80 protein-coding genes and 1 pseudogene are annotated in these 105536 nt (G+C 46.4%); 37 read left to right on the top strand and 44 right to left on the bottom strand.

Features of this window, described 5'->3' with window-relative positions; all coding sequences use genetic code 11:
* Positions 1 to 159 precede the first annotated feature (159 nt).
* From QUA03_RS04955 to QUA03_RS04995, 9 genes are all read right to left on the bottom strand, one after another.
* Complete coding sequence (locus QUA03_RS04955; protein ID WP_333210206.1) at positions 160 to 507, bottom strand: DUF1036 domain-containing protein; 348 nt, start codon at positions 505 to 507, stop codon at positions 160 to 162.
* 41 nt (positions 508 to 548) lie between these two features.
* Positions 549 to 929: a hypothetical protein gene (locus QUA03_RS04960; protein ID WP_333210208.1), complete on the bottom strand. Its 381-nt coding sequence runs from the start codon at positions 927 to 929 to the stop codon at positions 549 to 551.
* Positions 930 to 1223: 294 nt separating this feature from the next.
* On the bottom strand, positions 1224 to 1634 hold the full coding sequence (locus tag QUA03_RS04965; RefSeq protein ID WP_333210210.1) for a beta/gamma crystallin-related protein: 411 nt from the start codon (positions 1632 to 1634) through the stop codon (positions 1224 to 1226).
* A 144-nt stretch (positions 1635 to 1778) separates the two neighbouring features.
* A complete protein-coding gene (locus QUA03_RS04970; RefSeq protein WP_333210212.1) occupies positions 1779 to 2510 on the bottom strand; it encodes a LuxR C-terminal-related transcriptional regulator in 732 nt (243 codons plus the stop codon).
* Between the two features lie 749 nt (positions 2511 to 3259).
* Complete coding sequence (locus tag QUA03_RS04975; RefSeq protein WP_333210214.1) at positions 3260 to 4795, bottom strand: HlyD family efflux transporter periplasmic adaptor subunit; 1536 nt, start codon at positions 4793 to 4795, stop codon at positions 3260 to 3262.
* 459 nt (positions 4796 to 5254) lie between these two features.
* Positions 5255 to 5470, bottom strand: a complete 216-nt coding sequence (locus QUA03_RS04980) for a hypothetical protein (RefSeq protein ID WP_333210216.1) — start codon at positions 5468 to 5470, stop codon at positions 5255 to 5257.
* A 442-nt stretch (positions 5471 to 5912) separates the two neighbouring features.
* Complete coding sequence (locus QUA03_RS04985; RefSeq protein WP_333210218.1) at positions 5913 to 6254, bottom strand: hypothetical protein; 342 nt, start codon at positions 6252 to 6254, stop codon at positions 5913 to 5915.
* A 138-nt stretch (positions 6255 to 6392) separates the two neighbouring features.
* Positions 6393 to 6578, bottom strand: coding sequence for a hypothetical protein (locus QUA03_RS04990; RefSeq protein ID WP_333210219.1), 186 nt, complete (start codon positions 6576 to 6578; stop codon positions 6393 to 6395).
* 399 nt (positions 6579 to 6977) lie between these two features.
* Positions 6978 to 7802, bottom strand: a complete 825-nt coding sequence (locus tag QUA03_RS04995) for an AraC family transcriptional regulator (protein ID WP_333210221.1) — start codon at positions 7800 to 7802, stop codon at positions 6978 to 6980.
* 439 nt (positions 7803 to 8241) lie between these two features.
* Between QUA03_RS04995 and QUA03_RS28985 the strand changes: the two genes are divergently transcribed.
* Both QUA03_RS28985 and QUA03_RS05000 read left to right on the top strand, forming a co-directional pair.
* Positions 8242 to 8451 carry a cysteine peptidase family C39 domain-containing protein gene (locus QUA03_RS28985; RefSeq protein ID WP_445304767.1) on the top strand — a complete coding sequence of 70 codons (210 nt, stop codon included), beginning with the start codon at positions 8242 to 8244 and terminating at the stop codon, positions 8449 to 8451.
* Positions 8439 to 8948: pseudogene (locus tag QUA03_RS05000) on the top strand (ATP-binding cassette domain-containing protein); the annotation flags it as partial. The gene QUA03_RS28985 and the pseudogene QUA03_RS05000, both read left to right, overlap by 13 nt.
* A 77-nt stretch (positions 8949 to 9025) precedes the next feature.
* Here the strand turns inward: QUA03_RS05000 and QUA03_RS05005 are convergent.
* Positions 9026 to 9133: a PEP-CTERM sorting domain-containing protein gene (locus tag QUA03_RS05005; RefSeq protein ID WP_333210223.1), complete on the bottom strand. Its 108-nt coding sequence runs from the start codon at positions 9131 to 9133 to the stop codon at positions 9026 to 9028.
* A gap of 93 nt (positions 9134 to 9226) precedes the next feature.
* Complete coding sequence (locus QUA03_RS05010) at positions 9227 to 9838, bottom strand: Uma2 family endonuclease (protein WP_333210224.1); 612 nt, start codon at positions 9836 to 9838, stop codon at positions 9227 to 9229.
* 101 nt (positions 9839 to 9939) lie between these two features.
* On the opposite strand from QUA03_RS05010, the gene QUA03_RS05015 reads away from it, so the two are divergent.
* The 5 genes from QUA03_RS05015 to QUA03_RS05035 all read left to right on the top strand — a co-directional run bounded on the left by QUA03_RS05015 (position 9940) and on the right by QUA03_RS05035 (position 14665).
* Positions 9940 to 11259: a 3-isopropylmalate dehydratase large subunit gene (locus QUA03_RS05015; protein WP_333210226.1), complete on the top strand. Its 1320-nt coding sequence runs from the start codon at positions 9940 to 9942 to the stop codon at positions 11257 to 11259.
* Positions 11260 to 11426: 167 nt separating this feature from the next.
* Positions 11427 to 12191: a hypothetical protein gene (locus QUA03_RS05020; protein ID WP_333210227.1), complete on the top strand. Its 765-nt coding sequence runs from the start codon at positions 11427 to 11429 to the stop codon at positions 12189 to 12191.
* Positions 12192 to 12239: 48 nt separating this feature from the next.
* On the top strand, positions 12240 to 13001 hold the full coding sequence (locus QUA03_RS05025) for a DNA-binding protein (RefSeq protein WP_333210229.1): 762 nt from the start codon (positions 12240 to 12242) through the stop codon (positions 12999 to 13001).
* 348 nt (positions 13002 to 13349) lie between these two features.
* A complete protein-coding gene (gene aqpZ / locus QUA03_RS05030) occupies positions 13350 to 14048 on the top strand; it encodes an aquaporin Z (RefSeq protein ID WP_333210231.1) in 699 nt (232 codons plus the stop codon).
* A gap of 128 nt (positions 14049 to 14176) precedes the next feature.
* A complete protein-coding gene (locus QUA03_RS05035) occupies positions 14177 to 14665 on the top strand; it encodes a gluconokinase (protein ID WP_333210233.1) in 489 nt (162 codons plus the stop codon).
* A 181-nt stretch (positions 14666 to 14846) separates the two neighbouring features.
* Here the strand turns inward: QUA03_RS05035 and QUA03_RS05040 are convergent, their stop codons facing one another.
* Both QUA03_RS05040 and QUA03_RS05045 read right to left on the bottom strand, forming a co-directional pair.
* On the bottom strand, positions 14847 to 15824 hold the full coding sequence (locus QUA03_RS05040) for a carbohydrate kinase (RefSeq protein WP_333210235.1): 978 nt from the start codon (positions 15822 to 15824) through the stop codon (positions 14847 to 14849).
* A gap of 185 nt (positions 15825 to 16009) precedes the next feature.
* Positions 16010 to 16207 carry a hypothetical protein gene (locus QUA03_RS05045; protein WP_333210237.1) on the bottom strand — a complete coding sequence of 66 codons (198 nt, stop codon included), beginning with the start codon at positions 16205 to 16207 and terminating at the stop codon, positions 16010 to 16012.
* A gap of 60 nt (positions 16208 to 16267) precedes the next feature.
* Here QUA03_RS05045 and QUA03_RS05050 point away from each other — a divergent pair, with 60 nt between their 5' ends.
* The 8 genes from QUA03_RS05050 (at position 16268) to QUA03_RS05085 (ending at position 22300) form a co-directional block, all read left to right on the top strand.
* The gene (locus tag QUA03_RS05050; RefSeq protein ID WP_006633901.1) at positions 16268 to 16543 is read left to right on the top strand and encodes a photosynthetic electron transport-dependent transcriptional regulator PedR; all 276 of its coding nucleotides are present in this window, start codon (positions 16268 to 16270) and stop codon (positions 16541 to 16543) included.
* Between the two features lie 34 nt (positions 16544 to 16577).
* Complete coding sequence (locus tag QUA03_RS05055) at positions 16578 to 16859, top strand: hypothetical protein (protein WP_333083165.1); 282 nt, start codon at positions 16578 to 16580, stop codon at positions 16857 to 16859.
* Positions 16860 to 16996: 137 nt separating this feature from the next.
* The gene (gene hisS, locus QUA03_RS05060) at positions 16997 to 18271 is read left to right on the top strand and encodes a histidine--tRNA ligase (RefSeq protein WP_333210239.1); all 1275 of its coding nucleotides are present in this window, start codon (positions 16997 to 16999) and stop codon (positions 18269 to 18271) included.
* 314 nt (positions 18272 to 18585) lie between these two features.
* Entirely contained in the window at positions 18586 to 19335 is a 750-nt protein-coding gene (locus QUA03_RS05065; RefSeq protein WP_333210241.1) for a Uma2 family endonuclease, read from the top strand.
* 96 nt (positions 19336 to 19431) lie between these two features.
* Positions 19432 to 20532, top strand: a complete 1101-nt coding sequence (locus QUA03_RS05070) for a DNA cytosine methyltransferase (RefSeq protein ID WP_333210242.1) — start codon at positions 19432 to 19434, stop codon at positions 20530 to 20532.
* A gap of 141 nt (positions 20533 to 20673) precedes the next feature.
* Complete coding sequence (locus QUA03_RS05075) at positions 20674 to 21204, top strand: deaminase domain-containing protein (protein ID WP_333210244.1); 531 nt, start codon at positions 20674 to 20676, stop codon at positions 21202 to 21204.
* Between the two features lie 139 nt (positions 21205 to 21343).
* A complete protein-coding gene (locus QUA03_RS05080; RefSeq protein ID WP_333210246.1) occupies positions 21344 to 21991 on the top strand; it encodes a hypothetical protein in 648 nt (215 codons plus the stop codon).
* Positions 21992 to 22108: 117 nt separating this feature from the next.
* Entirely contained in the window at positions 22109 to 22300 is a 192-nt protein-coding gene (locus QUA03_RS05085) for a DUF433 domain-containing protein (protein WP_333210247.1), read from the top strand.
* Positions 22301 to 22446: 146 nt separating this feature from the next.
* Here QUA03_RS05085 and QUA03_RS05090 read toward each other — a convergent pair whose 3' ends face one another.
* Both QUA03_RS05090 and QUA03_RS05095 read right to left on the bottom strand, forming a co-directional pair.
* Positions 22447 to 23661, bottom strand: coding sequence for a class I SAM-dependent methyltransferase (locus QUA03_RS05090; protein WP_333210249.1), 1215 nt, complete (start codon positions 23659 to 23661; stop codon positions 22447 to 22449).
* 241 nt (positions 23662 to 23902) lie between these two features.
* A complete protein-coding gene (locus tag QUA03_RS05095; protein ID WP_333210250.1) occupies positions 23903 to 25087 on the bottom strand; it encodes an NAD(P)H-quinone oxidoreductase subunit H in 1185 nt (394 codons plus the stop codon).
* Between the two features lie 57 nt (positions 25088 to 25144).
* On the opposite strand from QUA03_RS05095, the gene rsmH reads away from it, so the two are divergent.
* The 3 genes from rsmH to QUA03_RS05110 all read left to right on the top strand — a co-directional run bounded on the left by rsmH (position 25145) and on the right by QUA03_RS05110 (position 29215).
* Positions 25145 to 26047, top strand: coding sequence for a 16S rRNA (cytosine(1402)-N(4))-methyltransferase RsmH (gene rsmH, locus QUA03_RS05100; protein ID WP_333210252.1), 903 nt, complete (start codon positions 25145 to 25147; stop codon positions 26045 to 26047).
* 562 nt (positions 26048 to 26609) lie between these two features.
* Positions 26610 to 28283, top strand: coding sequence for a SpoIIE family protein phosphatase (locus QUA03_RS05105; protein ID WP_333210254.1), 1674 nt, complete (start codon positions 26610 to 26612; stop codon positions 28281 to 28283).
* Between the two features lie 509 nt (positions 28284 to 28792).
* On the top strand, positions 28793 to 29215 hold the full coding sequence (locus tag QUA03_RS05110) for an ATP-binding protein (RefSeq protein WP_006633914.1): 423 nt from the start codon (positions 28793 to 28795) through the stop codon (positions 29213 to 29215).
* A gap of 345 nt (positions 29216 to 29560) precedes the next feature.
* On the opposite strand, the gene QUA03_RS05115 is transcribed toward QUA03_RS05110, so the two are convergent.
* Both QUA03_RS05115 and QUA03_RS05120 read right to left on the bottom strand, forming a co-directional pair.
* A complete protein-coding gene (locus QUA03_RS05115; protein ID WP_333210256.1) occupies positions 29561 to 29986 on the bottom strand; it encodes a nuclear transport factor 2 family protein in 426 nt (141 codons plus the stop codon).
* A 347-nt stretch (positions 29987 to 30333) separates the two neighbouring features.
* Positions 30334 to 31296, bottom strand: a complete 963-nt coding sequence (locus tag QUA03_RS05120; RefSeq protein ID WP_333210258.1) for an orange carotenoid protein N-terminal domain-containing protein — start codon at positions 31294 to 31296, stop codon at positions 30334 to 30336.
* Between the two features lie 209 nt (positions 31297 to 31505).
* Between QUA03_RS05120 and queG the strand changes: the two genes are divergently transcribed.
* Positions 31506 to 32471, top strand: a complete 966-nt coding sequence (queG, locus tag QUA03_RS05125; protein WP_333210259.1) for a tRNA epoxyqueuosine(34) reductase QueG — start codon at positions 31506 to 31508, stop codon at positions 32469 to 32471.
* A gap of 176 nt (positions 32472 to 32647) precedes the next feature.
* Positions 32648 to 33286: an HAD-IA family hydrolase gene (locus QUA03_RS05130; protein WP_333210261.1), complete on the top strand. Its 639-nt coding sequence runs from the start codon at positions 32648 to 32650 to the stop codon at positions 33284 to 33286.
* 151 nt (positions 33287 to 33437) lie between these two features.
* On the opposite strand, the gene QUA03_RS05135 is transcribed toward QUA03_RS05130, so the two are convergent.
* Together QUA03_RS05135 and QUA03_RS05140 are read right to left on the bottom strand one after the other, a co-directional pair.
* Positions 33438 to 34265 (bottom strand): SWIM zinc finger family protein, encoded by an 828-nt coding sequence (locus QUA03_RS05135; RefSeq protein WP_333210263.1) that lies wholly within the window; start codon positions 34263 to 34265, stop codon positions 33438 to 33440.
* 249 nt (positions 34266 to 34514) lie between these two features.
* Complete coding sequence (locus QUA03_RS05140; protein ID WP_333210265.1) at positions 34515 to 39329, bottom strand: SNF2-related protein; 4815 nt, start codon at positions 39327 to 39329, stop codon at positions 34515 to 34517.
* Positions 39330 to 39785: 456 nt separating this feature from the next.
* Between QUA03_RS05140 and QUA03_RS05145 the strand changes: the two genes are divergently transcribed.
* Positions 39786 to 41939 (top strand): polyribonucleotide nucleotidyltransferase, encoded by a 2154-nt coding sequence (locus QUA03_RS05145; RefSeq protein WP_333210266.1) that lies wholly within the window; start codon positions 39786 to 39788, stop codon positions 41937 to 41939.
* A 417-nt stretch (positions 41940 to 42356) separates the two neighbouring features.
* On the opposite strand, the gene QUA03_RS05150 is transcribed toward QUA03_RS05145, so the two are convergent.
* Positions 42357 to 43628, bottom strand: coding sequence for a HAMP domain-containing sensor histidine kinase (locus QUA03_RS05150; RefSeq protein ID WP_333210268.1), 1272 nt, complete (start codon positions 43626 to 43628; stop codon positions 42357 to 42359).
* Positions 43621 to 44295, bottom strand: a complete 675-nt coding sequence (gene rppA / locus QUA03_RS05155; RefSeq protein ID WP_333210331.1) for a two-component system response regulator RppA — start codon at positions 44293 to 44295, stop codon at positions 43621 to 43623. The genes QUA03_RS05150 and rppA overlap by 8 nt, the downstream gene beginning before the upstream one ends.
* 159 nt (positions 44296 to 44454) lie before the next feature.
* Here rppA and QUA03_RS05160 point away from each other — a divergent pair, with 159 nt between their 5' ends.
* The 3 genes from QUA03_RS05160 to QUA03_RS05170 all read left to right on the top strand — a co-directional run bounded on the left by QUA03_RS05160 (position 44455) and on the right by QUA03_RS05170 (position 47258).
* Complete coding sequence (locus QUA03_RS05160) at positions 44455 to 44844, top strand: hypothetical protein (protein WP_333210270.1); 390 nt, start codon at positions 44455 to 44457, stop codon at positions 44842 to 44844.
* Positions 44845 to 45235: 391 nt separating this feature from the next.
* The gene (locus QUA03_RS05165) at positions 45236 to 46579 is read left to right on the top strand and encodes an amino acid permease (RefSeq protein ID WP_333210271.1); all 1344 of its coding nucleotides are present in this window, start codon (positions 45236 to 45238) and stop codon (positions 46577 to 46579) included.
* 25 nt (positions 46580 to 46604) lie between these two features.
* Positions 46605 to 47258 (top strand): class I SAM-dependent methyltransferase, encoded by a 654-nt coding sequence (locus QUA03_RS05170; RefSeq protein ID WP_333210273.1) that lies wholly within the window; start codon positions 46605 to 46607, stop codon positions 47256 to 47258.
* A 103-nt stretch (positions 47259 to 47361) separates the two neighbouring features.
* Here QUA03_RS05170 and QUA03_RS05175 read toward each other — a convergent pair whose 3' ends face one another.
* The 8 genes from QUA03_RS05175 to QUA03_RS05210 form a co-directional block, all read right to left on the bottom strand.
* Positions 47362 to 48453: an RNA-guided endonuclease TnpB family protein gene (locus tag QUA03_RS05175; RefSeq protein ID WP_333210275.1), complete on the bottom strand. Its 1092-nt coding sequence runs from the start codon at positions 48451 to 48453 to the stop codon at positions 47362 to 47364.
* A 173-nt stretch (positions 48454 to 48626) separates the two neighbouring features.
* Entirely contained in the window at positions 48627 to 49916 is a 1290-nt protein-coding gene (locus QUA03_RS05180) for a Rid family detoxifying hydrolase (RefSeq protein ID WP_333210276.1), read from the bottom strand.
* A 231-nt stretch (positions 49917 to 50147) separates the two neighbouring features.
* The gene (locus QUA03_RS05185; protein ID WP_333210277.1) at positions 50148 to 55457 is read right to left on the bottom strand and encodes a response regulator; all 5310 of its coding nucleotides are present in this window, start codon (positions 55455 to 55457) and stop codon (positions 50148 to 50150) included.
* Positions 55458 to 55508: 51 nt separating this feature from the next.
* Complete coding sequence (locus QUA03_RS05190) at positions 55509 to 56327, bottom strand: HNH endonuclease (protein ID WP_333210279.1); 819 nt, start codon at positions 56325 to 56327, stop codon at positions 55509 to 55511.
* 141 nt (positions 56328 to 56468) lie between these two features.
* Positions 56469 to 59564 carry a methyl-accepting chemotaxis protein gene (locus tag QUA03_RS05195; protein ID WP_333210281.1) on the bottom strand — a complete coding sequence of 1032 codons (3096 nt, stop codon included), beginning with the start codon at positions 59562 to 59564 and terminating at the stop codon, positions 56469 to 56471.
* 147 nt (positions 59565 to 59711) lie between these two features.
* Positions 59712 to 60245, bottom strand: coding sequence for a chemotaxis protein CheW (locus tag QUA03_RS05200; RefSeq protein WP_039887356.1), 534 nt, complete (start codon positions 60243 to 60245; stop codon positions 59712 to 59714).
* On the bottom strand, positions 60245 to 60616 hold the full coding sequence (locus tag QUA03_RS05205) for a hypothetical protein (RefSeq protein ID WP_333210282.1): 372 nt from the start codon (positions 60614 to 60616) through the stop codon (positions 60245 to 60247). The genes QUA03_RS05200 and QUA03_RS05205 overlap by 1 nt, the downstream gene beginning before the upstream one ends.
* Before the next feature lie 326 nt (positions 60617 to 60942).
* The gene (locus QUA03_RS05210) at positions 60943 to 62181 is read right to left on the bottom strand and encodes a response regulator (RefSeq protein WP_333210283.1); all 1239 of its coding nucleotides are present in this window, start codon (positions 62179 to 62181) and stop codon (positions 60943 to 60945) included.
* A 1203-nt stretch (positions 62182 to 63384) separates the two neighbouring features.
* On the opposite strand from QUA03_RS05210, the gene QUA03_RS05215 reads away from it, so the two are divergent.
* Positions 63385 to 63510 (top strand): hypothetical protein, encoded by a 126-nt coding sequence (locus QUA03_RS05215; RefSeq protein ID WP_333210285.1) that lies wholly within the window; start codon positions 63385 to 63387, stop codon positions 63508 to 63510.
* Between the two features lie 303 nt (positions 63511 to 63813).
* On the top strand, positions 63814 to 65559 hold the full coding sequence (gene hmpF / locus QUA03_RS05220) for a pilus motility taxis protein HmpF (protein ID WP_333210287.1): 1746 nt from the start codon (positions 63814 to 63816) through the stop codon (positions 65557 to 65559).
* On the opposite strand, the gene tilS is transcribed toward hmpF, so the two are convergent.
* The 3 genes from tilS to ccsB form a co-directional block, all read right to left on the bottom strand.
* Positions 65556 to 66701, bottom strand: a complete 1146-nt coding sequence (tilS, locus tag QUA03_RS05225) for a tRNA lysidine(34) synthetase TilS (RefSeq protein WP_333210288.1) — start codon at positions 66699 to 66701, stop codon at positions 65556 to 65558. The genes hmpF and tilS overlap by 4 nt on opposite strands.
* A 127-nt stretch (positions 66702 to 66828) precedes the next feature.
* Positions 66829 to 67254: a KGK domain-containing protein gene (locus QUA03_RS05230; protein WP_333210289.1), complete on the bottom strand. Its 426-nt coding sequence runs from the start codon at positions 67252 to 67254 to the stop codon at positions 66829 to 66831.
* 271 nt (positions 67255 to 67525) lie between these two features.
* Positions 67526 to 68596: a c-type cytochrome biogenesis protein CcsB gene (gene ccsB / locus QUA03_RS05235; RefSeq protein ID WP_333210291.1), complete on the bottom strand. Its 1071-nt coding sequence runs from the start codon at positions 68594 to 68596 to the stop codon at positions 67526 to 67528.
* A gap of 662 nt (positions 68597 to 69258) precedes the next feature.
* On the opposite strand from ccsB, the gene QUA03_RS05240 reads away from it, so the two are divergent.
* On the top strand, positions 69259 to 70155 hold the full coding sequence (locus QUA03_RS05240) for an Rpn family recombination-promoting nuclease/putative transposase (protein ID WP_333210293.1): 897 nt from the start codon (positions 69259 to 69261) through the stop codon (positions 70153 to 70155).
* A gap of 221 nt (positions 70156 to 70376) precedes the next feature.
* On the opposite strand, the gene QUA03_RS05245 is transcribed toward QUA03_RS05240, so the two are convergent.
* From QUA03_RS05245 to QUA03_RS05260, 4 genes are all read right to left on the bottom strand, one after another.
* Complete coding sequence (locus tag QUA03_RS05245; RefSeq protein ID WP_333210294.1) at positions 70377 to 72161, bottom strand: GmrSD restriction endonuclease domain-containing protein; 1785 nt, start codon at positions 72159 to 72161, stop codon at positions 70377 to 70379.
* Positions 72162 to 72300: 139 nt separating this feature from the next.
* Positions 72301 to 76422, bottom strand: coding sequence for a CHAT domain-containing protein (locus tag QUA03_RS05250; protein WP_333210296.1), 4122 nt, complete (start codon positions 76420 to 76422; stop codon positions 72301 to 72303).
* 1206 nt (positions 76423 to 77628) lie between these two features.
* A complete protein-coding gene (locus QUA03_RS05255; RefSeq protein WP_333210298.1) occupies positions 77629 to 79383 on the bottom strand; it encodes a DUF3352 domain-containing protein in 1755 nt (584 codons plus the stop codon).
* A gap of 331 nt (positions 79384 to 79714) precedes the next feature.
* A complete protein-coding gene (locus QUA03_RS05260) occupies positions 79715 to 80806 on the bottom strand; it encodes a hypothetical protein (RefSeq protein WP_333210300.1) in 1092 nt (363 codons plus the stop codon).
* Between the two features lie 339 nt (positions 80807 to 81145).
* On the opposite strand from QUA03_RS05260, the gene QUA03_RS05265 reads away from it, so the two are divergent.
* The gene (locus QUA03_RS05265; protein WP_333210301.1) at positions 81146 to 82330 is read left to right on the top strand and encodes a transposase; all 1185 of its coding nucleotides are present in this window, start codon (positions 81146 to 81148) and stop codon (positions 82328 to 82330) included.
* A gap of 125 nt (positions 82331 to 82455) precedes the next feature.
* Entirely contained in the window at positions 82456 to 83694 is a 1239-nt protein-coding gene (locus QUA03_RS05270; protein ID WP_333210302.1) for an LL-diaminopimelate aminotransferase, read from the top strand.
* A 248-nt stretch (positions 83695 to 83942) separates the two neighbouring features.
* Here the strand turns inward: QUA03_RS05270 and QUA03_RS05275 are convergent, their stop codons facing one another.
* The 3 genes from QUA03_RS05275 to QUA03_RS05285 form a co-directional block, all read right to left on the bottom strand.
* Complete coding sequence (locus QUA03_RS05275) at positions 83943 to 85406, bottom strand: class I SAM-dependent methyltransferase (protein ID WP_333210303.1); 1464 nt, start codon at positions 85404 to 85406, stop codon at positions 83943 to 83945.
* Entirely contained in the window at positions 85403 to 85945 is a 543-nt protein-coding gene (locus tag QUA03_RS05280) for a type II restriction endonuclease (protein ID WP_333210305.1), read from the bottom strand. Before QUA03_RS05280 ends, QUA03_RS05275 begins: the two co-directional genes overlap by 4 nt.
* A gap of 193 nt (positions 85946 to 86138) precedes the next feature.
* The gene (locus QUA03_RS05285; RefSeq protein ID WP_333210307.1) at positions 86139 to 86381 is read right to left on the bottom strand and encodes a helix-turn-helix transcriptional regulator; all 243 of its coding nucleotides are present in this window, start codon (positions 86379 to 86381) and stop codon (positions 86139 to 86141) included.
* A gap of 215 nt (positions 86382 to 86596) precedes the next feature.
* On the opposite strand from QUA03_RS05285, the gene QUA03_RS05290 reads away from it, so the two are divergent.
* Complete coding sequence (locus QUA03_RS05290; protein WP_190731698.1) at positions 86597 to 86860, top strand: hypothetical protein; 264 nt, start codon at positions 86597 to 86599, stop codon at positions 86858 to 86860.
* A gap of 58 nt (positions 86861 to 86918) precedes the next feature.
* On the opposite strand, the gene QUA03_RS05295 is transcribed toward QUA03_RS05290, so the two are convergent.
* Positions 86919 to 87524 carry a hypothetical protein gene (locus tag QUA03_RS05295; RefSeq protein ID WP_333210309.1) on the bottom strand — a complete coding sequence of 202 codons (606 nt, stop codon included), beginning with the start codon at positions 87522 to 87524 and terminating at the stop codon, positions 86919 to 86921.
* Positions 87525 to 87527: 3 nt separating this feature from the next.
* Positions 87528 to 88685: a 7,8-didemethyl-8-hydroxy-5-deazariboflavin synthase subunit CofH gene (gene cofH / locus QUA03_RS05300; RefSeq protein ID WP_333210311.1), complete on the bottom strand. Its 1158-nt coding sequence runs from the start codon at positions 88683 to 88685 to the stop codon at positions 87528 to 87530.
* A 140-nt stretch (positions 88686 to 88825) separates the two neighbouring features.
* Between cofH and QUA03_RS05305 the strand changes: the two genes are divergently transcribed.
* The 4 genes from QUA03_RS05305 to QUA03_RS05320 all read left to right on the top strand — a co-directional run bounded on the left by QUA03_RS05305 (position 88826) and on the right by QUA03_RS05320 (position 95353).
* Positions 88826 to 90043 carry a glycosyltransferase gene (locus QUA03_RS05305; RefSeq protein WP_333210312.1) on the top strand — a complete coding sequence of 406 codons (1218 nt, stop codon included), beginning with the start codon at positions 88826 to 88828 and terminating at the stop codon, positions 90041 to 90043.
* Positions 90044 to 90123: 80 nt separating this feature from the next.
* Complete coding sequence (locus QUA03_RS05310; RefSeq protein ID WP_333210314.1) at positions 90124 to 91926, top strand: glycosyltransferase family 39 protein; 1803 nt, start codon at positions 90124 to 90126, stop codon at positions 91924 to 91926.
* 143 nt (positions 91927 to 92069) lie between these two features.
* Positions 92070 to 94214 carry an NACHT domain-containing protein gene (locus QUA03_RS05315; protein WP_333210316.1) on the top strand — a complete coding sequence of 715 codons (2145 nt, stop codon included), beginning with the start codon at positions 92070 to 92072 and terminating at the stop codon, positions 94212 to 94214.
* On the top strand, positions 94211 to 95353 hold the full coding sequence (locus QUA03_RS05320; protein ID WP_333210318.1) for an SUMF1/EgtB/PvdO family nonheme iron enzyme: 1143 nt from the start codon (positions 94211 to 94213) through the stop codon (positions 95351 to 95353). Before QUA03_RS05315 ends, QUA03_RS05320 begins: the two co-directional genes overlap by 4 nt.
* Positions 95354 to 95438: 85 nt before the next feature.
* Here the strand turns inward: QUA03_RS05320 and QUA03_RS05325 are convergent, their stop codons facing one another.
* Together QUA03_RS05325 and QUA03_RS05330 are read right to left on the bottom strand one after the other, a co-directional pair.
* Positions 95439 to 96044 carry a DUF3318 domain-containing protein gene (locus QUA03_RS05325; RefSeq protein ID WP_333210320.1) on the bottom strand — a complete coding sequence of 202 codons (606 nt, stop codon included), beginning with the start codon at positions 96042 to 96044 and terminating at the stop codon, positions 95439 to 95441.
* Between the two features lie 517 nt (positions 96045 to 96561).
* Positions 96562 to 98136 (bottom strand): nucleoside transporter C-terminal domain-containing protein, encoded by a 1575-nt coding sequence (locus QUA03_RS05330; protein ID WP_333210322.1) that lies wholly within the window; start codon positions 98134 to 98136, stop codon positions 96562 to 96564.
* A gap of 220 nt (positions 98137 to 98356) precedes the next feature.
* Here QUA03_RS05330 and QUA03_RS05335 point away from each other — a divergent pair, with 220 nt between their 5' ends.
* A complete protein-coding gene (locus QUA03_RS05335) occupies positions 98357 to 98647 on the top strand; it encodes a hypothetical protein (protein WP_333210323.1) in 291 nt (96 codons plus the stop codon).
* 110 nt (positions 98648 to 98757) lie between these two features.
* Here the strand turns inward: QUA03_RS05335 and QUA03_RS05340 are convergent, their stop codons facing one another.
* Positions 98758 to 98952 (bottom strand): hypothetical protein, encoded by a 195-nt coding sequence (locus tag QUA03_RS05340; protein ID WP_333210325.1) that lies wholly within the window; start codon positions 98950 to 98952, stop codon positions 98758 to 98760.
* Between the two features lie 399 nt (positions 98953 to 99351).
* Here QUA03_RS05340 and QUA03_RS05345 point away from each other — a divergent pair, with 399 nt between their 5' ends.
* Both QUA03_RS05345 and QUA03_RS05350 read left to right on the top strand, forming a co-directional pair.
* Positions 99352 to 104211, top strand: a complete 4860-nt coding sequence (locus QUA03_RS05345) for a CHAT domain-containing protein (RefSeq protein ID WP_333210327.1) — start codon at positions 99352 to 99354, stop codon at positions 104209 to 104211.
* A 359-nt stretch (positions 104212 to 104570) separates the two neighbouring features.
* Positions 104571 to 105536: protein kinase domain-containing protein (locus QUA03_RS05350; RefSeq protein ID WP_333210329.1), on the top strand; the 966-nt coding region annotated here is incomplete at its 3' end.

Below are 105536 nucleotides of genomic sequence, written 5' to 3' on the forward strand. Positions count from 1 at the left end.
TGTTCGTACTTCATATTATGGGAGCTAATTTTTTCTTTTATTTTACCTAGAACGAGCGCACTTTCGCAAGAGGTCTAATGATTATTGGAGAGGTCTACTTGGATAGATTGGTCAAGTTAAATTTAGAATAAAAATTTAACTTGACAACGCCACTGAGAATTATGCTGTCAAATTCAGCGTAAAATTGTCGTAACTGTTAATATCAAGCAACCGGAAGCCTACATTAGTTGCCTGCGTGCTGCTTGTCCACTCACACCAGTCAAATGCTTGTGGAGGGACAGGCCTTACGTAAGGCCCTGACCAATTTGCTCCGTTATCAGCCTCGGCATAGTAGCAGTAGTAGCGATTCAGACTACGCAAACTACCCCCATATACCACTTTGCATTCGCCAGGATTGAGCCGCCACCAACCTTTTTTTGCCCAATCCCCACCATCTGGGCAGTTGGGACGATAGTACATAATAGCTACCCAAACACCAGATGTATATTTGTTGCAAATTGTGAGCATATTCCACCTCTTACAATGAGTAATTGCCAATGAATACGGTTCTATTTCCCTGTGTTGGAACGGGTAAATTCAGGTAAAACTTCTTTGTTTTCCACAGAGAACATTGATGATGCACGTAGGGTGTGAAGCAATGTTTGGTTTTCGATGCCCGGTTTAGCATCTGATTGCCCTTCGCGAGCTGTCGAATCTTGTTTCAGGGCACCGACATCAACAAAATCGACTGTTGCATCTTCTTGGCTTTTTTGAGGTAAAACTTCTTTGTTTTCCACAGAGAAGATTGATGATGCGCGTAGCGTGTGAAGCACTGTTTCATTTTCGATGCCCGGTTTAGCATCTGATTGACCTTCGCGAGCAGCCCCATCCTGTTTCTGAACACCGAAATCGACAAAATCGACCGTTGCATCTACATTATTGGTTTCCATTTTTACCTCCGTAGTGGATTTTTGTTGGGCATAGTTTACAGACTCCGTATAGCGTTTTATCTCATATTCCTCAAAATAAACTTTGAGAGCAATACGACGATCCGCGTATAGAATTATGAAGATATTGCAACAACTTACGCAACCGTTAAGTTGTTCTAATTAAACGTAAGACGCGATCGCACTTTAGATTCCCGACTTCTTAAAGAAGTCGGGATCTGGGTATTCTGTTTTTTTAGGAGGGCTTACTTATCAAATGAGGTGCGTTCGGTAACGCACCCTACGACAGAAGATGCTTTAATTAGTCAACTGGATACACTTGAATGATGAGATGATGTCATTCGGGATGTTGGCAGACTCAACCCAGCGGTAGTAGCCGGGACCAAGCACCCAGCTTGCTCCCTCGTAGTGCGAATGCTGGAAGAACTGCCATACTCCAGAGGCAATAACAATGGAAGAGATTCTATCATTCCACCAGTCGCCAACATAGTACCAATTGAGATTAGTGCGTGCGTTCGCCCCTCCAAAGTCAATATGGTCGTAAATAACGATTTCGGGGAGGCGACTAGCGGTTATGGCACTCACTGACGCGGAACGTTTGACTCCCTTGACCAGTTGCATATCACCAATCTTAGACTCCAGATCGACAATGCACCCGTTAAGAGTGGTCAGGTTATGAGGTAGAACAAGCTTTTCCATAGTATCCATGGCAAAATCCTTAATTTAGGTTTGAGTTGTTGTCAATTAGACACCTCCGCCAAACAGCAACTACAGTTAGGCTGTTGGCTTTGTGTATGCTCTAATTCTCTTCAACATAAACTTGGGGAACAATACGACGATCTGCGTATAGGATTATGAAGATATTGCAACAAATTTCCCGTTAAACAACCCCAATTTTTCCATAGCCACCATCACAGCAGCAGTCCGAGTTTGTACGCTTAGTTTCCCGTAAAGATGCTCCAGATGTTTTCGCACTGTTCCTTCACTGCAACCGAGCACTTTAGCGATTCCTGCATTGCTTTTATCTTTGGCAATCCAGAATAAAACCTCCGCCTCGCGTTTGGTGAGTCCTAGCGATTCCAGGGTCGAAATAGAGAATGATTGCAGTTCTTCTTCCTCCAACAGCAAGAGATGTTGCTGGTTGATGGGATCTGGAATCAGACGGACGATCAACTGTATTCCTGCTTGCTGAATGTACAATGGTAAACAGCTAGATGGAATATCGCCGGTGAAGGTGAGTCGCGATATCTGTTGCTTGAACCAATGTTGTAAGAGTTCTGGCAATGAGTGCGGGGCGCGGGATAAAAAATACTGATTCAACAGTTGTTCGGCGCGTTGAGTCATGAATTGCACCTGCCCTGCAATCTCCACAACTATCGCCCCTACCCGATCCAAGATTTGCTTGACTAATACCTTAATGAAATTATCTGACTCTGTGTTAGTGCGATCGCCTAAAACTTCGAGAGTATAATTTTGGTAGCAATTTTCGTAACTTTTGGCCTCAGCTTTTGCTGCTGGGAATTTATCAATACCTTCAGATGTCAACATAACTGCGCGCTGACGTTTTGGTGTCTGTGAATTCATGGGAAATATCTCCATTGGCATACAGGGTGAGAATGACGAAACCAGATACCCTTGCGGTGGGGGTATCTAGCTCATTTCACTCTTGTTCAGGTCTACAACTGTAGAAATGCACTCTGAATTTTTTTGACAGTCCCTGATTTAAATTGCTTTTCTTAAGTAATCACTAACAATAACAGTCACTAGCTGTTAGTTACCAGTCGCATAATCGAGTGACTTGCAGAAATTTTATTTTTGTGTTAATCCAAGTAGAGGCTATTGTAGAGATTAGTGGCGAAAAAGAAAGTGACAGTCAATCGATTTTAGATTTTAGATTTTAGATTTTAGATTGAAGAAAGCGACCCCAGGGATTTATCCGGGGGCTTGTACACTGGTTGTTTTCGGTCAGGACAAAATTTTACTATTAAATTCGCCAAAGATAAATTTATACAGGGGAGACGATCGCACTTATGGAAAAAATGCGATCGCTGCCAACACCTAGCCCTGTAAAAAAAACCTAGCTGTTTCTTAATCTGGAAGGCAAACCAGCCTAATCGGCCAATAGCAAGGGCAACAATATTGCTAGGTTATGGCGCTGCTTCGAGAATGCTGAGTGCGTTGATGCAGGTTGCTTTTCCAAACCTGATTTGACTGGTGAATCGGCCAACTTGAAGATAGGTAAAAATGCCGTGCGTACCAGTATAGCAAATCGCCCTAAGAAGGGCGCGGTGAATTACGTCATGAAATATACTAATTGGTGATGGTAAAGTTGGTTAAACATCAGCGAGCATCCTGGCTTTTCTGAGAATAAATGTAAGTACGGTTTCTTGTCGAGAAATAATGTCTGCTGTAACTTCCATTCCGGCTTGAATATGATACTGACAGCACTGTTGATCAGCAGATTGACTAATAGCCCGATCGCGCTTGACTAAATAAGTTCTTTGGGGTATAACAGTCACTTCATAGTAAGGCGGACTGTTATTTTCACCAGCAATGGCATCGGGTGCGATCGCGCTAACTTTCGCTTCTAGTACCCCGTAGTCGGGATAGGGATAGGCAGAAATCCGCAGGATAGATGTTTGACCGATCGCAATTTTACCAATATCAGGAGCGGCGACGCGAGCTTTGACGACAATCGCAGCATTAGCGGGAGCAATTTGAGCGATTGCCGCACCGAGTTGTGCAGTTTGTCCGGGATTTCGCAGATTCAGTTTGAGAATGGTGCCGTCTACGGGAGAACGAACGACACTTTTTGCAAGTTCGGTATCAATTTGTTTGAGCTCTTGGCGATCGCGATTGATTTGATTTTCGATGTCAGCGCGATTCTGAATCGAAACTAATTGTTCTTTTTTCAACGCTGCCAAAGCTGCTTCACCCTTGGCTTTTTCTTGAGCAATTCGCTGTTGGGCGATCGCCACGGGTGCACCACTGGGATTCAAGGCAGCTTCAACAACTTTCAATTTAGCTGCGGACACTTCAACAGCTTGTTGCTGCCTGTCAACGGTTTTTCTTTGGCTTTCAACTGCTTTTTTTTGCGCTTCTACGGCGGCTTTTTGCCCTGCTACGGCTTGTTCTTGCTGCTGTGCGGCAAGTTTCGTCTCCTCCAATAAATCCAGCGAAATAGCGCCTGTTTCTTGGATTGACTGATAGCGATCGCGCTTAGAAACGGCTGCTTTTAAATTTGCCTCGGCAGCCTTTAAATTTGCTGCGGCTGTTTGCAAGGAAGCCTGTTCTTTTTGCAATTCCGGCAGCGATTTTTCCCATTCCGACTGAGCTAATTGTAAATTAGCTTTGGCCGCTTCAACTTCAGCCAGCGAGGTAATTTGCCGTTCTCCATAGTCCCGCTGGCTGCGGCTTAAATGAGCTTGGGCAGAGGCAACTGCGCCTTCCATGGCCTGGGTTTCCGCTGCTAGGCGATCGTCTAAAGCGCTAATTTGAGCAGCAATTTGACGCAGTTGCAGTTGGTTTTGCTGGATATTTCCTTGCAGTTGGCTTTGTTTAGTTAAAAGTTGGGAAGAGTCGATCAGGGCGATCGTATCTCCTTGTTTGACAGCCTGATTTTCTTTGACTTGAATGCTTTTAACCGTGCCTGCTGTCGCCGCTTCTACAATGCGAATTTCACCAGCAGGACGGACGGTAGCGGGAACTCGGACGGTAACATTATATTTAGCGACAGCAGCAAGGGCGATCGCACCGCCAAAAGTTGCCAACAAAAATAATCCGCCCGCCGTTATCCAGCGGCTGATGGGCGGCAAGAATTCATCGGGTTTCGCAGTACGGAGAAAGTCAAAAGAAGAGTCATTAGTCATCAGTCATTAGTCATTAGTCAGTTGGCAGTGGTTATTTGTTATATGCAGGGCGATCGCTCTGTTATACCATATAACGTTTTGCGGGGGCGGGTTTTACCAACAATATTTGGCTAAAATCCAGAATCTAGTGAACCCGCCCCCGCCCAATTACCAGTTACCAAATTAAATGTTTCTGCAACATTTTTTAACTCCTTTAACTAAAGGGATTGGGGAATAATAGCAGAGTGCGGATATTAGCAGACAGAGCTGATAATCCTGTTTGGTTTGAGGTTTTGGAGCGCATACCGCGTTTTTTATTGGGTTCGGTACTCACAATTGGCCGAACATCCGAAAGTTGACTAACGCTGGTAACTTGACCGCCTGCGATTAAATTGGCTTCCGGATCTGAAATATCCTGAAGTTCGCGATCGCTCAGCCAAAGACTCTAATTAAGCATTTCCAAGCCTCCTGTTACAATTACTATTGTTTTGCCTTGTTGGCTTGATTAAGAAAAGAAGGGAGAGCGATCGCATATACAGTCGCTAACTCAGCCGCGAACTCCTCTTGGAGACGCTGTATTTCCCCACCTGATATCGATTCCTGACTCTGTTCGTTTAAATCCATCACTAGCGGATTTAATTTCTGAACATCCAACACTGATTTTGATGAATTTTTAGTTTGGTCTTTGCGAAACATTTTTCCCCTCCCGATTTTTCCAACAGACAAATTATGGGAGATGCCATCGCACAAATAAGATACTGGCATTCAAGAGCGATCACTCAGAGCAGTAATGTTCCCCTAATTTTTCCTTCCGCTTGCACAATTGAGCTTTCAGACAGACTACTTCTATGGAAAGTGAAAGAGGATGGAGCCTGTGAGGTGCTTGGTCGAACGACATCGGAGAATCCAATACTCCAAGCTAAGCAACCCTCAGCCCCACCAGAAAGCTTTTCGGCTTGTTGGTCATCTAATTCTTACCAAAGTTCTCGAATTTCCATCATCAAATCCTCCATTTTGCTTCAAACTTAACGATCGGTTTTCTGTCTAACCTAACAGTGTCAGATGCCGCTCTTGAATGTCTTGCACATTGTTGCTGTTTTTGCATGTTCTTGTTACGAATCGAGCGATCGGCATTTCTTCAACAAGACTTACGCAAAAAAACCGGTTTTTGAGAAAAATTGTGCATTACTAGCGAGAGATATTGACAGAGAAACCGGGTCTTTGATTCCGCGTGGGTAAGTCCTGTTCCAATCATGAGAGTAGGAATACTCCGAATTCCGTAGTGACTGGCTAGACTGCCAGTTCCAGTTACTTGTTCTACATCTCTTGCTGTCAATTGGGGGCGAATTCTATCCTCACCAGTGTAACCTCCTGATAGTAATTTCTCATTTTCTTCGCCTAACTCAACAACAAGTGCTTGCGCGGCTACAAAATCCAAGGCAGACGGCACTGAATTATTTGTTTTGTGTTTTTGAAACATCTTTCAACTCCTTGGATTGTTGTAAAAATATGAGCCTCGGAGGGCGGGTTTACCACATGGTGTTCGACATATAGGGTTGGTAAAACCCGGTTCTACAAAGTCGTTACCATCCGGTGAATTCAAGAAGTAGTATGGTTGCTAAAATCTGACGATCGTAATGTCAATACCTACTTCACATTTACCCGGTACTTGGCACTTAGCCCATCCCTTCACTCTTCCCCCACCGCCTATTTGAGCAGCTACCTCATCACCGATTTCTTTCCATAAAGCTTGATTTGGATCGTTTGGTATGGTTTGCGATTTTTTAGGCTGCATTGCTTTCATCAGATTTAATCCTGTAGGTTAATTCATCAAGATGAGAGTGTAGGGCGAGAAATACCCACCCTACAAATAGGTAAACTCCACCCAATTAACAGGTGCAAGTTTGACGCTCATAGTCGTAATAGCATCGTATCCATAGTCCGTTGTGTTTCATCCAACCATTTTCTCCGCCAGAATATTGGCTGGCTATGTCATCATTGAGTTCGACCCATAGAGCTGGGTTTTGTGTGGTTTGCGATTTCTTAGGCTGCATTGCTTTCATCAGATTTACTTCTGTACGTTAGTTAAAGTCTGATATTTCTTGCTCCCCAAGGAGAGCAGGATTCTCGCTTGTCTACCTTTGATGATGGCAAACGCCGCATTACCTGTATTGCACAGTCTTGCGGTTTTTGCACATTCTTGCTATGAATTGAGCAAAGTCTTGGGAGTCACTCCTGTCAAGCGTTTGAAGTGGCGATTGAGATGACTTTGATGAGAAAAGCCGCAGGCGATCGCAATTTCCGACAAACTCATATTTCCCTGCAACAGCAATTGTTTTGCCCGTTCTACCCGCTGTTGAATCACGTATTGGTGCGGACTGATACCAACAGATTGTTTGAAAGCGCGGGAAAAGTGGTAGGGACTGAGTTGGGCGATCGCCGCCAGTTCATCTACACTGAATTGCCGTTCTAAATAATCGTTGATATAGTCTTGAACCCACCTCAATTTGTGCGGACACATTGCCCATTTGCCGTTGATTTTACGCTCCCCTTGCGTCGAATAATGCCGCAATAAATGTACGGCAAGTGCGTTCGCCATTGTCTCTGCATAAAGCCGGCTGCCCCCGCCATCTGATTGCGCTTCTGCCTTGAGTGCCAGTCCAATTTGCTGGATTAAGGGATCTTGAAATGGCATCGGCCACAATAACTCAACTTGCTCGGTATTGAATAACTCCAGTGCGCTGCGAACTATGAATTCGCGATCGAGATTGAGAGAGAGTAAATTCATTTCACTATGCCACCGGAGTTCGTGAGATAAATTAAAGGGACAAAGACCCAGCGCACCGGGAAATACTTGCTTGGTTTCCCACTTGCCGTCAATCTTTCGTTCCATCTGGAAACTCTGTCCGAGGTTGATGCCTATCGAGTAAGAACCGATCGCATATTGAGGGGTTTCAAACGGAGGCTGGCGGTGGTATTCTAAACTGATGCCAGTCCAAATTGCGCGATCGTTCTTGATGATTGGCAACTGAGGAAATATCTGGGGAAAGTGTTTTTTTTTGATTTGAATCGACAAAAAAAACTTTACTTTCAGACATGATTTTCTGTCCCCCGCTACAAAACTATCTTTCTGTTTAATAATAGTTAGGACTTACGTAAAAACAGCGTTGCAACACTATTGATGGCGGTAAGGTGCGGTGTGTTTCGCCCTACAGAGAGAGTTCATGCGTAAGTCCTAATTGGGCAACTTTACGGTTTATTTAATTTTACGTTTGATAGGGCGATAGGCGACTAAAATCTCTGAATATACATAGAACTGAAACGCTAGTCAAGAGCCTGCAGGGTGCCTCACCCTACTCCCGAAAAGAGTTTTTGGAGATGTCTAATCATCAAGCGTTCTAGGCGCAAAAGACCCAGAAAAACGAAAAATCAACAGAGGAAATAAGCCTGTAAGCTTCTAACTTGTTATGAAATATCCGATCGTTCTCCAACACAGCGAAGAAGACTGCGGCGCCGCGTGTCTGGCTACCGTTGCCAAATCCTGCGGGCGCACGTTGGCCATCAACCGCGTCCGCGAAGCCGTCGGTACCGGACAATTGGGCACAACGCTGCTGGGATTGCGCCGCGGGGCAGAAGCTTTGGGATTTAACGCCCGTTCCGTCACGATTTGTCGCTAGAATGCCTGCGCGAACAAGTCGTGCTCGTGCCGCAGGAAGCTCACTTTTGGAGCCGATCGATTGTCGAGAATTTCCGCTTTTGTTACCCTAGCGCGACTTTAGAACAAATAGTAAAAGCTTGCCAAATTGCCGGTGCCGACGATTTTGTCAGCGGACTTCCCGACACGTATCAGACTGTTTTGGGCGAGTTTGGCGCGAATCTTTCAGGAGGACAAAGGCAAAGATTGGCGATCGCCCGCGCCCTTGTCACCGAACCGCCCGTGTTGATTTTAGATGAATCTACAGGAGCCCTCGATCCCGCAACTGAAACTGAAGTGCTCGATCGATTATTAGCCGATCGTCAGGGCAAAACGACAATTTTAATCAGCCACCGTCCCCGAGTCATTCAGCGGGCTGATGTGATTGTACTGCTCGATCGGGGTGAACTCAAACTAACTGGAACTCCCGAAGAGTTGAGCCAAATTCCAGGAGAACATTTAAATTTTTTATATCCATAATTATAGCATCCGACTTCGCGTCTTCGCGGTTCGTTATAACACCCAAGCGTGATCGGCAATCGGGTCTGGTCAAACTATCATTTAATTAAGAGCGATCGCCTCTTAATTTTGACGACCAACAATCCCAATCCTGCAACAATCATGGCAGCAATGGTGCTGGGTTCTGCCACTGCTCCGGCAATCATGAAAGAATTGCTCCCCAAAGTGCGAGATCCCTGAGAACTGCTATAGACGAGCCGCCAAATGTTGGCAACATCACTGCGATTGCCTCTTATAGTTCAATCGGTAAATAATGGAACTTCCAGCACAAATCCAGGTAAAACATCTTCTCCAGAAAGTTGTGTTGGTAAAGAGCGAACCTCTTTTGGTTGTCCCTGTCGATAAATTTCTACCTGCTGATTTTGTGGATTAAACAACCAACCCAACCGCACCCCACTTTGTAGGTATTCCATCATTTTATCTTGCAAGGTTTGCAGATTGTCCGATCGCGATTCCCTACGGGATAGCTTCGCTTCACGCAGTTCAATGACAAAATCCGGCGCTATGGGGGGAAATTTCTGTCGTTGTTCTGGAGTGAGTGCTCCCCAGCGAGACAATTCCACCCATGCTACATCAGGAGAGCGAGATCCTCCACTGGGCAATTTGAATAGCGTGGAAGAACTAAACACCTTACCTAGTTGGGTTTCGCGATTCCAAATATAAACCTCACCGCCGAGATCCATCTCGCGACTACCCCTATCACCGCCAACTGGAGACATAACAATTAATCTTCCTTCAGCATCGCGCTCGATCGTCAATTCAGGATTGCTGAGACAGAGTTGATAAAACTGCTCATCGGTAAATTGAACGCGATCGAGATTAACTTTTAGGGGTAACGTCAGCAAGGTCATAGTCCTTACTCCCGATTTTTGAGACCTGATAATTTCAATTTTAATAGAATGTTTCGCTTACAATACACTTGTAGCATCTAATAAAAAACAGCGATCGCACTATGGGAATGACTCTGACCGAAAAAATATTAGCCAAAGCATCAGGCCGCACTAAAGTCGAGCCCGGAGAAAATATCTGGGTAGAAACAGACGTGTTGATGACCCACGATGTCTGCGGGCCCGGCACCATCGGCGTTTTCAAACGCGAATTCGGTGAGAATGCTAAAGTCTGGAACCCAGACAAAATCGTCCTCATTCCCGACCACTACATTTTCACCAACGACGAACGCGCTAACCGCAACGTCGATATTCTCCGCGATTTTGCCGCCGAACAAGGGATAAAATACTTTTACGACATCACGGATCGATCGGACTTCAAAGCAAATCCCGACTACAAAGGAGTTTGCCACATCGCCTTAGCACAAGAAGGCCACACCAGACCGGGCGAAGTGCTGTTCGGCACCGATTCCCACACCTGCAATGCCGGCGCTTTCGGACAATTTGCCACCGGTATCGGGAATACAGACGCGGCTTTTATCATGGGAACCGGCAAACTGTTAATCAAAGTTCCCGCAACCATGCGCTTTGTGTTCAACGGCGAACTGCCGGATTATTTGTTAGCAAAAGACCTAATTTTGCAGATTATTGGTGATATTAGCGTGGCCGGTGCTAACTACCGGACGATGGAATTTGCGGGCGATACAGTTGAGCGTTTGACGATGGAAGAACGGATGACGCTGTGCAATATGGTGATTGAAGCTGGTGGTAAAAACGGCACGGTTGCGCCAGACAAAACTACGTTTGATTACGTTACTTCGCGGACTGACAAACCCTTCGATTCATTTTACAGCGATGGGGATGCTAAATTTTATAGCGATCGCACCTACGATGTCAGCAAATTAGAACCAGTCGTCGCCAAACCCCACTCTCCCGACAACCGCGACTTAGCCCGCAACTGCCGCGATGTCAAGATCGATCGAGTTTACATCGGTTCCTGCACCGGTGGCAAAACCTCCGACTTCCTGAATGCCGCCCGCATTCTCAAAGGAAATCAAGTCAAAGTTCCGACTTATTTAGTACCAGCAACTCAGAAAGTTTACGAAGATTTGTTTGTCACAAAATACGATGGTCAAACGCTTTCGGAAATCTTCTTAGCTGCCGGTTGCATCGAACCTGCTGCCCCTTCTTGCGCCGCTTGTTTGGGCGGCCCGAAAGATACTTTTGGGCGGATGAATGAACCCGAAATTTGTGTATCTACAACTAACCGCAATTTCCCCGGCCGGATGGGAAATAAAGAAGCGCAAGTTTATCTAGCTTCGCCTTACACGGCCGCCGCTTCGGCGCTGACTGGGCACGTCACAGATCCGCGCGAATTCCTATAAGGTAGGGGCAATCCCCCCGTGGTTGCGCCCATATCGGGGGTAGGCACTCTTGGCACTACCCCTACAAATCTGTATGAATGATGTAGACGCGATAACTAGAATAAAATCAAAATAACTATCTATATCAAATGTGAAAAATTATGGTGACTCATCAGATCTTACGCAAGATGTCTGCCGCATTTCTCCTCTTAGCGGTTGCCCTATCATGCAGCTCAACTACGGCAATAACTCAAGCAGAAAAGGTTGAAGAAAAGCCAAAATTGCAGGTTGGTTACGGCGATTTGATATTTGACTATGAATCAGAATATATGATGATTCCCGTTACTTTATCTGGCGATGAAAAACAAGCGGGATTTCCCACTGTCTCACCACTATACGATTCTTATGAAGAGTCTAGGGGTAGCGGAATAGTTGGTTATAATATGATTTTTTATAACAAAAGTAGCGGAGAGTCTAATATTTTATTAAACAGACCAGCGTTAATCTCCAAATTTGAATATTTGTTAGGTAAACAAGAACCAGAAAATCCAAGCCAGGAAAATGTACAAACAAATCAACCAAAGCAAAATCGATCCAACAAAGCATCCAGCAAGCCTCAGAATCAGTTGCTGTTATTTCACATCATAGATAGCGATACAAATGCTGATGGCAAACTTGACAGGGCGGACGCAATTATTGGATATTTATCTAACTTGGGAGGCAAATCGCTTCAGGCAATAACTCCGCCCGATACCCAGTTAATGAGTTGGGTATTTGATGAAAAGAGCGGCGGAATTTTTCTCACTATTAGAAAAGACTCGGATGGCGATCGGAAGTTTACCGAAAAAGACGGTATTGATTTTGTCCGAGTGAATGTCAGCCAACCCAATGTTGGCAAAGAGATAATCGACGGTAAAACTCGGCAAAAATTGCAAAAAATTCTTATTAATTAAGAGTAAAGATAAGGTGCATTACCTAGTTTAAGTGACAGGAGATTTGCTTTGAAAACACTATTTTTGGCTTGGCAAACCCCGGACAGCGGTTCTTGGTTTCCGATTGGTCGGTTGACATTTAACGGCAAAGAATACCAGTTCAATTATACAAATGGTGTTCTAGAAGCTAAACTTAAGTGCGGGTTTCTGCCTTTGCCATCTTTCCCGAATTTCAATAATGTTTACACTTCACAGAAACTGTTTTCGTTGTTTTCTAATCGAGTGATGGCGCGATCGCGCCCTGACTACCCTGAATTTGTACAATGGTTGAATATCCCTGAACACGAACATGACCCAATTGCTTTATTGGCGCGCAGCGGAGGCAAACGGGCAACTGATAAATTTGAGGTGTTCCCTTGTCCCGAACCAGATGAAAATGGACGTTACTGTATCCATTTTTTTGCAGATGGACTGCGATACCTTTCCAAGTCGGCAATTGAACGGATTAATCGGCTTCAAGTGGGCGAACTTTTGTATTTAGCCCACGAATTTCAACATCCGCGCCCTTCCCGTCTGCTTCTGTGTACTAAAGATCACTGGATTGTCGGCTATTGTCAGCGCTATCTGGTGGATGATATTTTTGAAATTATTTCGCAGCATCCAGAATTGGTTCGCGTAGAAGTCGATCGTCTGAATCAACCCCCAACACCCCTAAAGTTCCGCTTGCTGTGCAAGATTACTGCCGATTGCCAGCAAGGCTTTCGACCCTTCAAAGGCCCGATGTACCAGCCGGTTAGCAGTGATGTTTTAGCTGCAAGTGCGATCGGATAATCAGCAACAATAAGTAAAATTACGATCGCAGAATTAGGAAAAAAGTCAAGTTAATTATTGTGAATTGAATACAGATTGAATACAGAAAATTGCACAATTTAGACGAATAATTAGCTAGCTGTTGACATTTTTTACATAATAGAGTATCTTTGAGCTAATTTATCGATTCCAAATTCCGCATTCTCAGTCAAGCCCATACAATTTATGAAAATTATTAGAGCTATACGCTGCTAATAATTTTCATTAGTATTTTTGTGCTAAATGAAACAAATACGAGTTTTAATTTTTATACTTAGAACTCGTATGAGTGCGAAATTGACCGATTAGAAACTTCCGCAAATTGTAAGTATGAACAAAAAAATAAAGATTGGGGTTGCTGAAGCTTTTGGTACTTTTGTGTTGGTATTAGGTGGATGTGGCAGTGCGGTTTTAGCTGGAGACAAAATCGGTTTTTTGGGAGTTTCGATCGCCTTTGGTCTATCCCTCTTAATCATGGCTTATACCATCGGCCCTATCTCTGGATGCCACATTAATCCGGCGGTAAGCATCGGTTTAGTAGTTGCCAAACTGATCGATGCTGTTTTGCTTCCTTATTATATAGGAGGTCAGATTGTAGGGGGAATTCTAGGCGGTCTTGTTTTGTATATGATAGCATCAGGAAAACCAGGTTTTGATGCGGCAGCTTCGGGATTTGCATCTAACGGTTTTGGAGAACATTCTCCCACTGGTTACGGACTTTTGGCAGCAGCTTTGACGGAAATTGTACTGACTGCTTTTCTGTTATTTACAATCATGGGTACTACCCATCCCAAATATCCAGTCGGTTTTGGTGGAATTCCCATCGGCTTGATGCTGGTGTTGATTCACTTAGTCGGAATTCCCATAACTAATACTTCAGTTAACCCAGCTAGAAGTATCGGTGTTGCACTTTTTCAAGGCGGATGGGCAATCCAACAGTTGTGGGCGTTTATTGTATTCCCAGTGATTGGTGGAATTATCGGCGTTTTGGCTTATAATCTCATTAAACCCACTATGGAAGAAATTTGATCGAGAATCAAAAATAAACCGGGTTTATTGATTTTTTTAGGGTGGTAGAATTCATCCGGCAACTTAAGAAACCCGGTTTGTCGATCGCACAACTTGATAAAATTGCAAGTATTCGGTAAATAGGTGCCATGATTACGATCGTGATGGGAGTCTCAGGTTCTGGGAAAACAACTGTTGGCAAGTTGCTGGCGCAATCTCTCAATTGGGATTTCAGCGATGCCGACGATTTTCACCCATCAGCTAATATCGATAAAATGAGTCGGGGCATTCCTTTAGAAGATGCTGATCGCCTTCCTTGGCTATTACAATTGCAAGCTACAATAGACAGGTGGCTGTTAGAAAATAAAAATGTGGTTTTGGCTTGTTCTGCTTTAAAAACATCTTACCGCGAAATGCTCTACCGAGACCACAAGCGAATGAAGATAGTTTATCTAAAATGTTCTTTTCAGCTATTAGCCACAAGGTTAAAAACTCGCGAAAATCACTACATGAAAGCAGATTTGCTGTTAAGTCAGTTAGACAGTCTCGAAGAACCTGAAGATGCAATTATCATAGATGCTTCGCAGCCGTTAGAGTTAATCTTGCGCCAAATTAGAATTCATCTGATGTGCCGTTAATTGGACACAATAAAACCTCTAATACCAAATCTAGCTTCAATACCCCTTAATTTCTTAGTTTCTCTCCGCTAGGAGAGATTTTTAAGGCGGATTTAGTATAAAAGTTATTTTTTTATGAAAAACCTAGTTTCTGAACTAAATTTAGCCCCCTCTTCGTTTCCAGGCTGATAGGTTTGCGGCCCTAATTTTTGTACAAATACAAGAAAGCTTCTACTTCAGCCCCAGTAGGTTGAGCTCTAATGGCCCCGGGTTTCATCGCTGTCATCGCACCTACCGCACTGGCATAAGTTACAATTGTTTGGGCTATTTTTGGATCGGCTAAATTCTTAATTCCCTGCTTGCACAACTGTCGCACAAAACCAGCCAGAAATGCGTCGCCTGCACCTGTTGTATCCTCAACATCTACTGTAAATGCGGGGATTTTTCCTTCATTTTCAGAGATACAATAAGCGCAACCTTTCTCGCCTGCTGTCACCAAAACGCCTTCTACAGAATCGAGACGGTAGGTAATAGCTCCAGCGTCGGTAGTGTCAAACAACCATTCGGCTTCTTCCTCAGATAACTTGACAAAATCAACTTTTTTTAATATTTTTCTAATGCGCGCTTTTGCTTCGTCTGGATTTGGCCAAAACACGGGACGCCAATTGATGTCAAGTATAATTTTAACGTCGTACTGTTCTGCTAGTTCGATCGCTCGGATGATCGCCTCTCGACTTTCAGGATAAGCTAATTCTAAAGTGCCTAGCACTAAATATTCGGCATTTTCAAACAGCACTTCGGGTAGTTGTGCAGCGAGGAGGCGGGTGTCAGCAAAATCCGCAGTATCAAATTTGCCAAAACCGGCAAAAGATCGATCGCCCACTTCATTTCGCAAGACATAAACTTGTCGCGTCGGCGCACTTGGATGTCGCTGCAATCCAGCAATATCAACCCCTACTTCTTGCAACACCTGCACTAGGGAATTCCCCAATTCATCCCCACCTACAGCACCGATAAATCCCGCCGCCGTCCCCAATTTAACCAAAGCACAGGCAACATTAGCAGGAGCACCGCCGGGATATGCAGTCCAAGATTCTACCTCTTCGAGAGATACTCCTGGTTTGTCTGCTAAACAATCAAATAAAACTTCACCCAGACACAGAACGCGAGGATAAGTCATAGAAATTTGAGATTTGAGATTGGAGATTTTAGACCAGCAGTAGACAGGTCAATAATGATTTTTAACCCATCCCAGGAAAATTGCAAGCTATTTTTTTATGGCTGCTCCTATAATATCAGACTTACTGATATTGGCAGTTACTCCCTAAAGGCTCAAATATAGTGCGGGGGTATCAGTTAGTTGTTTTACGCGCCAACATCTGCAGGTTGGGTCCGGATCTCAGATGGAGGTAGGTAAAGGCAGCATCCGCCACCCGACGCACAAGCAGTGGTGGCTGCCCGTCTTGCCTTGTGCGCGCTGGGTTTGCACTCGTGGCGATTCTGCAAGCGAGTTGGTGCTTCTGGCCCGAAAAAGTAGCACAGCAAATTTAATTTTCTCTTCATACTTGATCCCTCATCCTTTAGAATTGTAGATAGGTAAATATGCAGACATAGGAAAAATTTATGAGTGGGATTGTCTCTGGAACCCCTGTCACCCTGTCGGACAGAGAATTGCAAGTGGTAGAGTTAGTAGCAGCGGGATTGACTAATGAGAAAATCGCCGAAAAGTTAGAGATTAGCAAGCGTACAGTTGACAATCACATTAGCAATATCTTGAACAAGACGCGGGCTGACAATCGAGTTACACTTGTACGCTGGGCGTTGCAGTGGGGAAAGGTATGTTTGGACAATATTAACTGCTGTCCTCTACCGCGGCCGATCGATAAAGAAGTATCTTAAGTAGGGATTTTGGTTGGAAACAGGCAAAGAAATGATGCAAACGGCACAAGAAAAACAACTCCGCTATCAAATTCAAAGCCCTGGATTGCCGCTGGCGGTGTATCGCGAAGTGGCGACCCATTTGCGTCAAGTTGAAGGGGTGCAAACCGGTTTAATTCCGCAGCAGTCGCAGCGGTTTGATTACTACGACAGCCAAGTTGGGGGTTTGTGGATACAGTATCCTGAAGGGTTCGATTTGGCAGGTCGCGAGCGGGTCGATCGCATTTTGGCTTATTATGGCGATCGTTACGGAGCCTGGGAATTATTAAGTCATTAGTTATTGGGAATTGTTAGCTGTTGACTGTTGACTACTAACCGTTAACTAATGACTACTGACTAATGACTAATGACTAATGACTAATGACTAATGACTACTGACTACTGACTAATGACTACTGACTACTGACTAACAAAATGAGTGCAATTAAAACTTTACCGGGAACGCGGGATATTTTGCCCGCTGAAATTCAATATTGGCAAAATATAGAAGAAGTCGCTAGAACAATTTTGAAAAAAGCGGCTTATCGAGAAATTCGGACGCCAATTTTTGAACAGACATCTTTATTTGAACGCGGCATCGGCGAAGCTACCGATGTTGTGGGCAAAGAAATGTACACTTTTAAGGATAAGGGCGATCGATCGACTACTTTGCGACCAGAAGGCACAGCCGGAGTAGTTCGAGCTTTTATTCAAAACAGTTTGTACGCGGCGGGAGACGTGCAGCGTCTGTGGTATGCTGGGCCGATGTTTCGCTACGAACGCGCGCAAGAAGGAAGACAGCGGCAGTTCAATCAAATTGGCGTGGAAGTCTTGGGGAGTGCGAATCCTCGTGCGGATGTCGAGGTAATTGCGATCGCCTGTGATATCCTGCAAACTCTCGGTTTAAAAAATTTGCGCCTCGATATTAACTCTGTCGGAAATAAGGAAGACCGACAAAATTATCGACAAGCATTAATAGATTATTTTACACCGCACAAAGACGAATTAGACGCCGATTCTCAAGACCGCTTGACTAGAAACCCGCTGCGGATTTTGGATAGTAAAAATGAGCGCACTCAGGAAATTGTCAAGGGTGCACCGAGTATTTTAGAATATTTGGGCGATGAGTCGCGATCGCACTTCGAGCAAGTGCAGCTTATGCTCACAAATTTAGGAATTAGCTATCAGTTAAATCCCAGATTAGTGCGCGGTTTAGATTACTATACCTACACCGCATTTGAAATTATCTCCGACGATTTGGGAGCGCAAGCAACAGTTTGCGGAGGCGGCAGATACGACGGTTTAGTCAAGGAATTGGGCGGCCCAGATACGGCGGCAGTCGGTTGGGCAATGGGTATCGAAAGGTTGATTATCCTGCTGCAAAAGTTACAACCTTTGCCCGCGCCGAAGTTAGATTTCTATTTTGTATCTAGGGGCGAAAAAGCAGAACAGCAATCGGTATTGTTAGCTCAAAAATTGCGAAGTGCGGGGTTTAGTGTCGAGATAGATTTGAGCGGTAGTGCTTTCGGGAAACAGTTTAAAAGAGCCGACAGAAGCGGTGCTGTTGCGTGTTTAGTTTTGGGAGATGCGGAAGCTGAAAACGAGACGGTACAATTGAAGTGGTTGGCGAGTGGTGAACAAAGTGCGATCGCCCAATCGGAACTACTAGCAATGACAAACGAGCTACAGCAGAGAATTAACAACCCTTAGAACTCTCGGTTTTAGCCCAGTCTAGATCCCCCTAAATCCCCCTTAAGAAGGGGAGTAGGGGTTGACTTTGACAGCACTCTTGTTCCCCCTGATTGAGAAGGGCTTTGACGGCACTCTTGTCCCCCCCTTATTAAGGGGGGCTAGGGGGGATCTAGACTTCGATACAAACAAAAGAAACGGTCGGTTTCCTCGTTACCAGGCTCTGCCCGGTAACGCATATCCAGAGGATCTGCCTCGTCATTAAGCCATTAACATTAATCCCAAAAACCAAGAGATATAATTTAAGCATTAAAACATTTAACCTCTGATAAACTATGTCTGTAGCAACTAAAAACCCAGAAACAAAACTCACAATCACCTGGCCGCTACTACCAGAAGATTTTCAACTACCAGACGACCCCGTGGAAGACGAAAGCCAACCATTATTAGCCGCCGCTTTGCGCCAGCCGCTAACAGCATTTCCAGAATTAATGCAGGATGCCTTAATTGTTTCCAACTTTGCCTTGTGTGCCGGTATAAGTTTTCCAGGTTCAACCAGCGAGGAACAGCGTATTATCTGCAAAGCACCAGATTGGATGTACGTGCAACCCGTCAATCCAAAAAATGTCTCGCAAGTCCGCCGTAGTTACACGCCACACACAGAAGGAACCATCCCCCAAATCGTGATGGAATTTCTTTCAGAAACCTATGGAGAAGAATACTCTGTAGAGTTTACCTCGCGGGTGGGAAAGTGGTATTTTTACGAGCAAGTAATCAAAGTACCCCGATACATCATATTCCGAGCCAAAACAGCTCATTTAGAAGTTTACGCTTTAGAATCAGAGCACTACAACTTGCAAAAACCTGATGAAAACGGACGTTATTGGATACCGGGATTAGACTTGTTTTTAGGAGTTTGGGAAGGAACCCACGAAGGAAGGACAGGCTGTTGGTTGAGGTGGTGGAATCCTGAAGGCGAATTGTTGCTTTGGTCGGAAGAACGGGGTGATCGCGAAAGACTCCGCGCTGAAAAATTGGTCGAAAAACTGCGTCAAGCGGGGATCGAGTTAGATGACGAAGAGTGAAATATCAATTGATGAGTCGAATTCGATCGGGTTTTGGTATGATGACACTCTTGTGGTGCGGGCATCCAGCCCGCCCTTGGCTAACTTTGCACTCCTATGTTAATCGAACGTCTCCAGCCGATCGCCTGGGCAAAAAAACCGCGACTCATATCTTTATTTTCTGGTTGCGGCGGCATGGACTTGCCCTTCCACCAAGCCGGATTTGAGGTAGTTTGGGCGATCGACTCCAATAAATACGCCTGCAAAACATTCAGCCGAAACATTGCTGATGTCATCGTCAACGACAGCATAGAAAATATAGACATTGCACAAGTTCCCGAAGCAGAAATATGTATAGGAGGGTTCCCCTGTCAAGATTTCTCCCTAATTTGGAAGCGCCCCGGACTTGAAGGAACCAGAGGCAATTTATATACATACTTTCTCGATTTTGTCAACAAAAAAAAGCCCAAAGCTTTTGTAGCAGAAAATGTCAAAGGCTTATTAAGTGCCAATAATTATCAAGCAATAAAACAAATAATTTCTGACTTTGAAAGTATAGCTCCCGGCTACTTAGTTAAACCTAAACTCTACAACTTTGCCGATTACGGAGTTCCGCAATTTCGGCAAAGAGTGTTATTAGTTGGGATTCGGATGGATACAGGATTTAACTTTGTGCATCCTCAGCCAGAATACGGTCAAAATCGCAAACATCCTTATCGAACAGCGGGCGAAGCACTCAAAAATGTGGAAGCAGTTCTTGACAATAACCAACATCATAAAATTCAAGCCCGCACCGTTGAAATTTTAAATCGAATTAAACCGGGAGGCAATTTCTCTGATATTCCCAAGGATAGTCCATACTATGTCAAAGGCATGATCAGTCACGTTTATCGGCGAATTCATCCTGATAAACCATCATCGACAATTATTGCTGGTGGAGGTGGCGGAACTTGGGGTTATCATTATTTAGAACCGCGTTCTTTGACAAATCGTGAAAGGGCAAGATTGCAAACATTTCCCGATGATTTTGTTTTTGAAGGTTCTACGACAGAAGTGCGGCGGCAGATTGGCAATGCAGTGCCGCCGCAGGGAATCGCTGCTGTTGTTGAGGCTTTAATTCCGCTATTTAAGGGGGATTATCCGCAAGTGGATTTATATGAAATGAGTAAAAAGTTGCAGGGGATGTCTATTCAAGAACGATTAAAATGGGCTGAATAAGAGGGGTACGAGCAGAGTTTTCCGTTAATTTAAAAGTGTGGTATAATCAAAATACCTGAGTCAGACGAAGCTTAAATCTTATATCTAAGTCAGGTTATATATTTTTATTTATCGGTGTGTGCAAAATGAATCATTACTCACGTGAACAAAAACTTCACTACAGGAAACCCCTCTAGAAACACACCTCATTACGAGTATCCCGAAGGCATACCTGAGTGCCATGCGGACATCGTAGAGGAACTACAGACGAAAGTTCAAGATATTCGGTTGATCCATATCCAAAAAGGAGATTCAAATAAAAAAAATCGTTCTGGCAATGCTGCTGTTGTCAAGTTGGAGATCCCGACAGGCAAAGTCTATAACCTAGAAGCTACCAGCAAGCGAGATCCTCTGAATATTCCAGGTGAAGAGGATGGGCCAAAGCAGTTTTTTGTACCGAGGTTTGATAGAGCAAGAGGCTGTTTGAATGAGTGTGACGCTGAGTATAAGCTTTTTAATGCACTCGCACAAGACTTGGAAAGAGATGATGTTTCCTTGGATGTAGAAGGAATACTCTACCTCTACACTGAGAAAGATATGTGTTCTGGCTGTAACATTACTTGTGATGAGGACTTTAAAATGAGATTTCCGAATATTCAAGTGATTATCTTCTACAACCAGCCATATCCGTAGAAGTACAGGATAGAAAGTCAGTAGAGCTTACCAGGGCTTTACTGGCTTTTCTGGGTAAGGTAGAATGGAGGTGATATGAAGCTTAATATTACCTGGCTCCTAGTTTACGATTAAGAAAAATACCTAAGGAGGGAAGTCAATGATACAGTTTGACATAGGTCATTACACCGATTTCAAGTTGCCCAACAATTCAGATATTCCAGAGCAATTACAACAAACACTTCACACAGTTTGGGACAGAAAGTATCGCGATTTATACGAAAGAGGCGGAAACAGCGATGTAGAAGAAGCCTTTGTAGAAGTAATGACATCCTTTGGGATGCCTAATAATCAAATATCCCATCAGCGATACGTCTATATGGCTTATGGAATAGCATTAGCAGCTAAACCGACGATTAAACATTACTTTCCTGAAGAAGACAAGGCTGATAGAGTTCAAAAAATTGTATTTTCTTGGCTGAAGGATGGTTGTGAAATTCCCGAAACTTGTGCAGATACCTTGTTTCCTAATATCAACAAAATTGGAAAATATCAAGCTACTGACGAAGCTTATAATATCTTCTATGGCTTGCTGCAAACACTCAATACAAAAACAGCCTATAATGCCATCTTAGATATTCTGTATGATGCCATTACCGGCGATGCTATTTCTGGTTTTGCTGTGGCAAAACGAGATATGTTTAATTGGTGGTTGATTGAGGTGATTCCGGCTGCCTATTGTTTAAAGTTGCCATCTACTTTATATTCAGGAAAATGGGAATTTCCGCCACTGAGTCAGTGCGCTTAAGTGATGACCAAAGTGATTGGCACAGCTTAATTAGTTAATAATCATGGGAATCCAGTTATTGACAATTACGAGCGCTCTCATTCATACTATAACTAAGCGTTGTAGGAGCTAACTTTAATGTCGGAGCTACTCGCAAGAATCACTGTTAATCCTAGACAGTGCGACAGTCGCCCTTGCATTCGCGGCATGAGAATTCGGGTATCAGACGTACTGGACTTATTTGTGGCTGGTTTGAGTGAGGAACAAATACTAGAAGAAATGCCCGATCTTGAAGCTGACGATCTGAAAGCATCTCTTTTGTATGCTTAGCGCAAACTCAATCATCCGGTATTGGTTGTATGACAATAATTTGGGTAGATACAGAATCAATCAAAATTACATCAGCGTTAATCAGCGTTCATCGGCGGTTCAAAAAATCTCAACTATTAAATTAGTTAATCATCAATCTGGAATTATCAATCAGGCACCATCAAACCCTTCAATATTCTCCCCTTTTCCTCCTCCCTCAACCCCTTACACTGCACCAAAACCCCAAAACCCCCCAAACCCATCGGATCGATCAATTGATGCAAAGCCTCCCGGCGCTGCAAAAACGTTGCCACATCCAATACTTCTGCATCATTTGTTGATAAAGAAGCAATACGATCGCCCAAACCCAACGCCATCAAAAACAAAGCCTGCTGAGTAAACCCTACCACATCCAAACCGCACAATTCACCCTGCCTTTCCAGCGCCGTAAAATTAACATGAGCCGTCAAATCCTGCCGCCCCACATTAATATAAGGATTGCTGTGATATCGGTGGCGATAATAACACTGTAGCGTCCCCTCCCTGCGCCTCGGATTGTAATAGCGGTGCGCCGCATAGCCATAATCAATAGTTAACAAATATCCTCGCTGCAACTTTTGAGCAACTGTACTCATCCAGTTCAAAGCAGCCAAATTTACCTCACTGCGATATCCGTCCCCATAAACACTCGCCGACAAATCGATGCCCACAAAATCCAAATACTCGCCAATTTTAGGGGTGGAAACTTCGTCAATTACTTCAATAAATTTTATCTCTTTTTGTTCATTCTTGGGCGTTTCTGCGGCAACGTAAATCTCCCTAACTTGCCCTTCTTCCAGAATGAATTGATGCACTGGCAAAGCATCCACTAACTCGTTAGAAAAGAAACAGCCCACAATCGAATTATTAACTATCTCATCCCAATCGCACCACTTAACACACTTGATATCACTTAAGCTTTGGCGTTGTTCCGCTTGAAGTATTGGCGAAATTTCAACAATTATGTATGTTAAAGCTTTAAATAAGTCGGGATGTTGCCGTTGCAGATATTGCAGCACATTTTCTGCAAAATTCCCCCGCCCAGCGCCCATTTCTACGATCGCGAAATTGAAGGGGCGATCGAGCAATTCCCACATTTCCAAAAACTGCTGTGCCAAAACCTCCGCAAAATCAGCACCCCAATGAGACGACGTGATAAAATCGCCTTGTTTGCCGATCGAGGGGCGATCGCTATTATAATATCCGTGCTGCGGATGATATAATGCCAAATCCATATATTCAGCAAAAGTAATTCGCTGCTGCGGAGTTGCCGCAATTCTTTCGCAGATTAAAGCGCAGAGCTCCGGGTTGCTGTCATTGATATCTGATTGCTGAACTTTCATAATTTATCGAATCAAAGTTGATGTTATTTCCTTTGTGAAGGAGAGATTTTTTTATTAACCGCAGAGGGCGCAGAGGGCGCAGAGGAAGAGAGAAGAGAGAAATAAGGTAGATTTTAGCGACGTTAATAGCAATATTAATCGATATCCATCCGCGTTTATCCGCGTTCATCTGCGGTTTAAAAAAATTAACCCGGTTCCACAAAAAAACCGGGTTAAGTTCTCAGATAAAAACCGACAAAACCTACCTGTCAACCGAGCCCATAATAATGTCGATACTCCCCAAAATCGCCACCAAATCCGCAATCTTCACGCCGCGCACAATGTGAGGCAAAATCTGCAAATTATTAAAATCCCCAGTCCGAATCTTCCAGCGCCAAGGAAAGACACTATCATCCCCGATAATATAAATCCCCAACTCACCTTTGCCGCTTTCAACGCGGACATAATGTTCGCCCTTGGGAATCTTAAAAGTCGGCGCTACTTTTTTGCCAATAAACTGATAGTCAAAACCATTCCATTCAGATTTTGGCCCGCTTTCGAGTCGCTTCGCTTCCAAATTCTCGTAAGAGCCACCGGGGAGTCCTTTCAAGGCTTGATAGATAATCTTAACCGACTCGCGCATCTCCCGAACCCGCACCACATACCGGGCCAAACAATCGCCAGCAGCTTCGGTACAAACTTCCCAGTCGAAGTCGTCATAACATTCGTAATGGTCAACTTTCCGCAAATCCCACTTAACGCCGGAAGCGCGCAACATCGGACCGGAAAGTCCCCAGTTAATCGCTTCTTCGCGAGAAATAGTACCCAGGCCTTCAATCCGGCGGCGGAAGATTGGATTGTTGGTAATTAAACGTTCGTACTCGTCAATTTTGGGAACGAAATAATCGCAGTAATCTTCGCACTTATCTACCCAACCGTAAGGCAAATCGGCGGCAACTCCGCCAATGCGGAAATAGTTATTATTCACCATGCGATAACCTGTGGCTGCTTCCCACAAGTCTAAAATCATCTCGCGATCACGCATAGTATAGAAAAAAGGAGTTTGCGCCCCCACGTCCGCCAAAAACGGCCCCAACCACAACAAATGGTTAGCAATCCGGTTCAACTCCAGCATGATTACCCGAATGTAACTCGCCCGTTTGGGGACAGCAATATTCGCTAACTTTTCCGGCGCATTTACTGTAACCGCTTCGTTAAACATCCCCTCAGCATAGTCCCAGCGGCTCACGTAGGGCACGTACATCACGTTGGTGCGATTTTCGGCGATTTTTTCCATCCCGCGGTGCAGATAGCCCAAAACAGGCTCGCAGTCCACTACGTCTTCCCCGTCTAAGGTGACGATTAACCGGAGTACCCCGTGCATGGATGGGTGGTGCGGCCCCATGTTGAGCACCATCGGTTCGGTTCTAGTCTCAATTCTTGACATAATTAAATGAATTAATGATTACTAGCTATTGTTGATTTTTGTTTGGCTTTTATGATTATGAAGGATATCGAGCTCTCTGAGAAGGAGACCCTTGGATCGGATGTGAGTATTGACACCTATCACGTTCCAGTTTTGGGTCAAGAGTTAATTGCCGGTTTGGCTGTGCGTCCAGGCGGGCACTATTTGGACGCGACGCTTGGGGGCGGGGGACACACGAGTTTGATTTTAGCGGCGGCGCCAGATGTTACAGTGGTGGCGATCGACCGCGATGAACAAGCCATCCGTTTTTGCCAAGCCCGATTTGCCAACTCGTCCGTTGAGTTTTGGCACGGCAACTTTGCTGAATATCAGTCCTCAGAGGCCGAATTTGATGGTATCATAGCAGACTTGGGCGTCAGCTCTGCTCAGTTCGATACACCGGAACGAGGATTTAGTTTTCGCCACCCAGCTCAACTAGATATGCGTATGAACCAGCAGCAATCTTTGACGGCAGAAGAGATTATCAACCACTGGGAAGAAGTTAAACTAGCAGATATTATTTACAAGTACGGCGAGGAGCGACTGTCGCGGCGGATCGCGAGGCGGATTGTGCAAAGCCGTCCTTTTCAAACTACAACAGAACTTGCAGGCGCGATCGCCTCCAGCTTCCCCCCCAAGCAGCGCAACGGCAGAATCCATCCGGCCACCCGTACTTTCCAAGCTTTAAGGATAGCTGTCAACTCCGAACTCGCTTCTTTAGAAACTTTCCTCAACCAAGCCCCACGGTGGTTAAAACCCGGTGGGAGAATCGGAATCATTACATTTCACAGTCTCGAAGACCGACCAGTCAAGCACCAACTCAGAGGAACACCCAATTTGCAGGTACTGACAAAAAAGCCGATCGTCCCACAATCCGAAGAAGTCGCTAGAAATCCCCGCTCTCGTTCTGCTAAGCTCAGACTGGCAGAAAGAATAACTTGATTCGGCAGTAGTAATATGCTTGCTGCAAAAAGTTCAGAGATTAAGGAGACTTGCATGCAGCAATCAAGTACGATTCGGCAAAGATGTAGGGAATAGCGCCAACAACCCACCACTAACCCTCCGGGTACAGTGGGGCTGGAAATACAGCCGGTGTTGACCAGACTTAGGTAGCAATACCTGCGTTAGTAGTAAGTGTTAAAATTCACACCGAGGACAGTACCCAGCTAGTTAAGAACTCTGCAATCAGAACATTAATTAGCCGTTTTGAATGCTGGTGTGTTTAGAAAAGTACCAACTGCTAACAAGGTCATTGCTCGTATCACAGCGTGAAAGCTGACTCGGGAATTTTCCCTATTGAAGCGGCCTACCGAGGCGGGTTACAGTATCGAAAGCCTCTCATCTGTGCGAACAGATGGTGCGAAAGGAATGCTCACCTTGAGGTAAAACGGGTTTCTTTAACTCAACTTGACGTAACTGATATGTTGCATATATCCAGCCCCCCTTTTCCTCCCGCCACCTTGCTGATTACAGCTATGGTGGGGGTTTTCAAGGGGGAAGAAAGATGAGTCGGGGAGATGGAAGCAAGCTGAAACTGATGGTAGTCGATGACGAACCCGACAACTTGGATTTATTGTACCGGACGTTTCGACGCGACTTTCAGGTTTACAAAGCAGATAGCGCCCTCAGCGCCCTGGAAGTTCTAGACGAACAGGGTGAGATGGCGGTGATTATATCTGACCAGCGGATGCCAGAAATGAATGGCACCGAGTTTTTGGGGAAAACAGTCGAGCGATTTCCCGATACGATTCGGATTCTGCTAACGGGATACACCGATGTTGAAGATTTGGTTGAGGCCATCAACTCAGGTCAAGTTTTCAAATACATCACCAAACCGTGGAATCCAGAAGAACTCAAATTGGTGATCAATCAAGCCTCAGATACTTACAAATACTACAAGCAGCGCAGCGTTGCATTGCGCCGCGCTTTACGCAAGGAATCTCTGTTCAATGAGGTAATGAGCGTGATTCGCGGGTCGCTTGATTACTCTAGTATGGTACAAACTATTGTTCAAACCGTAGGTCAAACTTTTGAGGCCAACTATTGTATGCTGCGGCCGGTAGAAGCCGATCGACTATTGCCGAGTACCTTCCCCTACCAATCCCAAACCTCTGAAGCCAGTAGCTTTTCTTTTGATGAAAATTTGCTGGTTCAAGCCGTAGCCAGCCGCCAAACTCAAGTGAACCCAAACAGTGGGGGGGATGGTAACTCGGTTGAGATTGCCGTGCCCCTGACTTACCAGCAAGAATTGCTGGCGGTACTGGCTTTGTGCCAGATTGGCGGCGCTAACCCTTGGTCGGCAGAAGATATAGAGTTAATAGAAGGTGTAGCAGCTCAAGCTGCTCTCGCCCTGTCTCAAGCTAAGCTCTACCAGCGGACTCTGGATTTAGCCAAGCAGATGCAAAACGAGTTGGAAGTGGCTCGCCAAATCCAAACAAACTTGTTGCGCCAAAGTTGGCCGGATTTTGAAACAGTCAGGGTGCAAGCTTGCTGTTATCCCGCGCGGGAAGTTGGCGGCGACTTTTTTGAAGTCTACGTTCACTCTCAGGGGGATATTTGGATAGCGGTGGGAGATGTTTCGGGTAAGGGAGTTCCGGCTGCTCTATTTATGGCCAGCGCGATTTCGGTGATGCGGCGGGAACTTTCCCAAGAAGTTTCTCCAGAGCCCGATCAAGTTATGCAGAACATGAATAGCACTATGTCTGACGACCTGATCGGCAACAACCATTTTATTACAATGGTTGTAGCTCGTTACACTCCGTCAACCGGACACCTAGCCTTTGCTAATGCCGGTCACATTTACCCGATTGTTTGGTCTCACTCGGAGGTGAAAGCTCAAGCCGCTAGCGGTAAAACGCCAGCCGAGCCGAATTTCCTGAAAGCTCGTGGCATTCCCTTGGGGATACTACCAGTTTGGAGAGGCAAAGCAGGTGCGATCGAACTAAAGTCAGGAGATGTATTTCTGCTGACGAGTGACGGAATTACTGAAGCTAGCGTGACAAGTCAAGCGGTAGCAGGGGGTGTACCAACCCGTTCTATGCTACAACAAGAAGGGCTTTGGCAACTCTTGATTCAAGAACCTGGTTCTTTCAACTTGGACAATTTGTTGGCTCACATCCGAGCCGATAATCCCGTTCAGGAAGACGACCAAACCATAATCTCTCTGGAGGTTCTTTGAATCTGTCAGCGACTCCCGACGCATAGTCGGGGGTGAGAGCCGAAAAAACTTAAGCCCTGCTTGTTGACGGCCCATAGAGTAGTCCTGCAAAGGACGGCGTTATCGTCAACAGTCAAAAACCACAGTAAAAAACCTAGCCGGCGATGACGCAGCTAGTTTCCTGAATCGCTTTACTGGGGGATTAAATACCTGTCAAGGGTTAAGGTAGAAGGCATTTGTCAGAAAAAACCAACGCTTAAAAGCAAAGGATTGAAACACAGATTTTTATACTTCGCTGCTTGCAGTCTCGGTATAATTATCAATTGTTAATGGGCTTAAAGCCCCTAACAAAATTTTTCAACTATACTCTTAACTTCTGCCTTCTACCGAATGACGAATGCCTGATTTTTAAACAGAAAAGGCTAGTATCCTCCAAGTAGCGACAAGTATTGAGGCCGAATCCATTCGGCGCGTCGTGTTTCATACCTGGTGTGAAGACACAGGGGTTTTCAAACTTACGGGATTTTTTTATGAATACTGAGCTTCATGTGCCAAGCGACTTGCGGTTTTTAACAATTGTTGAAAATTGGTTGCTGAGCAGTTTGGAAGTAGAGCTAGGAGAGCACGTCGATTGGCCACGTCAGTCGAATCGTTTGCGCTTGGTGTTAGCAGAAGCCTATTCTAACGTGATCCGCCATGCTCACAAAGATCAACCCAATTTGCCCGTGTTAATTCGCTTGAATTTAAAAAATAGGGATATTGGTTTAGAAATTTGGGATTACGGTAAAGGTTACGAAATGGATACTTACAATCCGCCGAGGCCGGAAGCTAAACAGGAAAGCGGCTACGGCTGGCTGATTATGAGTAGACTTATGGATCGGGTGGACTACACTTTGCAAATAGACGGTCGCAACTGTCTAAAGTTGGAAGCGAGTTTGCCGGAAAAATCTTAATTAGTCATTAGTCATTAGTCATTAATGATTGGCAATGCACTTTTTGACTCGCTTTGGCTGTCTGTCGCACGCTGCGGTGACAGCCAGTTTTTCGTGCAGTAGCGTCCCTCTCTAAGAAACTGTAAGATTGTAGGGGTACAGTCCAGATCGCACAAATACCGCAGAAACGGGATTTTTATACCGTGAGTGGCACTTTACCAAAGATTTGGAAAAAACCCGGTTTCTGCCTGATTCTGGCGATAAAGAGCCGATTAACCTGGCGATCGCACGACTTTAGCTATTACGTGCGATCGACAGGTCAAACCGCAATAGGCAATTTAAATCTGAAACAGTTTATCAAACAGCTTATTTCTTATGTGACCGCAGATTTAGCAATTCTTGGGGAGAAGCTAACAGTTTGACCGTAACAGAAAGGATTTTTGGGTCAGAATTGAGCAAGAACAGCCATCCGACATTAACACCAAATGCGGAAGTTTTCACCCGGCCGCTGACCTGAACTTCCACAGTGCCATCTTCTAAAATTTGGCTGACACCTTTCTGGGGTTCTAGCTGCATTCCTCGTGCTTCTTTTTTTAGATAAGTGGCGATCGCAATCCTGCCGATAATTGGATCTTCAAACGGCGCGTGCAGAACCCCATCATCGGCAAATAAATTAGCCGTCGCTTCAAAATCCCCCGCGTTTAAAGTTTCAAAATATTGCAGTATCCCTGGCATTGTGATGCCTGCAATCTTTATAGAGTTAGTTAAAATAGGTCGAGTTGTTGCGGTCATAAAACAAGTGATTTCAAATGAATGATTATACTGTAATCATTCTCTTTGTCGCAGCAAATCCCTCAAAAGATATAAGTAGGGGTAGGGAAATAATTCTCCGAAAAAAGGAGGAATCGGGAAGCGCAGAGCGTCGATCGCAGATTTCAGAGCGATCGACCAAAATCAATCCTACTTTCAAAAAATACAAGTGTAGCCAAGCTGTAAACCCTGATACAATCACTCATTTTTCATCCTTTAATTCTTGAATCTAAAATTTAACATCTAAAATCTAAAATGATATAAACCCAGACACCTAATGGCATCTGGGTTTCTGGGCCAGCCTGTTTAACAGAGCCAACAAGAATATTCTATTTGCGGATCAAATTGAGCAATTCTTTAGGAGATGCCAACAAGTCGATCGCCACAAAGAAAATTTGACCTTGGGGATCGAGCAAAAACCGCCACGCGATGTTCATACCCACATTCGATCCGAACCAGGGAGTTTCGACTTTGCCAGTGACTTTCACTTGTCGGTAGCCATCTTCGGCAGGTTCCGATACGCCTTGCTGGGGCATCATTTTCAGTCCTACGCACTCTTCCCGCATATAGTTGAGGATAGCGTCGCGACCAACGATCGGCTTTTGGAAAGGTGGTTGCAGGGCACCTTCTTCAGCAAATAAACCGACGGCTGGCGTGAAGTCGAAGGCGTTCATGTAGTCGATGTAGCTGAGTACAGTTTGCTCGCTAATACCCTCAATTTGGGTTTTCACCCGCTCTTCTGGAGCGGTGGGAGTGCTGCGGGGGGCTGAGCGTTTGCCGTACTCTTGGTTAAAAGCAGGGTCATAGCCCATGTTAACTACGGTGTTGCGAAGTACGGTAATTTGTTGACCCGGATCGAGTTTTTTGATGGTTTCGAGAACTTGGGTGGCTTCGGGAGACATTTGATAGCCAGCGGGGATCGGAGCGACAAGGCCCTGTTTCATCAACTGTCCCAACTCATACCAGAAACCGAGTTTGGTATTGACGCGCAAAGAAGTGTAAATCCGGCCAATTGTTGTGTCGGCGTTGCTGGCTAGGTCAAACATGGTTTTGCTTTGAGCAGCCGGCGACATTTGCTTGATTTCGCTCAGAATGCCTTCGACAAGCGCCATGCTGGCTACTCCCGGTGCTGCTGCGGTAATGGAAACGCCCATTTCGGTGTAGGCATACCAGAGCAGTGCGAGTTGGTCTTCAACGCTGAGTTTGTAGAACGCTTCCGTGGTAGCCGGAACAACGCTAGCGATCTCGGTGTTGGAAAAAATAGATTGAGCTGATTGAATACTAACTGCCATATGTATGCTGTGGGATTCGCTGTCGGTTTTACTTGCGTACTTGAATTAGCGAATCGAATTCTCCCTAAATTAAATTATGTAACATTTTTGACATTTTGGAGTTCAAACTTATAAATATAAAGATTGTAAAAGAATTATCAATACTGTCCCAAAAATACTCTTAAAACTACTAGACTTATGGCACAAATTGTGCAGTGGTTTCTTACGTGATGAAAAAATCAATTAATAGCGATCGCATTAAGCAAAAAGCCCTTGAGTTGGGATTTCACAAAGTGGGGATAGCCTCAACAGACGCGGATTTTGATTTAGAAAAACAAAGATTGCAAGCTTGGCTGGACAAGGGTTATCAGGCGGATATGGCATGGATGGCAAACCCGAGACGGCAGGATATTCGATCGCTCATGCCAGAGGTGCAGTCATTAATATGTGTCGCCATCAACTACTACACACCTCACCAACGCCCCTCAAATCCCCCTTGTGAGAGGGGGGACGATACAGCGGTCGAATATGCTAAAATCTCTCGCTACGGTTGGGGGCGGGATTACCACAGAATTTTTCACAAAAAACTGAAGGTTTTGGCAAATTGGGTGCGATCGCAAGGCGAGGGAATTGAAGCGCGGTATTATGCTGATACCGGGCCAATTCAGGATAAAATGTGGGCGCAGCGTGCCGGGATTGGCTGGATTGCCAAAAATGGTAATGTAATTTCGCGCGAATACGGTTCTTGGGTGTTTTTGGGCGAAATCTTGACTAATTTAAAGTTAGCGTCGGATGAGTCTCATACGGAACATTGCGGTACTTGTACTCGCTGCATTGAGGCGTGTCCGACGGGAGCAATTACTGAGCCTTTTGTGGTGAATGCCGAGCGATGTATAGCCTATCACACGATCGAGAATCGAGCCGAAAAATTGCCCTACGAAATTGCATCTAATTTACAAGGTTGGGTAGCAGGTTGCGACATTTGTCAGGATGTTTGTCCTTGGAATCAGCGATTTGCTAAACCAACTGATGTGGCAGAGTTTGAGCCTTATCCTGAAAATATAGCACCGACACTTGCAGAATTAGCCGACATTTCCGACGAGGAATGGAACCGCAGATTTACAGCTTCCGCGCTGCGGCGCATTAAACCGGAAATGCTGCGGCGAAATGCCAAAGCCAATCAAATTAACCCTTAAAATTTGAGATGTTCGTCAGGGTGCTTAGGGGGCACATTACCCTATAGATAATAACCCTAGGGTATGTACGGAGCGCCAATAGTCAATACATTATGCAGTAAGTCATTCCCCATCTAAAATCTAAAATCTAAAATCTAAAATTGTATGATACCCGGTTCCTTATTTGCTATTGTCCCATGACCAAAGTAATTATTTTTGATTTTGACGGTACTTTAGCAGATACAATCGATATTCTTCTGAGCATCACCAACCGTTTGTCAGTAGAATTGGGCTTTAAGTCTGCGACCAAGGAGCAAATCGCTCAACTGAGCAATTTAACTTCTTGGCAACTCCTTCAGTATTCTGGCATTTCTATCTTCAAATTCCCGCTGTTGATTAGAATGTTGAAAGCAGAGTTACGCAGCGAAATTCCCAACATTCAATTATTTCCGGGAATTAAAGAAGTTTTACTGGAGTTAAAAAAACTGGGATTTCAACTGGGCATTATCACATCTAATTCCAGAGAAAACGTCTTGGCATCGATGGAAAAAAACGGTTTGCAAGATACTTTCACATTTATTTACTCGGGTTCAACTTTTGGCAAACATAAAGTTATTAATAGCTGGCTAAAAAGAGAAAATATAAATGCTAAAGAAGTTGTTTATGTGGGAGATGAGATTAGAGATATAGAAGCTGCTCGAAAAACAGGAATTAAGGTAATGGCTGTAGCTTGGGGTTTTAATTCTCAGGAGGCTTTGGCTGCACACAATCCCGATTTTTTGATTAAACGCCCCCAGGAATTGATAGAGATTATGAGTAATTTGCGGGAAGTGTAAACTGAAATTGCCAAAAGTAAGACTCCTCGGTGGAAATCAATTCTACACAAACTCTCGTTGCAGCAGAGAGGGACTAAAGAATAAAAGGGGTATTAAAGCCTGATTTGTTATCAGCTATAGTCCCTATTATACTCTGTAAGAGTAAAATCTATTAATCTCCTTCGCCCCGTTTTAGTGCTGCTAAAACTGCTTGCTGGCTAACTGCTTGGTAGATTTTGCTAAAATGTTGCTTGAGTGCGTCAGATGCGGGCGAGGATTTACTAGCGCTTCCTTTTCCGTCGGTGGCGATGGGAATTGGGCCTAAGATATCTAATACTGTTTCGCTGCTGGGTGGGGGTACAATAACTACTAAAGATGATTCTAGCTGCTGATTGTATTCCCAAAAGCGATCGACCTTTGGCAATTTAGAATTCGCTGTGGGCGCATTTTCGCCGGAGTTGAGTTGAGAATTTTCCTCTCCTTGCGTACCTCGTCTTTGACGAAGTGCTGTCAAAATTTGCTCTTTGGTTCTCCCCCGCAGTTGAAAGAGTACGAAGGGGTCTTCACTGAAGCGATCGCCCAATAAGTAGTATACTGCACTGATGTGTTTGCAAGGGTTTTGCGGGTCAGGACAGCTACAGCGCGATCGAATATCAGATAAACTTAACGGAAATAGCGTTTTGCCCGCCGCTGCAAATACATCTTCAATATTGTGCGGCATTTCTCCTGCTAAGAGTTTAGCTGAAAAAACTGCTCTTTGAGACATATTTTCAATCACATAATCCCAATCTTCATCGCTTAAGGTGTCTAGGCCTAAAGAAACTTGATAGGGTTTTGGATCAGTGCCTTGAACTACGGCAATTACTTCTTGGTTAGGGAATTTAATGCTGAGAACTTTACCTTCGCGCGCATATTGCCAGCCACGTTCTAAGCGCTTTTTGAAGCGATAGGTATTGATTAAATCTAACCACTGTTGTGTCCACCATTCTCTGTCAATCATTTATTTGGGAATTGGGAATTGGGCATCGGTCATAGGGCATCGGGCATTGGGCATCGGGCATTGGGCATTGGTAATTGGGATGTTGAATTCAGAAAGAAAAAAACAGCTATCCGTGTATTCGTAACTTCCGTGTCATGCTGTTTGGAATGGGTTATATAGCGGTTCTCAAGAAAGTGAGGTATGCCCTATGCCCTATGCCCTATGCCCTATGACCGATAGCACGTGATCTTTATGAGAAATGCTATATTATTATTCTTCTGTTTCTATAATAGCATTGCGATCGAGAATCAGTAAATTCCGAAGTTGGTCTGTATCTAGCTCGGTGAGCCAGTTTTCGCCAGCGCTGACAACTTGTTCGGCTAACGCTTTTTTGCTTTCGATCATATCGTGTATTTTCTCCTCTAACGTACCTGTGCAGACAAATTTGTGAACTTGTACATTGCGGGTTTGACCGATGCGAAATACGCGGTCAGTTGCCTGATTTTCGACTGCAGGATTCCACCATCTGTCATAGTGGAAAACGTGAGTTGCTCTGGTTAAGTTCAAACCTGTCCCGCCTGCTTTTAAAGATAAAATCATAATCGGCGGGCCTTGGGGGTCGTGCTGGAAGCGATCGATCATTTCTTCCCGCTGCTGTTGCCGAATTCCGCCGTACAAGAACAAAACTTCTCGCCCTAAATGCTGTTCTAGATGGGGTTTCAGGAGTTTTCCCCATTCAGCAAATTGAGTGAAAATTAAAGCCCGATCGCCCTCAGCGAGCACCTCTTCTAACATTTCCACCAACCGCTGCAATTTCCCCGATTCCTGACTCTTAATCTCCAATTCTTTCGGCTTTGCTTCTGCTTTCACAAGAGCCGGATGGTTGCAAAGTTGCTTGAGTTTTACCAGCAAAGCCAGAATCATTCCGCGACGCTGAATGCCTTCGGCTGAGTCTAATTCAGCTATTGACTCTTCGACTATTTTCTGATATAATACCGCCTGTTGAGCCGCCAGCCCGCAAAACACAGTCATCTCCTGTTTTTCGGGCAAATCTTGGATGATTTCTTTGTCAGTTTTCAGGCGGCGGAGGATGAAAGGCCGAACGAGCGATCGCAAAGTCTGCAAAGATTCTCGATCGCCGTATTTCTCGATCGGAATTGCAAATCGGCGCTGAAAGAAATTGCGCGGCCCCAAATAGCCAGGATTGAGAAAGTCCAAAATAGACCACAATTCTTGCAGTCTATTTTCCACCGGAGTTCCCGTCAGTGCAATTCTAAAAGATGCCTCGATTTGTCGCACCGCTTGCGACTGCTTCGCCTCGGAATTTTTAATATTTTGCGCTTCATCCAAAACCAATCCTTGCCATTTAATGCCTTGAAATTCCTTAGCATCCCGAAACACCAGCGCGTAACTGGTAATTATTAAATCCTTTCCCTTAATTGCCGTCGCAAATGCTTTGCCTTTAGGGCGTTTGTCTCCGTGGTGAACTAACACTTTCAGCGTCGGGCCAAATTTCTTGACTTCGCGCTCCCAATTGCCCAATACTGATGTCGGACAAACCAGTAATGTTGGCGCTTCTAGAGAATTTTGTTCTTGTAAATGCAGGAGAAAGGTAATGAGCTGAATAGTATTGTGGCACAAGATATTATTGGCAACAAAATTGTGATGCTTGCTCACCTCAAAATCATAAACCCACCCACTGTACTCAAAATCCTCAATTTCCTCTATTCTGCAATAAAATACTTCGCGATCGAGTATAAGTTGCAAATTTTCTCGGACAGTATCTAGCTGCGCTACATTGAGATTTGCATAAGCCTGTAGGGTTTGATTCGTCCATTTAGAAGGCTTTAGCTGGCGGTACTCCTGTTCTGCGGAACCACCAAGCACATTTTCCATACCTGCTACCACCTTTCCTAGGCTGATGCGGGAAAACTGCTGGGAACCGTTAATATAAACAGGATTGTGCATTCCAAAATGCCGTAGCGGCAGTTTGGTCATCTCCACTGCATCGGCAACAATATCCGAAACCGGAATTCCTTCGACATTGGTATTGGCAGTAGCTTCGCAAATTTTCTCTAAATTTTGCTGTTTTTCTGGATAACCGAAGCCAATTTCCTGCAAAAATATGCGCGCTGAGTTACCGCCGAAAGTACCGATATAATAGGTGCGAAAAATCCCGCTGCCATTGGTGGCGCGTTTCTGCTTAGTGGCGATTCGCAGCCAAATTCCAAAGCGCCGCAGCAGTGTAGAAAGTTGTTGAATTATTAAAGGCGAAGCGGTGCTAATTTCGATATTTCGCGTGTTAAGAAAGACAGAACCTTCAGCATCAAAGTAATTTTTGAGGAAAATTCGTATGCTGTCAAGATTAGCTTGCATGATAAATTGTGGGAAGCTTTTCTCGGCTGACAGCTTTCCCCACTCGTAGCCTTTAGCCTCAAGAAAGCTTTGGTACGATCGACTGCATACAACCAAGTCTGCTGCTGTCTGCTTAGCACGAGTACGAACAGCAGGATTATTGATTTTTATTCCATACTTTTCGCTGAGCCTATGGAGTGCGACACGTAGCTTTTCCAGAACTGTCGCATCTTTTTGTGCGATCGAGAGTACAGCCCGATCGCGCTGCTCATATCCCTCAGCAATCTGCCAAGCCAGAAACTTGACCAAATCGGGATCTTCCGGTTTTCCTTCCCAATACAATTTAGCAGGAACGCAAACATAATCTCCCACCTTGAGGTCATTTGTCCAGCCATCGCGTCCTAACAATTTGTGGCGGCGGGTAATTGTGATGCTGCTACCGTCTTGCAGTTTGATTGTTCGCAACTTTTCTTGCACTTGCTGGCGGTAAAGTCGTCGAATAGGTGCCTGTACAATTTTGCCTGTTTCCTGATTTATGGAATTTACCAGTAATTGCTCGTTAGGTTCAGACCAAAAGCCCTCACCGTCGAATTCTGTTTTTCCGGCATAAGCTTCCCATATTTTTTCAGCTTTTTGTAAAAAACCATTGACAAAAAGCAAACTTTGTGGTAACAAGCATTTACCGAGCCCCATATCGTCCGCGAGACAAGCACCCAAACCCCAGCGTTCTAAGAATGCTAACCAGCCTGCTCCTAGGGCTTGATAAGGCCGCAATTGTCCTCGGAAACTAGCCGGAGTTGCGATCGCACTTACCGCTTGATTATCGCTCAAAGTATTCAACAATTCCTGAAGTTGACCCGTAGCCTCAAAATTCACCACAGGCAATTTTTCGATCATCTGAGTATCGCCCGACGCCAAACGCAAAGCATCCTCCAAAGAAAGAGTCATTTGCTCTTTGCGGCTGGCAAAAAAAGTTTGAGCCGCTTTCACATCCGGCGCGCGCAACTCCACCCACTCGCCGTTAATTTCCACCAAAGGCGAATTCAACGCGGTCAATCTGTCAAATTCTGCCTTAGAAATGCGCTGTCCGCCGATCGTCAATTCCCACTTAAAATTTAGCAGACTTTGCAATCCCAGCCCACCTTTCGCCGGAGTCACTTTCGGAGTTTCCGCTTGAATGCTCAAACCCAAGCGACTCGCCCAACCATCCGTCTTTGTCAAACTAGGCGGCAAAACTACGCCCAATCCGCTATCAGTAAAACGCCAAGCCACAGACTTGATAAAATTGTAGGCATCTAACGGTTTTAAAAGACAAGATTGAGGCCGCTGTGCTTGCAAACTCGGTTCAATTAACGGATAGAGTTTTGAGGCTAAGCCCAAGCCGCTGAGCAAAGTTTCTTGAGGTAATTCTATAGTCCTGCCTGCATAATTCAAACGCTCGACTGAGTTGTTCCAAATGGTTGTCGCGTCTACCAAAAATTCTGCTTCATCTGCTGCTTGCAAGCAATAATTTAAACTCCAGTCGGCTTTACCGGGCGCTGGTGGTATGAGTTGAAAGCAAGTGCGAAATTGATTGTGTTGAGATAATTGGTTTTGCAGCGGTGCAGTCCAAGCACTCAGCTTGGTTGCCAAGTTTTCCAATGCTGCTGTTTCTACTTGCACAATTCCAGATTCCTGCTGCAAAGCTTGCAGCCAGTCGCGCACAGGAGAAACTGCTTTGATGTCTAAAGTAAAGCTACCAGTCGTTAGCGCAGCCCTCGAAGAGGATCGCACTTGACTATCTACAATACTGCTCAAAAAGCCTAACACCAATTCCTCCGCCCCCATCGGCAAATCGACCGCTAAAGGCAATTGACTAGATTCTTCTTCCTTTTCCCCTCTTCCTTCTTTTTCCCCTCTTCCTTCTTCCTTTTCCCCTCTTCCTTCTTCCTTCTTCCTTCTTCCTTCTTCCTTCTTCCTGACATCCGTTACATCCGTTACAGAATCCGTTGCCGAACTTCCTTCTTCCTTCTTCTGATATGTTCTGCAAGCCGTCGGCATTTGCTTGACAAAAGTGGCGAGGCGGAGTGTATCTGTAGAACTATCTAACAACGGTTGCCATTTGGCAATAGCAGAACCGTCCGACTGTTTCTCCAATCCAGGCAAAAACTTGCATCTTGCCAACAAATCCAAACTCCACCTAGCAATATGAGACCAAAAACGCAAATCTGAGCCGACAAAAGAGTCTGTTTCTGTGCTGTTAAGGGGTAGTGATTGCAAGAAAACAAAAGCTGCTTGAGGGTTGAGACAAAAACCCTGGACTTGCCAGGGATAAAGGTAAATTTCCTCGGTTTTAGTGGGTTCCTCAAGTGCTGCTGCTGAGTGCTGCGGCATCAGAGTTGCGTTTGATTCTGAGATTTGGGTGGGAAGTGCGATCGCCCGAATTTCCCTTTTAATCGAGGAGTTTTGGGCGGGAATTTCTGCTGCGTTTTGAGTTTTAGGCGATCGCCTAGTTTTTTTGCTTTTTTCCGGTGGAGTTTCTGCGGTTTCCGGTAATTGCCAATCCAGTTTTCCCGACTGTTGCAAGGAATTTAGGAAACTCTTAAATTCAGCTTCGGTCATAGCTAAGGGATGCTGTAGATTTATCCCCACCTTGGTGTCAATTGCCCCTATTTTTCGCCAAGTTTCTCCCCATATAAATAAGCAATTTTTCTCATCCTCTAGGAGCCAACTGCCGTGTAAAATTGCCATATTTTTTTACCCTGATATTTGTATTTAAGTGCGAGGTTGACTACAGCATTTATATGGAATTTGTGAAAATTTTATTTAAAACAAACCGAGGAAATTTTGAGCCAGATAGGAATTAGGTAGAACCTGTATATTTAGGTACTTAGGGCACACCTTACCGCTTATTGCCAGGCCTAGATAACTAAATCCCTCTTCCTTCTTCCTTCTTCCTTCAACGTCCCAATTCCCAAACGAAAATTGATCGTACCATCTATGGAAGGCGTTTAGCGGACGATCGACCAGAGAATCGACCCCAGACTGCAAAAAATAATTCGAGAGTATAAATGCTTATAAGCCAGACGCAGACAGTCGATCGCGAGGCGATTATCCCTGTCTTTTGGCGTCGGACTCTCAAACATCCTGTGGTAATGTTACGATCCCGACAGAGAAAGAATGTGGTAGATAAGGAAGCAGTGCTACATGGTAGAGATAGACAAGTCAATATCCTTCGATGGACGGGATATTAGACTGAAGATTGGTTTACTAGCGCCTCAAGCAGGCGGTGCAGTTTTGATTCAGTCGGGTGACACGGCCGTTTTGGTGACAGCGACTCGATCGCAGGGGAGAGAGGGAATTGATTTCCTGCCCCTGTTGGTGGATTACGAAGAGAGACTCTACGCTGGCGGTAAAATTCCCGGTGGATTTTTGCGCCGGGAAGGGCGTCCCCCAGAAAAAGTGACTCTGACGGGTCGTTTGATCGATCGACCCCTGCGTCCCCTATTTCCAAGCTGGCTGCGAGATGACATCCAAGTTGTAGCCACAACGGTTTCGATGGACGAACAAGTGCCACCGGATGTTTTGGCGGTGACGGGGGCTTCAGTAGCGATACTGCTGGCGAAAATGCCGTTTTACGGGCCGATGGCTGCGGTGCGAGTCGGTTTGGTAGGAGATGATTTCATCATCAACCCAACTTACAGCGAAATCAGAGAAGGCGAGTTGGATCTCGTGGTAGCTGGTTCTCCTGACGGAGTAATCATGGTAGAAGCCGGCGCCAACCAGTTGCCGGAACAGGATATCATCGAGGCGATCGACTTCGGCTATGAAGCAGCCTGTGACTTGATTCAAGCCCAGCGCGAAATTATGGCGGAATTGGGTATCGATTTGGTGGTAGAGGAACGGCCATCCCAAGATTCGGCCCTAGAAAACTTCATTCGCGATCGCGCCCAAGAACCCATCCGCATCATTTTGTCAAGATTTGAAAAAGACAAAACAATACGGAATGCAGCTTTGGACGAAGTTAAGGCAAATGCAGTCGAATCTGCGATCGCCGAACTTGCCGAAGACGATCCGGTAAAACTAGCCGCCACCGCCAACAGCAAGGCGATCGGCAACGTTTTCAAAGACGTTACCAAAAAAATGATGCGGAAGCAGATCCTCGAAGATGGCATCCGCGTAGACGGTCGCAAGCTAGACGAGGTGCGACCCGTTTCTTGTCGCGTAGGCGTGCTGCCGTCGCGAGTACACGGCTGTGCGTTGTTTAATCGGGGGTTAACCCAAGTCTTGTCCGCAGCTACCCTGGGAACCCCAGGCGACGCCCAAGACTTAGGAGACGACTTGCACCCGCAGCAAGACAAACGCTACCTGCATCACTACAATTTCCCGCCGTTTTCGGTAGGAGAAACCAAGCCGATGCGATCGCCCGGCCGCCGAGAAATCGGTCACGGAGCCCTCGCAGAACGCGCTTTGCTGCCCGTTTTGCCATCCAAAGAAGATTTCCCCTACGTGATTCGCGTAGTTTCCGAAATCCTTTCTTCCGACGGTTCCACCTCAATGGGTTCAGTTTGCGCCTCAACGCTAGCATTAATGGATGCAGGCGTTCCCCTTTCCCAACCCGTCAGCGGCGCGGCAATGGGCTTAATTAAAGAAGGCGATGAAGTCCGAATTTTGACTGACATTCAGGCAATTGAAGACTTCTTAGGCGACATGGACTTCAAAGTAGCCGGTACCGACACCGGCATTACTGCTTTGCAGATGGACATGAAAATCAAAGGTTTGCCCTTAGATGTGATTGCCACCGCCATCCGACAAGCCAAACCAGCCAGACTGCACATTTTAGAAAGAATGCTGGCAACCATCGACACTCCCCGCAAGGAAATGTCGCCGTTTGCACCACGTTTGCTAACCCTGAAAATCGATCCAGAATTTATCGGTTTGGTAATTGGGCCTGGTGGCAAAACGATCAAAGCCATCACCGAAGAAACCGGTGTCAAAATTGACATTGAAGACGACGGAACCGTGACAATTGCTGGCAACGACAGCGAAAAAGCTCAGCGGGCTTACAACATTGTCCAAGGCATGACGCGCAAGTTGAATGCAGGAGATGTGTATGTCGGCCGTGTAACTCGAATTATTCCGATCGGCGCTTTTGTGGAAATTTTGCCCGGAAAAGAAGGAATGATTCACATTTCCCAGTTAGCGGACTACCGCGTTGGCAAAGTGGAAGACGAGTTAGCTGTGAACGATGAAGTGATTGTCAAAGTACGAGAAATTGACAACAAAGGTCGAATTAATTTGACCCGCTTGAATATTCATCCCGACGAAGCGGTAGCCGCCCGCGAAGCGCTGAATAAATAGTTGAGAGTTGGTAATTGGTAATTGCTTTTAGAGTAATTGCTAATTGCTAATTGCTAACTCGTGATTAGTGATTTTTAATTGCTAATTGAGATGAAATCTGATTGTTTCAGATTGATTTGGGAGTAGGTGCGCGACAGCGACAGATCGACAAAAGTGCGATCGGCTGTGGAAGTTAATAAAGTCGCGCACTTTACCCTCGGCGGTTGAAACCGTAACTACATAATCGATCGCAACTGTGATTCAAGAGTGACAATCTTCTATGTCCCCGTTATAGCCGCAGGATATCTTCTATGACCGAAAGCATCCAGGATACCCGCCACGTGATTCATCCGTCCAGAAATAAAAAACCTGTATCCGATAAAGGAGCCCCCGAATTTATCTCGCGCAAGTCAATGCTTCAAATCTAAAATCTAAAATCTAAAATCTAAAATCGATTGACAGGGGCAGTTCTATTTGAAACAGAGAACCTTTCCCAACCTCGCTACTTACTGTTAGGTGTCCGCCGTGAGCTTCCACAATTTGCTGGGCGATCGCCAATCCCAATCCAGAGCCGCCTTTCTTCCGTGTTCGTACCTCATCAACTCGGTAAAATCGATCAAAAATGTGTGGCAAATCTGCCTCTGGAATGCCGATTCCCCTATCTTCTATTTGAATTAAAATGCGATGAGACTGATTCAATAACCGCAGCCACACTGTTCCTTCAGGTAAGGTATATTTGCAGGCATTGGTGAGTAGATTAGTGATAGCTTGTTTTAATAAATCAGAATTGCCTTTGATCATAACTCTCTCTTCAGGCAGTTCTAAATGAAGTCTTAAATGCTGGGCAACACCCTGTATTGATGAAGTGGCGATCGTATCTTTTAACAGGTCATTCAAGTGAATCGATTGAATCGAGTTTGCGTCTAACTGTCCTGCCTGTCGTGCTAAAAACAAGAGATCAGTCACCAACCGATTCATCGACTTAGCCGTTTCAGCAATCTTTTCCAATCGAGAGTGCTTAGGCTTGCCGGCATCGACTGGGCTGAGTAAGCCAACTTGGGCATTGCTGAGTATGGTGGCAAGCGGTGCTCTTAGTTCGTGGGAAGCATCAGATGTAAATCGTTGCATTTGGGCATAGGCGTTTTGAATGGGTTGCATAGCCAATCCGCCTAAAAACCAACCTACTAGACTAATCGCGCCCAGGGTCAAGGGCAATGTTACCACCATTACCATCAGTAACTCTCTCAGTGTTTTCTGAGCATCAGTCAATGGGATGGCAATCTGGAGGTAGCCAATCGTGCGTCCCTTGTAGTCAACCGGAAGCGTTAATTGTCGCAGCCACTCGGGGGAAGACTGAATGGTTTGAAACGCCGCGCGAGCCTGAATCTGAGCCGAGGGCTGCGCCCCATAAAACTGTTGCAGTTGTCCAGTCGCTGAATACCACCGAGCATAAACAACTTCACTGTCAGAGGGAGGAGAATAATTCCCAAGAATCGGAACGTTACTCAGATCGATGTGTTCTTTTCCCTGCCGCAAACCATAGTCAATATTGGCAGCCATGACTCTTGCTTTTTTGTAGAGTAGTCGATCGCTCTCTTCTAAGCGGTTAACTGCTCGCTGGTAGTAAATGATCCCTGCAAAAATGATCAGAATAGCCCCCATCGAGAGCGTAAACCAGTGGGCAAGATTGCGGCGGCTACGATTAAACATCTGGATTCAAGCGATATCCCATACCATATACGGTTTCTAGCCAACGGACAGCACCTATCATCTGCAATCGCTGCCGCAGACGACGCACTAGGACAGTAATCGCATTACTCTCCGGTTCGCTGCCCCACTCCCACAAAGCTTGTTCTATTTGGCTACGGGAGAGTATCTGACGCGGATGGCGCATCAGATACTCTAGAAATAGAAATTCACGAGTCGATAACTGCATACTTTGCTCCCCCCGTTCAATAGTCAGCGTTGATAAATGTAGAGTCATATCTTCAACCTGTAAAGTATCTCCTTTCCAAAGTGGCGATCGTCGTCCCAATGCCCGCACCCGTGCCAGCAGTTCAAACACATCGGCAGGTTTGATCAGATAATCATCAGCTCCAGCGTCTAAACCGCTAATTTTGTCAACAATCGCATCTTTGGCAGTCAACAGCAACACTGGGGCCGTTTTTCCCAGACGGCGGTATTGCTGGCATAAGCTTAAGCCACTGATCTCAGGTAATAACCAATCCAGGATCAACAGATCATAGTCCCGCTTCGATAAAATCCACTGGGCCGTCGCCCCATCTTCTACACCATCGACAATATGTCCAGCCTCAGAGAGAGCAGCTTGAAGTGGCTCCAGTTGATCTACATCGTCTTCTACCAGGAGAATTCGCATCCGTCTAACCATTGTTTGGCAAATTTTACGTATGGTAGAGAAGAAATTTAGGCAAAGCCTCCATCACAGGTAAGATTTATGCCAATCTGTTGCTAACTAAAATGTTGGTAGTTTCTCCAGATTATTTCGAGCCATCTAAATCTAAAATCCAACATTCCAATGGCTTTACCTCGCCTCCTACCGCTTCTACACCGCGCTGCCTGGGAATTCTGGTTACCCCTGCCTTTGGTAGCAGCCTTATTCTGGACTACAGGTAACTTCCTCGCGGTTCAAGTTCTCAGCCGTCCTTATAACTCTGTCCACAAACTCCAGGCAGATAGACCGTTAAATCGGAGATTACCAGTAACAATCTTGACCATAAATGCAGAAATCGATCGCAGCCTAGGTGTTACCACTATTTTTGTCAACACCAGTGACTCAACTCTAAAGAAGCTGGAATACGAGTTTCCAGTAACCCAAACCAGTCAGGTCGAAGCAACGATCGCCCAAGAATTAGCAATGCCGGTTGAAAATGTCCGCAAATTGATCAGCTACCGTATTAAGAACTAAGCGGATGATCGAAAAATTGCTGCACCATTCGCGAGTGGGAAATAGATCGAGTGCCGCCGATCCTAAGCAGGGATTTAGTGCCTGTGATGAGAAGGACTAGAAATTGTGTCTTCTGTAATATCGATAGGCTCCCAGTAATTAATTGGAGAAATGTGGGGATTGTCACCTTTGAGTCACATTTGCTGTTGACGCTAAGAGTAGACCTTGATTGTCAACCCTCTCCTCAATAGATTTTTGAGGATGAACAGTTCACGTTTCCAGCAACTCTTTTTAATTTCTGGTATCGCAGGAATTTTAATTCTTCTGAGTGGGCGTCGGATTTTTGGGCAAAACGGAAATTGCTTTACGCCTGGGTGTCGTTACAAATTCTACTCGTTGAGAAGCTAAAACTGTGGATAGATTAGAGAACACTGCACTGGTGGAACGTAACGAACCCCAAACAGGGACTCCAAAACCCTCTATTACTCTAATTGAAGCGATCGCCTTGATTGTCGGGCTAGTAATCGGCGCAGGCATTTTTGAAACCCCTGCTCTGGTCGCTGCTAATACCGGAACGGTTGGTGGTGTCATAGGAGTCTGGCTAATGGGCGGTGTTGTGTCATTGCTGGGGGCACTTTGCTACGCCGAATTGGCAACGACTTATCCCCATGTCGGCGGCAACTACTACTACCTGAAACGGGCATTTGGGCAACCGATCGCGGTTTTATTTGCTTGGGCGCGCATGACTGTGATTCAGACTGGCTCGATCGCGCTGCTGGCATTTGTGTTTGGCGACTATGCCTCGGAGCTATTTCGACTAGGTGGCTACTCGCCTGCAATTTACGCAGCAGTCGCAATCGCCCTGCTCACAATGCTGAACATCATTGGACTGCGCCAGAGTAAAGGCCTCCAGAACTGGCTAGCGGTGATACTCGTTTTAGGCTTACTCCTAGTGATCGTGGTTGGTCTGGCATCCTCCCCTCCTCCCGTCGGGCCCCTTCCCTTCGATGCCTCTCCTACCTCTTCCTGGGGCTTAGCGCTGGTCTTCGTGCTGCTGTCCTATGGTGGTTGGAATGAAGCCGCTTACATTTCTGCCGAAATTCACCACCCGCAGCGCAATATTTTGCGATCGTTCCTCTGGAGCATTGGCATCATTACAGCACTTTATCTGCTGATTAATCTGGCATATCTGCGGGGATTGGGTATCGCAGGCATGGCAGACTCTCAAGCCGTTGCATCAGATTTACTGCGGCGAGTGCTGGGTGAACCGGGAGCCACGTTTGTGAGTTTACTGGTTGTGACCGCCACGCTGGGGTCGATCAACGGCAGCATCTTTACGGGGGCACGCAGCAGCTTTGCTCTGGGGCAGGATAGGTCTGCGTTTCGCTGGTTGGGACGCTGGCACCCGCATCCGAGTTCACCAACAACCGCTTATTTATTGCAAGGTGCGATCGCGCTGACGCTGATTGGGCTGGGAACCTTCACCCGCAAAGGATTTGAAACAATGGTGGACTACACTGCCCCCATTTTCTGGTTTTTCTTTTTGATCAGCACCCTGTCGTTAATTGTTTTACGCATTCGAGAACCTGATCAACTCCGCCCGTTTAGCGTACCGCTTTACCCGATCGTTCCCATAATGTTCTGCGCCATTTGTGGCTATTTGCTCTATTCCAGTCTGGTCTATACAGGCATCGGCGCGATCGTAGGGGTCATCGTTGTTCTACTGGGTATTCCCTTTGCCCGTCATACTACATAGCAACTTTTTTTGGAGATTTACGATCATGCAACTCAAAACCATTAGGCAATCAGTCTTTGTTGGCGTTAGCATTCTCAGTTTTGCTGCGATCGGCTGTAGCGAACAACGTAACTTTGAGACAGTGGCTCCCACCCCGGCTGCCACATCCCAAACTAATTCTGTTTCTGATCTAGCTCAAGCGAGTCCTAGCCCCACAACAGAAGCTCCCACTCGTCAACCCGATGTCGTTTACGTTCCAACGCCTGTACCGGTTGTGAATGAAATGCTGCGGCTCGCAAACGTGCAATCCAATGACGTGGTTTACGACCTAGGTAGTGGCGACGGTAGGATTGTGATTGCAGCCGCTCAAAAGGTTGGCGCGCGGGGCATTGGTATTGACATCAGCCCAGAACGCATTCGAGAAGCTAACGAGAACGCCAAAAAGGCTGGCGTGACCGATCGTGTCGAGTTTCGTCAGGAAGATTTATTCCAAACAGACTTCAGTGAGGCAACAGTTGTCACGCTTTACCTACTGCCAGAACTTAACATAAAACTGCGCCCCAAATTACTCAGTGAATTAAAACCAGGTACGCGCATTGTGTCCCATGAATTCGATATGGGCGACTGGAAACCTGAGCAGGTAGTAAAAGTGGGCGAGAGAACAGTCTACTACTGGGTTGTACCTGAAACTGCTTCGTAAAACTTATCTAAACTTGTCTAAACTCATTTTCAGACACAGTTTTTAGTTCACTTCCTACGCTATTGGGTAGACGGCTAATCCCAAGATAAGTAGGCTATCTCCCTCAAGCCGAGGGTTCCCAGTTTAAAATATTAACGCTTGCATTCCAATCGCGATCTAAAGATATACCGCAAGCAGGACAGTCAAAAGTCCGAACGCTTAGCGGCATATCTTTTTTTGTGCCACAATTCGAGCAAGTCTTGCTGCTGGGAAACCACTGGTCTACCAACACTAAATTAGCTCCGTACATTTGGCACTTGTAGTCGAGTTGACGTTTGAATTCGTAAAATCCAAGGTCAGATATTGCCCCGGCTAATTTGTGATTTGCCATCATTCCTTGAACGTTTAAGTTCTCAATCTTAATTACCCTGAAATTTTTGGCTAAATAAGTTGTCAACTTGTGGAGAAAGTCCAAACGAATGCGAGCTATCCGGGCATGAAGCTGACTAATTTTGCTGTAAGTTTTGCGCTGATTGCGAGAGCCTTTTACCTGTTTTGATGCTTGGCGCTGTAAAGTAGCAAGCTTGGTTTTCGCTTGTTTTAGCGGCTTTGGTGCATCAAAAGTCTGCTGGGTTGATAGCGTGGCCGCATACTTGATGCCGACATCAATTCCCACGGAGCCTTCAAAGTGCTGGACGGGCAAGCGCTCTGCGTCAACGCAGAAGGAAACGAACCAGCGATTCCCTTCTTTTGAAATAGTAAAAGTTTGAGAGATGAAACTGCATTCTAATGGTTCATAGAGTCGAAAAGTTCCCAAAGTAGGAATCTTGATCTTGCTGCCAGCGGCTAACAAAACTTTACCGTTCGACGAGTCAACAGTGAAAGATTGACCGGAGCGTCGGCTAGCAAATTTCGGATGACCTGAAGAACCAGAACGGTAGCGACTAAACGCATCTTTCAAATCGATTAACGCATTTTGATAAACTCGACTGGATAACTGATTCATCCAAGCAAATTCAGGTTTTTTCTTGACGTAGTTGGTGAGAACTTTCTTGACTTCGTTGATTACCTTCGAGTCGGTAAATTTCCCCTCACTGTACATTTGAGTCCGCAAGCTCAATCCAAAGTTAAAAACCACGCGCCGGAATCCTGCGTGTTTTGCCATCAACGTCGCTTCCTTATTATTTAGTTTTAGCGCTCGTTTGATGGCAAACATAAAACTCCCTCAAGCGTGATTAACTATGAATAAGTTTAGCAAACTATTTGGCACTTAAGTTAAACTCCTGCTAATTTGAAGAAGTAGTGAGACTATTGCAGCTTGAGGAGTCAGACTCTATATACCTGGCACGTCGATCCGATCGACGTGCCAGGTCAGCACTCTAACTCACGTTAAATAACCGCAATACAGTCAATCTCTACTAACACATCTTTCGGCAAACGCGAAACCTCCACACAAGCGCGCGCCGGTGCAGTTTCCGCATCAAAATATTTCGCATAAACCGCATTCACAGCGGCAAAATCATTCATATCTTTGAGGAAAACCGTAGTTTTTACCACATCCAACCAAGTAGCGCCGGCTTCTGTGAGAATCGCTTCTAGATTCGCCATAACTTGTTCGGTTTGTTTTGCCACATCGTCGGTGTAGACAATATCGTTTAGTCTAATGTCGATCGCAATTTGACCAGCTACAAACAGCATAGTGCCCGTAGCGGCAATGGCTTGATTGTAAGGGCCCACGGGTGCCGGTGCTTTGTCAGTACGAATAATTTTGCGCGTCATAGATGTTACCTTTTGGGATGATTTTTCCGAAGTTTCTGGCTGGTAGAGTTCTGCGTTAGAGGTTTCTGGCTCGTAGATTTCTCCATCGGGCATTATAGCACCAGTTAAGTCTGCATTTTCGATATTCCAGCCATAGGTTATTGCGTCAGTTAAGTCGGTCCTTTTCAAGTTGGTTCTACTTAAATCTGCTCTACTTAAATTTGCTCCTCGCAGATTAGCTCTTTCTAGATCCGAGCCTTGCAAGCAAGCTTTTTTAAGGTTAGCTTTTGCCAAGTTTGCCACACTTAAATCTACATTTATCAACTTCATTCCTGACAAATTATTTTCGGGCAATTTGACTGCCCTAAGTTTAGAACCGTTGAGATTTTTTGCCTCTAAGAGTTTTACACCACTTAAAATTGCAGAAGTTAAATCTGCTTGAATTATGTTGGCTTCAGTCAGATTAGCGTTAGTCAAGTCCGCTCTATTTAAGTCTGCGTGAAACAAGGAGGCTCTACTTAAGTTAGTAGCGGTTAGATTTGCACCACTCAGATTTGCCTTGTCAAGATTAGCATTAGTCAAGTTGGAACTACTCAGATTTGCTTTACTCAAATTTGCACCGTTGAGTTCTGCTAAACTTAGATTAGCTGAATCACAACGTATTCCACTCATGTTTGCACTTGTCAAGGATGCCCGACTCAAATTAACAGCGTAAAAAATCGCATTTGTTAGGTTTGTGCCACTCAAATCAGCCCCAGTCAAATCAGCACTTTGTAGGTCTATCCCACTCAGGTCAGCACCTTTAAGGTCTACCCCACTTAACTTTGCATTCGGAAATTTACGTTCGCCTTTAGCGTATCTTTCTAAAAGTTCTTTAGCATCCATAAATAACCTCGATCGCCCTTCCGCTACACCCCACATTCCCAGCCTACCACCAAAACCGAAAGCGCGAGCTAAATCTGCGTTAATCTGCGTCTATCCATTTTCATCTGCGGTTAACAAATTCCCTTTTTTGCAACCGCAGATAGAGGCAGATAAACACAGATTCACGCAGATGAATTAGAGATTATCTGCGTGAATCCGCGTCTATCAATTCTTATCTGTGGTTAAGAAATTACCTTTTTTAACCGCAGATAAATGCCGATTTACACATTACACACCAACCGGAGCACCAACAACCTCACCTTTCAACATCCGAGAAGCAGCATCAAGCAATTGCTCCTCCAAATAAGGCTTAGTGAAATAGCCTTTCGCGCCCAAACTGTAAGCCATTTGGCGGTGTCTGTCAGCACCGCGAGAAGTTAGCATCGCGATCGGCAATTCACACAAAACCGCATCCTTCTGCATCCGAGAAAGTAGTTCCAAACCGTCCATTCTCGGCATTTCAATATCGCAGAAAACGATATCGCAAGGCAGACCAGATTTCATCTTTTCCCAAGCTTCCTTACCGTCGCGAGCTTCTTCTACACGATAGCCAGACTTCTCGAAAGTAATCGACAATAGCGATCGCACGGTAATCGAGTCATCCACAATCAGCACAGTCGGCTCAGTCTTCTCGAGTTCCGCTTCGGCAGCAGCCCGATCGCCCTCATCCCAAAGCGTACCGCCAGTGTCCTTCCGCAGCCTTCCAGTAGCCAAATCGATCAGCTCCAGAACGTCCGCAATTGCCACGATCCGACCGTCTCCGAGCACCGTGGCCCCAGCAATCCCGATCGGCTTCGGCACTGGCCCTTCCAACGGCTTGATCACAATTTCCTGTTCCGTCGAAACCTGATCCACCTGCACCGCCAAGAAATTGCCAGCAGAGCGGAGCACAATCACCGAAATCATGTCATCGTCAGTATTAAACCCGTAAACACTGCCCCGACCCAAATGGCGGCTGTAAGCCAGCAGATCCCGCAGCGGCCGGAACGGCAAGCTTTGACCCCGCCACTCAATGCAAGGCAAACCATCCGCCCCCGTCGTCACCTGATCGCGAGGCACATCGATCATATCCTCGACCCCATCCATCGGGAAAGCAATGCGAGCGCGATCGCTAATGCAAGTCAGAGCCTTAGAAATGCTCAACACCAGAGGTAAACGGATCGTAAACACAGTCCCCTTGCCGATGGTTGAATCGATCGACACAGTGCCCCGAATTTCCTGCAACGAAGTCTGCACCACATTCATACCGACCCCCCGACCGGCGTACTCCGTCGCCTGTTCCTGAGTGCTGAAACCCGGCATAAACAGCAAATCGTAAACTTCCGAGCGAGACATCCTCTGAGCCTGAGCCGCCGTCAGCATACCCTGCTTAATCGCCTTCGCCTTCACCCTTTGCGGGTCAATTCCGGCCCCGTCATCAGAAACCGAAACCACGGTTTGGTTCCCTTGGTGGAAAGCGCGAATCGTAATCCTGCCGACTGCAGGCTTCCCAGCCGCCAGACGCACCTCCGGCGCTTCGATCCCGTGAGTAATCGCATTGTTCACCAAATGAGTCATCGGGTCATATAGTTGATCCACAATCATCTTGTCGATCAAAATATCCTTACCCTCAACCTGCAATTGAGCCTGCTTGCCGCACTTAATCGCAATTTCCCGCACCGCCCGGAACAGCCTGTCCGTTGTCTCCGCAAACGGCTTCATCCGGGCGCGAGTTAAACCTTCTTGCAGTTGAGTCGTGACTTGCCGCAGTTGGCGAGTCACCTGATCCGCCTCATCCACCAAAAACTCAATGTCCGCCGCCGACTCCCGTACCCGCACGATCAGCTCGATAATCTCCTGAGCCAAACTGTGGAAAGGAGTAAACCTGTCCATTTCCTCCGGTCTCCAGGCACTTTCCCTGGTGTGCGCCGAATCCTCAGAGCGCCAGGCCGATCGGTGTCCCTGCCGGTTTGCCAGCAAAGCAATCTCCAAAAGACTCCGCTCGTAGAAATCCTGAGTCCGCTGGCTCACATCGCTCAGCAGCGTTACCTGGTGCAGCAAATTGTCCAAAAACTGCCGCATCCGTTCTTGGTCTTGCTCCAAACTGTTGCGGTTCACAACCAGTTCCCCCATCAAATTGCTGAGGTTGTCCAGTTGCTTGACCGGCACCCGCATCGTCTGGTCGCCGAACCCGCCCGCGCGGGCATTCCGCCTGGGTCTGTTGATCGCCGACGGCCCCATATTGCCTTCCCCTTGGCGGCCACTGTCCTTGGGATCTTCCAGCAGTTTTTCCAAATCGCCAAATTCGTCGTCGCTCTCTTCGGCAGCAGCGCGCGAAGCTTTACTGGCAGTTGTCGCCGGTGCAGAAATTTCCGGCATAGTTGCGCTCTCGCTGAGGAGTTCTTCGAGATCCGAAAAAACTTCTGTATTTACCGGACTCTGATTTGTGTTTCCAGAAGCTCCTATTACAGCTCCCGCACCCCCTGCGATTAACAGAGCTTCTAAATCGTCAAAATTGCCTTCGGCATCATCCTCATCGCCTGATTCGCCCTCGCCAAAAAAGTCTGCCAGCGATCCCTCTTCCAACTCCGAGGAATCGGCATGGGCCGACTCGTCCTCAGCGTCCCAAAAGCCCGTCGTCAGTTCCGAAGTCACCAGAACCTCAGCATCGATCGAATCCAACAAATCATCAAAACCCTCCAACTCTTCGTTGTTGAGAGTAGCCCCGGTTTCCATCGCCGAGAGCAAGTCAGCATCCCCATCAAACATACCATCGAGAGATTCTGCAGGCAGTGCCTCTAAATCCACACTCGAAAAATCCGTTTCCAGGGCATCAAACAAATCATCTTCGCCCTCAAACTCCCCGGCGGCATCTGTTTCGGCTCGATCAAACAAATCCGCACTCGCCTCGTCGAACAAACCATCGGCAGGTTGGGCAGACAACTCCTCTTGAGCCACAGCAGCGCCGTCATCTGGCGCCGATCCAGCATTCCCCTGCTGCACCATGCCTTCCCCAAACATATCCTCCAAGAAATCGAAAGCTGCGCCCTCATCAGATTCGACATTTAAAATTTCCGACTCAGGACGATCGTGGGACAAAGCCTCTAGTTCAGCCTCTGCCGAATTTGCCAAGCCTTGGTCGGAAACAGCCGCACCATTGTTCTCGAACAAACTCCCCAAGTCGCCCTCATCAACTCCCACATCCGCACTCAGCAATTCTGAATGCCCATCATTGGGCCAACTCCCACGGGCTTGCCCCGAAGCTTCTCCGTCATACTCAGTACCCGTAGGTACAGAACCGAACAGCTCAGCCAAATCCGCCGCTTCTCGGGAAGTAGCCGATCCTTTGCCATCCCGCACAGTCTGTTCATCCTCAGAAATCGCGTCCGAGGTCATATCCCCAAACAGCGCATCTAAATCCGTATCGTCCACTTCCAGGTTGAGCGATTGCACAGACTCGTCTTCCATGCCGAAAGAATCTTCTAGCCAGTTTTCATCCGCAGAGATATCTAAATCAGAATTTGATGTCATGTTAAGAACGTTGCCCATTTCCTCATTTTGTTCGGTGCCTGCAGCTTGAGCTCGATCGCCCCCGTTCTCCCCACCTTCGTCTTCTGAAGAAAGGAAATTAGAAGTAATCCCCAACAACTCGCTCAAATCCGAATCCTCGCCAAGCTCAGAGAACAACTCGAAATCATCGATTTCAGGCAGACCAACCGCTTCGGCCTCCGCTGAATCATTGCCCCCCCCTGCTGCAGGTTTCTTCGATTCTCCATCTAAAGCCTCAGACTTCAGGGAATACTCCGAAGAGACTGCCAGCCCACCTGTTGCCTCAGATAAGCCTAAATCGCTGAACAAGTTCTCGAAATCAGCATTGTCCGTACCACCTGCAGAAGTTTGGGCAGCCACTTCGTCCAAAAGCGTACCGAGAGCATCTTCGTCAGCTTGTCCCCTGGCTGGGGCCACCGTCTCGTCTCGCCGCTCCAAACCGCCCTTACCGTTACCCGTTTTAACCTGTTTGCGAGTTAACCGCTGGCTCGAACCCGCATTTTTCTGACCGGCAGCTACTGCCGTGCCCTCTGCCTCCTCTCCAAACAGCAAATCCTCCCCAAACAAACTCGTCAGGTCATCAATCGGAGGCTTCGTGTTCGTTTCGGAACTTTCCGCATCGTATTCGTCAAACAACAAATCAGTAAAATCGCCGGAATTGTCATCGTCTGACCCCAGCATTCCCGCCGATATCCCAGAAGACTGTGCATAGTCGAGGTCTTCTTCTTCTTCCCAAGCGCCGTCGAGATCCGGGGACTCGCCGTCAAACAAGTCAGCTAAAGTGTTGAGTTCTGCCGCGCCCACTTCCGGGCCGGTGCGGGTCGAGCCTCTAAATGCACCCGTCTCTATATCCGATTCTGCGAAGGCGGAATCCGCGTCGAACTGGGACGATCGAATGCCACTGTCATCGTTGCTGTTGCCACTGTCGAGTTGGTCGAACAGCTCGTCTATACTCAGCCCCGAAATAGTCGGCAGCAACTTGTTCAATCCATCCGGGGCATCGCCCGATCCCACCAGATCCCAGGCCTCATCCTCAACAGAAACCACATTTTTCCCGGATTTACTCGGTTGAGCGAAGGCCAGCAAATCTTCAAAATCTGTTTCTGGAACCAGAACAGCCGGCTGCAGCGCCAGAAGTTTTGCACTTGGTGCGATCGACGATTCTAGACCAGAAATGACCAGTTCTTGCGCTTGTTTGATGTCTTTGATCACCGTTGGGGCTAAGGTACGGTAGGTATTGTCTGGGTTGGCGATCGCCTTGGATACAGCTTGGATCAATTCTATCCAGCAGGGCAGTTCAAATTCTTCCCCCGCCCTGAGCAAGTTCCGACAAATGTTCTTGAGTTGCCGCCTGCTTTCTGGCCCTTCGGGCTGTTTGAACTCTTGCAGAAGTTCCCGCATCCTCGCCGGTACGTCCGAGTCAAATACTAGCTGCAGCGCGCTGTCTTCTGTTGCTCTGGCATCAGGTGCATAAACTGACCGCGAATCCTGAATACTCCTTGATGAGGCCAACGCCCCGACTCCCATCCCCGCCATAACTGGTTCGGGTACGGCCAGAGCGCTGCTCTCGTATGCATGGTATTCTCCGTGTCCAACGAGTCCCCCCAAGTGCCCATTAAGTTCTTCAAATACTGGTTCTAATTCTCGAACCATCTGTTCTCCCAATTCTTCTGTCAGTCCAAAAGGCCCCGACAGTTGCTCTAACAGCCCTTGCAATGTGTCAAAAATTCGCAGAAACAGGGACTCTAGCTGTTGGTCTACTTTAACGCTGCACTCTTTTAATACTTTAAAACTATCTTCTAGTCGGTGAGCTGTTTGCTGAATGCTCGTCAGCCCCAGCATTGCTGCTCCTCCTTTGACAGAGTGAGCGGCCCTAAATACTTCGTTGACCAGTTCTGGGTCTTCGATCGTGGTTTGCAGATTCAGCAAGCCTTGTTCGATCGTATTGAGGTGGTCTTTGGCCTCCTCAATAAAGTAGCCCATTATCCTCTGTTGTTGCTCCGGCAGCATAGTTTTATTCCTGATTTTAAGCGTTATTGTATTGGGTCTATGTTAGTAATTCTAGAGAAGGTCTCTGTATATCTCGCCCCTTGCCAAGAGAATAATCTGACTGCGAGATATGGCAAATGTCCTGGCTATTTTTCTTTTCGATATGCCCTCACTTAAAAGATAGCGAATCTCCCGCACCTGTTCGGGTTGGAGTTTGCGGTGGACAGATATCTTGCCGGGAACGAAAGGAAAGCGGTTTTTTTCTATAGCATCGCGGGAGTTATCGGCGGGGGTTCCTTCCCACAAATGGTCTGGATTGACACAACCGCGATCGTCGCAACTGTGGCAAGCAAAATAACCGGGTTTGACAGGCCTTCCCAGTTTGTGTTCCAGTACCAGCCTGTGGGGATAGAAACTTTGATTTTTCCCATTAATCTTGATAGTTTTCACCGAGTAACCATCACTTCTTTTAGCCAAGGTACAAACCATGCAGCCGTTCGGCTGTATTTGGGCCCGAATGCCTGGAATTACTTCTATGCCTCGCACTTGTTTTTGAGGTTTCGGCGCAGATGTACTTTCTACATCTTTAATTCGTCCTTTCTTAAACCTATCTTGAGAATTTTCCAGTCTAGAACCTTCCCATAAATGGTTTGGATTAATGCAGTTGCGGACATCACAAGTGTGGCAAGCAAAGTATTCCGGTCTAATCGGACGACCTAAGATATTTTCTAATACTAAACGGTGGACAGTAAACGTTTTCGATTCACCGTTAATGCGAAGTCTTTTATTGGCATAGCCACTGCTAGATTTGGTTAGGGTAGAGATAATACAGCCCGTCGGCTGAACTTCACCAAAGATGCCCGGTATTACCTCTACTATGTTATCGTCCATCTGTGCAACTCCTACTTTGTTTAGGTGTTGGATTGGCATCCCCGCAGCGGTTTCAAGACTGCGAGGTTGCTTTTTGTCTGTCATCATTGCCACACTAACGTGCTTGTAAATCAGCCAGCAAAAAAAGCATTAGACAATTGATTACTGCCTTTCTGCTGTTTCTACTCGGAATCTTTCCACCGATGTCAAAAGGTCGCGAGCAACGCCCACCAAATTTTGCAAAGCACCCGAAACTCGCTGCGCTTCTTGGGAGGTTTCCTGAGCAGTTAGCTCGACTGCTTGCATCACACTGGCGACTGCGCGAGCTGTTTCGTTTTGCTCTACTGTGTCGGCAGTAATCGATCGCACTAGCACGTCAATTCGGTTAGTTACTTGAATGATATCTTCAAGCGATCGCTTCGCCTGTTCTGCCAATCTTGTCCCCTCAATAACCTGCTGGGTCCCTTCTTCCATCGCCGTCATTACCGCGCCGGTTTCGCTTTGAATTTGCATCACGATCTGTTCGATTTCTTTCAAAGACTTAGCCGATCGGTCTGCCAATTGTCGCACCTCATCTGCCACGATCGCGAAACCCCTGCCCGCTTCCCCAGCTCTCGCCGCCTCAATACTGGCGTTGAGGGCCAACAAATTCGTCCGGGAGGCGATCGTCGCAATTAAAGCCACAATCTTAGAAATTTCTTGAGAAGCTTCCGCCAACCTCTTGACTTTTCTCGTGGTTTCTGCTACTGTTTCGCGAATTTCCAAAATCCCGGCCACCGTCCGCTCCACAGCCTCGCCCCCTTTCAGAGCCGTTGCCGCCGCGCCCCTGGCCACTTCTTCCGCCTCTCTAGCGCTCTCTGCGACCCGCTGAATCGCATCGGTGAGGACTTGCACGGAATTCAGCGTTGCCGCCAGTTCCTCAGCTTGCCGCAGCGCGTCGGAAGACAAATCGCCCGCAAACTTGGCACTATCCGTAGCGCCTTTGCTGACCTCCCGAGCCGCCTGCTTCACCTGATGGACAATTTCGCGCAGATTTTGAATTGTCAAGTTAAACGAGTCAGCAACAGCACCCAAAACGTCTGCAGTCACTTCTGCCGTCACCGTCAAGTCACCCCGGGCCGCTCCTTCCACGTCGTCTAGCAAGCGAATCACTTGGCGCTGCAAGTCTTCTTTTGCTTGTTCCTGCTCGTCAGACTTGCGCCTGGTATCGCTAATCGTGGTTTGGATGACCTTCGCCATGTGGTTGAATTTAGCAGCCATTTTGCCAAATTCATCTTCCGAGTAAACCGTAGCGCGAGCGTCCAAAGTTCCTTGAGATACGGCATCGAACTGAGCTTGCAAATTATCCGACGACTTGCGTACCTGCTTGGCGATCAACTGGCCGATGCCCCAAGAAGTTAAAAAGCTGGTAAAGCCTGCGGCTGCGGTCATTACCCAGCCTGTTTGGCGCAGGTAAACGATCGCCTCCGGTTTGTCTTGCCGCAGAGCTTGATAGGAGGCAATGTTGGTGACGAAAGCCACAGCTACCAGAGAAACCAGTCCCGCCCCGATTGCCGTGTACAACTGTTTTGTAAACAAAGGGGCATTTTCCAAGAAAGCCAGTCCCCCCTGTTCTACTGTTACCGAAGTATCGACTGCTTCTGTTTCGGTGGGAGAAAAACTCGACACAGACGCATCAGCCGGGCCGCTTATGCTAAATATTTCGTCATCCCGAATTGCTGAGCCATCGCTGTTGTCAAAGTCCAGGCTGCTGCCTGTCGTTCCCATCATGCCGCTGGTCGAGTTGCCGAAATTGGTGTTACCTCTAGTCAATATCGAACTGCTGGCATCTTCTGAGATATCAAAGTCAGGCAAATTTCCCAAATCGTCAAATTCGTCAAATTCGTCTAAAAAGTCGCTGTGTTCTTGAGCGTTCCCAGTTTTTGACGACCAGGCGCTGTTGTTCTTGTCGGACGCCCCGAAAGCTGTCGCTTGTTCGTTTTCGTCGAAAGAGAAAGAATCGCTAAAAGCGTCGTCTTCAAAAGCATCTAACTCGAAGTTGTCTCTAGAGCTAAATGCCGGGGGTTCCGAGTCGCTGTAACCGTTGCTGTTGGCGGAAGCTCGATCGACTGAATTAAATTGTCCCCGGCTCGACCTTTGACTTTGAGAGTTGGGGACAGCACCTCCCATCAACAGCGTTTCGTCTTCCGCCAGCGAATAGTTTGACGAGTAGTCCGACCCGTTATTCGGCTGTTTGTTTTGAGATCGAGAAGACCCCAAACCCGACGAGGGCATCGCCTCGGCAAAAGGGTCTTCCTCTTCTTCGGCATAGGGTGCGTTATGACCGTAATTTTGACCACTCTGGGGCGGGGATTGGTAGTCGTAGTCGGAGTTATCGTCGAATTCGTCTGGCAAATCGAGCGCAGCAAAAGGTTCGCCCAAATTGTCCGAGGGCGCGATGGGGGAGTCTAGTGGGTTCGAGTCGAAGGAATTCCCGACTTCTGAAGAGGCAAAACTTTGACCGTTGAGCATCTGAGTCGGAGCTTCGGAAAACGAATCTCCTGAGTAAGGTGCGCTTGAACCAGACACTTTGCTGCTAGACAAGTCAGCAGCATCAAACCCTCCATCATCTAAGGCAAAAGGGTCTCCAAAGTCCGAGTCGGCAAATTCGTCTATCTCTAGGGAGCCGGAGTTCTCAGCATAAGCTGCCATTCCGCCGCTGTCGCCACCAAAGGGGTTAGAATGTGAGGCTAAATCTGGGACTGAGCCTGCGCCATCGTCGTCTTCTGGTTCCCACCCCAAGCCACTCATCCCCAAGTCAGCCAAGTCCTCGTTTTCCATGTCGTCTGGGGATTGACTTCTATAGGAAAGGGATGGTGAATTTCCTTGGAAAAGTCCTAAATCCGGATCTTCTAACCCTTCATCAATAGATAAGTCTGGATAAAATTCTAATTCCGTTTCAGCAGACAAAGCCTCGAAATTTTCCGTTTGCAGCTCTCCAGATAAAAATTGGTCAGTGTAGGTAATTCCGCTGTGAGCGTGTTCCACCAAACTCTGGTCATCACTCAGGCCTAGCACAACCGTGTACTGTTCCCGCGCCACCTCATACTGTTGCAGTCCGTAGCAGTAAATGTGTCCGCACAGCAGGCGAGCGCTGGGGTCTTCGGGAAAATCTTCTACTAATTGATAAACTAGGGCTGCGGCTTCTGAATAATTGCCATCCATGTAGGCCGCTTCTGCCCGTTGGTAGTCCTGCTGAAAGTTGGTACTTGTTGCCATTTGCCGCCCTCTTTGGATTTTAGATTTTAGATTTGAGATTTTTGATTTTTATCTTGAATTGAATGTTTAGATGCGCGCCTCAAGTCGTGTGACTGTTGATGGTTAGACCTCAATCGAAAATCGCAAATCGCAAATCTAAAATCGATTTCACGCTGCCCACCGCGCCGAGCGCAGAATTTTCACTTGATCTAGCAGTCGGAGCACTTTCTGAGCTGGTGCACCTAACATCCATTCTCCCCTCAGAAATGGAATCATGCCGTCTGGTGCATTGTTCTGAGAGTGCAGTTGCTCTACGTCGAGCCAGTCCATCCCCACAATTCGATCGACTGCCAGCCCCAAAATCGTGTCTTGGTCTTCCACAGCCACGATCGGGATTTCGGGTCTATCTGTGTTCAGAGGTGTTTGGTCTCCCAGAAATTGGCCGAGGTCTGCCACCCAAATCACTCGTCCTCTCATATTTAGCGTACCTAAAAGCAAAGAGGAAACGTTGGGGATCGGTGTCATGCGGTCTGGGGAAGGGGATAGTACCTCTCTAATCCCTGTCGCCGGCAGAGCGAACTCGTTCCCCGAAGGAACGTAGAACCGCAGGTGCAGCTCGCCTTCGGGAGTTTCTAGTTCTTGGAATTCCGGAGCCGGATCTACACCTAGTCCTGGTAATATAAAGTCTGGGCTACCGCTAATCATAATTCTGACACCTGCATTTCTAGCAAATTGTTGAGGTTTCCCGCCAAGAAAAACTTGATCGAAACTTCGATGGTCGAAACTTGACACAGCCAAGCTTGACACAGCCAAGGGGTGAATGGCGCTACTGCCGGAGGTACTTGGCAATAAATTTGTTCCGTCAATAATTGACTGCCATCAATAAATTCGCGCGACCAATGCTTACAAATTAGCTCAAATAGAGTACGAACAATTAATTTGAAACCCCTAGAGCTTGACTTTGTAATCCCACCGCCGTCTCCATTGGTAAAACTCTGGGTAATTTCTGCGATGAATGCTAAACCGATACTCGGATTAGCGAGGAGTTGTTGACATGGCTGGTGTCGCGACAATCATGAACGGAGTCACTTAAGACTGACAATTGCACTCTCTGACTTTGTACAGAAATACCTAGCAATAAGTAGCTCTGTACATCAGTTTTTCGGAGCGGCTACAAGTGGAGAACAAGTATATTATATTTGCACTTTGAGCGTGTTAGACCACTTGGGTCTAGAAATTGAACAGAGTTTTACCGACGCCCTTATGCCAGGGCGCGGATTAATACATTCTAGTTTATGGTGCGATCGCCAATAGTACCCCCAGCTTTCTCTTTGTGGTGACCGAGACTTGAGCTAACCGCAGGTACAAAAAAGCTCCCATCCTGCCATCGGTGCGAAAGTTATTTTTCTTCTAATTGGTCTTCTAGCGATCGGTCTAATAATCTTTCTGAGAGATTGACCCGAGGGTAGCCCGGACCCACATATTTTTCTACCAGCATCAATAACTCGCTTTCACCAAAAGGTTTGGTGTAAAAGTCTGTAGCTCCGGCCATGCGGGCTTTAACGCGGTCGATAAATCCGTCGATGCCCGTCAGCATCACGATCGGCGTCTGCCGGAAAGCGCTCGAACTACGCAGCATAGCGCAAATTTCGTAGCCGTCGAGTTCCGGCATGGCGATATCACACAGAATTAAATCGGGTTTGAGTGGAAACACCAAACTCAGGGCTTGGAGGGGATTGCCGATCGTAGTAGCTTCGTAACCGTGTTCATTTAAAATTGACTCGACTGTTTTGCGAATAGTATTGTCGTCGTCAATACAGACAACTCTCGGAACCTTGGTTTCTGGGGATGACCATTCTTTTTTATTGTTGGCCGGGGCAACAGAGGGTTCGTAAAATACTTGCACCAATCCCTGCTGCACAAAGGGGTAAATCGCCTTAGCGACAGTGAGCACGTCTCGGTTGAGGTAGCGCGCCATTTGGCGGATCGAAGTGTGCCCATCGGCCCAGCGTCGGAGAGTATTAAAGGTATTGACAGGCAGCGCGACTCGCAGCTCGGAGGGGTCTGAAATCACCGGACATTGGTTGGGCGACTGAATGTGAGGGTGAAACTGCTTCCACTGCTGCACCTGTTTGACAATCTTGGCCAGCAGGGAGCTAATTTCTAAGCTGGTCAGTTGAGGAGCCAAAGCTGGGCCCATTTCAAAAGTGAAGGAACCCTGGTGGAGACTGAGCAAGTCAAATAGGGTTTCGTGGATCATGCTCTGGATGATGTTGCGCCCTTGAGCTGGGGTGAGGATGTGGTTTTCTAGCAGGGCCCATAGGTAGCCGTATTCTGGGGCATTGGTAGATGCCATATAGGGAACTTGGATTTTGTCGAGGGCGGTATCTGCTTTGTAGCGGCGCAGGTAGTCGCGCAACCGAAACAAACTGCCCGCACTCTGGGTAGCGTAAATAATCTGACCGTTGAAGCAGAAGACATACCAGGATTGTCCTGCAAGGGAGCGCGGGGTAGGTTGAGTACCCGTGCTGCTGCCGGTGGAGGTGTAGGCCTCTACGAACAGTTCTCCGGTTCGCTGACCTAACTCAATCAATTGCAGGATGCTGCGGATGTCTATTTCACTCAAATTTCCCTGCATGCAGCTAAAGTATCCTCCTTAAAACCGTTGGCGTCTGAGCTCGGAAAGACTGTGTGCTGGCGAAAAGATTGACTTTAGTTTCCGTCAATAATTTACGCGCTGATGCCGATCTCACAATTGGGCATTGACGAAAGGGCGATACTTGCTGCCGATCCTCGGCCGCGCTACCAGTCCACAAGCTGAAACCGCGAAACTCGCGGCATTCTCTAAGTGTAGAGTTTCACATTGTATTCCCACGGCATTGCCTAAACTCGTAGAATCCACATTGCACGATTGCACGGGTTCTTCGAGTGTGCAACACTGGCATTCCCGACTGGTTCAAGTCTTCGATCGCCAAAGTTTTGAAGTTTTTGCCTGAGTATGCCGTCAGTTTCTCCAGCACATCTTGGCGTAGGTCAACTTCAAAATACCGAGGATTCTCTGGTTTTACCGCTGCTACCAGCAGCAAGTGCCGATCGATCCCCTATGGGAACTTGAGGCTAGTCTGTTGGGTTGGATGAGTTGCGATCGAGGTTTTTTTTGGGTTTGCCACAGCCCTAAAATCAGGTGCAGTCAAAATGAACCTTTGTTGGCAATTGTCAGGAAAACCCTCAGTGCCGATCGACCTTTTTGCTCGCCCGCGGCGAGCGTCATAGGCTCGCGTCATTACCCTATTCTAAGGCAGCGCGGTTCAAATCCCTAGTCCGCCGAACCCCGGCGCCGGCTTGGGGCCGCAACGGCTTTTCTCACGATCGACCCATAACTAAAGCTTTGTCAAATCAATAGAAAGTTTTGGATCGAAACGCCAGAGGCAAGCCCTGGGCTAACGACATGGGGATTTAGACTTGGGGATCAGTCGGTAGGGACTTTTAAGTCTCGTGAAACGATTGTGTTGCTAAAACCAGAGTGGTATAATTGGCCCAGAGCCATTCGCCAGAGTAAGAATAACTTTCAACCCATTGAAATATCCAAGAGGGCGAGCAACCCCGGCAACGCACTAATCCTATTAATTCGGAATAGTTAACGGGGAAATAAGTGCAGCATAGGTCACGTTCAACCTTAAAAATATGAATAACTCAGCAAGTCTGCGCTCCTGGAGAAGTAAAGTTCTTTGAGTGAGTAGAGGGATATTTGAATGTCCCGTTGTCGTCTTGAACGTGGGCAAGAATCCCCCGGCTTTAGAGGTAGGGAGGTTCAAGGACTGACCTTTTTCAGGTTTGGGCTATGGCAGTCTCCGAAGTTTTGCTAGTCTTTAATCAAGCGGCATTGGTACTGCTCTCTCATTCCTCCAGACAACTGGCGGCGGCTGTACTTTCTGGAAGTTCTCCCGTGAGGGCGTGCTATGCGTGAGTGCTGAAGAAAAGTTAGAAAAAAATGCTATCCCCCGATTGGGTAAACGATACCAAAAAGTAAGACTTAAGTGGCAAAAAGTTATCATTACTTGCCTATACTTGTTTACTTTAGGTAAGTTGACTAAAGATCACACGCAGTGTTATGTTTAGTCAAGAACCTTTGGCTTAAGGGGGATAGCCTACTTATGTTGGAATTAGCCGTCTACCCAACAGCGTAGGAAGTAAACACCACTTATCTTTTAAGCCTTTAAGTAACTTAAAGTAAGTTGGGATAGGTTTTACGAAGCAGAGGACTATTAGTGTGCTGTATCTAGCGGAAGTACAAAAACAGAAAAGCGGCTTTGGTCTCGGTGGCGGTAAGGCTGAACTGAAACTGCTAGCTTGTCAGCGGGGCGAACATAACTGGAGCGCCGTACCAGGCGATGACGGGATCCCAGTTGAGGAAGCTAATAAGTTTAACGACGGCACGCTGGTGCTGGTTGAGTTGAGCGCTAGCAAGCAAGTGCAGCGGATTCAGGAGGCGGCCCGCCAGTTGGTGAGCATTCTGCAAAATTTCTCGCGATTGCAGGACAAGTTTAAGGATAAGGAAGAGGAAATTGAACAGTGGAAGGCTTCTCTGACGTTTTCGAGTCAGGAACTCAATCGCCGGGAAATGGAAATGCAAGCCCGCGAAGAGCAGTTGGCTCAAATGGAAGAGGAGTTGGAGCGGCTGGAAGCTCAGCGCTCGGAAATTGAAAATACTAGAGATGAAGCTAACCGATTGCGAGAAGAAGTCGATCGCAGTCGCGTGGAAATTGAGACGGCTTGGGAACAGTTACGGGGCGAGCAGCAACGGGTGGCCCAGCAGCAGTCTGAGGTTCCGCAGGGGGCAGTAGTTGATGAGCAGCAGACGCAGAGGATTCAGGAGTTGATGCAGAAGCTGGGAGGGGCAATTGCTTCGGCCCACGGGGTGCGGGAACAACTGAATCAGTCTTTTAGTGCCGTGGGCGCTCAGCAGGCAATTCTGGATCAGCACTGGCAGCAGTTGGAGCAAAAACAAAGCATAGCTCAACAGCAACAAGAAGAGGTCGATCGACAAAATCAGAGCCTCCAAAACCGCTGGCAAGAGTGGTACCAATCTCAAGAAGCTTTGGCCGGGGCTCGGGCGGAGCTTAAAGGGCAGCAAAGTACCCTCAGCGCTAAGCAGGACCAGGCTCGATCTGTGTCTTTGCAGGTGCGGGCTGTTGAGGATATTTACCAGCAAGTTTCCAGTCTCGCATCTGCTTCGGGTGCTGCGGGTACGGAGCAGAAAGTAGATGTGTCAGCTTTGGAGAAGATGCCTGTTGATGAGTTACAGGGGCTGGTGCAACACCTGCAACAGGATTTGGAAAAGGTGTTCCGGTTTGTTAACGATCAAGAGGAGGAGTTGACTCTGCAGCGGGAGACAATCGAGGAGCTGCAAGAGAAAATTCAAGCTGCTAGCGAGTACGATCGCATGGCTTTGGAAAATGAAATGGCAGATGAACTCGAAAGTTATCAGATGTTAAACGAAACTCTGGTGGGACAGCGCCTCCGGTTGCAGGAACGGGAAGATGTTTTAAAGCAGCATCAGGCGGTGCTGTGGCGGCGGCTGGGTACTGCTAATGCTCCAAAACAAGAGCGAGGAGATATTGATTTGGGGCCTATTGTCGCACAGCTCAATACTCAGCGGGAGCAGCAAAGCCAAGAATTGCAAAGACTGGAAAACGAAATTCAGCAGGTGCGGGAAGCCTTATCCCAAATTGAGGCAAATGTCAACCGCCAAAATGGGGAAAGTGAGGCGAAACGCTACGAACTCAAGCAGTTAGAGCAGAATTTGTTCAACCAGAAAGGTGCAGTGGCGCAACTATGGGGCAGAGTGAATGTTTATCAAGAAATGTTGCAGCCGGTGCAGGACAATTTGACTGCGCTACGCCAAAAGCTCGAAGCGGCGGCGGGGGAACTCGATCGCGTGCAGCAGACAGGAGAGGAGCAAGATCGGGTAGTTTCCGATTTGCGACAAGTCCTTTCGGGTTTGATCACAGCTTAAAATTTAATATCTAAAATTATCGAAGGGTGTTCGACTCGACCGATCGCTCCTCCAGGAAATGGATCGGTTTGCGATCGGTTGGGCGCTACGATTAAGCTGGTTAGTTTTTCTACGCTTTCAAAACTCGATGCCGATGGCAATATTTGTTGCAGTAGTTGCCGCATTGCCCGTCGCTGTAGTGCCAGGGGTGCTTCCCGCAAAATCGGGCGATTTAACTTGACGGGAAGTTGAAAATTCACCTGGGGGCTGTCTGCAATTGGAGACATTGCTCGCTTTAGCAAGTCGCTGGCTGCAAGTTCGAGATATTCTACATCGGCGCGGAGGAGTTCGGCTGTTTGAGCTAGGGCTTGTTGGGCTTTTGGGTTGAAATGAGTTTCCAAATAAGGCAATAATTCCGATCGAATCCGGTTGCGACTATATTGCAAGTCTTGATTTGTGGAATCTTCCCAAATGGGTAGTTTTTGCTCTTGACAAAATTGACCTGTTTGCGATCGAGTTATTTCGAGCAAGGGACGAACTAAATAGATTTTAGATTTTAGATTTTGGATTTTCGATTGGGAATTGTCATCCTGATTTTCCCATCTAAAATCGGCAGATATTTGGGAGTTGGGATTTTCGCCGGAATTCCCCAGTCTAAAATCTAAAATCGGCAATCCAAAATCGAGCAGGGGCCGCCTCCAGGTGAGGGCGGAAAGTCCATCGGCGCCACTGCCGCGAATCAGGTTGTAGAGGAGTGTTTCGGCGCGATCGCTGGCTGTGTGGCCTGTAACAATGTAGGGGTAGTTGTGGGCGATCGCAATTTCGGTTAAAGCTTGATATCTCCACTGTCTAGCCGCTGCTTCTGTTTTGGGGATGTCCGAGGCTGTTTCCAAATAGTAGGATATTCCCCAGTTTTTAGCTAATTGTTCTACATGATTGGCCGACGCTTGCGAGTCAGAACGCCAACGATGATCGCAGTGAACAATAGCTAGGTTCCACCCCCATTTAGGCTGCAAATCTAGCAGTAATTTAATTAAACACAGAGAATCTTGTCCGCCGGATACTGCTACTAGCAATCGCTGATTTGAGGGCAATATTTGTCTGTATAGCAGCGTCCTGTGCAGTTGAGCGTGCAGGTGCGTCCAATTGGAAGATTCAGCCATGAGAGCAGTTTTTCATTAAGCAAAAATCAGGAAGTTAGGAAACGAGCAGTGTCCGGGATTTAACGGAGGGATTTTAAGCAAAGAAGGGGAAGCATCCCCCTCTCCCAATCTCTCAATTTTTGCCTTTTTAGCTCCACATTCCTATACTTTGGGGGTCGCGGTCGGGATACCTTGAAATAGGAAAATGATTACTTATTTCTGTTGAGTCACATTGATTTAATGGCTCATCTATATTGGTTTGATTTGAGCTAGCTACGGCGTAGTTTTGCACGGTATCTGATCTTTCTGCAGCGGCAGGAAGGGCTTTTTGTTCTTTAATTTCCGCTTCAAGCGGAATGAACTCCAGACGCATTCTAAGTTTTCCTTTAGTCCAATCTTTGCCAGCACTTAAGAACTCGCAATCCAGACCATCTGAAAATAATTTTTCGTCTACCAATTTCGCCTGCATAATGGCCATAAATTCGCTGACTTTGAATGTACATTGATACATCAAAGCGCTGGTAGGGGCAGACACCACATCGTCTTCTCGGGGAAATATTGGCGATTCGTCCATATTAATTGTCGTTATTTTAATGAAGGAAGGAAGTTCGGCAACGGATTTTGTAACGGATGTAACGGATGTGAGGAAGAGCGAAGTTATAAGAAGGAAGAAGGCCATTCGACTTCGCGATCTGGTAAAAAAAGGGAAGAAGGAAGAGGGAGTTGATTATTAGAAACTCGCTGGTTGAGTAAGGTGGGAATTGCCCACCCTACAACCGGAGATGATATTAATCCCGATTCTTTGACTTATCCTGTTCTTCTGTGGCCCATTGGTGGATCAGGAATTAGAAAAACCAACCGTAGGAATGTAAACCTTTGCCTAACAGATTAACGCCTAGATAGCAAATCCAAACTACCACAAAACCTGTGGCGGCTAAAATTGCTGGGCGTCTTCCCTGCCAGCCGCGAGTAATGCGGGCGTGCAGGTAGGCAGCAAATACCAACCAAGTAATTAGTGCCCAAGTTTCTTTCGGGTCCCAACTCCAGTATGATCCCCAAGCTTCGTTAGCCCAAACCGCACCGGCAATAATGCCAACTGTCAGTAAAGGGAATCCTAAACCGATGATGCGATAGCTAATGTTATCAAGAGTTTCTGCTAGATTCAAGCGCTGGGGCGATAGAAGTTCTGCGGTTTGAGTTGGGGCGGTTGATGCGGTTTGAACGGTGGCTAATTCGAGCACTGCGGTGGTGCCTAAACCGTTATTGTTGGAGTTGAAAGAGGGTTCGCTGAAAACTAAGGCGCTGTCGGCGCTGGTTTCTGCATTTTGAAGTTCGGGGTTTTGAGGGCGTTGGAGGCGGTAGTTGCCGTTGCGGTTGCTGTTGGTGCCGAAGGAACTACCGGTGAGTTCGATTTTTTGGCCGCGGGTGACGATTAAAAAGGCGATCGCCAGTAACGCTCCTACCATTAAAGTTGAGTAACTGAGCATCATGACGCTAACGTGCATCATCAGCCAGTTTGATTTGAGGGCGGGTACTAGGGGCTCTGCAGACTGCATGGTGGCGGGCAGAGTCAGGGCTGCAAAGGCGGATATTGCCATTGCTACGGGGGATGTGGCTACTCCTACTAAGCGGGAACGACTCATGTTTTCCGCGACTAGGTGGATGGCGGTGATTCCCCAAACTAGGAAAAATAGGGATTCGTAGAGATTGCTTAAGGGGAAGTAGCCGGCTTCTATCCATCGAGAACCGAGTAAAGCGGCGATGGAGAGGTTGGCGACGGCCATTCCTGCGGTTCCTAGGGCTGATAGGTAGGGAATGCCGGGGAATGCTGCGCCAACCCAGTAAATGAGCATTGTGGAGAACAAAACGGCAAAGGAGATGTTGTCCAGCCAGTTCTGGAGTACGACCAGATCCATAAAAATTACTCCGGTAGTGTTTTTACTTATTTTTGCTAACTAGATCGATCGTACTGGCGTTGGGCAGTTTTGGGTTTGGGATTTTGAATTTTTGTGGCAATTATGAGTGATTGGCGGTTGTTGAGGTACGGGCGGGCGATCGCGCGGACGCATCAAACAAGCTACTATTGACCCACCAGACGAGTGTCACCCCGTCAAGTCACGCTTGTTGATTCTGGCTGAGGGCTTGAGGTTGGATGAGTTCCCAGTAAGGAAACACGGAATGCTGATGGGCGAAATTCGATCGCCGATTAACAAAATTAGGACTTACGCGCGGGGGGCCAGAAACCGGGTTTTTTTAGGAAAATCCTTCGTTCGTACTCGAAGATTAAGTAAAAAACCCGGTTTCTTTGTCGGGAGTGCGTCTAGGACTGAAAATATAGGATGTTTTTTGATCTGGGGCGATCTGGAATCCTTTAGAATTGATTGAGCTGATTACCGACTTGCTGTTTTTGCAACCAGCAAAAAAACGGAAGCCCCCGACAATCGTTGTGGATACTCCCCAAATTTTAGACTAAAGCTCAACCTCCCAGATTTATCAAGGCGAGTCAAATCTAAAATCTAAAATCTAAAATCGACTGAGGGTTCTAGCAGTTGCATAGGTTAGAGGAGATGTTGGGTTAATGCGTCGAGATTCAATATTTTACAAGTTATTTCAAGAAGCTCCGACGCTGCTGTTTGAGCTATTGGAAGAGTCACCATCGAATGCGGAACAGTATCGATTTGACTCCGTGGCGGTGAAGGAACCGAAGTTTGAAATTGATGGGGTGTTTTTGCCGCCGGATGCTGAGCCGGGACTTGTATATTTCTGTGAGGTGCAGTTTCAGCGGGATGAATTGTTGTATGAGCGATTGTTTGGTGAGTCGTTTTTGTATTTTTATCGCAACCGTCAGCGATTTACAGATTGGGAAGCGGTGGTAATTTATCCGAGTCGATCGACTGAACAATCTGAAACGCATCCGTATAGATATCTCTTGAACTGCAATCAGGTGCATCGCGTATATTTGGATGAGTTGGGGGATATTGAACAGTTGCCGCTGGGGGTGGCGCTGATGGCTTTGACGACGATCGACGAAGCGAGTACGCCGGAAGCGGCGCGATTGTTGCTGGCGCGATCGCAGCGGGAGGAATCTGAGGCAGCGAGTCGCGCCATAATAGATATGCTGACGACGATACTGGTTTACAAGTTTACAAATTTGAACCGAAGGGAGGCAGAGGCGATGTTAGGGATTACGCTTGAGGAAACTCGGTTTTATCGGGAAGCGAAGGAAGAAGGCATCGAACAAGGCATTGAACAAGGCATTGTGCAAGGCCGCGAACAAGAAGGAAGAGCCTTGATTTTACGTCAGTTAAATCGCCGTCTGTTAAATCAGCGAGTTGGAACATTACCGGAATCTATCACCACTAGAATTGCTGATTTGTCGATCGAGCAAATTGAAACTCTAGCAGAGGAATTGTTAGATTTTCAGTCGATCGAGGATTTAGAGGTTTGGCTGGAGAATTTGCCGCAGGGAGAGTGATACGAGGTTAGGAATTGTACTTGAGGGGGCGATCGCGCCATTTACGCGCACAAACAAATCAAACGTACCCCCCCTCTACTTCCTGGGTTTTGGGGTTCTTTTGGTGCATCCGCCGTTGCTGAGAGGATGTTCAGGGTGCGATCGGGGATGATTCCGGCGGATTAGAAGCGGATTGATGATGGTGGAAGATGTTTTGGGCGATCGAACTTTTTTAATCTTCGTCAACTACTTTTTTTGAAACGTTCAGAAACAGCAAGTACTTTTGGTCCTTCAGCTTCTACCGTTGAAGAATTCTCTCTAAAAAAAGCTTTTTTACCCACAAATGACATAGCTTTTTGAGATGGAATATTAATGATAATCACAGAGAATCCCTTGTAGAATATAGTATCAATTTTCATCAGAACCTGAGTCTTTAATGTGTCAGTCAAAGCAGATTTTTTGATTGCATTAATTAATATCCCAACATGATCCTCTAGTGTTTTACCTAAAAACTTAGCTTCTCTATCAATTCCTACAACATATCTATCATTGATTTCAATAGGATTAATTGCATCTAAAATTTTAATTTTTTCGGCATCTTCCTTTTTGTCAGCTACTCCAATGAAAATATATCCATCAGTGTCGGGATCGGAGTTGGCAATTCCGCAAATTGTCTCAACAAGTCTCTGAGGTAAACCATCATTTAGTTTTCTACTTGTTGGTGACAGATCGAGGAAACCTTGCTTGCACTCATACTTGGCAGTTTCTATACGAGAACGAAGTAAGGAATTTTTGAAATTTTGTATCAACTCTGCACCGTATCCCGAAGTTGATGAATCTTGCTTTGCGAAGTAGTCTTGTATCAATCCCTTGGTTTGATTAATATTATTTCGACGATCTTGTATCTTTGCATAGCGATGGCTTAGATCTAACTTATTTTGAAGATTTTTGAGTGCCTCCATAATCCCTTGAGGATTAGCAGGTAGAAGCTCTGATTCAATTACTAATTCAAAAAAAGCCATGAAAATTGTATAAAATGCCTGGGGAATTGGATTACTACTGCCTGAGTTTACAATATTTACCAAGCACTTGTTACCCTGGCTATATGTTTCAATAGTTTCTGCCAGAAGGGAAAAAGTTTTTACAATATTTTCTTCTAGTCTATTTGAGCCATAAATGGCTAGAGCATTCTCTATTGACTGGAAGTAACTACTCTCTTCATCGTACAGATTATCTAGCCTCTCTCTGCTTCTTGGGAGGGGTTCATTAAGTAATATCGAGGCTGAAATATCTGCGATCATATCTTCATCGTTACTGTCACGCAGTTGAGATATTGTAAGAATTCCTTGCTTGCACCACAAAGTGTCTTCTGCTTGAATGCCATACCCTTGATTATTTGGTTTGGAATCAATACTAACCTGCGGCATATCAAATAGGCGAAGCGTTTTCGGACTATCATCCCCGCGCAACTTCATCGCAATTGTACGAACCACTTCTGCAAATGGTGTGGTTACACCTGCTTGTCGTTTCTCTTGATTACTTAAATGTTTACCACCGGAATTTATTCTACCAAAAACCTCTGTTATGTCGCTTTCATCCATTGCGCTATAGATAGTTACTGCAAGCTGATAATCTAAAATGTCGGCACATTCTGTTCTCGATAAAGGATAAAAATTTTCTACAGTATCAAATACTTGCTCATCAGCTAATTGTTTAGCATAGGAGAACTCGTTAAGATCGAAATACCTGTTATCAAAGGAAAACACATTTTCAATAAAACCACAAATAGCATTAAGTCGCTGCATACCATCTATGATTTCATACTTGCCACTTCCATGAATTAAAGGACGTTCAGCTAAGAGAATTAAAGGAATTGGGTATCCCTTTAAAATGCTTCCCATCAGGTTTTCTTTTTCGTCAATCGACCAAATTAATTTTCTTTGATACTTTCTGTTCACCAATAAGTTACCTGACCGATAAAGCCGATAAGCCTCAGTGACTGTCATGCCGCGTGGAACAATGCTCATACTCCCGCTCCCGATAAGTCAAGATTTTTATAATAGTATAATACTGTCGCTCGAAGATTATGCGACAGTTACAGCGCAAAAGTTGCTAACAGTCGATCGCCCGCAAAGTCAAACAATCGATCGACTAAAACAAACCCTATTACCAAGGATTACCAATCATTCTAAAAGCAGACCAATAATAAGGATGAGAGAAATTCTGAGTCGTCGTGTTTGCCAATTCCGGGGGTAACGGCAGATTGCCAACAGAAGTGTGCAGCATCCCCCCTTCAATTCGCACTTCTCCCCGCAACATCGCTAATTGCGCTTGTCGCAGTGCTTCTGATTTAATCGGAGCAGTTTTCAACTGCCCGTAAAACTCCGACATCAACCCCAAACTGCCCTCGTCGCTGACATACCAAAGAGTCGCCATAGCCGATTTAACCCCGGCTTGCACGGCTAACCCGCCAAAGCCCAACTCGGCCTCTTGATCGCCCACAGCAGTCCTGCAAGCACTCAAAACTAACATTTCAACTTGCGGGCTGTGCCATCCCATTTGTCGTAACTGATCCAAACGCAGTTTAGTATCCCACAACTGAATAAAGGAGTGGCTGGGATCTCCCGATCGAAATTCGGCGTGAGTAGCCAAGTGAATCATTCCAAAAGGATACTGCTGGCGCTGCGATTTCAAATTAGCGAGGGTAAAAGCTTCATTCAAGAAAGACTTGCCCGGCCACTGCTGCGGGGTGATGGTCGATACTTCTATTTCCGCCGCAGGCAAAGGACTCATATCTGCAAATTGCGACGCCCCCATTGCCAGAACTTGGGTATTTTTGAAATTGGTGGCGCTGGTATCTGTCAAACTCAGACTCGGCATCGATCCAACACTGTAACGCTCTACCAGAAAGCCTTTACCGTCGTGCAGCGCACCCATCGGTATCGATCGCAACCCCATATCTGAGATAAAAGATAAATTCTCAATGCCTTTGGCTTGCAGTTCTGCTTCGAGCGGCGCTACCATCCACTGGTAAAGTTGCTGAGCCAAGGGCAAATAACTTTTAGTGTTGCGCTTTACCGGATTAGTCAGTTCATCGCGAAATTTCCGAACAGCTTCCATTACCTGGGCGCGAGAGGTTCCAGGGATGCGCTGGCGAACGGGCACACCTTCCGGGGTGATCACCATCATTTCCAGTTCGTCAGAGGCTTGAATTTGGTGTTCTACGCGCAAGATGGGGGAACTACTGTAAGGCCGATCAACTGTAGAACCCTTGGGTAAGAAGCTGATATAAATGAGAGCTGGTTTGATGCCTGTGGCTTGTTGGACGCCACGAAGGGTATTTTGGGCATCTTCTAGGGTGGCGATCGCATTTGTTGATGGCAAACTTAGGTAATCGGCAAACTCCCTGGTAAATCTCTCCTCCACAGGAAAAATAACGGCATCGACGTTAGTTGGCAACCTGGAAGCGTCAAGATTCCCAAGTGCGGGAGGTGAAATGCGCTGTTGCAAGGAATTAGATATCTGGTTTTGCTCTTGCAAGCTGGGCGAAAACAAAGGATTTGTGCTGGGTGGCTGGTTGACAGCGAGCTCCGGTGTCGGTATCGGTGCGAGATTTATCGGCGCAGCAGCAGGCGCAACCACTGGATTTTGAGTAATTGTTGGTGCTGGTGGCACATTTGAGACTGGTGCTGGATTTTGAGTAATTGTTGGTGCTGGTGGCACATTTGAGACTGGTGCTGGATTTTGAGTAATTGTCGGTGCTGGTGACACATTTGAGACTGGTGCTGGATTTTGAGTAATTGTCGGTGCTGGTGACACATTTGAGACTGGTGCTGGATTTTGAGTAATTGTCGGTGCTGGTGGCACATTTGAGACTGGTGCTGGATTTTGAGTAATTGTCGGTGCTGGTGGCACATTTGAAACTGGTGCTGGATTTTGAGTAATTGTCGGTGCTGGTGGCACATTTGAGACTGGTGCTGGCGCGGGTGCGGGCGCGGGCGCGGGTGCTGGTGCTGGCGCGGGTGCTGGCGCGGGCGCGGGTGCGGGCGCGGGTGCTGGCGCGGGCGCGGGTGCTGGCGCGGGCGCGGGTGCGGGCGCGGGTGCTGGCGCGGGCGCTGGTGCGGGTGCGGGTGTTGGTGCGGGTGCTGGTGCTGGTGCTGGCGTGGGCTCTGGTGCTGGTGCGGGTGCTGGTGTTGGTGCGGGTGCTGGTGTTGGTGCGGGTGTTGGTGCGGGTGTTGGTGCGGGTGTTGGTGCTGGTGTTGGTGCGGGTGTTGGTACTGGTGTTGGTACTGGTGTTGGTACTGGTGTTGGTGCTGGTGTTGGTGCGGGTGTTGGTGCTGGTGTTGGTGCTGGTGTTGGTGCGGGTGTTGGTGCTGGTGTTGGTGCTGGTGTTGGTGCTGGTGCTGGCGTGGGCTCTGGTGCTGGTGCGGGTGTTGGTGCTGGTGCGGGTGTTGGTGCGGGTGCTGGTGCTGGTGCGGGTGTTGGTGCGGGTGCTGGTGCTGGTGCGGGTGCGGGTGTTGGTGCGGGTGTTGGTGCGGGTGCTGGTGTTGGTGCTGGTGTTGGTGTTGGTGCGGGTGTTGGTGCTGGTGTTGGTGCTGGTGTTGGTGCTGGCGATACTGAAGAAGCCGTAATGTTAATTTGCGTCGGCTGTACTATCTGAGGGCTGGGGCTGAAATAACCTCCCTGTGTAATAACATTTTCCTTCTTTGGACCCCCAGTGGCAATGCTGCCAGCAGTACCGTTGAGTTTGTTATAGTCGGCCCCAACGCTGAAAGGAGTGTTCGAGGCTTCGCCACCGTGGCGAATGGTGATATCTCCACCATTGGCGCTACCAGTAGTGGATGCGGAAATGCTGCAAGCTTGCGACAAGCAATTGTTATCGTTTGTGAAAGTGCCTGTAGCTCGGAAATTACCGCCGGCTGTAATGTCAATCTCTCCTCCGCCTGTTCGGCCTTCGGTGTTGATATGGGTTACTTGGATATCGTTGCGGGCGTTGAGAGTGACTTCGCCACCTTGTTTTTCTTGGGAGTTGGCGTCTATGGACCCTGTTTGAATGCTGCTTGAGGGTGCTGCAATACTAACGTCTCCGGCGTTGCTGGTTTTGTCGATCGACCCTGCCTTGATATTGCCTGTTTCTACTTTTCCGGTACGGCTGGTGACGGTGATGTTGCCGCCTGCGGTGGTGTCGGAATGGGAGTCGAGATCGACAGTGCGAATGTCGCCACTAGCTTGTAGGGCGATTGGGCCGCCTTGGGAACTTGTCAGGTTTCCGCTGACTGTAATGGTGTTGGCTGCTTGAATGTCGATCGCCTGAGCGTTTGCATCTTTTAGTGCCACGTCCCCCGCAGCTAATGCTCGGTTAGAGGCCGTGAGTACCACTTCACCGCTGGCATTGACGCTGATGCCTGTAGCGTTTGTTTCACCAATGCCGGTGAGCAGTTCGGGCAAGGATGCGATCGAGAATGTCGAAGCTGTTGGCGCTGTTCCTGGGCTCGTCGCTGAGGGCGGCTCGATTTCCAAACTCAGCAAATTGCCTCGCTGGCTGACGCGGACTAAATTTTTCCCGATGACTGACGCTACGGTAATTTGACCGCCTGGGGCAGAAAGGCGGCCGGTGCTGACAACTGTGCCGCCCACCAAGGTTAAGTTCTGCCCTGACTTGACTGCTAAGTCGGCTGTGTTGATAATTGCCCCTGCTCGATCGGCCCCAAAAGTAAAGGAATTGGGCGGGCCTGTCAGAGATGCGTAAGTGCTACTACCGACAGCGTTAAACGAGTTTGAACCAAATCCAATAGCGGTGGCGGTGGTTGCTGTGAAAGAAGCCGGCACGTTTAAGCTGGCACTGTTGCCAAATATGATGCCGGATGGATTCATCAGAAACAAGTTAGAATTGCCGCCGGTTACTTGAATTAAGCCGTTAATAATCGAGGGGTTGCCGCCGCCTATGCCCGCTAAAATGTTGCGAATGTTGGGGTTTGATATAAAGTTGGCAATCTGATTTTCCGACAAGCCGAATTCTTTAAAGCTGTGGAAAAGATTTTGTCGATCGCTCGATAATTGTCCGCCTTCTATATCGAAGCGAGTTGGCTGCCCAGGAGTTCCGTTTTGCGCTCCGGGAGTGACGGTAGTACCCGTTGCGTCCGCCGCTGGAACAATTGTTTGACCTTCGGCTTTTGCTTGCCAAAAGTAAAGATTTATTAAGACTATTTGCAGAGCAAGTGCCAGTTTGCTTATTCTTGCTTTTGATAGAAATTTCGACGTTTTTTGAATATTTTTGACGGCTTTCATAGGTTTTTAATGGGTAAAATATATAAATCACAGAAATTCGGTAAAGAAATCGCCTTTTTAGAAAAAACTTGGGTTGACGGCTGTGTCACTAAATATCTGCACATCTGTGCTGTGTCTGGTCAATGTGCGTAGAAGATTGGAAATCCACCCCTCATTTTCAGAGGGGTATTAGTGAGTTATTCTGTGAGTCTTATTGCTAAGTAAGCTTGACCTGGTAAATGTTCACGTTCCCTTGTTAGGAAAGCGATACGCTTTATCAACCTGTTTACTCGTTCCTTAATCGCCTTCGACACTGCATAATGCTGGTGTTTACATCACGGTGTTATGACCAGATGAAAGTGGTCAGTTAAGACGCTTGACGGCAGGTTCCCATGTTGTACAGGTGCTGACTAGAAATGCCAATATCTGCATAGGTTTTTCGGAACAGTTGAAGACGCTATATTTATGAAGCAACCGGGTTCCTGAGTGCAAGTGCATTTAGGAGTCAATGGGTAGAATTTGCCTCTGCTTTTGCAATTTTCTCAGCGTATCTTCTCCACATTCTAAATATAACTTGAAATGCCTAGGCTCTGTATCTTCCGCATGACATATTAATAAAAAATAACAAAAACGGCTTTTCTAGAGGCTATCCGACGCCTAGAAGCCCGGTTTTTTAAATATTATTGATAGTCTGAAGGAAGGATGGGGGTTCAAAAACTAGGTTTCTGCGTCCAAGACTGACCGGGAAACATCCCAAAATATTTTATACACAACAAAAAAAACTATATGCTTGCCGAAAATTAAAATTATGGAAAGAAGAAATGAGAAGGAGTCAAAAGAAAGAATTCAGAAGGTAGAATACCCCCTGCCTCAAGTGATAGTTAAGGGTCACGGAAAAATTTTTTGTGATCCACGATTAAAATCGGGGCTTTAAACCTCGATTCTCGATCCTGTCGCACAGAATCCCTTCTGGATTCTGGCTGCTGAATTCTTCTTCAGTAAGTCAAATTGTTAGAGTATTCAGAAACCCGGTTTATTTAAAAAACCGGGTTTTTGGGTTTATTTGTGTGAGGTTTTGTGAAGTAAAACTCCTTAAATCCGGCTCTATTTCCTTCTTGCAGTCAACTCCACTATTGCGGATTTTGAGCTGCTGCTTTTCGGTTTTAATCGATCGCCCTGTGGGTGTTTAAGGGGGTGTGCAGGCGGATTTGTGGCAGGATTTAAGAGTTAATTGGGTGAAGTTTGGACAGTGGGCGAGGGGCTGGGTGAAGCAGAGCGCGGTGAAGCAGGGCGCGGTGAAGGATTTGCAGAAGGAGTGGATGGGGTGGATTTTTTGAGACCGACAAAAGCGTCATAACGGGTGGTACGATCGCCAATGACGGCCGCTGTAACGCCGATCGACCGCGTGGCGTCTATCCACATTTTTTGGTTGGGAGGAAACTCCGGCAAAGCTAGGTTTTTCGGGTTAAACGCACTCTCGGTGTCAATGAAGAAATTGCCGTTGTGGGGTTTAAGTTCCGATCGGACAGTTTTCTGGAACAGTTCGCTGCTTAAAAGCGGACTTTTCGGTTCCGGAATGATCGAATCAACCACGGGAGCTCCTACTGTCATAAACGCTACATTGTTCATCCAGCCGCGAGTTACCGTAATCCCTCCAAACGGCGATGTCCATTTAATCGCCGGTTTGCCACCGACTTGAATTTCCTCCACTCTAAATCCTTTACTTTTCATGGTTTCATCAAGCTGTTTCAGGGATTTGTTCGCTGCGCCCTGGTTGTTTGTTTCCACCATAAATACAAATCCGGCCGCAAATTTGTCTCTGGGATTCTGGGCGGGCGCTGGTATTAATGATAAAGAAAATTCTCCCGCCATCCAGTTCATCAAGTCTTTATCTAAATCCAAGCCGGTAGTGGATTTTAAACCTGTGCGTAAAACTTGGGGATTAATTGGGGAAATCGGGTTTGCATCGGCTCCTAATACGTAGTCTTGCCACAAACGCTGCAAGTTGCCGCCGGATACCATCATTATTGTATTGTTTGGCAGGCGGTTAACCATTTTTAGAGCATTGTTTTCTACTGCTATCCTTCTGGTAGAATCTGGTTTTAGCCAAGAGACTGATTTGAAGGCAATTCCTTCTACATCCAGCGTCGCTGTGGTGGCAAATCCCTGATTTTGTTGCAGTTTTTCGAGGCTTTCTGGCGAAATTTCACGGGCTGAGTTGGCGGCGGCATAGGCGGTGGCAACGGGCATATTGACGTAGATTTGACCGAAAGCGCCCGGACTTTTTATTTTGTCTATGGCGTCTGCATAGCCAGGGGTTTTTGCGAGGGAAGGTTCGCCTTTGTAGGTGTCGATTATTCTGTCTGTAGCGCTAGGATCTGTGGTGACTGCTAGATAACTTGTGCCGAGTACCGCGACGGAGAAATTGCGATCGGGTACGCCTTGAGTTTCTGTGACTTGCACACCTTTATAATTACGCTCAACAATTTTTCCTTGGCTGAGGGGTCTGGATTTTGCTAATAATTCTTTGGCTTTGATCGGGTTGGCAATTGGCAGGATAATTGCCACTGACTGTTGAATTGGCGGAGATGGGGGCGCGTTGGGTGCCGGCGAGGGGGCTGGTATAGCTATTTTGTTGCGGAGAAAGGCTACCATTGCTGTGTTACCAACCCAGGGTTGAATGTCTTGCTGGTAGGCGTAGCCGTTGCTTGTGAGCAGGCGATCGCGCATTTCCGTTAAAAACCTCTCAAACGAAGCTTTTGACTCCGGCGTGCCAAATTCTCGCAGTCTATTCCACTGCGATTCATCGGTGGTGATGGATAGGGCCATCATCGTGTCTTGCGGGACAACCGTTGCCCCCGGCGGCAAATCTTTGGCGGGCCCACGGGAAATGACGAGGTAGTAGGTGACAAAGCCTAAACCGATCAGAAGTGTGGCGGCTCCGATCGTAAACAGCAGGGAAGATTTATCTTTCTTAAACATTATTCGTAAGGTTCGGGTGCTCGCAACATGATAGATTATTTTCTTGGCTCATGTAACAGATACATTAGCAGATACATTTAACCGGGCAAATCTAGGAAAGTTGACTGTTGACTGTTGACTGTTGACTGTGAGCCGAAAAACAAATGATGGTTGAGTGTTGAGTGTTGACTGTTGACTGTGAGCCGAAAAACAGAAAATTGTGCTTATATTTGGTGGCAGATTGAAGGAGACTTTACCAGCAGAACGATGCTACCGGATTTGATATAAGTCCGTGGAACGAAACCCCACACCAAAAATGTGGCAAGACTTTTGTGAAATGGTATTAACTGAATCAGTTTCTGGCCTTAAAGTCTTTAAAGATAGTTTGAAATGAGTACATCAGTCGGTGGACATCGTTTGTGGCTGTCGGAACAATGTTGAGTTCCCATTTTTTGCGAGCGGTAGTTAGCAGTTTTGCTACGGGTTGGGAGTAACTGTTAGAAATGAAATAGCTGCCGCCTTCGTAGCGAATATCTGACGCTAAGCCGATAAAAGCACCGGCAATTTCTAGTTTTAGTTCTGAGGTGCTGTGTTCCGATTTTACTGCTAAAATCACCTGCGAGTGCCGGGGTTCGCGGTTGAGCAAGCGGCAGATATTCGCTTCTTTTTGGTACAAAATTAAAACGTTACAGTTGTGCAAAACTCCGGCTCTACCTTGGACTTTTACTCCTAGGTGAACTTCCAGGGCTGGTTTGTCAGGAAATTCCACAACAGCATGAGTATAGGGATGTGCAGTTCCGTGGATTTTTCCCGCTGTCTTTCTAAATGTTAAATATTTCGGTGTTTCGTCGTCTAAAACATTGTTGTAATAAATAGTACCGCCTTCATTAGCAACAGCTTTTAGCAGAATAGTGAAGAGGTAAGTATCAAAAATTCTGGATTGTTCTGCCGCTGTGTTAAATTCAGGATCGATCGAGCTTTTTAATTTGCTTTTAATTTCGGAATTGATGGCGTAGTTGCTGGGCCCGGAGGGCAGTTTTTCGAGCAAGTGCTTGAGGGCGATCGCCTGTTTGTGACGGGGGGCTGTGACGCTGGAGGTAAACTCAATTGTTTTGGCAGTTTCGCCACCTGAATTGGCAAAGGTAATTTTTGTGCCGAGGGGAGAGGTTTCTGATTCTACTTTCAAGAAATAAGCAATTTCGTCTTCCATTTCGGAAGTGTTCACAGTCGCTTGCTCGACAGCATCAATTAACAGCAAAAGTTGTTCTTTTGCGGTATAATCTTCTATCTTGAGGAGGGGTGTTTTTCTTTTGAGCGATCGCTCTTCAATTACTTTGCCTATCTCTACAGTATCCGCTACTTGTTGAACTACCCAACCAAAATTAAACTCATCCAGAATTGCCGCCAGTTCTTGATAGAGTTTGGCGTACTCGATCTCGTCCATAATTGTTTCTGCGCTGCACACTATTCTGATTATACAAGCAGATTTGATTTTTTGGTCAATGGCTGTTGAACAACTACCCAGATTGCCTGTAATGGCGGATTGGCCGAGTGTTCGAGTGTTCGAGTGGGAAAATCTTTGTCTTGGCCCAACATCCATCGGTTACATAGGTTAAATCCCGTACACTGCTGGTTGCCGAACTTGCTGCTGCTTGAGAGAGACAATTGGGAGATGATACTAAACGGCAGTTTCATAAACTTTTCTTGACATTTAAGACATCTTGTCCAAAAAAACACGGTGTTTTTGTCCTTTCGCGGTCTGTGACTGGTAAAATAAGTATTAATGTTGGCACTCCTGACTCGCTCCCTGGCTATGTACGCCCTGAAGCTAGAACTCAAACTCAACAATGCTGAACGTACCCTAATGGCGCGACATGCTGGTTACGCTCGGTTTTGCTACAACTTGGCTTGTACCCTGTACATGGGCGTGATGGACATCAAAGTCAGCCGTACCCGAAAGATTGCCGAAATAAAAAAAAACTTCACCAACTTCATCAAAAAACAACCAGAATATCAATGGACTAATACTTTATCATCCCGCGTTTATCAAAACGCTTTCATTGCCTTCAATAACGGCCTCGAACGCTTTTTCAAAGGGGGGAGCGGGTTTCCTAATTTCAAACGCAAGAAGTCCGGGGACTCCTTTACCGTAGACAGCAGCAATGGGCCAATATTTCAGATGGCTGGCAATCGCATAAAAATTCCCACATTGGGAACGTTTCGTCTGAAAGAAGCTATCGGGTACAACTGTTGTTCTCAAACATTTACCATCAGCCGTACTGCGGATAAATGGTACGTCAGTTTTACAATAAAAGCGGACAAAATCCCCCCTTTATATCACTCCGTATCTGAACCGATAGGCATAGATTTAGGAGTATCCACCTTTGCCACCTTGAGTGACGGTACGGTATACCAACTGCCAGATTCCCTAAAAACAGCGAAAATCAAGCTAGGGAAACTACAGTACCGCCACCGTCACCAGCAATTAGGAAATAGAAAAGTTGGTATCAAAACCTCGAAAAACGCTCGGAAATTTTATCGAAAGCTTGCTAAAAAACACGCCGATATTGCCAATAGGCGGCGAGATTTCTTACAGAAAACAACGACAGAAATCAGCCAAAGGTACGCTCACATTTGCATCGAAGATTTAAATATTTCTGGCTTGGCAGCAAATCACAAACTGGCTGCTGCAATTTTACATTCAGGGTTTTATGAATTTCGACGAGAACTCACTTATAAATCTCCCATCTACGGCACTGTTGTCGAAGTGGTAGATAGATGGTATCCTTCATCTAAAACTTGCTCAAAGTGCGGTAACATTCAACCGATGCCACTTTCGGAGCGAGTGTTTGTTTGTGAGGCTTGTGGTAACAGTTGTCATCGAGATTTGAATGCCGCAATTAATTTAGCGTCGGTCTCAAGAGATAGAGTAAGGATGGCTAGTCCTGAATTCACGCCTGTGGAGTAGAAGGAGCCGACTCCCTACGTAGAAGCAGGAAGTAAGTTTTAAGTGTCCGAGATGTTAGTCTTGTCCGCTTTATGTCAATCTTATGTAGCAGTAAGCTATTCTACGACATTTGTAGCGATCGAACTATGGCAACTATCAACGACAACTACCTTAAACTCAAAGCTGGCTACCTGTTTCCTGAGATTGGGCGCAGGGTGAAAGCCTTTGCAGAGGCGAATCCCGAAGCGCCCATCATTCGGCTGGGGATTGGCGACGTGACTGAACCACTACCGGCTGCTTGTCGCCAAGCGATGGTGGCGGCGGTGGAAGAAATGGGTTCGCGGGATACCTTTAAAGGATACGGCCCGGAACAAGGTTATGAGTGGCTGCGGGAGAAAATTGCCGAGCACGATTTCAAGTCGCGGGGATGCGATGTTGATGCTTCGGAAATCTTTATTTCTGATGGTTCTAAGTGCGATTGTGGCAATATTCTCGATATCTTTGGCAACAATAACACGATCGCAGTTACCGATCCAGTTTATCCGGTGTATGTAGACACTAACGTGATGGCTGGGCACACCGGAGATGCGAACGAAAATGGCGAATACGGCGGCTTAGTTTACCTGCCAATTACAGCAGAAAACAATTTTACTGCGGAAATTCCCACAGACAAAAAAGTCGATTTAATTTACTTGTGTTTCCCGAATAACCCGACGGGGGCAACTGCAACTAAGGAACACTTGCAAGCTTGGGTAAATTATGCTAAAGCTAACGGTTCGATTATTTTCTTCGATGCGGCTTACGAAGCGTATATTACCGATCCGAGTTTACCGCATTCTATCTACGAAATTGAAGGGGCGCGGGATTGTGCGATCGAATTTCGTTCTTTTTCCAAAAATGCTGGTTTTACGGGTACTCGCTGCGCGTTAACCGTTGTACCGAAGACTTTGACTGGAAAAGCAGCAGATGGTTCCGATGTCGAAATTTGGAAATTGTGGAACCGCCGCCAATCTACTAAATTTAACGGAGTTTCTTACATCGTGCAGCGCGGTGCTGAGGCCGTTTATTCTGAGGCTGGCAAGGCACAGATTCAGGCATTAGTCAATTTTTACATGGAAAATGCTGCGATTATTCGCGAGAAATTGACAGCCGCAGGAATCGAGGTTTTTGGTGGCGAAAATGCACCTTATGTGTGGGTGAAAACGCCTCACGGTTTGTCGAGTTGGGATTTCTTTCAGAAGTTGCTGGAAACTTGCAATGTGGTGGGAACTCCGGGTTCTGGTTTTGGTGCGGCGGGTGAGGGTTATTTCCGCATTTCGGCGTTTAATAGTCGGGAGAATGTGGAAGAAGCGATGAGACGGATTGTGGAGAAGTTTAAGATGTAAAAGGGCGAGAGATAAATCTTTTTGGGGCCGGGTTCTTCGGCCCACCCCATAAGAAAATTGATCTCTTCTGGAACAGGCATCTTGCCTGTTCATGCAAATGCTGAAAAATGTGAGTTATAATCAGCTTACTGCCGAATTTTCAGGCAGCCACTCCACAAATTCCTCGAAGTTTACGAGCTTGGGTAAAGTTAGAGTTATAGGTTTTCATAATTACTGATAATATAAATTATATCTCTATCCATCTGCGTTTATCTGCGTGCATCTGCGGTTACAAACTCCCAATCTGCCAGTAGTGCCAGATTCAGACAATTTAAAATACTGGATTTAATCGGGCGCTTTTCATCCCAAAATACGATCGCTGAATAAAAGTTAATCGCCGCCGGTGAATTCAAAAGCTCAAAAGTTTGACGCGCAACTCCCTCGTCGTCAAAGCCGAGAAAGTAAACAGTATCATCAAAAACCACAGGTTTATCAGCTATTTCACCGATCAACCTAAAATCCAGTTTTTTATAAAGCCCGCAAATCGCAATTTTCCAAAGTTTGAAGGTATAATCGCCAACTCCAAAAATCGAAAATCGAGGGTTGTTTTGATAAATTTTGCTTTTTCGATTATCTAAATATTGCCCGCAATCCTCCAGATAGCGCCCGGTTTTAGGAGCTATTTTTTTGATATTTTCAGTTGACTCCCCGATAAATTTTTGAGTAATGAGCATATATCGATCGGTAGCATTAATTCGATTTTGAGCAACACCAGAGCCTTTGATTAGCGGAAACAGATAAGTGTCCTCAATATCGACAACTTCTCCGAATGTATTTACAAAATAATTGTCTATTTTGCGAAACTCCATCACGTTAGAACAGTCGTGCTTTACACCAGATCGCCATTTTGTCCCTGAATTCACAGCATATAAATTACTCAATTTACTGAAAGAATTTATATCCTTAACCAAGAGATTGTTGTGATATCCAATTCGGTGACAGTCTGAAGTTTCTAAACTGCTAAATACATCGCAGAAGTAGTTTCGCGAATGAGCATCAAATTTGCAGACTAACAAACAAGCATCAACATTTGCATCAAAATATTTTTTAGCATCTATTTTGTAAGTTGCACAGTCAGCCAGATTGAGTTTTTGAGAGTGAAGGTAATTCAATAACTTTCTAGCAGTCGAAGTCTTGCAAAGCATCGCTAGATCGGCATCGCGCTTTTGCAGCCATTGCACCGCCTGAATCAGCATCCATTCTGAGATATCGAAGTTACTCTTACCTGTGAGAGCATCTAAGCCCCTGTGATTTTGAAAATTGTTTTTCTTAGGTAAATTTTCGCTACCAATAGTTCCTTGTTGCGAGTTGGTCACCCATGGAAAGTTGCCGAGTACAAGCAGTCGAGTGCTACATCGATCGAGTAATGATTTCCAATTAAAATCAAAGAAATCTCCGTGCCAAATATCGCATCTCTGATCCTGAAATAATTGCTTATTTAGTCTGACTTCTTTTAAGTAATTTTGATTTATTTCAACCCCGATAATTTTGGATGCGGATGGAAACGAACGTGCAGCAGCTTGAATAAAATTACCGATACCGCACGTCGGCTCAATTATGGTGCCAGGATTGACATTAAGTTCTACTAATTTTCGACATACCATCTCGGCTAATGCCGGCGGTGTCTGAAAATCGCCGTATTCTAGTTTGGTTTTGCGATTGTTAGAACTCATTGGTTAGATTTATAAACTGCGATAACACCTTCCTGTTGTCCGGCACGCTCAATGACCCTTCCATACTGAAGTCGCCATTGCAACGCATTAGAAATGGTCAAATAACCTTGCAAGGGTGGGTTTCTCAGTATTTCGTCTGCAATGTTACCTGCTTCAATTTCGTCAACAGGTAGATTTTTGTCAAACATGAAAGCAAGCAAATCATCTTTATTGCCTTCGTTATCTAAAATATAGCGAATTCCACGGGTCATTTGAAAATCTGCTGTTCTTTCGGCACTAACGTAAATTGTATGCAAAATATTCAGCGTTGCAGTTCGGATGGTACTGTTGTCTGTCTTTTCGTAAACAAAGATAATCAGTGAATATCCCAGCCCAAAAATCTTTTGCCTTGCAGATTTGAAAGGACATGACGACTGCGGTTGCCTAACACTTGTTACCTTCACGTCAACCAATATCCCTGGGAAATCGATGCCGCTTGCTGAATTGCCATCTATAAATTCATATTGCTGCTTGAGATAGAGTCTGAACTTTTGCTCCAAATATGTTCCAACAGCCTTTCCGTCTGTGATTCCGTAAAGCAGAGGTTCCGGGTGTTGAGACTCGGCTGCTGAAAATATTGCCGCCTCAGAACAAAGAATTTATACGGTCAGAGTTGTCATTTTGATGAACCACCACATTTTTAATTGGCTGAGAAGGTAAACAGTATCATTATTATTTGCCACTCTTAATATTCTATCCATCAGCATCGCTGGGAAAACCAAATTGGTCTGGTAATTCAGCAGAGGTAATTTGCAGAATCTCTAGCAACTTCTTGTATTGAACAGGCGTTAGCTTCGGTACAGATCGCCCGGATTCCCAGTTCCTTACCGTCGCTTCCGTAACGCCAAGTGCTTCTGCTAGCTGCTTTTGAGTCATAAACCGCTGAACTCTCAGTCGCATTAGGGGCGATCGCTGGGCTCTTTCTGAGATTTCCATAGGCTATTTGTTACTTTATGTTAAATAATGCACGGTTTTATTAAATACGTTGACGCATACCGTTATTTGATTTACGCTTATAGCAATAGAGATTAGACAGCACCAGCTAAGCCACTTGTGCTGTAGGGGAATTGCTGTCTTTTCTTCAACTTGTTATTGTACGCGGTTTTACCGTTACAAAGCATCAAACCTATCCAAAATTATTAGTCAAAGCTATGTTGCAAGATTCATCATCGAACCAAACATCGCCCAATGTTTTAACCAACCAAACCTTTGAGGCCGATCGCGAAGCAGTCCGTCACGTCATCATCGGTTCGCCGCTGGGGGTACGGCGAACTATCCACCAACTGCACGCATTGCGCTACGAAGAAGCTGTTCGTTGGACTCATCCGATCGCCATTCCCGACAATCGCATCATTATTACACCCGATCAGGGAGAAATCATGAGTCTTTTAGTGAAATTAATCCGCCTGCAATGAAGTCATAAATGTGCGATCGCTCTTTCTAGAATTGAGTCAAAAGTGCGATCGCGATTATTCAGCCATCTCGTACCATCCAAACCAGCATTCCCAAAATTTCGTCCACCGGAGGCAAGGCATAGTCATTAAGATCGATCGATACAATTTTTTCCTCTAGTTTGAGAAATCGCCACTGCGTGCCGTTGCTGACACTGCCATAAATAACTGAAATTGGTTTCCCCTTCGCTTCATTAAACTTCTGCATTGCCACCATTTCTGCAACGCACTGTCCAATTCCTGTCTTCAAATCGGCTTTTTTAGCCTCAACAACCGCCACTGCGGGTGCTTCAATCTCCAGCATTTCGGGAGAACGACTAATCAAATAATCACAAATCCCGTTTAGTCCAATTTCATAATCAACCGTAAAGTCTTCCCCCGAAAACAAGCTAATATTCTGCTGCAAAATCTTCCTGACTTCCAGCAGTACCGGAGTAATAATCATTTCCGATCGAGCTTTTTCGCTACCTGTGGCCACAGCTACGGGTAAACTATTTGCCAAAAAATCTGTCAGGGTTGCACTCGGAGCGATCGGAGTTATTTGCGGTAGAAATCGCGGGCCTTCTACAGTTGTTAATCCAAAGGCGTGTTTAACTTTTATAATTGAGGTGAACTCGCTGTAAGACATCGCTCAATTTATCCTACTACTTATTACTGCCAAATTGTCAACCCCTAAAGGTCGATAAATTGTATCTCTTTGCTGATAACTCCGCCCCAAAGAACGAATCGCATTTTGCAAATCTTCCACAGATTGACAACTGCCGCCCACCGCACCGGCCATCGTTGTAATGTGTTCTTCCATCAATGTACCGCCGATGTCGTTGCAGCCCCATTTCAGCGCTTCTGTAGCTCCATCTAAACCTAATTTTACCCAACTCGGTTGGTGATTGGAAATCAAATTGCCTAAGAAGATTCTCGATACAGCGGTGAGTAACAATGTATCTGCTAAAATTGGTTGGTCGCGGCCGACTCGACTCCGCAAAGGTGCCGGTGCTTCCTGTCCGACAAATGGTAGTAAAATAAATTCTGTAATGCGTGCCCGATAGTTTTGGTCGATCGCAGTTTGTTGGAGCGATCGCACTTTTTCTAAATGCAAAACCTGCTGCCCTGCCGTCTCAATATGCCCGCAAAGCATCGTACTCGTTGTCGGCAAACCCAGACTGTGAGCAGTCCCCACAATCTCCAGCCAAGTTGCCGAATTTAGTTTTTCCGGGCAAATCACCCGTCGCACAGAATCGTCGAGAACTTCCGCCGCCGTTCCCGGCATCGAACCCACTCCCGCATCCTGCAAAGCCGAAATTACATAGCTGAAACTAAGATTATCTCCTCTGGCAATAAATTCTATTTCTTGTGGCGAAAAAGCGTGCAAGTGCAACTGAGGAAACTTATCCTTAATAGTTTTCACCAATTGCAGATAATAAGGTAAAAATGCGCCGTTCAGCTTAGCTTGAAGATTTAAGCCACCCTGCATACAAATTTCCGTTGCTCCCCGCTGCACTGCATCAGTTGCCTTTTCCTGAATTTGGGCTGCATCTAACCAAAAAGCGCCCTCATCTTTCTCGTCGCGGCGGAATGCACAAAAACTGCAATGCTGCTCGCAAATGTTAGTAAAATTAATATTCCGATTGATAACGTAGGTGACAGTATCTCCTGATTGTTGGCGGCGGAGCAAGTCAGCGGTTGTTTGAATAGAAGCTCGCGCGTCTGGATCTCTTTGCTGCAAAAGTACCAAGGCTTCTGCAGCAGAAATGTTATAACCTTGTAAAGCTCGATCGAGAATTGCATCCACAGTTTTCTTTTTAACTCAGCTACAGAATTACTGACTAGAATTAAGCCGTTTTTATATTTTAACTAATCAATTATGGAGGAACGATATTTTACAATCTCAAGTGCTACCAAACTATTCTTAACTTTCTGAACACTGAAATTATGGGCAGCTACCAATCAAATCAGGTCTTGCCAGTGCCGTCGGGGCCTTTGCAAATTCCTGCTATACAGACTTTCGGTTCAACTTTTGTAAACGCAGGCACACCACCAATTTATTTTTCCCTGGTAATTCCCACGTACAACGAGCGCAGGAATATCCAGAGTATTGTGGAAAAATTGAGCCAATTGCTTGATGGTATCCTTCCCCGCAACTACGAATTAATTGTAGTCGATGACGACAGCCCCGATCGCACCTGGGAAGTTGCCCTGTCCCTGACACCGGAATATCCGCAATTGCGGGTAATGCGCCGGGAAGAGGAGCGGGGACTTTCCACAGCGGTAATTCGCGGATGGCAGGTCGCTGGCGGTGAGGTTTTGGGCGTCATCGATGCCGACTTGCAGCATCCCCCGGAGACGCTGTTGCAGCTTTTAGCAGAAATTCAGCGGGGAGCAGATTTAGCTGCTGCCAGTCGTCACGTGGGCGAGGGTGGGGTGAGCGACTGGAGCGTTGTCAGGCGATTTTTATCGCGGGGCGCTCAAACCGTGGGGTTGGTGATTCTGCCGGGAGTGGTGGGCCGAGTTTCCGATCCGATGAGTGGCTATTTTATGGTGCGCCGCAGTTGCATAGCCGGCAAAACCATGAATCCTGCTGGTTACAAAATATTGATTGAAGTGCTCGGCAGGGGGGACATCCGCTGGATTGGAGAAGTTGGTTACGTGTTTCAGGAGCGGCAAGAAGGCGAGAGCAAAGTTACCTGGAAACAGTATATTGACTATTTGCGACATTTGCTTCGGTTGCGGTTGGCCCGCTGGCCGATGGGCCGATTCCTGCGGTTTGGCGTGGTTGGTTTCAGCGGCGTGTTTGTGGATATGGGAGTTTTTTACCTGCTGCGGACTGTCCTTGGTTTGGGGCTGACTCGCAGTGCAATCTTTTCTGCTGAAGTGGCAATTATCAATAATTTCTTGTGGAATGATTTATGGACTTTTCGTGATATTTCTAAGCGGCAGCCTGGAAAGCGCCAGCGCTTGAAACGGCTGTTGAAATTTAATGTGATTTGTTTGATTGGCTTGATTATAAATGTGCTGCTGGTGAATCTGCTGTTTAATGTTTTTAAGGTAAACGAATATTGCGCTAAGTTGATTGCGATCGCGACTGTGACTCTGTGGAATTTCTGGATCAATATGAAACTGAGTTGGCGGGTGACGGACGTTCAAAAATAGCTTTTAGTTTGGTTAGTTGTTAGTTCTTATTGGAACTGACAACTAACCACTGCCAACTGCCAATTGCCAACTGCCTTTAGATGACTGAATTAATGATTAAGAACAAACAACTGTTGTTGCTATTTCTATGGACTGTGATCGCCTTTATTTTGCGCTTTGCCAATTTGGACTTGAAACCGCTGTGGACGGATGAGTTTTCTACTCTAGTGTTTAGTTTGGGCAACAGTTTTCGCGGTGTGCCGATCGATCGCGCGATCGACCTTTCTACATTATTACAACCACTACAATTGCGCCCCGATGCTGACACCGGCGACGTGCTCCGCAATTTGCTGCTAGAAAGCAATCATCCACCAGTGTATTTTATGCTCGCCCACTGGTGGATGCGACTGTTTGGGCCGACCGAGGATAGTTTAGTTTGGATAGGGCGAGCTCTTCCTGCATTATTGGGCGTGATTTCAGTTCCAGCTATCTACTTTTTGGGGAAATTTGCTTTTAGTTCTCGTTTAGTCGGTCAATGTGCAGCCGCGATGATGGCAGTTTCTCCCTACGGCATTTATCTCGCTCAAGAAGCTCGCCATTACACTTTAGGAATCTTATTAGTTATTGCCTCTCTTTTTTGCCTCACATTAGCTGCAAAAAAGCTGCAACAGGGCGCTCCTCTGCCTATTTGGGCGGTGCTACTTTGGGTAGTTGTTAATTGTTTGGGAATTGCAGCTCACTATTTTTTTACACTGGCTTTGTGTGCGGAAGCAATAGCATTAATTGCTGTAATATGGCAGCAGTTTAATGGAAATTTGCCAATTGACAACAGCCAGCAGCCTAATATTTTGCCATTTCAAATCCTCTGGCGGTTTTTCGCAGTAGCGATCGGTACTTTAGCTGGCGGTTTAGTTTGGTTGCCGGTATTTTTGTCCAATAAATACGGCAGCGAACTAACTAATTGGATTGTCAGCGGCGATCGCACATTTTTAAATTGGATCGCGCCGATTTTTCAAGCTTTAGCTGGATGGATCACTGTCATCTCTCTGCTGCCGGTGGAATCGCCAAATTTGGTAGTAGTAGTAGCATCGGCGATCGTAATGGCAATATTTTTGATCTGGGCGCTTCCCCTGCTGCGAGGCGCTCTTAAAACTTCCTTAAAAACAACCGATACTCGTTTAGGTACTGTTATTTTCGGCGGATTTGTGCTAGGAGCCATTTTCCTATTTTTCAGCTTTGCATATATTCTCGGAATTGACCTAACTCGCGGCGCACGATACAATTTCGTCTACTTTCCGGGGGTGATATTGCTTTTAGGAGCAACCTTGGCGGTTATTTTTAACACACCTACAGCAAAAAGTCAATCGTTTAATTTACGGGCGATCGAAGTTCCGGGCAAAAAAGCAGTTCTGCTAATTTTAGTAATGGGTTTTTTTAGCGGTGTCACAGTAAATTCCAATCTCGGCTATCGCAAATATTACAAACCCGATATTTTAATTCCAATTATGCGTGAAGTATCGAAAGTTCCCGTGTTAATTGCTACTACTCAAAAGACTCATGTAGAAATAGGAGAGTTGATGGGGATAGGGTGGGAATGGGAAAGAAGTTCGGCAACGGATTTTGTAGGGGATGTAACGGATGTAACGGCTGTTAGGAAGAAAGAAGAAGTTAAAGCCTTTGATTCTCCGCTGTTTCTTTTGGCTAATCAAAGAAGGGATGGCCCGGAAATAGCGGCAGGGACACTTTATAAAACACTCAGTCAATTAGAACGCCCGCTAGATTTGTGGCTGGTTAATTTTCGCGCACCTGTGAATCTAGAAGCACAAAAATGTCAGGTTGAATCGCGCGAGTTGCCTGCGGTGGATGGGTATGAATATCAAGTTTATCACTGTTCCAAGTCATAGGTAAGTCTTAGGGGATGGATCGGGCGATCGACAAATCTACTTCGGAAAGATCGCACATGAGCAATAAATAACATCTCTTGCTAACGATCGATCGCTACGATCGCCTAAACTGGGAAACAACAGGCTTTTAAATGCGATCGCGTATGTCCAGATTTATACAAAATTGGCTGCTACCATTGCTATTGATACTCAGTAATGGTTTCTTGGGTTGGCTGATCAACCAACTGCCGGGTAAACAGGACTTAAAAATTGAAGACCCTATAATAATCTTGCTGACAGTAGTGTGTCTATTGGCACTTTTTATCCTCGGTGCTATATCCAGTCAGTCTCAGCCGAGTGCAGCGCCTGCAAATCAAAATTGGGTTCTTGGTTTTTTACCCCTACTGGGAGGTGGCATCCTTTTCGGACTCTTGAAAGGGAACCACCTAGCCGCCGAATTCAACTCAGCAGTTTTTTATACATCTCTCATTCTGTTTGGTTTGGGGGCTGTGCTCCCGCCTCTACTGCTTTTACCGAGACAATGGCAGAACAGGTTGGTATGGTTGCTCCCCGGTTTTGGACTGGTGGCAATGTTGTATTTCATACGGAGGGGCGAAGGGACAGCAGCGTTTTTGGCTTTGGTTGTGACTGTAATTTTGATGTTGTTTATCCATGCCATCAAGTTTCTCATCCCAGTTACTAACCAACTTGCACCGAAGTTTAGGGCAAAGAGAGATCAACTTGCAATTAGTTTTGCAGACGGGTTTTGGAATAAATTTGAAGATTTTACCTCACCTTTTCAGCGGGAATATTACCAGGGTTTGACTTATATCTGTCGATATTATCAAACACAGGGATTGGATAGAGATCGAAATCTGAACTTGCAAAAAGTATTTGTGCCTCTCAAAATCGCTGCAACAGAGGCAGCGAATACAAGTCACAAAATGATTCAGCCGCTAAAGGATGAAGGAAATAACTCAAATGAAATACAAATTTGGAATTTTTTAGCAGCGATAGATAAGTATCCGGCATTTCGGCGCATGGCAGTGTTGGGCGCACCCGGTTCCGGGAAAACTACCCTTTTGAGATATTTAACGCAGACTTATGCCACACAGCAACAGCGGAAAGTGCATCCGAAAGCGCCGAAACTGATTCCGATATTGTTGTATCTCGGAGATGTGCGTCAGGAAATTGTGAATAACAATCAACTCACTCTGGCAGATTTAATTACTCAACAAGTACAGCAGCAGCAGCAGAAACATCAACTGCTGAATCCACCGCCTAACTGGTTTGCCGAAAGAATACGTCAAAACCAATGTTTGGTAATGTTAGATGGATTAGATGAAGTGGCAGATGAAACCCAGCGCCAGCAAGTAAGTCGTTGGGTAGACGCACAGATGCAGGCATACCCGGACACGGCTTTTATCTTAACCTCTCGACCTTTTGGCTATAAAAATGCGCGGTTGCAACAAGATGTGACTGTCTTAGAAGTGCAACCATTTAACATGAAACAAATGGAACAGTTTATTTGTAGCTGGTATTTGGAAATAGAGGTGATAAGTAGCGCTGGACAATATGATGCGGGAGTGCGGGCAGAGGCTAAACAACAAGCAGATGATTTAATTAAGCGGATTAAAAATAGCAAACCTCTGGCGGACATGGCGGTGAATCCTTTGCTGCTAACAATGATTGCCACAGTTCACCGTCGCGGTAGTGCCTTGCCAGGAAAACGGGTTGAACTTTACAAAGAAATTTGCCAAGTTTTACTAGAAAGGCGACAAAGAGCTAAAAAGATTGCGGATGCGCTAACAGCGACGCAAAAGCAATCTGTTCTGCAAGTGCTGGCATTTGAATTAATGCAGCAGAAAACTCGTGAGTTCAACCTATCCGAGGGAATTGATTGGATTACAGACAAATTGGCATATGTAGCAGGCAGTGGGGCGAATCCAGAGGAATTTATTCAGCAAGTTCGGGATGTGAGTGGGTTGTTAGTGGAAAAAGAAGTAGGCGTTTATGAATTTGCTCACTTGAGTTTCCAGGAATATTTAGCAGCGGTTCAGATTAAAGAATCGAACGAAGAGAGTATGTTAATCGGAAATATTAACCAATCTTGGTGGGCTGAAACTATCCGTCTTTATGCAGCGCAGAGTAATGCTAGTAATCTGATTCGTACAGTCTTGGCGATGCCATCTCCATCGGTTGAGGTAATGGCACTCGCCTATGATTGCTTGGACGAGGGGTTGAGTGTAAATCCAGATGTTCGGCAACAACTGGAACAAAGGTTAAACGCAGATTTGGAAAGTCGATGACAGCAAGATTCATTTTAGCAGCTAATGTTCTGTTATCCCGGCGTCTACAAAATTTGCTGCGGATTGATGAGAATGTCGAAATTGACATGAGTTACATCACCTGCGCCGAATATCAGCTTTTTATTTATGAGAAGTTGAAAGGGGCTGAACATCGTCAACCTGACCAGTGGACAAGTTACAGCTTTCCGCCAGGAGATGCCAGAAAGCCTATTACTGGAGTACGGGCTAGTGATGCTGAGGAGTTTTGTGAATGGTTAACTCAGCAGCAATTTGCATTGGGATTTAAATACAGACTGCCCACTTTAGCTGAAGTAGAGGAGTATCCAGTTACAGAAAAACAAGTAGGATGCTGGTGTTTGGATGGAGAACAGCGAATCATTTTAGGAATAGAAACTCAACAGCAGCAATCTTGGGAACAGGAATTAGCTGAGGTTTTGGCTCTGAACCGCCTCCTCAAATTCTACCGCGACCTCAAACTCGACCTCAACCGCGACCTCAACCGCGACCTCAAACCCGACCTCAACCGCGACCTCAACCGCGACCTCAACCGCGACCTCAACCGCGTCCTCTACTGCGACCTCTACTGCGACCTCAACCGCGACCTCAAACGCGTCCTCAACTCCGACCTCAACCTCTTCCTCAACCGCGACATCAACCTCCTCCTCAACTACGATCTCAACTTCATCCTCTACCGCGACCACGAACTCGTCCTTAAACTCGTCCTCAACCGCGACCTCAATCACGACCTTTACCGCGACCTCTACCGCAACCTTCACCGCGACCTCAACTGCGACCTCAACCGCGACATCAACCGCGTCCTCAACCGCGACCTTGAAGCCGAGTTTAAAGCAATTGAAACAAGCAAAAGCAGTAATTTCCTTTTATACTTTCCTCTGCTTTCTATTCTTGTTATCTATCGTTTCTTGTCAGCAACTTATGAGGTAATCTCCCAAAATAAAGAGGCGCTCAATACAATTGAGTTAAGCAGTCAAGAAAGTGAAGCTATTAGTCGTAAGTATCGAGAGAGTCTCAATGAAATCTACCCACTTTATGTTTATTTGGTATTACTAGATGAGCGACAAGCGGGTCGGATGCCAGCATGGGAGAGTATTCGGATTGTCAGGGAAAGAGTTGAGTAGCAGATATAACGCCTGGATAGTAGGGACACAACAGTGTTGTGTCCTTTGGCTGCGGAACACAGGATTGTTTGTGAAATAGTATTTTCTAATCTTGCCTGACACTATCAGGTACGCCCACGGCCGAAATACCCGATATCGCCTTTAAGTTTTGACACCGAATCAACTCATTAAAATCCAAACTGCGCCCTTCTATTTGCGCCACAGCCTCGATCGCCCCCAGCAAATGTCCGGCCGCTTCCGCTTCGTTGTAACCACGCCTTCCCGCTACTCTAATCGCCCCTTCGTCAGCCTCTAACTCTACTTGGGAACTGCGGTTGTCGCGCCAGATTCGAGTCATGGCGAGTCCCGTCAAACCGCCCGCGATCGCAGTGCCGATCGCATCTCCCTGCAACAATTCTACAACAGTCCCGACAATTCCCGCCAGAGCCGCACCTTGATAAATATCCGGTTTAAACCACTTAAAATTGCACAGAAAACTTACATTCCGCAATAGCAATAAATCCCGCTGCGGCTTAGATAGCAGCCGCCACAAATCAAAATTAATATAAATCGGGCGAGATTGATTCCAAGGTAAAGGAAAATCGCAATCAATTACCGTTGATTGTTGGGGCTTATTAATAATTTTACAAGTCATGCGGCCGGAAGCGGGCATCACATCTAAGAGGCGGCGAATTTCTGGGTCGGGATTCATAATTTTTAGGGTAATTGATAATTGGTAATTGGTGATTGCATCTGCATAAAAAACAATAATATCTATCAGCGGCTTGTAGGGGCTGGTTTTACCGAAAATAATTGCCTAAAACCTACAATCTCGTAAACCCGCCCCCACCCAATCGCTAGTTTTATAGCAATCCTAAATCATTTGTGAATTTCTTACTCCCTCCCCTTAGTAAGGGGAGGGTTGGGGTGGGGTCAAAAATTTACGACTCCTGCAAGGATTCCTATACATACAATATTTGTAGATAATTGACAATCTTAGGACTTATGCACGGGTAGCCAGAAACCGGTTTTTTTGCTGATAAGATGCGTTACAGCCACAGATTTGGTGGAAAAACCCGGTTTCTTGGGCCAGAGTGCGTCAATAACTGATTTTATCGAAATCAAAGTTGATGTAGGTTATGGGTTGTGTGGGGGCGGGTTTATGTAGATTTTTGACGGGAGTTAAATATGGTTCGTAAAACCCGCGCCTACAACTCCATAGAAGATAATTAAGGGTTTTTCTTGGAGGCAGGAGAGGGAGATTCTTGATCTCTGGGAGTCGCTTTTTCGGTATTACCAGAAGGTTTTGGACTGACAATAGCTGGGGCAACTGACGGCTTTGAATTTGCGGCTGGGGATGCCGGTGATTTTAGAGATTCAGGGGCTGTTAGCGGGGCAGCAGGGGCTGTTTTAGCGCCTAAAATGCTGGCATCTCCAGTGTCGAAGGTTCCAGCGATGCAAGCGATCATCATTGTGGCTAAGGTGCCGACAAATAATGCTTTCCAACCGAGTTCGGAAATGTCTTTGCGGCGGGATGGAATTAGGGCGATCGTGCCGCCGACAAATATGCCGACGGAGGCTAAGTGGGCAAAGCCGGATAGGGCGTAACTGACAATTAAAACTGTACGATCGCTCACCAGGCCTTTTGCGCCCGCTTCTGCTAAACTTTGATAGGGCGGAATCGCTGTTTCTAACAACCTACGACCGATGATTACTGAGGCTTGCCAAGAGTCCTCAAGAAAGACTCCTGTTAATAGTGTCAGGGGATAAAATAAGACTCCCATAATGTTGGCTAAGGTGACAACTTTGAACAAGTCACCAATTGGGCCGGGCAAAATTGCCAGCCAACCAAAGAATTGATTGATTAAGGAAACTAAGCCTAAGATTAAAATCAAAACAGCGGCAATTGCTACTGCCATTTTTACACCGTCCAATGCACCAATTATCGCTGCATCTAAAGGGCTGACTCGTTCGATGGGTTCTCCCCCAACAGTCTCTTGTTTGAATTCTTCGCGCTCCCTGTCCGAAATTTCTTCGCCCACAAACTCGCGGCCTTTAGGCTGCCGTTCTTCCTTGGGAATGCCACCCATTGTTAGGGGCACGCCTGTTTCTGGTACTAAGATTTTGGAGAGGACAAAACAAGCGGGAATGGCGATAATTGAGGCGGAAACTAAGTGTCCTAAAATATTGGGAAAAACTGGCTTGAGAAAGCTGACGTAAATTGCTAAAGTTGAAGAAGCCGCAGTCCCAAAACAGCAAGAGAGGATTGCACAAAGTTCGGAACGAGTCATTTTGGGCAAATAAGGCTTGACGACAATTGCCGCTTCAATTCCTACGAAAATATTGGCCGCACCGCTGAGGGCTTCCGCGCCGCTCAACCGCATTGTCATGTAAAAGATTTTGGCAAAAAGTTCGGTGATAATTTGAATCACGCCGATGTTGTATAGCAAGGCCATGAGGCCAGAAAAAAAGATGACTGTCGGTAAAGCTCGAAAGGCAAAAATATATCCTAAATTAACTGCCGGCTCTTTACCAGGTATGGGTACAACATTGCTCCCGAATACAAACCTCGCTCCAGCGTCAGCAGCGGTGAATACTCCATCCAGTAAGCTAGTAAACCACTCTAGGGCGATGCGAGTTGGGGGGAACAGGAATACTAAAAATCCTAAGACTAATTGCAGGCCAATGCCCCAGATGATGACGCGCCAAGGTATATACTTCGACTGTCGATTTTCTGAAAAAACCCAGGCGATCGCACATAAGCCAAAAATGCCCAGAAACGAGATAAGATTGTAGATAGACATGAGCCTAGTCCTTGAAATAGTTGAGAATGCCGATCGACGGCTTGCACCACATCAGTTATACTATTCATCTGACGGCAAATGCTAAAAAAAATAACGGGCAGATAAATTACGCACTCAACAGCGTACTTATGTCATTGCTTAGGTCATTCCGAACTCTGCGGATCTTTAGCAAGCCTTGATTTGCCGTAATTACCAGCAGTTTAAATAGAAACTCTAACACATGGAAGCTTTTGCTCCACATCCTCCTGAATGGACTGCGACGGCGGTTCACGCTAATGAGTTTTGCTGTCCCAAGTGCGGCGCTAGCTGTACAGATGCCGCTGAGGTCTGGATTAATCGCCGATCGCCAGTATACACCGAGTTCAACCGCCGCAAGTGGCAAGAATTTTACAGATGCCAGTGTGGCGGTGTGTGGTGGGCTTGGAGTAGCGATAGGCCTCCTTCTGAACTTGTGCGTCGCGATGAAATCTCGAATGACGGCCCGGATGACAGCCCGGATGATGATTTTTAGAACCGTGACAGAATTTTCGCTTTTGGCTTTGCGATTTTTTTATTTAAAATTAGGGTAAGGTGCGCGGCCTGGCGCACCCTACGTTTAGATAAGTTATCGCCCGTTCTCAACTAATTGAGCACGTCAAGTATTCCATTGACTACGCCTTCCATGACTCTTTCAATTAAGCTCAATTCATTTTCGCCGATCGACTCATTTAAGAGCATTGACTGAATTCGCTGTCTGTCATCGCGAGTCAGTTCGCCTGAAGAAAATATCCGCTCTACTATTTGTTCAGTTAGAAATTGGAAAGCTGGAGTTTGCATGGTTGGTCTCTAAAAGCATTAATATTTTGTTTTTAACTTCATTAGAGCAGCCAGTTATTTTGCGGGTTTTTGCCGTCCCACCCAGTCAGTGCTGCAATCATAAGGCTTTGAGAGCATTTTGTCAAGATACCTGCGACAGATAAATATAAAATCTGCATTAAATTTCCGACATTCTGGCAACGGGTGGTTTTGGAGTGCGATCGACCCCCGGCGGTGGCAGTATTCGATCGACTTTTTTAAGTTTATTGGCACTTGGGCGGAACATTACAGCTCAAAAAAAATCAAAACGAGAAGAGATTAAAATTGGTAATGGAGAATTGGCTTTTCGGAATTCCCTCTTCCTTCCGGCTAATGACTAATGACTAAGAACTAATAACTAATGACTAATGGCTTCCTCCAATGACCTATTTTCGTTCTGCTCTAATTTTGACATTAGGTTTTGGGCTGCTACCGCTAGCAGTGCGATCGCAACCCGTAGTCCCTGCTACTGACGGCACGAATACTGTTGTTAAGTCCGAGCAAAACCGCACAGACATTAGTGGCGGACAACTGTCAGGAAACGGGGCAAATCTGTTTCACAGCTTCAGCCAATTTAATCTCAGCGAAGGTCAAATAGCTAATTTTATAACTAATCCAAATATTCAAAATATTTTAGGGCGGATTTCCGGCGACAATGTTTCCCTCATTAACGGTCTGATTTCTGTAAGCGGCGGTAACTCAAATTTATTCTTAATGAATCCGGCGGGAATTGTCTTCGGTCAAAATGCTAGATTAAACGTGCCGGGGTCTTTTTTCGCGACAACTGCTACAGGTATTGGGTTCGGCGATCGCTGGTTCAATTCTGCCGGAATTAATGATTACAAAGCTTTACTGGGAAATCCCAATCAATTTAATTTTAAAAACTCACAAGTTGGTGCAATTGTCAATGCCGGAAACTTGGCAGTTGGCAGCGGGCAAAGTTTAACTTTACTCGGTGGCACCGTTGTTAATACAGGACAATTATCCGCTCCCCATGGTCAAGTTACTGTGGCTGCTGTTCCGGGACAAAATGCAGTCCGTATTAGTCAAGTTGGCAATTTATTGAGTTTAGAAATTACTCCGTCTTGGCAGTCAGAAAACTCGGCGATCGCCCCGGTTTCTTTGCCTCAGTTGCTGACGGGCTCCGGCGTAGCATCAGCCACAGGTTTAACGACTAACGAACAAGGTCAATTGGTACTGACTGGCGGCCAAACAGTACCCGCAGTTGCCGGAAGTGCGATCGTCTCCGGTTCGGTAAATGTATTTGGCCGTTCCGGGAATGCTGGCGGCACAGTCAATATTTTAGGGGAAAAAGTCGGACTCTTCGGCGCAAATATCAATGCTTCCGGCACTGACGGCGGAGGTACTGTGCGCGTCGGAGGCGGTTTCCAGGGGATGGAACCAGTGCCAAATGCCCAGGTAACTTATGTTAGTCCTGATTCTACGATCGCAGCAAACGCGATCGACCGTGGCAATGGCGGCACTGCGGTAATTTGGTCAGACAATACAACTCGCTTCTTGGGCAATATTACTGCTCGCGGCGGCATCGCCGCAGGTAACGGCGGAACAGTAGAAGTTTCAGGCAAAAATGCTTTAACTTTCCAAGGAGAGGTCGATACCCGCGCGACTAACGGTGCGATCGGCAACCTGTGGCTCGATCCGGCCAATATTGCGATCGTCAGCGGTAACGGCGACACCAGCGCGCCATCTGGCGGGGAACTCGCATCGGCACCTGAACCCAATGAAACATCGATCTCAGAAGTACAGTTGGAACAGATGGCGGCCGGCAGCAACGTGGTTATAGAAACCCCCGGCTACATCACCCTCCAAGACTTACCCGATAACCAACTTTCCCTGCAAGCAAGAACGGGAGACACCGTAACATTTAGATCCGGCGGAGTGTTTGTTGTCAATGATCCCAAGGATTTAATCGAGACTCAAGGTGGCAACATCAACATTTTCGCCAGCAGCATCTCTCTGGGCGGACTTAATGCCAACGGTGGCAATATCGCTATCACTGGTAACGGCATTGACTTCAGAGGCGGCAGCAATTCTATCAGCAGTGCAGGGGGAACAATTCGCTTGCAACCCAACGATAGCCGAGCAATTCGGATCGGTGGTACCGGCGATATTTTGGGCATTTTGGACTTGACGGCAAGGGATCTCGGCACTTTGGCGGGGGATTTCGGCTCGATCGCGATCGGGCGCGAAAACGGTAGCAGCTCCTCGATCGCGATCGTCGCACCCATTACCTTCAACAGCCCGCTGACACTTCAAGGCAGCTCGATCGCGATCAACAATCCCCTGAGAACAAGTGGCAGCGCTAGCTTGACTCTCGACGCGCCCCAAACTGATCTCAACGCCAACATTGCCACATCCGGCGGCGATCTCACTTTTACAGGAAACGCATCCCTCAATGCTGACGTAGCTTTGAGCACGGAAGCTACCGGCAACATTCTGTTCTCCGGTAGCCTAGACGGATCTCACGCCCTGAGACTAGACGCTCAGCGAGTGCTGTTCGGCGCTACAGTTGGTCAAGCTGCACCGCTGGCGAGTTTGAATGTCAACGCCAGCAGTACCGAGGTTTCGGGCAATATTGCGACATCTGGCGACATGACTTTCAATAGTAACGTCACAGTCGATCGCACCGCCGCCCTAGCCGCCACTACCGGCAATATCACTTTTGCCAATACCCTCGACAGCATCCCGGGCCGGGCTAATAATTTGACGCTGCGCGCTGGTGGCAACATTACTTTTGACGGCAGAGTCGGTCAAACTCAGAGGTTGGGCCAGCTCTCTGCCGATGCTGCTAGCGTGACGGCTGCTTCCACAATTACAGCACGAAGTTTGAGCGTTAACGCCCGCGATTCCGTTACCTTCGGGGGGGACACCACGGCCGCTTTGGGAGCCGATATCAAGGCAGAAAACGTCTTCCTAGAGGGTAATTTAAGGGCGGATGGTGGCAGCGTGAATCTGCAAGGAAGCGGGGAGGTGCGGACTGGTAATATTACCTCGAATGGTGGGAGGATTCGGGTTGAGGGGAATACTGTTGCTGCAGGTGCGATCGACTCGTCATCGGCGGGAACAGGAGGCGAGATCGCTCTCCAAACCAATGCTGGGCCTTTAACTGCCGGAGCTTTGAACGCTTCGGGGGCGATCGGCGGAAATATCGATGTCACCTCGAAAGCGGGCATTTCGGCTCTAGATATCAACTCCAGCGGCACTTCAAACGGCAACGGCGGAGGCGTTTCCCTGAACGCGACTGATAACATTCAGTTGGGCTTTATCAATGCTCAAGGTGGCACTGGTGGCGCTGGTGGCAGCGTTGATGTGACAACCCTCGGTTTGTTTCGCTCGAACAATGTTTTCAACGATATATCGGGCAATTCTTCGAGTATTTCTACTGCCGGAGGTGCGGGGGCGGGGGCGATCGCAATTGGGCACGGAGGCGGTATCGATCGACCGTTTGTAGTTGGTGGCGCGATCGACAATGGAACCCTGGGAAGCATTAATGCTGGCGCGGGAAACGCCATTTTGCCCACTTTTTCTTTTGGACAAACTTACACCCAAGGAAATTTACCAAATCAGATTTCTCTAATTACACCTGCCGCGCCCTCTACTCCTGCACCAATTCCCGAACCAATTCCCGAACCAATTCCCGAACCAATTCCCGAAACAATTCCCGCACCGCCTGTAGTGCCAGTAGTCCCCGTAAATCCAGATCCGGCGCTGTCACTTCCTGCATCTGTGCAAGTAGAATTGCGATCGCAAAGTCCATACAAAACTCCCGAAATTAGCCCGGATATTTTCGCTCCTTCTCGCAGATTAGATGGGGCTGGTTCGGGAGTTTTAGAGTTTGAGCAAACCTTTACTCGCGAGTACGAAAAATATCTGGACTTGCCCGCAAGAAGACCGATTAGTAATATGTCGGTAATTTACGAAAATCTTCGCAAAAATGAACAAATTACCGGGATAAAATCTGCGATTATTTATATGAATTGGGTCAGCAGAGCGGATGCACGCGCGGCTAAAGAAAATGGTTCGGTGCTGGTGGCTAGTCAGGATTTATCTAATCTATTACCTGTGAGAAAAAACCTCGCATCCCAGCCTCCTCATCCTTTAGAAGATAAGTTTGCCCAGAGGTTGCCGCCGGATGGCAAAGAAGTTTCCGATGTTCCTAATGGGGAGTATTTAGAATTAGTGTTAGTAACAGCTAACGCTCAACCCCAGCGCGTTTTAATTCCGGCGACAACGCGCTGGCAGGTGTTGCAACTAGCCGATGCCCTGCAAAGCGAAATAACTAATCCCCGAAAAAGAAGCAGCCTTAGTTATTTGGATACCGCGCAAAAACTTTATCGGTGGTTAATTGCGCCAGTTGCTGCAGAATTGACAGCTTTAAAAATTGACAATTTAATTGTAATTCCGGCAGCCGGTTTGCGGAGCGTGCCGTTTGCGGCTCTTCACGACGGCAAAGGCTTTTTAGTTGAGAAATACAGCATTAGCGTGATGCCGAGTCTGAGTTTAACTGATACTCGCTACGACAATATTGCGGATGATGAAGTTTTGGCAATGGGGGCGTCGGTATTTGAAGATAAAGCGCCATTACCAGCGGTACCGGTGGAGTTAGAGTCGATCGCGCCGCCCGATCGGGGAAAATCATTTTTGAATCAAGATTTTACTCTCGGAAATTTGCAAGCTCAGCGAGCAAATCGACCTTTTGGTATCATTCACTTAGCAACTCACAGCGAATTCCAGCCCGGAGAACCGAAAAATTCTTACATTCAGTTGTGGGACACTAAATTACGTATCGATCAAATGCGGCAGTTGCGATGGAATGAACCGCCGGTGAATCTGTTAGTTTTAAGCGCGTGCAGTACCGCTTTGGGCGACGAAGAGGCGGAGTTGGGGTTTGCGGGTTTGGCGGTAGCTAGCGGTGCTAAATCGGCTTTGGCGAGTTTGTGGGAAGTCAGCGATGAGGGGACTTTGGGGCTGATGACTGAGTTTTATCGGCAGTTGCGAACCCCCAGACGCGGTGGCAATTTGATGATTAAAGCGGAGGCTTTGCGGCGCGCGCAATTGGAGATGCTGCGGGGGCGCGTGCGGATTCAAGACGGGATGCTGCGAGTCGATGGGCTTTCTGAAAGTCTAATTTTGCCTCCTGAAATTGCTGCGCGGGGCGATCGCGTGCTTTTGCATCCTTATTATTGGGCCGCCTTTACAATGATTGGTAATCCTTGGTAATGAAGATGTTGAATGAAGAAGGAAAAAGAGCCGGTTTGCACTCGCTTTCATTGCATGGTGATTCGCCCTATTTATACTCTAATTATGCAACGCCCACATCTGCTATGAAGACCAAGGGCGATCGCACTTCACTCTGTTTTGCCGCATTTTGCAGGAAACTGGGGAGCGATCGCACTCCTGACCGGAACGTTTAGCCGTCTTATTTTTAAGAAATGTTAATAAACAATAACTTTTCTTTTTAAACTTAAGTTTTTATTAAATTTTCGGATATTATTATGTATTAGATAATACATATACTTAATTAATTAACAATTGCTAAAAAAATAATTGAGTATTAATACTGACAAGAGGATGTAAGAATGATTAACTTACCGGGCTACGACATTACCAACCAAATCCATGAAAGTAATAATTCTTTAGTTTACCGGGGACTGAGAAAGCAAGACAACCAACTGGTAATTATCAAATTTCTCAAACAAGATTATCCGATGCCAGCTTCGTTAGTCAGATACAAGCAGGAATACGAAATTACACACAATATTCACCTAGAAAGTGTGCCTAAAACCTACAGTTTAGAAAGATACCATAACAGTTTGGCTATCATTTTCGAGGATTGTGGTGGAGACTCATTAAAGCTCTTGTTGGCTTCTCATCAACTTACCTTAGAAGAGTTTTTATTAACAGCTATTAAAATAACCAGGGCTTTAGGTGAAATTCATAGACATAAAATTATTCATAAAGATATCAATCCCAGCAATATTATTATTAACTCAAGCACAGGGCGAGTTCAAATTATAGATTTTGGCATCTCTACAGTTTTAAAGCGCGAAAATCCTAGCCTGAAAAATCCTAATGTTTTAGAAGGCACTCTTAGCTATATATCGCCGGAACAAACAGGCAGAATGAACCGATCGATCGACTATCGCACTGATTTTTACTCATTAGGAGTCACTTTTTACGAACTGCTAACGCGGCAATTGCCATGGGATTACAGCGATGCAATGGAATTAATCCACTGTCACATTGCCAAACAAGCAGTACCGCCCCATCAAATCAATCGAGAAATTCCTAAAGCTGTTTCTGATATTGTGATGAAGCTATTAGCGAAAACTGCTGAAGCCAGATATCAAAGCCCTTGGGGAATTATCGCTGACTTAGAAGAATGCCTAGAACAATTAAAAACTATGGGAGGAATTGCAGATTTTGCGATCGCCCAAAAAGATATTACAGATAAGTTTCAAATCCCTCAAAAACTCTACGGCAGAGAAACAGAAGTTGAAACCTTATTAGCAGCCTTTGAGCGAGTCAGCAGAGGCAGCACCGAA

Origin of the sequence: Microcoleus sp. S36b_A4, assembly GCF_036700645.1 — a bacterium.
Taxonomy (GTDB): domain Bacteria; phylum Cyanobacteriota; class Cyanobacteriia; order Cyanobacteriales; family Microcoleaceae; genus Microcoleus.

Excerpts from the sequence above, each read along its gene's own strand:
- QUA03_RS04955 (WP_333210206.1), bottom strand. The coding sequence starts at position 507 with ATGCTCACAATTTGCAACAAATATACATCTGGTGTTTGGGTAGCTATT.
- QUA03_RS04960 (WP_333210208.1), bottom strand. The coding sequence starts at position 929 with ATGGAAACCAATAATGTAGATGCAACGGTCGATTTTGTCGATTTCGGT.
- QUA03_RS04965 (WP_333210210.1), bottom strand. The coding sequence starts at position 1,634 with ATGGATACTATGGAAAAGCTTGTTCTACCTCATAACCTGACCACTCTT.
- QUA03_RS04970 (WP_333210212.1), bottom strand. The coding sequence starts at position 2,510 with ATGAATTCACAGACACCAAAACGTCAGCGCGCAGTTATGTTGACATCT.
- QUA03_RS04975 (WP_333210214.1), bottom strand. The coding sequence starts at position 4,795 with ATGACTAATGACTCTTCTTTTGACTTTCTCCGTACTGCGAAACCCGAT.
- QUA03_RS04980 (WP_333210216.1), bottom strand. The coding sequence starts at position 5,470 with ATGTTTCGCAAAGACCAAACTAAAAATTCATCAAAATCAGTGTTGGAT.
- QUA03_RS04985 (WP_333210218.1), bottom strand. The coding sequence starts at position 6,254 with ATGTTTCAAAAACACAAAACAAATAATTCAGTGCCGTCTGCCTTGGAT.
- QUA03_RS04990 (WP_333210219.1), bottom strand. The coding sequence starts at position 6,578 with ATGAAAGCAATGCAGCCTAAAAAATCGCAAACCATACCAAACGATCCA.
- QUA03_RS28985 (WP_445304767.1), top strand. The coding sequence starts at position 8,242 with ATGAAATATCCGATCGTTCTCCAACACAGCGAAGAAGACTGCGGCGCC.
- QUA03_RS05005 (WP_333210223.1), bottom strand. The coding sequence starts at position 9,133 with ATGATTGCCGGAGCAGTGGCAGAACCCAGCACCATTGCTGCCATGATT.
- QUA03_RS05010 (WP_333210224.1), bottom strand. The coding sequence starts at position 9,838 with ATGACCTTGCTGACGTTACCCCTAAAAGTTAATCTCGATCGCGTTCAA.
- QUA03_RS05015 (WP_333210226.1), top strand. The coding sequence starts at position 9,940 with ATGGGAATGACTCTGACCGAAAAAATATTAGCCAAAGCATCAGGCCGC.
- QUA03_RS05020 (WP_333210227.1), top strand. The coding sequence starts at position 11,427 with ATGTCTGCCGCATTTCTCCTCTTAGCGGTTGCCCTATCATGCAGCTCA.
- aqpZ (WP_333210231.1), top strand. The coding sequence starts at position 13,350 with ATGAACAAAAAAATAAAGATTGGGGTTGCTGAAGCTTTTGGTACTTTT.
- QUA03_RS05035 (WP_333210233.1), top strand. The coding sequence starts at position 14,177 with ATGATTACGATCGTGATGGGAGTCTCAGGTTCTGGGAAAACAACTGTT.
- QUA03_RS05040 (WP_333210235.1), bottom strand. The coding sequence starts at position 15,824 with ATGACTTATCCTCGCGTTCTGTGTCTGGGTGAAGTTTTATTTGATTGT.
- QUA03_RS05045 (WP_333210237.1), bottom strand. The coding sequence starts at position 16,207 with ATGAAGAGAAAATTAAATTTGCTGTGCTACTTTTTCGGGCCAGAAGCA.
- QUA03_RS05050 (WP_006633901.1), top strand. The coding sequence starts at position 16,268 with ATGAGTGGGATTGTCTCTGGAACCCCTGTCACCCTGTCGGACAGAGAA.
- QUA03_RS05055 (WP_333083165.1), top strand. The coding sequence starts at position 16,578 with ATGCAAACGGCACAAGAAAAACAACTCCGCTATCAAATTCAAAGCCCT.
- hisS (WP_333210239.1), top strand. The coding sequence starts at position 16,997 with ATGAGTGCAATTAAAACTTTACCGGGAACGCGGGATATTTTGCCCGCT.
- QUA03_RS05065 (WP_333210241.1), top strand. The coding sequence starts at position 18,586 with ATGTCTGTAGCAACTAAAAACCCAGAAACAAAACTCACAATCACCTGG.
- QUA03_RS05070 (WP_333210242.1), top strand. The coding sequence starts at position 19,432 with ATGTTAATCGAACGTCTCCAGCCGATCGCCTGGGCAAAAAAACCGCGA.
- QUA03_RS05080 (WP_333210246.1), top strand. The coding sequence starts at position 21,344 with ATGATACAGTTTGACATAGGTCATTACACCGATTTCAAGTTGCCCAAC.
- QUA03_RS05085 (WP_333210247.1), top strand. The coding sequence starts at position 22,109 with ATGTCGGAGCTACTCGCAAGAATCACTGTTAATCCTAGACAGTGCGAC.
- QUA03_RS05090 (WP_333210249.1), bottom strand. The coding sequence starts at position 23,661 with ATGAAAGTTCAGCAATCAGATATCAATGACAGCAACCCGGAGCTCTGC.
- QUA03_RS05095 (WP_333210250.1), bottom strand. The coding sequence starts at position 25,087 with ATGTCAAGAATTGAGACTAGAACCGAACCGATGGTGCTCAACATGGGG.
- rsmH (WP_333210252.1), top strand. The coding sequence starts at position 25,145 with ATGAAGGATATCGAGCTCTCTGAGAAGGAGACCCTTGGATCGGATGTG.
- QUA03_RS05105 (WP_333210254.1), top strand. The coding sequence starts at position 26,610 with ATGAGTCGGGGAGATGGAAGCAAGCTGAAACTGATGGTAGTCGATGAC.
- QUA03_RS05110 (WP_006633914.1), top strand. The coding sequence starts at position 28,793 with ATGAATACTGAGCTTCATGTGCCAAGCGACTTGCGGTTTTTAACAATT.
- QUA03_RS05115 (WP_333210256.1), bottom strand. The coding sequence starts at position 29,986 with ATGACCGCAACAACTCGACCTATTTTAACTAACTCTATAAAGATTGCA.
- QUA03_RS05120 (WP_333210258.1), bottom strand. The coding sequence starts at position 31,296 with ATGGCAGTTAGTATTCAATCAGCTCAATCTATTTTTTCCAACACCGAG.
- queG (WP_333210259.1), top strand. The coding sequence starts at position 31,506 with ATGAAAAAATCAATTAATAGCGATCGCATTAAGCAAAAAGCCCTTGAG.
- QUA03_RS05130 (WP_333210261.1), top strand. The coding sequence starts at position 32,648 with ATGACCAAAGTAATTATTTTTGATTTTGACGGTACTTTAGCAGATACA.
- QUA03_RS05135 (WP_333210263.1), bottom strand. The coding sequence starts at position 34,265 with ATGATTGACAGAGAATGGTGGACACAACAGTGGTTAGATTTAATCAAT.
- QUA03_RS05140 (WP_333210265.1), bottom strand. The coding sequence starts at position 39,329 with ATGGCAATTTTACACGGCAGTTGGCTCCTAGAGGATGAGAAAAATTGC.
- QUA03_RS05145 (WP_333210266.1), top strand. The coding sequence starts at position 39,786 with ATGGTAGAGATAGACAAGTCAATATCCTTCGATGGACGGGATATTAGA.
- QUA03_RS05150 (WP_333210268.1), bottom strand. The coding sequence starts at position 43,628 with ATGTTTAATCGTAGCCGCCGCAATCTTGCCCACTGGTTTACGCTCTCG.
- rppA (WP_333210331.1), bottom strand. The coding sequence starts at position 44,295 with ATGCGAATTCTCCTGGTAGAAGACGATGTAGATCAACTGGAGCCACTT.
- QUA03_RS05160 (WP_333210270.1), top strand. The coding sequence starts at position 44,455 with ATGGCTTTACCTCGCCTCCTACCGCTTCTACACCGCGCTGCCTGGGAA.
- QUA03_RS05170 (WP_333210273.1), top strand. The coding sequence starts at position 46,605 with ATGCAACTCAAAACCATTAGGCAATCAGTCTTTGTTGGCGTTAGCATT.
- QUA03_RS05175 (WP_333210275.1), bottom strand. The coding sequence starts at position 48,453 with ATGTTTGCCATCAAACGAGCGCTAAAACTAAATAATAAGGAAGCGACG.
- QUA03_RS05180 (WP_333210276.1), bottom strand. The coding sequence starts at position 49,916 with ATGTGGGGTGTAGCGGAAGGGCGATCGAGGTTATTTATGGATGCTAAA.
- QUA03_RS05185 (WP_333210277.1), bottom strand. The coding sequence starts at position 55,457 with ATGCTGCCGGAGCAACAACAGAGGATAATGGGCTACTTTATTGAGGAG.
- QUA03_RS05190 (WP_333210279.1), bottom strand. The coding sequence starts at position 56,327 with ATGGACGATAACATAGTAGAGGTAATACCGGGCATCTTTGGTGAAGTT.
- QUA03_RS05195 (WP_333210281.1), bottom strand. The coding sequence starts at position 59,564 with ATGGCAACAAGTACCAACTTTCAGCAGGACTACCAACGGGCAGAAGCG.
- QUA03_RS05210 (WP_333210283.1), bottom strand. The coding sequence starts at position 62,181 with ATGCAGGGAAATTTGAGTGAAATAGACATCCGCAGCATCCTGCAATTG.
- QUA03_RS05215 (WP_333210285.1), top strand. The coding sequence starts at position 63,385 with ATGGCAGTCTCCGAAGTTTTGCTAGTCTTTAATCAAGCGGCATTGGTA.
- tilS (WP_333210288.1), bottom strand. The coding sequence starts at position 66,701 with ATGGCTGAATCTTCCAATTGGACGCACCTGCACGCTCAACTGCACAGG.
- QUA03_RS05230 (WP_333210289.1), bottom strand. The coding sequence starts at position 67,254 with ATGGACGAATCGCCAATATTTCCCCGAGAAGACGATGTGGTGTCTGCC.
- ccsB (WP_333210291.1), bottom strand. The coding sequence starts at position 68,596 with ATGGATCTGGTCGTACTCCAGAACTGGCTGGACAACATCTCCTTTGCC.
- QUA03_RS05240 (WP_333210293.1), top strand. The coding sequence starts at position 69,259 with ATGCGTCGAGATTCAATATTTTACAAGTTATTTCAAGAAGCTCCGACG.
- QUA03_RS05245 (WP_333210294.1), bottom strand. The coding sequence starts at position 72,161 with ATGAGCATTGTTCCACGCGGCATGACAGTCACTGAGGCTTATCGGCTT.
- QUA03_RS05250 (WP_333210296.1), bottom strand. The coding sequence starts at position 76,422 with ATGAAAGCCGTCAAAAATATTCAAAAAACGTCGAAATTTCTATCAAAA.
- QUA03_RS05255 (WP_333210298.1), bottom strand. The coding sequence starts at position 79,383 with ATGTTTAAGAAAGATAAATCTTCCCTGCTGTTTACGATCGGAGCCGCC.
- QUA03_RS05260 (WP_333210300.1), bottom strand. The coding sequence starts at position 80,806 with ATGGACGAGATCGAGTACGCCAAACTCTATCAAGAACTGGCGGCAATT.
- QUA03_RS05265 (WP_333210301.1), top strand. The coding sequence starts at position 81,146 with ATGTTGGCACTCCTGACTCGCTCCCTGGCTATGTACGCCCTGAAGCTA.
- QUA03_RS05270 (WP_333210302.1), top strand. The coding sequence starts at position 82,456 with ATGGCAACTATCAACGACAACTACCTTAAACTCAAAGCTGGCTACCTG.
- QUA03_RS05275 (WP_333210303.1), bottom strand. The coding sequence starts at position 85,406 with ATGAGTTCTAACAATCGCAAAACCAAACTAGAATACGGCGATTTTCAG.
- QUA03_RS05285 (WP_333210307.1), bottom strand. The coding sequence starts at position 86,381 with ATGGAAATCTCAGAAAGAGCCCAGCGATCGCCCCTAATGCGACTGAGA.
- QUA03_RS05290 (WP_190731698.1), top strand. The coding sequence starts at position 86,597 with ATGTTGCAAGATTCATCATCGAACCAAACATCGCCCAATGTTTTAACC.
- QUA03_RS05295 (WP_333210309.1), bottom strand. The coding sequence starts at position 87,524 with ATGTCTTACAGCGAGTTCACCTCAATTATAAAAGTTAAACACGCCTTT.
- QUA03_RS05305 (WP_333210312.1), top strand. The coding sequence starts at position 88,826 with ATGGGCAGCTACCAATCAAATCAGGTCTTGCCAGTGCCGTCGGGGCCT.
- QUA03_RS05310 (WP_333210314.1), top strand. The coding sequence starts at position 90,124 with ATGACTGAATTAATGATTAAGAACAAACAACTGTTGTTGCTATTTCTA.
- QUA03_RS05315 (WP_333210316.1), top strand. The coding sequence starts at position 92,070 with ATGTCCAGATTTATACAAAATTGGCTGCTACCATTGCTATTGATACTC.
- QUA03_RS05320 (WP_333210318.1), top strand. The coding sequence starts at position 94,211 with ATGACAGCAAGATTCATTTTAGCAGCTAATGTTCTGTTATCCCGGCGT.
- QUA03_RS05325 (WP_333210320.1), bottom strand. The coding sequence starts at position 96,044 with ATGAATCCCGACCCAGAAATTCGCCGCCTCTTAGATGTGATGCCCGCT.
- QUA03_RS05330 (WP_333210322.1), bottom strand. The coding sequence starts at position 98,136 with ATGTCTATCTACAATCTTATCTCGTTTCTGGGCATTTTTGGCTTATGT.
- QUA03_RS05335 (WP_333210323.1), top strand. The coding sequence starts at position 98,357 with ATGGAAGCTTTTGCTCCACATCCTCCTGAATGGACTGCGACGGCGGTT.
- QUA03_RS05340 (WP_333210325.1), bottom strand. The coding sequence starts at position 98,952 with ATGCAAACTCCAGCTTTCCAATTTCTAACTGAACAAATAGTAGAGCGG.
- QUA03_RS05345 (WP_333210327.1), top strand. The coding sequence starts at position 99,352 with ATGACCTATTTTCGTTCTGCTCTAATTTTGACATTAGGTTTTGGGCTG.